This is a genomic window from Caulobacter sp. UNC358MFTsu5.1 (assembly GCF_000712075.1).
Lineage (GTDB): Bacteria > Pseudomonadota > Alphaproteobacteria > Caulobacterales > Caulobacteraceae > Caulobacter.
This window is the reverse complement of the sequence record NZ_JONW01000013.1, coordinates 56,931-169,674: the sequence shown is the minus strand read 5'-3', so window position 1 is coordinate 169,674 and position 112,744 is coordinate 56,931. Positions and strand designations below refer to the sequence as shown.

Annotated in this window: 101 protein-coding genes, 1 tRNA gene and 1 pseudogene (2 of these 103 only partly in view); 50 read left to right on the top strand and 53 right to left on the bottom strand. The window is 69.6% G+C overall.

The window, feature by feature from the left end:
* The 3 genes from BR39_RS0124900 to BR39_RS0124890 all read right to left on the bottom strand — a co-directional run.
* A protein-coding gene (locus tag BR39_RS0124900) for an FUSC family protein (RefSeq protein ID WP_029917278.1) crosses the window boundary here: on the bottom strand, positions 1-661 show its 5' portion. The gene continues 455 nt to the left of window position 1, outside the view; the window shows 661 of its 1,116 coding nt (coding positions 1-661); its start codon is at positions 659-661; its stop codon lies off the left edge, out of view.
* Entirely contained in the window at positions 662-1,153 is a 492-nt protein-coding gene (locus tag BR39_RS0124895; protein WP_029917277.1) for a CinA family protein, read from the bottom strand. It abuts the gene before it with no gap.
* Positions 1,154-1,258: 105 nt separating this feature from the next.
* Positions 1,259-2,410, bottom strand: coding sequence for a bifunctional 2-C-methyl-D-erythritol 4-phosphate cytidylyltransferase/2-C-methyl-D-erythritol 2,4-cyclodiphosphate synthase (locus BR39_RS0124890; RefSeq protein WP_029917276.1), 1,152 nt, complete (start codon positions 2,408-2,410; stop codon positions 1,259-1,261).
* 97 nt (positions 2,411-2,507) lie between these two features.
* On the opposite strand from BR39_RS0124890, the gene dusB reads away from it, so the two are divergent.
* The 10 genes from dusB to BR39_RS25970 all read left to right on the top strand — a co-directional run bounded on the left by dusB (position 2,508) and on the right by BR39_RS25970 (position 13,226).
* Entirely contained in the window at positions 2,508-3,515 is a 1,008-nt protein-coding gene (dusB, locus tag BR39_RS0124885; protein ID WP_029917275.1) for a tRNA dihydrouridine synthase DusB, read from the top strand.
* Positions 3,512-4,642 carry a nitrogen regulation protein NR(II) gene (locus tag BR39_RS0124880; RefSeq protein WP_029917274.1) on the top strand — a complete coding sequence of 377 codons (1,131 nt, stop codon included), beginning with the start codon at positions 3,512-3,514 and terminating at the stop codon, positions 4,640-4,642. Before dusB ends, BR39_RS0124880 begins: the two co-directional genes overlap by 4 nt.
* Complete coding sequence (locus BR39_RS0124875) at positions 4,639-6,060, top strand: sigma-54-dependent Fis family transcriptional regulator (protein ID WP_029917273.1); 1,422 nt, start codon at positions 4,639-4,641, stop codon at positions 6,058-6,060. The genes BR39_RS0124880 and BR39_RS0124875 overlap by 4 nt, the downstream gene beginning before the upstream one ends.
* A 145-nt stretch (positions 6,061-6,205) precedes the next feature.
* Positions 6,206-8,449, top strand: coding sequence for a PAS domain-containing sensor histidine kinase (locus tag BR39_RS0124870; RefSeq protein WP_029917272.1), 2,244 nt, complete (start codon positions 6,206-6,208; stop codon positions 8,447-8,449).
* A complete protein-coding gene (locus tag BR39_RS0124865) occupies positions 8,446-9,834 on the top strand; it encodes a sigma-54 dependent transcriptional regulator (protein WP_029917271.1) in 1,389 nt (462 codons plus the stop codon). The genes BR39_RS0124870 and BR39_RS0124865 overlap by 4 nt, the downstream gene beginning before the upstream one ends.
* A 167-nt stretch (positions 9,835-10,001) precedes the next feature.
* Positions 10,002-10,865: a D-amino-acid transaminase gene (locus BR39_RS0124860; protein ID WP_029917270.1), complete on the top strand. Its 864-nt coding sequence runs from the start codon at positions 10,002-10,004 to the stop codon at positions 10,863-10,865.
* A gap of 136 nt (positions 10,866-11,001) precedes the next feature.
* Positions 11,002-11,250: an RNA chaperone Hfq gene (hfq, locus tag BR39_RS0124855; protein ID WP_012286640.1), complete on the top strand. Its 249-nt coding sequence runs from the start codon at positions 11,002-11,004 to the stop codon at positions 11,248-11,250.
* Positions 11,251-11,260: 10 nt separating this feature from the next.
* The gene (gene hflX, locus BR39_RS0124850; protein ID WP_029917269.1) at positions 11,261-12,616 is read left to right on the top strand and encodes a GTPase HflX; all 1,356 of its coding nucleotides are present in this window, start codon (positions 11,261-11,263) and stop codon (positions 12,614-12,616) included.
* A gap of 68 nt (positions 12,617-12,684) precedes the next feature.
* A complete protein-coding gene (locus BR39_RS25975; protein WP_051696099.1) occupies positions 12,685-12,894 on the top strand; it encodes a hypothetical protein in 210 nt (69 codons plus the stop codon).
* Entirely contained in the window at positions 12,894-13,226 is a 333-nt protein-coding gene (locus tag BR39_RS25970; RefSeq protein WP_051696098.1) for a lysozyme, read from the top strand. Before BR39_RS25975 ends, BR39_RS25970 begins: the two co-directional genes overlap by 1 nt.
* Before the next feature lie 90 nt (positions 13,227-13,316).
* On the opposite strand, the gene mazG is transcribed toward BR39_RS25970, so the two are convergent.
* The 5 genes from mazG to BR39_RS0124820 form a co-directional block, all read right to left on the bottom strand.
* A complete protein-coding gene (gene mazG / locus BR39_RS0124840; protein ID WP_081916977.1) occupies positions 13,317-14,171 on the bottom strand; it encodes a nucleoside triphosphate pyrophosphohydrolase in 855 nt (284 codons plus the stop codon).
* A complete protein-coding gene (locus tag BR39_RS0124835) occupies positions 14,131-15,522 on the bottom strand; it encodes an MFS transporter (protein WP_029917267.1) in 1,392 nt (463 codons plus the stop codon). The genes mazG and BR39_RS0124835 overlap by 41 nt, the downstream gene beginning before the upstream one ends.
* Before the next feature lie 95 nt (positions 15,523-15,617).
* Positions 15,618-16,124: a hypothetical protein gene (locus tag BR39_RS0124830; protein ID WP_029917266.1), complete on the bottom strand. Its 507-nt coding sequence runs from the start codon at positions 16,122-16,124 to the stop codon at positions 15,618-15,620.
* A gap of 13 nt (positions 16,125-16,137) precedes the next feature.
* Positions 16,138-17,322, bottom strand: a complete 1,185-nt coding sequence (gene nhaA, locus BR39_RS0124825; RefSeq protein ID WP_029917265.1) for a Na+/H+ antiporter NhaA — start codon at positions 17,320-17,322, stop codon at positions 16,138-16,140.
* Positions 17,323-17,530: 208 nt separating this feature from the next.
* Complete coding sequence (locus BR39_RS0124820; RefSeq protein ID WP_029917264.1) at positions 17,531-18,991, bottom strand: cobyric acid synthase; 1,461 nt, start codon at positions 18,989-18,991, stop codon at positions 17,531-17,533.
* An 81-nt stretch (positions 18,992-19,072) separates the two neighbouring features.
* Between BR39_RS0124820 and BR39_RS25550 the strand changes: the two genes are divergently transcribed.
* Positions 19,073-19,366 carry a succinate dehydrogenase assembly factor 2 gene (locus BR39_RS25550; protein WP_029917263.1) on the top strand — a complete coding sequence of 98 codons (294 nt, stop codon included), beginning with the start codon at positions 19,073-19,075 and terminating at the stop codon, positions 19,364-19,366.
* Positions 19,367-19,584: 218 nt separating this feature from the next.
* Entirely contained in the window at positions 19,585-23,049 is a 3,465-nt protein-coding gene (gene mfd, locus BR39_RS0124810; RefSeq protein ID WP_029917262.1) for a transcription-repair coupling factor, read from the top strand.
* Here the strand turns inward: mfd and BR39_RS0124805 are convergent.
* Positions 23,046-25,520, bottom strand: a complete 2,475-nt coding sequence (locus tag BR39_RS0124805; RefSeq protein WP_197026760.1) for an autotransporter domain-containing protein — start codon at positions 25,518-25,520, stop codon at positions 23,046-23,048. The two genes, mfd and BR39_RS0124805, sit on opposite strands and share 4 nt — an antisense overlap.
* 178 nt (positions 25,521-25,698) lie before the next feature.
* On the opposite strand from BR39_RS0124805, the gene BR39_RS0124800 reads away from it, so the two are divergent.
* Positions 25,699-26,091: an SRPBCC family protein gene (locus tag BR39_RS0124800; RefSeq protein WP_029917260.1), complete on the top strand. Its 393-nt coding sequence runs from the start codon at positions 25,699-25,701 to the stop codon at positions 26,089-26,091.
* Between the two features lie 99 nt (positions 26,092-26,190).
* Here the strand turns inward: BR39_RS0124800 and BR39_RS0124795 are convergent, their stop codons facing one another.
* The 3 genes from BR39_RS0124795 to BR39_RS0124785 are packed head-to-tail and all read right to left on the bottom strand — an operon-like array spanning position 26,191 to position 28,746.
* A complete protein-coding gene (locus BR39_RS0124795; protein ID WP_029917259.1) occupies positions 26,191-26,706 on the bottom strand; it encodes a CcdC protein domain-containing protein in 516 nt (171 codons plus the stop codon).
* A gap of 57 nt (positions 26,707-26,763) precedes the next feature.
* Positions 26,764-27,408: a DsbA family oxidoreductase gene (locus BR39_RS0124790; RefSeq protein WP_029917258.1), complete on the bottom strand. Its 645-nt coding sequence runs from the start codon at positions 27,406-27,408 to the stop codon at positions 26,764-26,766.
* A 12-nt stretch (positions 27,409-27,420) separates the two neighbouring features.
* On the bottom strand, positions 27,421-28,746 hold the full coding sequence (locus BR39_RS0124785; RefSeq protein ID WP_029917257.1) for a diguanylate cyclase domain-containing protein: 1,326 nt from the start codon (positions 28,744-28,746) through the stop codon (positions 27,421-27,423).
* Between the two features lie 208 nt (positions 28,747-28,954).
* On the opposite strand from BR39_RS0124785, the gene BR39_RS0124780 reads away from it, so the two are divergent.
* Positions 28,955-30,082 (top strand): CaiB/BaiF CoA-transferase family protein, encoded by a 1,128-nt coding sequence (locus tag BR39_RS0124780; protein WP_029917256.1) that lies wholly within the window; start codon positions 28,955-28,957, stop codon positions 30,080-30,082.
* Positions 30,083-30,321: 239 nt separating this feature from the next.
* Positions 30,322-31,272 carry a YihY/virulence factor BrkB family protein gene (locus tag BR39_RS0124775; RefSeq protein WP_051696096.1) on the top strand — a complete coding sequence of 317 codons (951 nt, stop codon included), beginning with the start codon at positions 30,322-30,324 and terminating at the stop codon, positions 31,270-31,272.
* Here the strand turns inward: BR39_RS0124775 and BR39_RS0124770 are convergent.
* The 4 genes from BR39_RS0124770 to BR39_RS0124755 all read right to left on the bottom strand — a co-directional run bounded on the left by BR39_RS0124770 (position 31,244) and on the right by BR39_RS0124755 (position 33,230).
* Positions 31,244-31,477 carry a sulfurtransferase TusA family protein gene (locus BR39_RS0124770; protein WP_029917253.1) on the bottom strand — a complete coding sequence of 78 codons (234 nt, stop codon included), beginning with the start codon at positions 31,475-31,477 and terminating at the stop codon, positions 31,244-31,246. The two genes, BR39_RS0124775 and BR39_RS0124770, sit on opposite strands and share 29 nt — an antisense overlap.
* Entirely contained in the window at positions 31,470-32,207 is a 738-nt protein-coding gene (locus BR39_RS0124765; protein ID WP_029917251.1) for a pseudouridine synthase, read from the bottom strand. Before BR39_RS0124765 ends, BR39_RS0124770 begins: the two co-directional genes overlap by 8 nt.
* On the bottom strand, positions 32,204-33,121 hold the full coding sequence (locus tag BR39_RS0124760; RefSeq protein ID WP_029917249.1) for a class I SAM-dependent methyltransferase: 918 nt from the start codon (positions 33,119-33,121) through the stop codon (positions 32,204-32,206). The genes BR39_RS0124765 and BR39_RS0124760 overlap by 4 nt, the downstream gene beginning before the upstream one ends.
* A 19-nt stretch (positions 33,122-33,140) precedes the next feature.
* Positions 33,141-33,230: transfer RNA gene (locus tag BR39_RS0124755), tRNA-Ser, on the bottom strand.
* Between the two features lie 142 nt (positions 33,231-33,372).
* Between BR39_RS0124755 and BR39_RS0124750 the strand changes: the two genes are divergently transcribed.
* From BR39_RS0124750 to BR39_RS0124720, 7 genes are all read left to right on the top strand, one after another.
* Complete coding sequence (locus BR39_RS0124750; protein WP_029917247.1) at positions 33,373-34,377, top strand: septal ring lytic transglycosylase RlpA family protein; 1,005 nt, start codon at positions 33,373-33,375, stop codon at positions 34,375-34,377.
* A gap of 54 nt (positions 34,378-34,431) precedes the next feature.
* A complete protein-coding gene (tmk, locus tag BR39_RS0124745) occupies positions 34,432-35,058 on the top strand; it encodes a dTMP kinase (protein ID WP_029917245.1) in 627 nt (208 codons plus the stop codon).
* A gap of 3 nt (positions 35,059-35,061) precedes the next feature.
* Positions 35,062-36,066, top strand: a complete 1,005-nt coding sequence (locus BR39_RS0124740; RefSeq protein WP_029917244.1) for a DNA polymerase III subunit delta' — start codon at positions 35,062-35,064, stop codon at positions 36,064-36,066.
* Positions 36,067-36,070: 4 nt separating this feature from the next.
* Positions 36,071-36,850, top strand: a complete 780-nt coding sequence (locus tag BR39_RS0124735; RefSeq protein WP_029917242.1) for a TatD family hydrolase — start codon at positions 36,071-36,073, stop codon at positions 36,848-36,850.
* Entirely contained in the window at positions 36,847-37,650 is an 804-nt protein-coding gene (locus BR39_RS0124730; RefSeq protein WP_029917241.1) for an MBL fold metallo-hydrolase, read from the top strand. Before BR39_RS0124735 ends, BR39_RS0124730 begins: the two co-directional genes overlap by 4 nt.
* A gap of 133 nt (positions 37,651-37,783) precedes the next feature.
* The gene (locus BR39_RS0124725; RefSeq protein WP_369795691.1) at positions 37,784-40,369 is read left to right on the top strand and encodes a DUF4118 domain-containing protein; all 2,586 of its coding nucleotides are present in this window, start codon (positions 37,784-37,786) and stop codon (positions 40,367-40,369) included.
* Between the two features lie 7 nt (positions 40,370-40,376).
* Positions 40,377-41,069 carry a response regulator gene (locus tag BR39_RS0124720; protein WP_029917236.1) on the top strand — a complete coding sequence of 231 codons (693 nt, stop codon included), beginning with the start codon at positions 40,377-40,379 and terminating at the stop codon, positions 41,067-41,069.
* Positions 41,070-41,122: 53 nt separating this feature from the next.
* On the opposite strand, the gene BR39_RS0124715 is transcribed toward BR39_RS0124720, so the two are convergent.
* The 7 genes from BR39_RS0124715 to BR39_RS0124685 form a co-directional block, all read right to left on the bottom strand.
* Positions 41,123-41,317 (bottom strand): hypothetical protein, encoded by a 195-nt coding sequence (locus BR39_RS0124715; RefSeq protein WP_029917234.1) that lies wholly within the window; start codon positions 41,315-41,317, stop codon positions 41,123-41,125.
* Complete coding sequence (locus BR39_RS0124710; RefSeq protein WP_029917232.1) at positions 41,317-41,499, bottom strand: hypothetical protein; 183 nt, start codon at positions 41,497-41,499, stop codon at positions 41,317-41,319. The genes BR39_RS0124715 and BR39_RS0124710 overlap by 1 nt, the downstream gene beginning before the upstream one ends.
* Positions 41,496-41,747 carry a hypothetical protein gene (locus tag BR39_RS0124705; RefSeq protein ID WP_029917230.1) on the bottom strand — a complete coding sequence of 84 codons (252 nt, stop codon included), beginning with the start codon at positions 41,745-41,747 and terminating at the stop codon, positions 41,496-41,498. The genes BR39_RS0124710 and BR39_RS0124705 overlap by 4 nt, the downstream gene beginning before the upstream one ends.
* Positions 41,748-41,863: 116 nt before the next feature.
* On the bottom strand, positions 41,864-43,147 hold the full coding sequence (locus BR39_RS0124700; protein ID WP_029917229.1) for an alginate lyase family protein: 1,284 nt from the start codon (positions 43,145-43,147) through the stop codon (positions 41,864-41,866).
* Positions 43,148-43,262: 115 nt separating this feature from the next.
* Positions 43,263-44,723 carry an efflux transporter outer membrane subunit gene (locus tag BR39_RS0124695; protein WP_029917227.1) on the bottom strand — a complete coding sequence of 487 codons (1,461 nt, stop codon included), beginning with the start codon at positions 44,721-44,723 and terminating at the stop codon, positions 43,263-43,265.
* Positions 44,707-46,245 (bottom strand): DHA2 family efflux MFS transporter permease subunit, encoded by a 1,539-nt coding sequence (locus tag BR39_RS0124690; protein WP_029917225.1) that lies wholly within the window; start codon positions 46,243-46,245, stop codon positions 44,707-44,709. Before BR39_RS0124690 ends, BR39_RS0124695 begins: the two co-directional genes overlap by 17 nt.
* Positions 46,242-47,327 (bottom strand): HlyD family secretion protein, encoded by a 1,086-nt coding sequence (locus BR39_RS0124685; protein WP_029917223.1) that lies wholly within the window; start codon positions 47,325-47,327, stop codon positions 46,242-46,244. Before BR39_RS0124685 ends, BR39_RS0124690 begins: the two co-directional genes overlap by 4 nt.
* Positions 47,328-47,472: 145 nt before the next feature.
* On the opposite strand from BR39_RS0124685, the gene BR39_RS0124680 reads away from it, so the two are divergent.
* Together BR39_RS0124680 and BR39_RS0124675 are read left to right on the top strand one after the other, a co-directional pair.
* Positions 47,473-48,441 carry a LysR family transcriptional regulator gene (locus tag BR39_RS0124680; RefSeq protein WP_029917222.1) on the top strand — a complete coding sequence of 323 codons (969 nt, stop codon included), beginning with the start codon at positions 47,473-47,475 and terminating at the stop codon, positions 48,439-48,441.
* 496 nt (positions 48,442-48,937) lie between these two features.
* Positions 48,938-49,180: a hypothetical protein gene (locus BR39_RS0124675; RefSeq protein WP_156035885.1), complete on the top strand. Its 243-nt coding sequence runs from the start codon at positions 48,938-48,940 to the stop codon at positions 49,178-49,180.
* 237 nt (positions 49,181-49,417) lie between these two features.
* Here the strand turns inward: BR39_RS0124675 and BR39_RS25965 are convergent, their stop codons facing one another.
* Together BR39_RS25965 and BR39_RS0124665 are read right to left on the bottom strand one after the other, a co-directional pair.
* Positions 49,418-50,476: a sensor histidine kinase gene (locus BR39_RS25965; RefSeq protein ID WP_051696095.1), complete on the bottom strand. Its 1,059-nt coding sequence runs from the start codon at positions 50,474-50,476 to the stop codon at positions 49,418-49,420.
* Between the two features lie 23 nt (positions 50,477-50,499).
* Positions 50,500-51,168, bottom strand: a complete 669-nt coding sequence (locus BR39_RS0124665) for a response regulator transcription factor (RefSeq protein WP_029917217.1) — start codon at positions 51,166-51,168, stop codon at positions 50,500-50,502.
* A 512-nt stretch (positions 51,169-51,680) separates the two neighbouring features.
* Here BR39_RS0124665 and BR39_RS0124660 point away from each other — a divergent pair.
* Both BR39_RS0124660 and BR39_RS0124655 read left to right on the top strand, forming a co-directional pair.
* Complete coding sequence (locus BR39_RS0124660; RefSeq protein WP_051696093.1) at positions 51,681-52,790, top strand: BamA/TamA family outer membrane protein; 1,110 nt, start codon at positions 51,681-51,683, stop codon at positions 52,788-52,790.
* A 90-nt stretch (positions 52,791-52,880) separates the two neighbouring features.
* Complete coding sequence (locus tag BR39_RS0124655; RefSeq protein WP_029917213.1) at positions 52,881-53,306, top strand: EF-hand domain-containing protein; 426 nt, start codon at positions 52,881-52,883, stop codon at positions 53,304-53,306.
* 67 nt (positions 53,307-53,373) lie between these two features.
* Here BR39_RS0124655 and BR39_RS0124650 read toward each other — a convergent pair whose 3' ends face one another.
* Both BR39_RS0124650 and BR39_RS0124645 read right to left on the bottom strand, forming a co-directional pair.
* Positions 53,374-54,303 (bottom strand): HAD family phosphatase, encoded by a 930-nt coding sequence (locus tag BR39_RS0124650; protein ID WP_081916973.1) that lies wholly within the window; start codon positions 54,301-54,303, stop codon positions 53,374-53,376.
* Between the two features lie 17 nt (positions 54,304-54,320).
* Entirely contained in the window at positions 54,321-55,295 is a 975-nt protein-coding gene (locus tag BR39_RS0124645; RefSeq protein WP_029917209.1) for a formylglycine-generating enzyme family protein, read from the bottom strand.
* Between the two features lie 270 nt (positions 55,296-55,565).
* On the opposite strand from BR39_RS0124645, the gene BR39_RS26660 reads away from it, so the two are divergent.
* The 7 genes from BR39_RS26660 to BR39_RS0124610 all read left to right on the top strand — a co-directional run bounded on the left by BR39_RS26660 (position 55,566) and on the right by BR39_RS0124610 (position 61,365).
* The gene (locus BR39_RS26660; RefSeq protein WP_156035884.1) at positions 55,566-55,703 is read left to right on the top strand and encodes a hypothetical protein; all 138 of its coding nucleotides are present in this window, start codon (positions 55,566-55,568) and stop codon (positions 55,701-55,703) included.
* The gene (locus BR39_RS0124635; RefSeq protein ID WP_029917207.1) at positions 55,700-56,341 is read left to right on the top strand and encodes a hypothetical protein; all 642 of its coding nucleotides are present in this window, start codon (positions 55,700-55,702) and stop codon (positions 56,339-56,341) included. Before BR39_RS26660 ends, BR39_RS0124635 begins: the two co-directional genes overlap by 4 nt.
* A gap of 27 nt (positions 56,342-56,368) precedes the next feature.
* Entirely contained in the window at positions 56,369-57,373 is a 1,005-nt protein-coding gene (locus tag BR39_RS0124630; protein WP_029917206.1) for an HAD family phosphatase, read from the top strand.
* A gap of 137 nt (positions 57,374-57,510) precedes the next feature.
* Positions 57,511-59,049 carry an arylsulfatase gene (locus BR39_RS0124625; protein ID WP_051696104.1) on the top strand — a complete coding sequence of 513 codons (1,539 nt, stop codon included), beginning with the start codon at positions 57,511-57,513 and terminating at the stop codon, positions 59,047-59,049.
* A gap of 209 nt (positions 59,050-59,258) precedes the next feature.
* Complete coding sequence (locus BR39_RS0124620; RefSeq protein WP_197026759.1) at positions 59,259-59,864, top strand: DUF4136 domain-containing protein; 606 nt, start codon at positions 59,259-59,261, stop codon at positions 59,862-59,864.
* Positions 59,865-59,960: 96 nt separating this feature from the next.
* The gene (locus tag BR39_RS0124615) at positions 59,961-60,665 is read left to right on the top strand and encodes a sigma-70 family RNA polymerase sigma factor (RefSeq protein ID WP_081916972.1); all 705 of its coding nucleotides are present in this window, start codon (positions 59,961-59,963) and stop codon (positions 60,663-60,665) included.
* Between the two features lie 82 nt (positions 60,666-60,747).
* Positions 60,748-61,365 (top strand): flavin reductase family protein, encoded by a 618-nt coding sequence (locus tag BR39_RS0124610; protein ID WP_029917198.1) that lies wholly within the window; start codon positions 60,748-60,750, stop codon positions 61,363-61,365.
* Between the two features lie 8 nt (positions 61,366-61,373).
* Here BR39_RS0124610 and BR39_RS0124605 read toward each other — a convergent pair whose 3' ends face one another.
* The 7 genes from BR39_RS0124605 to BR39_RS0124570 form a co-directional block, all read right to left on the bottom strand.
* Positions 61,374-61,943 carry a hypothetical protein gene (locus BR39_RS0124605; RefSeq protein ID WP_029917196.1) on the bottom strand — a complete coding sequence of 190 codons (570 nt, stop codon included), beginning with the start codon at positions 61,941-61,943 and terminating at the stop codon, positions 61,374-61,376.
* An 11-nt stretch (positions 61,944-61,954) separates the two neighbouring features.
* The gene (locus tag BR39_RS0124600) at positions 61,955-62,734 is read right to left on the bottom strand and encodes a DUF2092 domain-containing protein (RefSeq protein WP_029917195.1); all 780 of its coding nucleotides are present in this window, start codon (positions 62,732-62,734) and stop codon (positions 61,955-61,957) included.
* 133 nt (positions 62,735-62,867) lie between these two features.
* Positions 62,868-64,019, bottom strand: coding sequence for a DSD1 family PLP-dependent enzyme (locus tag BR39_RS0124590; protein WP_029917192.1), 1,152 nt, complete (start codon positions 64,017-64,019; stop codon positions 62,868-62,870).
* Between the two features lie 24 nt (positions 64,020-64,043).
* Entirely contained in the window at positions 64,044-65,318 is a 1,275-nt protein-coding gene (locus tag BR39_RS0124585) for a D-arabinono-1,4-lactone oxidase (protein ID WP_029917190.1), read from the bottom strand.
* 55 nt (positions 65,319-65,373) lie between these two features.
* Complete coding sequence (locus BR39_RS0124580) at positions 65,374-66,075, bottom strand: TetR/AcrR family transcriptional regulator (RefSeq protein ID WP_035019073.1); 702 nt, start codon at positions 66,073-66,075, stop codon at positions 65,374-65,376.
* An 82-nt stretch (positions 66,076-66,157) separates the two neighbouring features.
* Complete coding sequence (locus BR39_RS0124575) at positions 66,158-67,345, bottom strand: MFS transporter (RefSeq protein WP_029917187.1); 1,188 nt, start codon at positions 67,343-67,345, stop codon at positions 66,158-66,160.
* Positions 67,342-69,618, bottom strand: coding sequence for a TonB-dependent receptor (locus tag BR39_RS0124570; RefSeq protein WP_029917185.1), 2,277 nt, complete (start codon positions 69,616-69,618; stop codon positions 67,342-67,344). The genes BR39_RS0124575 and BR39_RS0124570 overlap by 4 nt, the downstream gene beginning before the upstream one ends.
* A 218-nt stretch (positions 69,619-69,836) precedes the next feature.
* Here BR39_RS0124570 and BR39_RS26655 point away from each other — a divergent pair, with 218 nt between their 5' ends.
* The 3 genes and pseudogenes from BR39_RS26655 to BR39_RS27205 form a co-directional block, all read left to right on the top strand.
* Positions 69,837-69,977, top strand: coding sequence for a hypothetical protein (locus BR39_RS26655; RefSeq protein WP_156035883.1), 141 nt, complete (start codon positions 69,837-69,839; stop codon positions 69,975-69,977).
* Positions 69,978-70,254: 277 nt separating this feature from the next.
* The gene (locus BR39_RS0124560; protein ID WP_029917184.1) at positions 70,255-71,550 is read left to right on the top strand and encodes an ISNCY family transposase; all 1,296 of its coding nucleotides are present in this window, start codon (positions 70,255-70,257) and stop codon (positions 71,548-71,550) included.
* Positions 71,551-71,830: 280 nt separating this feature from the next.
* Positions 71,831-71,992: pseudogene (locus BR39_RS27205) on the top strand (ISNCY family transposase); the annotation flags it as partial.
* Between the two features lie 288 nt (positions 71,993-72,280).
* On the opposite strand, the gene BR39_RS0124550 reads toward BR39_RS27205, so the two are convergent.
* From BR39_RS0124550 to BR39_RS0124530, 5 genes are all read right to left on the bottom strand, one after another.
* Entirely contained in the window at positions 72,281-72,676 is a 396-nt protein-coding gene (locus tag BR39_RS0124550) for a hypothetical protein (protein ID WP_029917182.1), read from the bottom strand.
* Positions 72,669-72,890: a hypothetical protein gene (locus tag BR39_RS0124545; protein WP_029917178.1), complete on the bottom strand. Its 222-nt coding sequence runs from the start codon at positions 72,888-72,890 to the stop codon at positions 72,669-72,671. Before BR39_RS0124545 ends, BR39_RS0124550 begins: the two co-directional genes overlap by 8 nt.
* Positions 72,891-73,202: 312 nt before the next feature.
* Positions 73,203-74,849 (bottom strand): adenylate/guanylate cyclase domain-containing protein, encoded by a 1,647-nt coding sequence (locus tag BR39_RS0124540; protein WP_029917176.1) that lies wholly within the window; start codon positions 74,847-74,849, stop codon positions 73,203-73,205.
* Between the two features lie 131 nt (positions 74,850-74,980).
* Positions 74,981-75,379: a hypothetical protein gene (locus BR39_RS0124535; RefSeq protein WP_029917174.1), complete on the bottom strand. Its 399-nt coding sequence runs from the start codon at positions 75,377-75,379 to the stop codon at positions 74,981-74,983.
* Entirely contained in the window at positions 75,376-77,439 is a 2,064-nt protein-coding gene (locus tag BR39_RS0124530) for a TIR domain-containing protein (RefSeq protein WP_029917172.1), read from the bottom strand. Before BR39_RS0124530 ends, BR39_RS0124535 begins: the two co-directional genes overlap by 4 nt.
* A gap of 37 nt (positions 77,440-77,476) precedes the next feature.
* On the opposite strand from BR39_RS0124530, the gene BR39_RS0124525 reads away from it, so the two are divergent.
* The 6 genes from BR39_RS0124525 to BR39_RS0124500 all read left to right on the top strand — a co-directional run bounded on the left by BR39_RS0124525 (position 77,477) and on the right by BR39_RS0124500 (position 86,778).
* A complete protein-coding gene (locus BR39_RS0124525) occupies positions 77,477-78,226 on the top strand; it encodes a Crp/Fnr family transcriptional regulator (protein ID WP_029917170.1) in 750 nt (249 codons plus the stop codon).
* Positions 78,227-78,437: 211 nt separating this feature from the next.
* Positions 78,438-81,140, top strand: coding sequence for a TonB-dependent receptor (locus tag BR39_RS0124520; protein ID WP_029917168.1), 2,703 nt, complete (start codon positions 78,438-78,440; stop codon positions 81,138-81,140).
* 82 nt (positions 81,141-81,222) lie between these two features.
* Positions 81,223-82,131 carry a metallophosphoesterase gene (locus BR39_RS0124515; protein WP_035019067.1) on the top strand — a complete coding sequence of 303 codons (909 nt, stop codon included), beginning with the start codon at positions 81,223-81,225 and terminating at the stop codon, positions 82,129-82,131.
* A gap of 77 nt (positions 82,132-82,208) precedes the next feature.
* Entirely contained in the window at positions 82,209-85,187 is a 2,979-nt protein-coding gene (locus BR39_RS0124510) for a TonB-dependent receptor (RefSeq protein ID WP_029917163.1), read from the top strand.
* A 75-nt stretch (positions 85,188-85,262) separates the two neighbouring features.
* A complete protein-coding gene (locus tag BR39_RS0124505) occupies positions 85,263-85,784 on the top strand; it encodes a sigma-70 family RNA polymerase sigma factor (RefSeq protein WP_029917161.1) in 522 nt (173 codons plus the stop codon).
* Entirely contained in the window at positions 85,774-86,778 is a 1,005-nt protein-coding gene (locus BR39_RS0124500; RefSeq protein WP_029917159.1) for a FecR domain-containing protein, read from the top strand. Before BR39_RS0124505 ends, BR39_RS0124500 begins: the two co-directional genes overlap by 11 nt.
* A gap of 60 nt (positions 86,779-86,838) precedes the next feature.
* Here BR39_RS0124500 and BR39_RS0124495 read toward each other — a convergent pair whose 3' ends face one another.
* The 6 genes from BR39_RS0124495 to BR39_RS0124470 all read right to left on the bottom strand — a co-directional run bounded on the left by BR39_RS0124495 (position 86,839) and on the right by BR39_RS0124470 (position 94,055).
* The gene (locus tag BR39_RS0124495) at positions 86,839-87,510 is read right to left on the bottom strand and encodes a peroxiredoxin-like family protein (RefSeq protein WP_029917157.1); all 672 of its coding nucleotides are present in this window, start codon (positions 87,508-87,510) and stop codon (positions 86,839-86,841) included.
* Positions 87,507-87,911, bottom strand: a complete 405-nt coding sequence (locus BR39_RS0124490) for a ferredoxin family protein (protein WP_029917156.1) — start codon at positions 87,909-87,911, stop codon at positions 87,507-87,509. Before BR39_RS0124490 ends, BR39_RS0124495 begins: the two co-directional genes overlap by 4 nt.
* Positions 87,911-89,479 (bottom strand): FAD-dependent oxidoreductase, encoded by a 1,569-nt coding sequence (locus BR39_RS0124485; RefSeq protein WP_029917154.1) that lies wholly within the window; start codon positions 89,477-89,479, stop codon positions 87,911-87,913. Before BR39_RS0124485 ends, BR39_RS0124490 begins: the two co-directional genes overlap by 1 nt.
* Positions 89,476-90,423, bottom strand: a complete 948-nt coding sequence (locus BR39_RS0124480; RefSeq protein ID WP_029917152.1) for an ABC transporter substrate-binding protein — start codon at positions 90,421-90,423, stop codon at positions 89,476-89,478. Before BR39_RS0124480 ends, BR39_RS0124485 begins: the two co-directional genes overlap by 4 nt.
* Before the next feature lie 11 nt (positions 90,424-90,434).
* Positions 90,435-93,089, bottom strand: coding sequence for a TonB-dependent siderophore receptor (locus BR39_RS0124475; protein ID WP_231499551.1), 2,655 nt, complete (start codon positions 93,087-93,089; stop codon positions 90,435-90,437).
* A gap of 120 nt (positions 93,090-93,209) precedes the next feature.
* Entirely contained in the window at positions 93,210-94,055 is an 846-nt protein-coding gene (locus BR39_RS0124470) for a TauD/TfdA family dioxygenase (RefSeq protein ID WP_029917149.1), read from the bottom strand.
* 262 nt (positions 94,056-94,317) lie between these two features.
* Here BR39_RS0124470 and BR39_RS0124465 point away from each other — a divergent pair, with 262 nt between their 5' ends.
* The gene (locus BR39_RS0124465; protein WP_029917148.1) at positions 94,318-95,655 is read left to right on the top strand and encodes an LLM class flavin-dependent oxidoreductase; all 1,338 of its coding nucleotides are present in this window, start codon (positions 94,318-94,320) and stop codon (positions 95,653-95,655) included.
* 14 nt (positions 95,656-95,669) lie between these two features.
* Here the strand turns inward: BR39_RS0124465 and BR39_RS0124460 are convergent, their stop codons facing one another.
* On the bottom strand, positions 95,670-96,503 hold the full coding sequence (locus BR39_RS0124460; protein ID WP_029917146.1) for a LysR substrate-binding domain-containing protein: 834 nt from the start codon (positions 96,501-96,503) through the stop codon (positions 95,670-95,672).
* A gap of 128 nt (positions 96,504-96,631) precedes the next feature.
* Between BR39_RS0124460 and BR39_RS0124455 the strand changes: the two genes are divergently transcribed.
* The 7 genes from BR39_RS0124455 (at position 96,632) to BR39_RS0124425 (ending at position 102,913) form a co-directional block, all read left to right on the top strand.
* Positions 96,632-97,441 (top strand): ABC transporter permease, encoded by an 810-nt coding sequence (locus BR39_RS0124455; protein ID WP_029917143.1) that lies wholly within the window; start codon positions 96,632-96,634, stop codon positions 97,439-97,441.
* Positions 97,438-98,268 (top strand): ABC transporter ATP-binding protein, encoded by an 831-nt coding sequence (locus BR39_RS0124450; RefSeq protein WP_029917141.1) that lies wholly within the window; start codon positions 97,438-97,440, stop codon positions 98,266-98,268. Before BR39_RS0124455 ends, BR39_RS0124450 begins: the two co-directional genes overlap by 4 nt.
* 4 nt (positions 98,269-98,272) lie before the next feature.
* A complete protein-coding gene (locus BR39_RS0124445) occupies positions 98,273-98,896 on the top strand; it encodes a cysteine dioxygenase (RefSeq protein WP_029917139.1) in 624 nt (207 codons plus the stop codon).
* Positions 98,893-100,470: a rhodanese-like domain-containing protein gene (locus BR39_RS0124440; RefSeq protein WP_029917137.1), complete on the top strand. Its 1,578-nt coding sequence runs from the start codon at positions 98,893-98,895 to the stop codon at positions 100,468-100,470. The genes BR39_RS0124445 and BR39_RS0124440 overlap by 4 nt, the downstream gene beginning before the upstream one ends.
* 10 nt (positions 100,471-100,480) lie before the next feature.
* Positions 100,481-101,122 (top strand): glutathione S-transferase family protein, encoded by a 642-nt coding sequence (locus BR39_RS0124435; RefSeq protein WP_029917135.1) that lies wholly within the window; start codon positions 100,481-100,483, stop codon positions 101,120-101,122.
* Between the two features lie 92 nt (positions 101,123-101,214).
* Complete coding sequence (locus tag BR39_RS0124430) at positions 101,215-102,309, top strand: LLM class flavin-dependent oxidoreductase (protein WP_029917133.1); 1,095 nt, start codon at positions 101,215-101,217, stop codon at positions 102,307-102,309.
* A gap of 4 nt (positions 102,310-102,313) precedes the next feature.
* On the top strand, positions 102,314-102,913 hold the full coding sequence (locus BR39_RS0124425) for a flavin reductase family protein (RefSeq protein ID WP_029917132.1): 600 nt from the start codon (positions 102,314-102,316) through the stop codon (positions 102,911-102,913).
* Positions 102,914-102,921: 8 nt separating this feature from the next.
* On the opposite strand, the gene BR39_RS0124420 is transcribed toward BR39_RS0124425, so the two are convergent.
* From BR39_RS0124420 to BR39_RS0124390, 7 genes are all read right to left on the bottom strand, one after another.
* Positions 102,922-103,557: a TetR/AcrR family transcriptional regulator gene (locus tag BR39_RS0124420; RefSeq protein ID WP_081916970.1), complete on the bottom strand. Its 636-nt coding sequence runs from the start codon at positions 103,555-103,557 to the stop codon at positions 102,922-102,924.
* A gap of 197 nt (positions 103,558-103,754) precedes the next feature.
* On the bottom strand, positions 103,755-105,389 hold the full coding sequence (locus BR39_RS0124415; protein ID WP_029917130.1) for a carboxylesterase/lipase family protein: 1,635 nt from the start codon (positions 105,387-105,389) through the stop codon (positions 103,755-103,757).
* 36 nt (positions 105,390-105,425) lie between these two features.
* The gene (locus tag BR39_RS0124410; protein ID WP_029917129.1) at positions 105,426-107,702 is read right to left on the bottom strand and encodes a TonB-dependent receptor; all 2,277 of its coding nucleotides are present in this window, start codon (positions 107,700-107,702) and stop codon (positions 105,426-105,428) included.
* Between the two features lie 226 nt (positions 107,703-107,928).
* A complete protein-coding gene (locus BR39_RS0124405; RefSeq protein ID WP_051696089.1) occupies positions 107,929-108,714 on the bottom strand; it encodes a polysaccharide deacetylase family protein in 786 nt (261 codons plus the stop codon).
* Positions 108,715-108,723: 9 nt separating this feature from the next.
* Complete coding sequence (locus BR39_RS0124400) at positions 108,724-109,560, bottom strand: glycosyltransferase family 2 protein (protein ID WP_029917127.1); 837 nt, start codon at positions 109,558-109,560, stop codon at positions 108,724-108,726.
* A gap of 145 nt (positions 109,561-109,705) precedes the next feature.
* Positions 109,706-112,087, bottom strand: a complete 2,382-nt coding sequence (locus BR39_RS0124395; RefSeq protein ID WP_231499550.1) for a TonB-dependent receptor — start codon at positions 112,085-112,087, stop codon at positions 109,706-109,708.
* Positions 112,088-112,260: 173 nt separating this feature from the next.
* Positions 112,261-112,744, bottom strand: partial view of a FecR domain-containing protein gene (locus BR39_RS0124390; protein ID WP_029917124.1) — the end only. 524 nt of this gene lie beyond the right edge of the window; 484 of the gene's 1,008 nt are visible here — the last part of the coding sequence; its start codon lies beyond the right edge, outside the window — the gene reads right to left on this strand; it ends in the stop codon at positions 112,261-112,263.

Here is a 112,744-nt window from a genome sequence, read left to right as displayed (position 1 = left end):
GCGTGTCGTCATAGTGGCCGCGCGCCTCCAGGTCGGTCGCGCCGCCCTTCAGCTTCAGGGCGTAGTGCTCCAGGAGGTCGGCCAGCAGCTCGGCCACCTTGTTGGCGTTGTCGACCACGGTGGCGTGGGCGCGGGCCGGGAAGATCAGCAGGGTGGCGGCGATGCCGACCACGCTGCCGACCGTGATCTCGGCCACCCGCAGGAAGGCAGCCACCAGCGGGTCCATGTGGGTTGTCGTGCCGATCAGCATGATCACGGCGGTCACCGGCGCGACCTTGAAGGCCGGGCGGACGGCGGCCAGGAAGGCCAGCAGGGCGGCGGTCACGGCCAGGATCGGGCCGCCGGCCTCGGGGAAGCGGGCGTGGACCATGGCCGCTCCGGCCCCGACCGCGGCCCCCACGGCGGTGCCCATCAGCCGCTCGATCGAGGCGGTGATGGTCGCGCCCAGGCTGGACTGGACGATGATCACGGCGGTGAACACCGCCCAGTAGCCCTGGGGCAGGCGCAGCAGGGTGGCCAGGGCGTAGGCGGCCACCACGGCCGATGACACCCGGATGGCGTGGCGCAGCTCGGTCTGGCGCGCGGCGGCCTTGGCCAGGGCGGTCCGGGAAAGCTCCAGGCCGACGAAGCGTCGCCAGTCGCTGGGCGCGGTCTCCGGCATCTAGGCCACGGCCTCGCGCAGCATCTCCAAGGCGGTGCGCACGGCGGCCAGCTGCACGCCCTCGCGCGTCTCGCCGTCGAACAGCTCGTGACGGTGGACGACCGAGCGGTTGGCCCGGGCGACGGCGAAATGCACCGTGCCGACGGGCTTCAGCGGCGAGCCGCCGCCGGGTCCGGCCACGCCGGTGATGGCGACCGCCACATGGGCGTTGCTGGCCTCCAGCGCGCCCTCGGCCATCATCCGCGCGACGACTTCCGACACCGCCCCGTGGTCGGCGATCAGGTCGCCCGGCACGCCCAGCATCTCGCTCTTGGCCCGGTTGGTGTAGGTGACGAAGCCGCGCTCGAAGACGTCGGACGCCCCGGCGATGTTGCAGATCGCCCCGGCCACGAGCCCGCCCGTGCAGCTCTCGGCCGCGGCCAGCCGCAGCGACCTGCCGCGGGCTTCGTCGATCAGCAGGCGGGCCAGGGTCTGGATTTCGAGCGGGAACATCGCGAACTCCTGCGCCGAAGGCGGGGACACACACTCACACCACGGTCAGCGGTCGAATGGCAATGTGGATGGGGTGAGTGTGTGTCCCCATCGTCGTCCAGAGCCTCAGGCCGGCGTCTCGACCACGGCGATCGCCTGGGCGGCCAGGCCTTCGCCGCGGCCGGTGAAGCCCATGCCCTCGGTCGTCGTCGCCTTGACGCTGACCCGGTCCAGCGGCAGGTCCAGGATCTGGGCCAGGCGTTCGCGCATCGCCGCCCGGTGCGGTTTGATCTTGGGCCGCTCGCAGATCAGCGTCACGTCGACATTGACCAGACTTCCGCCGCGTTGGCGGACCAGATTGACGGCATGGATCAGGAACTTGTCCGAGGCCGCGCCCTTCCATTGCGGATCGGTGGGCGGGAAGTGGTCGCCGATGTCGCCTTCGCCGATCGCGCCCAGGATGGCGTCCGTCAGGGCGTGCAGGCCCGCGTCGGCGTCGGAGTGGCCGATCAGGGTCTCGTCGTGGGCGATCTCGACGCCGCACAGCCACACCGACTCACCCGGGCCCCAGCGGTGGGCGTCGAAGCCCTGGCCCATGCGGGTGATGCGCGCGCGGCCCGCCAACGTCTCGGCCATGGCGAAGTCCTCCGGATAGGTCAGTTTCATAAGCATCGGGTTGCCGGGAACGACGACGACGCGCCCCCCGTGGCGCTCGACCACCTGGCCGTCGTCCGTGGGCTCGTCCGGTCCCGTCCAGGCGGCGTACGCGGCCAGCAGTCGGTCGCGGCGGAACGCCTGGGGGGTCTGGGCCCGCCACAGGTCGTTACGCGGTTTTGTGACGACGCTGGAATCCAGCGCCCCGCTTTTCAGCGTATCGGCGACCGGCAAGGCCGGAATCGCGCCGTCGGCGTCGTCCAGGGCCTTCAGCACCGAGACGATTGTTGCGGCGCCGAGGAAGGGGCGGGCGGCGTCGTGGATCAGCACCGGTTCGTCGGCCGCGCGGTCGGCGAGGGCCGCCAGGCCGGCCTGGACGGAAAGGGCGCGAGTCGCGCCGCCGGCGGTCGTGGTCCAGCCCGCCAGGCCGTCCAGCGCCTCGTCCAGCTGTGGGCGCGCCTCGGGATCGGCCACGATCACGAGCTTTTGCGCGCCGCCGGCCAGCAGGGCTTCCGCCGACCATCGCAGGACGGTCTTGCCCGCCAGGACGCGCCATTGCTTGGCCTGGCCGGGGCCGGCCCGGGTACCGGAACCAGCGGCGACGATGACGGCGGAGAAGGTCATGCGGGCTGTTTATCCGCCCGAAGAAACTTGTCCAGAGAAGAGCCTTTACGGCGCCGCACAAATTGCCTAAAAACAGTGCGGTGGGGATGCATATAAAATGAGCAACAGTCTCGCAGTCGGCAAGGTCGAGGTGCCCGGGCGTGTTTGGATCGCGCCGATGACGGGCGTTTCCGATCTGCCTTTCAGGGAAACCGCCACCCGCCTCGGCGCGGCCTATGTGGCGACCGAGATGGTGGCCTGCGCGGAATTCGCGAAGGGGCGGCCCGACGTCGTGCGCCGCGCCGCCGTGGGCGACGGCCTGCCGCTGATGGTTGTCCAGCTGGTCGGCCGCGATCCCGGCTTCATGGCCCAGGGCGCGAGGATGGCCGCCGACGCCGGGGCCCAGATCATCGACCTGAACTTCGGCTGCCCGGCCAAGGAAGTCACCAAGGGCGCGGCCTCGGGCTCGGCCCTGATGCGCGAGCCGGACCTGGCCGAGGCCCTGGTCGCCGCCGCCGTCGAGGCCGTCGACGTGCCCGTCACCGTCAAGATGCGCCTGGGCTGGGACGACGACAGCCGCAACGCCGCCGACATCGCCCGCCGGGCCGTCGACGCCGGCGCCCAGGCGATCACCGTCCACGGCCGCACCCGCTGCCAGTTCTACAAGGGCCAGGCCGACTGGGAGGCCGTGGCGGCCGTCAAGGCGGCGGTCGGCGTGCCGGTCCTGGTCAACGGCGACATCGTCGACGGCGACACCGCCCGGACGGCGCTGGACCAGTCCGGCGCCGACGGCGTGATGATCGGCCGGGGCGTCTACGGCCGCCCCTGGATCGCCCAGGCCATCGAGGCGGCCCTGCGCGGCGAGGGCTTCCGCGAGCCGGACGCCGAGGAGCGCCTGGCCATCGCCGTCACCCATTTCCGCCGCAGCCTCGACTTCTACGGCCAGAGCCTAGGCCTGAAGATGTTCCGCAAACACCTGGCCTCGTACATCGAAGCCGCGCCGTGGCCGGACAGCGAGGAGGCGCGCCGCGCCGCCCGCGCCGCCCTGTGCCGGCTGGACGATCCCTCCGCCGTCGAGGACGGCCTGGCCGCCCTGTGGCTGGGCGATCGGAGGCTGGCCGCATGACCGACCACGCCCGCATGGCTCCGACCAAGGTTTCCGACAGCCTGAAGATCGCGGCCTTCGACCTCAGCCCCGAACCCGCCCTGGTGATCGACCGCGACGGCGCGCTGGTGGCGGTCAACGAGGCCGCCGAGGCCCTGTTCGGCCAGGGCCTGTCGCTGCTGGCCCGCGGCCGCTTCCGCGCCGCCCTGCCGCCGGGCTCGGTGCTGGTCTCGATGATGGACCGCGCCCTGTTCGAAGGCGCCCTGGTCCGCGAGCACGGGGTCGAGGTCAATTTGTTCGGCCAGCCGCCCTTCGAGGCCGACGGCGCCGCCGCGCCGCTGGGCGACGGCTCGGTGATGCTGACCCTGCACGTCAAGGGCGTGCTGGGCGTCGAGCGGGCCACCGACGCCGCCGGCCTGCGCTCGGTGGTGGGCCTGGGCCGCATGCTGGCCCACGAGATCAAGAACCCGCTGGCCGGCATCCGCGGCGCGGCCCAGCTGCTGAAGACCGGCGCCAGCGCCGCCGACCAGCCCCTGGCCCAGCTGGTCATGGACGAGACCGACCGCATCCGCCGGCTGGTGGACCGCATGGAGGCCTTCTCCGATCAGGTCCCGGGACCGCGCGAGGCGGTCAACATCCACCAGGTGCTGGACCGCGTGCGGGCCCTGGTCGTCAACGGCGTGGCCGACGGCCTGATCCTGCGCGAGCACTACGACCCCTCGCTGCCCGACGTCTGGGGCGACGAGGACCACCTGATCCAGGTGTTCCTGAACCTGGTGAAGAACGCCGCCGAGGCCGCCCATTCGCGCGGCGACGGCCAAGGGATGCTGTCGATCCACACCGCCTGGCGCCCCGGCGTCCGGGTGCGCGGGGCCGACGGCAAGGCCGCGGCCGGCGCGCCGATCGAGATCCGCGTGCAGGACAACGGCCCCGGCGTGCCCCAGAGCCTGCGCGACCACCTGTTCCAGCCGTTCGTCACCACCAAGGCCAACGGCACCGGCCTGGGCCTGGCCCTGGTCACCAAGCTGGTGACCAGCCACGGCGGCCTGATCGACTTCGAATCCGAGCCCGGCCGCACCGTGTTCCGCGTGCTGCTGCCGATGGCTTCCGAGAAGCTTGCCCCCTCCACTGGAGACGCCCACGCATGAACGCCGCCAGCAAGAAGATCCTGATCGCCGACGACGACAGCTCGGTGCGGCTGGTGCTCAGCCAGGCCTTCACCCGGCTGGGCTATCAGGTGCGGGCGACGGGCAACGCCACGACCCTGCTGAAGTGGGTCATGGACGGGGAGGGCGACCTGGTCGTCACCGACGTGATGATGCCCGACGAGAACGTCTTCGACGTGCTGCCGCGCATCCGCAAGGAACGCCCCAAACTGCCGATCATCGTGATGAGCGCCCAGAACACCCTGCTGACGGCGGTCAACGCCGCCGACGCCGGGGCGTTCGAATACGTCTCCAAGCCGTTCGACCTGGACGACGTCACCGCCGCCGCGCGCCGGGCCCTGTCGCGTCCGGCCGACGCCGAGGCCTCCAAGGCCCAGGCCCGGGCCATGCGCGACGAGCGCCTGCCGCTGATCGGCCGCTCGGCCCCGATGCAGGAGGTCTACCGCACCATCGCCCGCCTGGTCGGCGCCGACCTGACGGTGCTGATCCTGGGCGAGAGCGGCACCGGCAAGGAGCTGGTGGCCCGCGCCCTGCACGAGCTGGGCCGCCGCCGCGACGGCAAGTTCGTGGTCATCAACCTGGCCGCCGTGCCGCGCGAGCGGGTCGAGGCCGAGCTGTTCGGCCGGGGCGACGGCGACAACGGCCGCCTGATCGAGGCCGACGGCGGCACCCTGTTCCTGGACGAGATCGGCGACATGCCGCTGGACGCCCAGACGCGCCTGCTGCGGGTGATCGACGGCACCGAGCCGGTGCTCAACCCCAAGACCGGCCGCCGCCCCAACGTGCGGATCATCGCCGCCACCAACCGCGACCTGCGCGGGCTGATCAACCAGGGCCTGTTCCGCGAGGACCTGTTCTTCCGCCTGAACGTCGCGCCCGTGCGCCTGCCGCCGCTGCGCGACCGCACCGAGGACATCCCGGACCTGGCCCGCACCTTCCTGCTGCGCGCCGCCCGCGAAGGCCTTCCCGCGAAGACCATCGACCAGAGCGCCCTGGACCGCATGAAGAGCCATGCCTGGCCCGGCAACGTGCGCGAGCTGGAGAACCTGATCCGGCGGATGTGCGCCCTCTACGCTGAGGAGCTGATCACCGCCCGGATCGTCGATCGCGAACTGCAGGACCACACCCCGGCCGCCCACGCGGACGAGGGGCCGGTCACCCTGGCCAGCCTGGTCGAGCGCCACCTGTCGTCGCACTTCGCCGACCAGCCCGACGGCGTGCCGGCCGCCGGCCTCTACGACCGCGTGCTGCAGGAGGTGGAGCGCCCGCTGATCCAGCTGACCCTGTCGGCCACGCGCGGCAATCAAGTTCGGGCTGCGGAGATCCTGGGGCTCAACCGCAACACCCTGCGCAAGAAGATCCAGGACCTGGGCGTCGAGATGACGCGCGGACGCCGCTGAAGCCTCACCGACGGCCCCCTCCGCCGCACTTTCGAGCCCGGACGGAGGGGGTCGCGTGCAAATGAGCGCACTCCAACGCCAAGCCTGACGCCGAATTGGCACATACCTGTTGAGTTTGGGGCACAGTCCACCTTAAACTTGGTCAATGGCGTCCGTTCCATCCGTGCTGGAGCTTGAAGGACCGCCGACCCGGTTCAGCCGGGCCTGGTGGCGAGAGCTGTTGCGCTCGCGCTTCACGCTCGGCGGCGCCTACGGGGTGGCGATCGCCCTGACCGCGACGGCCGTCGGCCTGGCCTCGTCGCCGCCGGCCACCGGGCCGATCGGGCCGGCCACCACCGTCATCCTGGTCGTGCTGGGCTTCAACCTGGCCCTGATCCTCTGCATCGCCGGCATCGTCGGCTGGCGGCTGCTGGACCTGGTGGACGCCCGGGCCAGCGACGCCGGCGCGCGCCTGCACCTGCGCTTTGTCGGCCTGTTCTCGGTGGCCGCCGTGGCGCCCGCGGTGATCGTGGCCCTGTTCTTCGGCGTGCTGGTCAACCGCGGGGTCGACGCCTGGTTCAGCGAGCGCGTGCGCACCGTGGTCGAGAACTCGGCCACCGTGGCGCGCTCCTACGTCACCGAGCAGACCACCTATATCAGCCAGCACGTCGGCCCGATGGCCGGCACCCTGAACCAGGCCGCCCCGACCCTGGCCGAATCGCCGGTGGCGTTCGGGCACTTCCTGCGCGGCCTGGCCGACGACAACGGCTTCTCCGCCGCCTATGTGCTGGACCGCGACGGCCGCATCCTGGCGCGGGCCGAGACCGACGAGGCCCCGCCGTTCCTGGCCCCGCCGCCGTCCAGCTTCCGCCGGACCGACACCGGCGACATCACCTCGCAGCGTTTCGTCGACGAGGACCTGTTCCGGGCGCTGTACCGCCTGAAGGCCTTCCCCGACGCCTACCTCTATATCGCCCGGCCGATCGACAAGGGCATCCTGGCCCACCTGATCGAGTCCGAGGCCTCGCTGATCTCGTACCGCGAGGCGGCCAAGAACCAGGCGCGGATCCAGGTGATCTTCGGCCTCAGCTACATCGAGACCGCGCTGCTGGTGCTGGTGGCCGCTGTCTGGGTGGGCATCGCCGCCGCCAACTCCATCGCCGCGCCGGTGTCCGGCCTGGTGCAGGCGGCCGGCCGAGTCTCGGCCGGCGACCTGGACGCCCGGGTGGACGTCGAAATCGGTCCCGAGGAGATCCGCGCCCTGTCGGTGGCCTTCAACATGATGACCACCGACCTCCAGGCCCAGCAGGCGGCCCTGAAGGTGGCCAGCCTGGACGCCGAGTCGCGCCGCCAGTTCATCGAGACCGTGCTGTCGGGCGTCAGCGCCGGCGTGGTCGGCCTGGACGCCGATGGGCGGATCACCGCGCTGAACCGCCGGGCCGGCGACCTGCTGGCCCTGGACGAGGGCGCGGTGGGCCAGCCGCTGGTCGAGGTCGCGCCCGAGCTGGAAACCGTGATGCAGGAGATCAGCGGCGGCCGTCCCAACGCCGAGGTCGAGATCGACGTGGTGCGCGGCGGCGAGACCCGCCGGCTGCGCTTCCGCGGCGCCGGCCACGCGGCCGAGAGCCTGGTGCTGACCTTCGACGATATCACCCGCCTGATGGCCGCCCAGCGCAACGCCGCCTGGAAGGACGTCGCCCGTCGGATCGCCCACGAGATCAAGAACCCGCTGACGCCGATCCAGCTGTCGGCCGAGCGCATCCGCCGCAAGTACCGCAAGGACATCACCGGCGACCTGGACACCTTCGACCGCTGCACCGAGACCATCATCCGCCAGGTCGGCGACATCGGCCGGATGGTCGACGAGTTCTCGGCCTTCGCCCGGATGCCCGCGCCGCGCTTCGCTCCGGCCGACCTGACCGAGATGCTGCGCCAGGCCGTCTTCGCCCAACGCTTCGTCGACGCCGAGACCGAGGTGGTGCTGGAAGACCCCGAAGAGGACGTCTGGATCAGCTGCGACGCCCGCATGGTGGGCCAGGCCCTGACCAACATCCTGAAGAACGCCGGCGAGGCGGTCGGCGCGCGCCGCCAAGCCTCGCCGGAGCCGCCGGGCCGCATCGTCGCCAGCCTGGTCTCGGACGACGAGCACCTGTGCCTGGTGGTCGAGGACAACGGCGTGGGCCTGCCCGCCAAGGACCGCGACCGCCTGACCGAACCCTATGTCACGACCCGCGAGAAGGGCACCGGCCTCGGGCTGGCGATCGTCAAGCGGATCATGGAGGACCATGAAGGCGAACTGGTCCTGACCGACGCGCTGAACGGAACCGGCGCCCGGGTCATCCTGAAGTTCCCCACGACCGCGCGGCTCGCCGCCGCCAACGCCCAGACCGGCGTAGAGGAGATGATATGAGCGCTGACGTGCTTGTGGTCGACGACGAAGTCGATATCCGCGAACTGGTGGCCGGCATCCTGGAGGATGAGGGCTACGCGGTGCGGGTGGCGGCCGACTCCGACCAGGCGCTGGCCGCACTGAGGGCGCGCAAGCCCGCGCTGCTGGTGCTGGACATCTGGATGCAGGGCGGGGGCATGGACGGGCTGGAGCTGCTCGACATGGTCAAGGCCCTGGACCCCGACCTGCCGGTGATCATGATCTCGGGCCACGGCAACATCGAGACCGCCGTCAGCGCCATCAAGCGCGGGGCCTACGAGTTCCTGGAGAAGCCGTTCAAGTCCGACCGCCTGCTGCTGGTGGTCGAACGGGCCCTGGAAGCGGCCAACCTCAAGCGCGAGAACCGCCGCCTGCGGGTGCAGAGCTTCACGTCCGACGGCCTGATGGGCAAGTCGGCGGCGGCCCAGGCCCTGCGCCAGCTGATCGCCAAGGTCGCCCCGGCCAACAGCCGCGTGCTCGTCTCGGGCCCGCCCGGTTCGGGCAAGGAGCTGGTGGCGCGGCTGATCCACGGCTCCAGCGGCCGCTCGCGCAACGAGTTCGTGGCGGTCAGCGCCGCGGGCATGGCGCCCGAGCGCCTGGACGTCGAGCTGTTCGGCGAGGAAGGCGAGGGCGGTCGCCCGCGCAAGATCGGGGTGTTCGAACGCGCCCACGGCGGCACCCTGTATCTCGACGAAGTGGCCGACATGCCGCGCGAGACCCAGAGCCGCATCCTGCGGGTCCTGGTCGAGCAGCGCTTCCGCCGCGTGGGCGGCGACAGCGACGTCCAGGTGGACGTGCGGGTCATCTCCTCGACCTCGCGCGAGCTGCGCGACGAGATCGCCGCCGGACGATTCCGCGAGGACCTGTTCCACCGCCTGAACGTGGTGCCGGTGCGCGTGCCGGGCCTGTCGGAGCGCCGGGAGGACATCCCCGAACTGATCAGCTACTTCGTCGATCGCGTCTGCGAGGCCACCGGCCTGCAGCGGCGGCGGCTGGGCGAGGACGCCCTGGCGACCCTGCAGGTCCAGGCCTGGCCGGGCAACGTCCGCCAGCTGCGCAACAACGTCGAGCGCATGCTGATCCTGGCTTCGGGCGAGCCCGGCGACCTGATCACCGCCGAGATGCTGAACGCCAACGAACAGCCGTCCGGCGGCAACGCCGGGGCGATCGGGGCCGAACGCATCATCGCCCTGCCGCTGCGCGAGGCCCGCGAACTGTTCGAGCGCGAGTACCTGAACGCCCAGATCCTGCGGTTCGGCGGCAACATCTCGCGCACGGCCAACTTCATCGGCATGGAGCGCTCGGCCCTGCACCGGAAACTCAAATCCTTGGGCGTCGCAGGTGCACGAGTCGAAGAGGAAGAGTAACTCCCGATATCCGCTCATCCCGGCGAATGCCGGGACCCAGATCCCAAAGCGGCGTGGCTGACTGGAATAGCGATGCGCCAAAGGCGTCATCCCCACGGCCATTCCATCTGGGTCCCGGCATTCGCCGGGATGAGCGGTTTGTGGATGGCTTGAAGGAACACCGAGAAATGTCGCGTTTCGCCTACGTCAACGGCCGCTTCGTCCGCCACGGCGACGCCACGGTCCATATCGAGGACCGGGGCTACCAGCTGGCCGACGGCGTCTACGAGGTATGGGCGGTGTTCGGGGGCAAGCTTGCCGACGCGGCGGGCCACTTCACGCGGCTGTGGCGCAGCCTGGACGAGCTGAAGATCGCCCACCCGATGACCGAGAAGGCCCTGACCGTGGTGCTGCGCGAGGCCATCCGCCGCAACAAGGTGACCGAGGGCATGGTCTATCTGCAGATCACCCGGGGCACGGCCCCGCGCGACCACGCCTTCCCCAATCCGGCCGTGCCGCCATCGGTCGTGGTCACCGCCAAGCGCGTGGACCGCGTGGCCGCCGAGGCCAAGGCCGCCAAGGGCCAGTCGGTGATCACCGTCCCCGAGAACCGCTGGGGCCGCTGCGACATCAAGTCGATCGGCCTGCTGCCAAACGCCCTGGCCAAGCAGGCGGCGCGCGAGCGCGGCGCGGTCGAGGCCTGGTTCGTCGACGACCTGGGCCTGGTCACCGAAGGCGCCTCGTCCAACGCCTGGATCGTCGACGCCCAGGGCCGCCTGCGCACCCGCGACACCCAGGCCAACATCCTGCGCGGGATCACCCGCTCCAGCCTGCTGGAGGTGATCGCCGAGGCCGGCCTGCCGGTCGCCGAGCAGCCGTTCACGGTGGAGGAGGCCAAGGCCGCCCAGGAAGCCTTCATCACCGGAGCCGGCACCCTGGTGCTGCCGATCGTCAGCGTCGACGGCGCGCAAATCGGCGACGGCAAGCCCGGACCGGTGGCGACGCGGCTTCGGCGTCTCTATATCGAGCGCGCGAAAGCGGCGGCGATCTAGGACGATAGTCTAGGTTTACACGCCTTAGCGCATTTTCTTCGCCGATTGGTCATACCAACTGGCGAAAAATGCTTTAGTCTGAACTCGTTTGTGTGGGGGGCGTGTGGCCCTCCAAAACAATAAGAGGGGAATCCCCATGTCGACCGAAAAAAAACAGAACCTTCAGGACACGTTCCTGAACAGCGTGCGCAAGTCGAAGACGCCGCTGACCATCTTCCTGGTGAACGGCGTGAAGCTGCAGGGTGTCGTCAGCTGGTTCGACAATTTCTGCGTCCTGCTCCGCCGCGACGGCCAGTCCCAACTGGTCTACAAGCACGCCATTTCGACGATCATGCCGGCCCAGCCCGTGCAGCTGTACGAGCCGAGCGCTGATCAAGACGATTGATTCCTAGGGTTTGACGAAGTCCACCTCCAAGTCCATCGACCACGCTGCGCCGATCTTCCGGGCGTTCGTGATCCATCCCGTGCGCCCGGCGCGCGGCCAGGCGGCCATCGAGGCGCGTGATCCCAACGCGCGTCTCGAGGAAGCCGTCGGCCTGGCGATCGCCCTCGATCTCGACGTGGTCGAGACGATGATCGCCCCTCTGCGCCAGGTGACCCCGGCCACCCTGTTCGGCAGCGGCAAGGTCGACGAGTTGAAGGCCATCTGCGAGGTCGAGAAGATCGACGTCGCCGTCTTCGACGACCAGTTGACCCCGGTCCAGCAGCGCAATCTCGAGCGCGGCCTGGGCGTCAAGGTCATCGACCGCACGGGCCTGATCCTCGAGATCTTCGCCCGCCGGGCCCGCACCCGCGAGGGCAAGCTGCAGGTCGAGCTGGCCAGGCTCGACTACGAACGCTCGCGCCTGGTCCGCACCTGGACCCACCTTGAGCGCCAGCGCGGCGGCACCGGCTCGACCGGCGGTCCCGGCGAAACCCAGATCGAACTGGACCGTCGCCTGATCGCCGGCACGATCGGCAAGCTCAAGCGCGAGCTGGAGGAGGTGCGGCGCACCCGCACCCTGCACCGCTCGGCCCGCAAGAAGGTCCCGTACCCGACGGTGGCCCTGGTGGGCTACACCAACGCCGGCAAGTCGACCCTGTTCAACCGGCTGACCAACGCCACGGTCGTGGCCCAGGACATGCTTTTCGCCACCCTGGACCCGACCCTGCGCACCGTGAAGCTGCCCGACGGCCGGCCGGCTATCCTGTCCGACACCGTCGGCTTCATCTCCGACCTGCCGCACGAGCTGGTCGAAGCCTTCCGCGCCACCCTGGAGGAGGTTCAGGAGGCCGACGTCGTGCTGCACGTGCGCGACGTGGCCAATCCCGACACCGACGCCCAGGCCCGCGACGTCCAGAAGGTGCTGGCCGAGCTGGCCGTGCTGGGCGACGACGGCGAGGCCGAGGACGGCAAGACCCTGATCGAGGTCTGGAACAAGATCGACCTGGTCGACGGCGAGGCCCGCGAGATCCTCGAGGGCCAGGCCCGGCGGCAGGGCGCCTCGCCCGTCTCCGCCGTCACGGGCGAGGGCTGCGCCGAGCTGCTCAAGCGCGTCGGCGGCCTGATCGACGACACCCCGCCGGTGGCGGTGCGCCTGTCCGCCTCGGACGGCGAGGCCCTGGCCTGGATCTATCGCAACGGCCGGGTCGAGAGCCGTGAAGACGAAGGAGACGGCGGCGTGCGCCTGATCGCCCGCCTCGACGCCCAGGCCCTGGGCCGGTTCGAGCGGCAGTTCCCCCAGGTCTGGGTGATGGCGACCGGCGACTGAGCGTTCACGGCTTGCCGCGCTCGCCCGACAGGTGAACGCTCGCCTCCCACATTCGGAGGGCGAGCACCATGGCCGACAACGATCCCTGGGACGGCGTGACGGTGCCCGAGGCCGCGACCACGGTCGTCAAACGGGTGGAGGGCTTCTTCGCCAAGCCCTATGACGACAACGGCGCCCTGCCGGGCGGCACCTGGACGATCGGCTACGGCACGATCCGCGACGCGGCCGGCAAGCCCGTCACGCCCGCGACCCCGGCCATCACCGAGGCAAGCTCTTGATGCGCGACATGAAGCGCGCGGCCATGGACGTCCACGCCCGGGTGCGCACCCCGCTGCGGGCCCATGAGGCCGCGGCCCTGATCTCGTGGACCTACAATCTCGGCGACGGCGCGCTGCGCACCTCGACCCTGCTGCGCAAGCTGAACGCCGGCGAGAAGACCGCCGTGCCCGACGAGATGCGCCGCTGGATCAACCAGGGCGGCAAGCCGCTGGTCGGCCTGCTGCGGCGCCGCTGGGCCGAGGCGGCGATCTTCATCGGCAAGGACCCGGTCAACGCCTGCGTGCGGGCCTGGCGCGAGATCGACTCATTGGACGACTGGCCGGCCTTCTAGGGCCGGGGACATGCCCTTGCGGCGTGTCCCCAAGTCCTGGCTCGGTGGATGCTGATGGGGACACGCGCGAGCGCATGTCCCCGGTCGCGTCTATTTCTTCTCCGCCGCCTTGGCCGCGTTCCACAGGCCGTCCATTTCGGCCAGGTCCGACTGGTCGGGCGTGCGGCCGTCCTTGGCCAGCTCGGCCTCGATGAAGGCGAAGCGACGCGCGAACTTGGCGTTGGTGGCGCGCAGGGCGTCCTCGGGCTCGACGTCCAGCTTGCGGGCCAGGTTGGCGACCACGAACAGCAGGTCGCCCAGCTCCTCGCGGGCCTTGGCCTTGTCGCCGGCGGCGATCTCGACCTTCAGCTCGGCGACCTCCTCGGCCAGCTTGTCCAGCACCTCGTCGGTCGAGGGCCAGTCGAAGCCGACGCGCGCGGCGCGCTTGGTCAGCTTGACGGCGCGGGTCATGGCGGGAAGGCCGGCGGGCACGTCGTCCAGCACGCCGCCCTTCTTCTTGGCCTGGCGCTCCTGGGCCTTCAGCGCCTCCCAGCCGGCGACCTGGGCGTCGAGGTCGTCATAGGCGTGGTCGCCGAACACGTGGGGATGACGGCGCACCATCTTGTCGTTGATCGCCGAGGCCACGCCCGCCAGGTCGAAGGCGCCTTGCTCCTCGGCCATCCGCGAATGGAACACCACCTGCAGCAGCAGGTCGCCCAGCTCCTCCTTCAGGTCGGACAGGTCGTTCCGCTCGATGGCGTCGGCAACCTCGTAGGCCTCTTCGACCGTGTAGGGCGCGACGGTGGCGAAGGTCTGCTCCAGGTCCCACGGGCAGCCGCCGTCGGGATCGCGCAGTTTCGCCATGATGTCGATCAGGGTGAAGAGCGGGTGCTGGTCCCCCTTAAGAACATTTGGCTCGCGCGGATCATTCAGCGGCGGGCTTTGGGGAGGCGAGAGGGGCGACATGCGGTTCCGGACTCGGGCTGGGGAGGGGCTCGGCCGCGTCCCGTTCGTCGAGCTGACGGCGGATCTCGGCATGGGCGGTCGCGTCCAGCGGATAGCGCAGGATGACCGCGCACACCAGCAGCCCCAGCACCGCCGGCGCCACCGCGTAGAGGGCGATCAGCGCCGTGTCGCCCTGGGCGCTGGGGACCTTGGGATCGAAGCCCAGCTTGCCCAGCACGATGAACACGCCGATGGCCAGGGCGTAGCCCAGCTTCACGGTGCCGTTGACGACGGCGTACAGCAGGCCCGTGCGGTCCACGCCGCTGACCAGCCGCTCCTCGTCGCCCAGGTCGGCCATCATCGAGCGCACCAGCAGCGGCGCGGCCGAATAGGGCAGTCCGGCCAGGATCAGGATCAGCGTGCCGATCACGCTCATGCCGCTGGGGGTGAAGACGGTGGCGAACTGCACGAAGGCGTAGATCAGGGCCGCGACGGCCAGGGCCTTGTGCTTGCCGATCTTCTTGGCCAGGAGCGGCCAGATCGGCGAACCGCCCAGGGCGGCGACGAAATAGATCAGCAGCAGGACGCCGGCCTCGCCCTTGTCGAAGCCCTTGATGCGCTCGAAGAAGAAGAAGAACAGCGCCCCGGCGATCCCGGGAGCCAGGCCCATCAGCAGGTCGGCGAACAGCAGGATCTGCACCGACGGGCGCTTGATCAGGCCCAGATACTGCTTGAGCCCGGCCTGGTGCCGGACCGGCGGAACGTTGGTCTCGCCCACCACGGCGGAGGCCAGCAGGAAGGTCAGGGGCAAGAGGGCGATGATCAGCCAGCCCATGGCCTGGATGCCGGCGGCGTGGTCGCCCTTGAACACGATGGCCAGCAGCGGCGGCAGCAGCAGCACCAGGATCATGCCGACCACGTTGCCGGCGCTCCACCAGCCATAGACCCGGGATCGCTGCTGGTAGTCCGGCGACAGCACCGCGCCCCAGGCCGTGTGCGACAGCACCGCCATCGAGTAGCCCACGTAGCAGACCACCAGCCAGCCCCACAAATAGAGCGGGCCGATCCCCGGCTTGGCCATGAACAGGAAATAGGCCGCCAGCATCAGCACCGGCGCGGCGGCCAGCAGCCAGGGCCTGAACCGGCCCAGGCGGGTGCGCGTGGTGTCCATCAGTCCGCCCAGGATCGGGTCCAGGATGATGTCGGCCACCCGCACCAGCAGGAAGGCCGAACCGACCATCGACAGCGAAAGCCCCAGGTCGCTGACGTAGTATTCCGGCAGGTAGACCACCAGCGGCAGGCCCAGGGCTGCCAGGGGCAGGCACGGCGCGGCGAAGGCCGCCAGGGTCCAGGATGAGCGCCGTTCCGACATGCGTTCCTCGCCGACTACGGGTTGGCCCCGCGTTCATGAACAGCGATCAGACGCCGTGTCGGGACGACTGGCAAGAGGTCATCGAAACGCGCGTTTCAGCGCGCGTCGCTGAACTGGTCCTTGGCCAGGCGGCGGGCGAGGCGGTCGAAAGCGTCCTCGGCGTCGTGCCAGGTCGAGCTGTGCCGGGCCCAGCGGATGTCGTCGCCGTACCAGCTGTAGGCGATCGGCGTGCGTTGGCCGGCCGCGTCGACATAGTCGCCGCTGATCGTCGCCCCGCCGTTGCCGAAGCTCTCCATCGACAGGCCCTGGGTGGTCAGCAGTTGCTGGGCGGTGGGGCGGTTGGGGCGGGCGTCGTCGATGACCAGGGTCAGGACGCCGCCGTCCCGGGCCGAGGGCAGCCGCCGCTCGATCGTCCGCCGCAGGTCGGCGGCCAGGGAGTCGAGGTCGCGGTCGCCGATCTGGTCGGCCTTCTCGGCCAGGCCGGGACCGATGGAGACGCGGACCGACGAGACGGCCGGGGCGGCGAAGGCGGCCAAGGGGGCGGCCAGGGCCGCGCCCAGCGCCAGGGCGGCGAGGAGAGGGGAGACGAGGACGGCGCGCATGACAGGCTCCGGTTCAGGCTTCAGTGGAGATGTGGGGATCGCGGGGGCGCGGCGCCAGGCTGAAGACCAGCCAGCCCAGCAGGGCCGACAGCAGCGAGCCGGCCAGCACGCCGATCTTGGTCTCGGCCTGCAGGACCGGGGCGTCGAACGCCAGGTTGTTGATGAACAGGCTCATGGTGAAGCCGATGCCGCAAAGGGCCGAGACGCCGAAGATCTGCGCCCAGGACGCGCCGCTGGGCCGCTGGGCCCAGCCCAGCTTGATGGCGGCCAGGCAGAACAGGCCCACGCCGATCGGCTTGCCCAGGAACAGGCCCAGCTCGGCGCCCAGGGTGGCGGGGGCGGTCAGCTCCGCCAGTCCCACCTGGCCCAGGGCGACGCCGGCGTTGGCGAAGCCGAACACCGGCACGACCAGGTAGGCGACCCACGGATTGAGCGCGTGCTCCAGGCGATGGAGCGGCGAATACCCGTCGTCGGGACGGGCCGGAGACCGGGTGATCGGGATCGTCATGGCCAGGATCACACCGGCCAGGGTGGCGTGCACGCCGGACTTCAGGAAGAAGACCCAAAGTCCAGCCCCGACAACCAGATAGGGCCAGAGCCTCATCACCTTGAGACGGTTCATCGTCACCAGCACCGCCAGGGTCGCCGCGGCACCGCCCAGGGCCCAGAGGGTGAGGTGGTCGGTGTAGAAGACGGCGATGATCAGGATGGCGCCCAGGTCGTCGATGATCGCCAGGGCGGCCAGGAAGACCTTCAGCGAGCCCGGGACGCGGGGCCCCAGCAGCGACAGCACGCCCAGGGCGAAGGCGATGTCAGTGGCGGCCGGGATGGCCCAGCCGCGCAGGTTGGCGGGCGCCTGCAGATTGACCGCCACATAGATCAGGGCCGGGACCAGCATCCCGCCCAGGGCCGCCACGCCGGGCAGCACGCGCCGCGACCAGCTGGACAGCTCGCCGTCGACCATCTCGCGCTTGATCTCCAGCCCGACCAGCAGGAAGAACACGGCCATCAGGCCGTCGTTGACCCAATGCCCCAGCGATAGACCTAAAATCTCGACATGCAGGGCGTGGAAATAGTCCTCCGCCAGCGGCGAATTGGCGACGATCAGGGCCAGGGTGGCCGCGCCCATCAGCAGCAGCCCGCCGGCGGATTCGCTCTGGAGGAAGGCGCGCAGGGCGGAGATGGGGCGAGCGGTCATGCAGCGGGCCTCGCGGGAATCGTCGGAAGCATCCTCGCGCGTCGGATGGGGCGGGGCTATCGAAACCGACCCATCCCTTATCGTTGTCATCCCGGAAAGCGCGCAGCGCTTGTCCGGGCCCCAGGGGCGGCTGCACCGCGTCGGCCCAGTCACCTGGGTCCCGGACAGCGTCTGCGAGGCTTCCGGGATGACAACGGCTTTTTGCGTTCTACAGCCCCGCGATCCGCGCGATCGCCTCGATATCCAGCGAACGCTCCAGCATCCCCGCGATCTCGTCCAGGGCCGCATCGACGCGCGCGGCGTGGTCGCGCGGCGTCACCGCCAGGCCGAGCGGGGCGAGCAGGGCGGCCCGCGCCTCGCCGCGCTCGAACAGGCCGTGGACATAGGCGCCGGCCACCCGGCCGTCCGGCGAGACCGCGCCGTCCACGGTCCCGCCGTCGAAGGCCAGCATCGGGGCCGCCGCGCCCGGACCGGTCGTTCGGCCCACATGCATCTCGTAGCCCGAAAAGGCCGCGTCGCCGTCCAGCAGCCGGCCCGTCGTCGCCCGCAGCACCTTGTCGCCCAGCAGCACGGTCTCGACGTCCAGCAGGCCCAGGCTGGCCGCCGAGCCCGGCGCGCCCTCGATCCCCTCGGGGTCCGACACCGTCCGGCCCAGCATCTGGTAGCCGCCGCAGACGCCCAGCACCCGTCCGCCGCGACGCACATGGGCCAGGATGTCGATGTCCCAGCCCTGGGCGCGCAGGAAGGCCAGGTCCGCCAGGGTCGCCTTGGTCCCGGGCAGGATCACCAGGTCGGCGTCGCCGGGCACGGGCGTCCCGGGCGGCAGGAAGGCGAAGTCGATGTCGGGATCGGCCCGCAGCGGGTCGAACTCGTCGAAATTGGCGATCCGCGACAGCATCGGCACGACGATCCGCACGCGCCTGTCGCCGTCGGCGCGGACGGGCCGCTCCAGCACCACCGCATCCTCGGCGGGCAGGGCGCGGGCCGGGGCCAGCCACGGCGCCATGCCCAGGTCCGGCCAGCCGGTGCGCGCCACGATCTCGCGCCGGCCTTCATCGAACAGCGAAGGATCGCCGCGGAACTTGTTGATGATGAAGCCCTTGATGCGGTCGCGGTCAGCCGCGTCCAGCACCAGGTGGGCCCCGGCCAGGGCGGCGATCACGTGCCCGCGGTCGATGTCGCCGACCAGGGCCACCGGCACGTCGGCGGCGTGGGCGAAGCCCATGTTGGCGATGTCGCCCGCCCGCAGGTTGGTCTCGGCCGGACTGCCCGCGCCCTCGACCAGCACCAGGTCGGCCTCGGCGGTCAGCTGGCGATAGGCCTGGACCGTGGTGGCCAGCAGGTCGGGCTTCAGCCCCTGGAAAGCCCGCGCCTTGTAGTTTCCCGCCACCTTGCCCAGCACCACCACCTGGGCGCCGACGTCGCTCTGCGGCTTCAGCAGCACCGGGTTCATCTGGACCGTCGGCGGCGTGCGGCAGGCGATGGCCTGCAGCGCCTGGGCCCGTCCGATCTCGCCGCCGTCGGCGGTGACGGCCGCGTTGTTGGACATGTTCTGCGGCTTGAACGGCCGGACCACCAGACCGCGATTGGCGAACAGCCGGCACAGGCCCGCCACCAGGGTCGACTTGCCCACGTCCGAACCGCAGCCCTGGATCATCAGCGAGGCCATGGTCCGCGCCTACAAGGCCTGCCGATCCCGGTCAATCCGCCGCTGGCGCAAGGGCTTTCGGCGCTCTATATCCCCGGTCACATGACCATCGATCACGACTCCCGCCTCCGGCGGCTGAAGTTCCGGGCCTGGCATCGCGGATTTCGGGAAGCGGACCTCATTCTGGGGCCGTTCGCGGACACCCATGGCCCCAACCTGACCCCCGAGCAGCTGGATACGTTCGAAGCGCTGATGGAGGAGTCGGATCGCGAGATCTACGCCTGGATCGTCGGCCAGGAACCGACCCCGGCCAAGTTCGACACCGACGTCCTGACCCTGATCAAGACCTTCCGCTACGAAGCTCATGCGTCGCGGCCGATCGGGGACGGGATGTGATCCCCCTGAATCCGCTCATCCCGGCGAATGCCGGGACCCAGATCCCATGGCGGCGCGGATGATTGGAGGCGCTCAGCGTTCATGGCGTCAGTCATACCGCCATTCCATCTGGGTCCCGGCATTCGCCGGGATGAGCGGGGGTTGAAAGTCCCGAGCGCGATCTTGGTAACAACATCATCGTCAGCACGTTGTCGCTGACCAGTCTTCGAAGAGTCCCCATGGCCTACGACGCCAAACAGATCGCCAAGGCCTCGGGAGGCCTGACCCTGGCCGGCGCGCCGGAGGGCTTCGACGCCCTGGTGATGGCCGACATCGCCCGGGCGCGCGGCGGCCTGACCGCCTTCGTGGCCCGCGACACCGCCCGGGCCAGCGCCTTCATCGACGCCCTGAAGTTCTTCGCGCCGGAGATCGAGACCGTGCTGTTCCCCTCGTGGGACTGCCTGCCCTATGACCGCATCGGCCCGTCGGCCGGGGTGGCGGCGACGCGGATGGCCACGCTGCACCGCCTGGCCGAGGGCCTGGGCAAGGACAAGCCGGCCATGCTGGTCACGGCCGCGCCGGCCCTGCTGCAGCGGGTGCCCGAGAAGGCCGTCCTGCTGCGCGCCAGCTATTCGGCCAAGGTCGGGAATTCCGTCGATGTGGCGGACCTGGAACGCTATTTCGCCATCAACGGCTACAGCCGCGCCTCCACCGTCTCCGAGCGCGGCGAATTCGCCATCCGCGGCGGGGTGATCGACGTCTATCCGCCGGCCGCCGAGGAACCGGTGCGCCTGGACCTGTTCGGCGACACGCTGGAGAGCATCCGCGCCTTCGATCCCGAGACCCAGCGCTCGACCAAGCAGCTGAAGGAAATCCAGCTGCTGCCGGTCAGCGAGGCCCTGCTGGACAAGGACGGCGTCTCGCGGTTCCGCAACGGCTACATCCGCGCGTTCGGCGCGCCGGGCGACGATCCGCTGTACGCCACGATCAGCGAGGGCGGCCGCCGCGCCGGCCTGGAGCACTGGCTGCCGCTGTTCTACGAGCGGATGGCGACCCTGTTCGACTATCTGCCGGACGGAGCCCTGGTCGGCGTCGACCACCAGGTCACGGAAAGCCGCGACGAGCGCCTGGCGATGATCGCCGACGCCTACGACGCCCGCGCCTCGGCCGACCGCAAGTCGGCCTATCGTCCGCTGGAGCCGCACGCCCTCTACCTGACCGCCCAGGAATGGGACCAGGCGCTGGAGGACCGCCCCAACCGCAAGTTCACGCCGTTCCAGCCCCAGGGCCTGGACGTCGTCGACCTGGGCGCGAAGCTGGGCCGCACCTTCGCCGCCGAGCGGGCCCAGGACAGCGTCAACCTGTTCGAAGCCACCGCCGACCACGCCCGCAAGCTGGCCGGGGAGGGGAAGCGCGTGCTGTTCGCCTCGTGGTCCGAGGGCTCGTCCGAGCGCCTGGGCACGATGCTGGCCGACCACGGCCTGAAGAAGATCCCCTACGCCGCCTACTGGCAGGCGGCCAAGGCCAACGATCCCAAGACCCCGCAGCGCGTGGTCCTGCCGCTGGACAACGGTTTCGAGACCGACAGCCTGGCGGTCGTCTCCGAGACCGACATCCTGGGCGACCGCCTGGCCCGGCCGCGCAAGAAGCGCCGCGCCGCCAACTTCCTGGCCGAGGCCAGCGCCCTGACGCCCGGCGATCTCGTCGTCCACATCGACCACGGCATCGGCCGCTACGAGGGCCTCAAGACCCTCGATGTCCAGGGCGCGCCGCACGACTGCCTGGACCTGCTGTACGGCGGCGAGGCCAAGCTCTACCTGCCGGTCGAGAACATCGACCTCCTGACCCGCTACGGGACCGACGGCGAGAACGTCCAGCTGGACAAGCTGGGCGGCGCGGCCTGGCAGGGCCGCAAGGCGAAGGCGAAGGAGCGCCTGCGGGTCATGGCCGAGGGCCTGATCCAGATCGCCGCCGCCCGCCAGCTGAAGTCGGTCGAGGAGACCGATCCGCCGCACGGGGTGTTCGACGAGTTCTGCGCCCGCTTCCCCTACGAGGAGACCGACGACCAGCTGTCGGCCATCCACGACGTGCTGGAGGATCTGGGCTCGGGCAAGCCCATGGATCGCCTGATCTGCGGCGACGTGGGCTTCGGCAAGACCGAGGTCGCCCTGCGCGCGGCCTTCGTGGTGGCCATGAGCGGCAAGCAGGTGGCCGTGGTCTGCCCGACGACGCTGCTGGCCCGCCAGCACTACAAGACCTTCAAGGACCGCTTCCAAGGCTGGCCGGTCAAGGTCACCCGCCTGTCGCGCCTGGTCACCGGCAAGGAGGCCTCCGACACCCGCGAGGGCCTGGCCAACGGCCAGTTCGAGATCGTGGTCGGCACCCATGCGGTGCTCTCCAAGCAGGTCTCGTTCAAGGACCTGGGCCTGGTGATCGTCGACGAGGAGCAGCACTTCGGGGTCAAGCACAAGGAGAAGCTCAAGGAGCTTCGCGCCGACGTGCACATGCTGACCCTGACCGCCACGCCGATCCCGCGCACCCTACAGATGGCGCTCAGCGGCATCCGGGAGATGTCGATCATCGCCACCCCGCCCGTCGATCGCCTGGCGGTGCGCACCTACATCAGCCCGTTCGACCCGGTCACCCTGCGCGAGGCCCTGCTGCGCGAGAAGTATCGCGGCGGCCAGGCCTATTACGTGGTGCCGCGCATCAAGGACCTGGAGGACATCGAGAAGTTCCTCCGCACCCAGGTGCCCGAGGTGAAGTACGTGGTCGGTCACGGCCAGATGGCCCCGACCCAGCTGGAAGACGTGATGACGGCCTTCTACGAGGGCCAGTACGACGTGCTGCTCGCGACGACGATCGTCGAAAGCGGGCTCGACATCCCCTCGGCCAACACCCTGATCGTCCACCGCGCCGACATGTTCGGCCTGGCCCAGCTGTACCAGATCCGCGGCCGGGTGGGGCGGTCCAAGGCCCGGGCCTACGCCTACCTGACCACGCCGGCCGAGAAGCAGATCACCTTGTCGGCCGAGAAGCGCCTGAAGGTCCTGCAGTCGCTGGACAGCCTGGGAGCCGGCTTCCAGCTGGCCAGCCACGACCTGGACCAGCGCGGCGGCGGCAACCTGCTGGGCGACGAGCAGAGCGGCCACATCAAGGAGATCGGGGTCGAGCTCTACCAGCAGATGCTGGAGGACGCCGTCGCCGAGCTGCGCGAGCGCCAGGGGGCCGAGGCCCTGCTGGAGGACCGGGGCTGGTCGCCGCAGATCAACACCGGCGCGGCCGTGATGATCCCCGACGACTACGTGCCCGACCTGAACGTGCGTCTGTCGCTCTATCGCCGCCTGTCGGAAGCCGAGAAGGCCGCCGACCGCGAGGCCCTGGCCGCCGAGCTGATCGACCGCTTCGGCCCGCTGCCGCCCGAGACCGACAGCCTGCTGAAGGTGGTCGCCATCAAGGGCCTGTGCCGCGAGGCCAATGTCGCCAAGATCGACGTCGGTCCCAAGGGCGCGGTGGCCAGCTTCCGCAACGACGAGTTCGCCAACCCGCTGGCCCTGGTCCAGTTCGTGTCCAAGAACAGCCTGATCTGGAAGGTGCGCCCCGACCAGAAGGTGGTGATCAAGGGCGAGTGGGACACCCCGGCCCAGCGGCTGGACGCGGCCGAGAAGATCCTGTCGCAGCTGGTGAAGTTGGCGAAGGCCTAGAAGGCCGCTCGCAGCCGCACCCAGCCGGACACGCGGTTGAAGCCGGACCCGACTTCACCGTCGGCTCCAGCCGACACGGTGGTCCCCGCCCCGAGCTTCAGATCGAGCCCACCGGCGATTAGGGCGACATTGCGAGGCGGCCTTGAACCCAGGATCGTCATGTCCGAACCCGGCAGGCCGATGAACCGCGCGGTCATGGCGCGGTCCCGTTCGAGATAGTATCCCCATCCCGCTTGAACGAAGCCCGCGACTTTGTCGGAGCCGACCAGCTCTCCGGTCGTGGCCCTCAAACCCAATTCGGCGCGCGCGTTGTCGCTCGTGCGCCCCGCGACCTGAAGCACGGTTTCCGTCACGGTCGCCTCTTCCTTGATGTCGGGGCTTTCGACCGACACCCATCGCAGGCTCGCGATCGGCGCGAGGGCGCCGGCCTTGCCTTGGATGACGGCAATGGACGCATCCAGTTGTGCGCTCCAGGCCTTCAGATCGTACTTGGCCGAAACGTCCGACAGGCTGAACACCGGAATAGCCCGATGCGTATCCGTGTCGAACACGCCATGGCTGACGGCGCCGGCGAGGTAGAGTTTGCCGATCCGGCCAAGGCCATAGACCCCAAATTCCAGCGTGTCGGACTTGGCGCGCCCCTGATCCCGGGCCAAGGACAGATCGTTTGTGCCGGCCGCGATCGCGGCGCCGAACAGCGCGTTGGCGTTCGGATGAATATCGACGCCGAAAGCCAGTTGGCCGTCGTGACTATCGCCATGGGTGGATCCGACGCCCGAGACGTCCCCGTCGCTGCGACCGGTCGACCCAAACGCCGCGCCCCAGAGGATCAGACCGCGTTCGTCGCGGGTGACGCGGCGGCCGTCGGCGGCGAAGGGATCCAACATGACGCCCAGGAATTGCTCGGCGACAGGCGCGACCGAGGACGCGGTCGCCACATGGATTTCCCCAGACAGGCTCGCCAGGGCCGGACCCAAGGCGCCGCTGGGCTGGCTGTACAGGGCGAAGAACGGCGAGGGATCGCCGCCGGCGGCGACAGCGCGATCTATGCCGACCGCGACATTGCGTTCGTTCTGCGTAGTGGCCCCCTGCTCAAGGAGCAAAGACAGGTCATCCGGCAGCACGTTCAGCACTACCGAATTGGCGGTGTAGGCGATGAACCACCGGACGTCGGGGCCAAACGAGCCCTGGGTTTCGACCGTGCCGAACTTTCCCGTCCGGCCACCGGTGGCGGACAGGAGCGTATAGGAGACGGCGCCGGTATAAGGTCCGACCGCGGGGAGGAGACGCAGGGTTCCGGCCAGGCTGGCGACACCGCCGACATTGACCCGATCGGCGCCCGCGGTCACGACATCAACGATGTAGACGCCGTCCGCGCCGAAGGTGAGCGGACCATTGATCGTGAAGACGTCCGCGACGACGGGATTGCCCGGCGCCAGCGCGCCATGAACGATCGCACTGCCCACCGAACCTGATCCGCTGAGCCTTCCCGACGGGTTGACGGTGACCGTGGATACAAGCGAGCCGTTCACGATCAGCCGGCCCTCTTCGATGATCGTCGGCCCGGTATAGGTGCTGGCCCCCGTCAATGTCAGCTCGGACGGGTCGCGCTTGATCACCTGGCCCGTGCCGGAAATGACACCGTCGAAATTGGCGCGACCGCCGCTCGCGAAAATCAGCGTCGCGTTGTCGACTACATTGCCGACAATGCTGCCTGCGCCGCCACGACCGATCTGCAACGCCCCGGCGGAGATCACCGTGCCGCCGGTGTAGGTGTTGTCGCCACTGATGATCGTCGTGCCCGTACCGTCCTGGTGCAACGATCCTGAACCGATGACGCTCCGGACCAACTGGAAATCATTGGAATGGTTGATCGCAAGCACACCCGACCCCTGGGTCACGATGTTGCTGAGCAGGCGTCCGGGGAACGCTCCCGTCGTCCCGCCATCGCCGAACTGAAGCACGCCGTTCTGGATGACCACACCGCCGGTGGCGAAGACGTTGTCGTTCGTCAGCACGGTGACGCCGGAGCCGATTTGCCAAATGTTTCCCGCCCCCCGCATCTCCGTCGCGACGACGAGCCGGTCGGACCTGTTGAACTGCAGAACGCCATTACTGAAGATCAAGCTCGTGTTCGCGATCGAGCCGGTGACTCCTCCGTTTCCGAGGGCAAGGGTCCCGCTAATGTCCGTCCGCCCGGTGTAGGTATTGGCGCCCGTCAGGACGAGCGTACCGGCGCCGCCCTTGGATATGCCGAAGGGACCGCTGATCGGGCTGGATTGGGTCGCCGACGCCGCTTCCGCTGAGACGACGAGGGAGCTGTCCTGGGTCAAAACGATAGGACCGAAAGGATCGACCTGGCCGTCCTGATAGACGTACGTCTGGGCCCGCGCCGGCGAAGCGCAAACCGACACCGCTGCTGCACATCCCAACAGTAGGACCTTCAGGTGTCGTGAAGATGTCGTCCGCACAACAGTTCTCCTGCGCTCGCCAAGAGACAACTTAAGGGTGTCATACTACGGGGGATCGGTTGGGCTTGCTTATTTTCTTGATCGACCGGCCCTCGGCCGCGACGACCGGGTCCGGATCCCGCCAGCCAGGCCGACGCGGATTTGCCAGGGTCGGGGAAACCTCAGGAGGAGTTTTCCCATGGCTGCCGTCACCAAGTCCGTCGATGTCGCCGTCGCGCCCGCCCAGGTGTGGGACGCGGTGCGCGACTGGGGCCGCGTCCATCAGCGCCTGTGTCCCGGCGTGCTGACCGACTGCCAGGTGGAGGAGGGGGCCCGGACCGTCACCTTCGCCGGCGGCCTGGTGGCCCGGGAGCTGATCGTCGCGGTCGACGACGAGACCCGCCGCCTGGTCTGGTCGGTGGTCGGCAGTCAGCTGCTGAGCCACCACAACGGCGCCATGCAGGTGCTGGACGAGGGCCCCGGCAGCCGCATCGTCTGGACCGCCGACATCCTACCGCACGACGCGGCCGAGCGGGTGGCGGGCTTCATGGACCTGGGCTGCGCGGCGATGAAGACGACGCTGGAGGGGTGACGCGCCGACGGGGACATGCGCATGCGCGTGTCCCCAGGTCTCGGCTCAGTGAATGCCGATGGGGACACGCCGCGAGGGCATGTCCCCGGCTTGAAACGCTCAAGCCGCCGCCTTCGCCGCCCGCGCCTCGCGCAGCAGGCCCCAGGCCCGCAGGCCCATCTCCACCCGCGACACGGCCAGCAGGCCCACGCCCAGCACGATGAAGCCGTCGGTGATCAGGGAGGCGCTGACGTGCCAGGCCGAGGCCTCGCTCTCGATCAGGGCGCGCAGGGCGAAGCGGACGACGAACAGGCCCAGCAGGAACAGGATCGCCGCCGGCGACGGCTTGATGTTCAGCACGTGGGTCTCGGGATCGATGGCGATCGGCATCAGCTTGCCGCGCCACCAGCCGATCGCCGCCCCCACCGCGAAGATCGCCGCCAGCCAGGCCCAGTCCAGGCCGTGGGGCGGGAACTGCAGCAGGACCGCGACCATGGCCGCGACCAGCAGGGCGGGCATGATCCAGATCAGCTCCAGCTTGAACGGCCGTTCGCGGGTCATGCCGCGGAACCGCAACGCGAAGATCACGGCGACGACGGCGATGGTGATCGCCATCTGGATGCTGGAATGGTTCATGAGACGCCCCCGAAAAAGACCGCTGACAACGCGGTTTCCGCCGGGGAGATTGTCGAGCTAGGCCGTTTGTTCAAGGGCCTTGTCGATGGCCTCGGCGATATTCTCCGGGCTCTCGGCGCCGACCACCGCCAGCTTGCCGCCGAAGATCACGAACGGCACGCCGGTGACGCCGCCCTGGACGGCCATGGCGTGCTCGCGGGCGATCACGTCCTTGTCGGCGCCTTCGGACAGCAGTTTCAGGATCAACACCGGGTCCATGCCCGCCGCCTCGCCGATCTGCGCCAGCACCACGGGATCGCCGATGTCGCGGCCTTCCGTGAAATAGGCGGCGAACAGGGCCTCGACCACGGCGTCCTGCCTGCCCGCCCCATGCGCCCAGCGGATCAGCCGGTGGGCGGCGCTGGTGTTGGGCGACAGGGCGATGGCGTCGAAGTCGAAGACGATGCCTTCCTCGGCCCCGGCCTCGACCAGGGCGGTATGCACGGCCTTCAGCTTCAGGGCGTCCTTGAACTTGCCGGCCATATAGGCTTTGCGGTCAACACCTTCCTCGGGAAGGCTCGGGTCCAGCTGGTAGGGCCGCCAGACGACCAGCGGCTCGACGTCCGGACGCAGGGCCAGGGCCGACTTCACGCGACGCCAGCCCAGATAGCACCAGGGGCAGACGACGTCGGCGACGAGGTCGATCAGCAACGGCTGGCCCATGGAGGTTTCCTCTTACGCGGAGTGGCGCTGCAGGGCCTGGGCGGCGGCGCGTTCCAGGGCGTGGACCGCGCTCTCGCCGGCCTCGATCTGGGCCACGCCGATGTCGAACTCGCAGACGAACGGCGGACGGTCGTCGCCGGCGTCGAAGGCGGTGCAGCCGATCACCGCGGCGATCCGCTCGGCGGCGGCCCGTCCAGCGGCCGCGTTGGTGGCGGGCAGGGCCAGGGCGAAGACCTCGGGCGCCAGGCGGGCGGCGGTGTCCTCGACGCGGACCAGACGGCCGACCATCGAGCCGATCTGCGGGATGGCGCGGTCCAGCCAGCCGTTCTTGCGGGCCCAGACGGTGTCGGGCTTGTCGGCCACCCGCAGCACGCAGATCGACAGCGGCCGGGCCCGTTCGCGGGCGGCGGTGGCCAGGCGCACCAGGTGGGCGGCGAACAGGTCGCGGGTGAACAGGCCGGTGGCGGCGTCCATCAGGCCCGAGCTGCGGGCCTTCTCCAGGGCGCCGCGGATGGCTTCGCCCCGGCGATAGTTGCGGGCCAGCTCGATGACCCGCTTGGCGGTCTCGATCTCGGCCGTCTCCGGCGAGGCGACGTCGGACACCCCGCGATGGAAGGCGTCCGACATGGTCACGTAGCTCTCGGCCTTCAGGTACAGCAGGGCCGGGATGTGGAAGAGGCGGGTGTTGCGTCGCATACCCGCCGCGATCGATAGGGCTTCCTGCTGATTGTCGCCGGCCCACAGCACCACCGCGTCGAAGGCGCGCTCGTGCAGATAGTCGAAGGCCGTATAGGCGGTGAAGGCGCCGACCACGTCGGCCCCGCTGCGGGTCAGGGCGTTGGACAGGGCCAGGAACTGCGGGGCCGGCTCGCCGATGGCCAGGATGCGGAACGGCTCGGCCTGGGGCTCGGGCAGGTCCAGCCGCCGGCCGCGATCGCCGAAGGTAGCCAGGCGGAGCTCGAACTCCTCCTCGGCGATGGCGGTGCGGACCAGGCTCTCCAGGCGCAGCACGGCCTGGCTGGGATGCAGGGGCGGCGACAGGGTCAGGTCGAAGGCCTGGTGGTTGGCCTCGGTCCCCGGCTCGCCGATGGCGATGACCGGCAGGCGGCGCGGGGCCACCGCGGCCTTCAGGCGGCGAGACAGGGAATGGGCGTCGGGACCGGCGCTCTCCAGGTCGACGATCACGGCCTCGATGTTCAGGTCGCCCAGGGCGGCGAGGGCGGCGTAGGGGCCGCGCGCGGTGATGGTCCGCCAGCCGAGCTTGTCGAGCCCTTCGGACAGCGGCCCGGCGCGAGCATCGTCGCGCGCCACGATCAGGATTCGGGCGTTCACCGCCAACTCAAGCCTCCGCCCCGGATACCGGTATCGCTCGACGACGCGGCGTCCTCGAGATTCGACGTTGCAACATAGCAGAGGCCGCAACGCCTCATAGGTCCGCATCGCCGCAGGCCTGTGAACGGATAAACGCTCTTGCCTGACCGAAGGGCAGGGTCGTTCTAGTGGCTTGAAAGATGAAGCGCCGCGAGAGTCGGCCGGGAGGAACGTCATGGCCCAGGGTCCGCTGTCCGGCCTGAAGGTGCTGGAATTCGCCGGGATCGGTCCGGGACCGTTCTGCGGCATGCTGCTGTCGGACCTGGGGGCCGACCTGGTGCGCATCGACCGCAAGGGCTCGGGGCGCAGCTCGCCTGCCGACGTCACGGCCCGGGGCCGCCGCTCGGTGGCGCTGGACCTGAAATCGCCGGCCGCGGTCGAGACCTGCCTGAAGCTGATGGAACGCGCCGACGGGATCATCGAGGGCTTCCGGCCGGGCGTGATGGAGCGGCTGGGCCTGGGTCCGGACGTCGCCCTGGCCCGCAATCCCAAGCTGGTCTACGGCCGGATGACCGGTTGGGGCCAGACCGGTCCCTACGCCAAGGCCGCCGGCCACGACATGAACTACATCGCCATCACCGGCGCCCTGGCCGCGATCGGCACGCAGGACAAGCCCGTGCCGCCGCTGAACCTGGTGGGCGACTTCGGGGGCGGGGCGCTCTATCTGGCCTTCGGTCTGCTGGCCGGGGTGATCCACGCCCGCGCGACGGGGCAGGGCCAGGTGATCGACTGCGCGATGAGCGACGGCGCGGCCTCGCTGATGGCCATGTTCTACGGCTTCAAGGCCGGCGGCATGTGGGGGGACGGAAGGCGGACCAACCTGCTGGACGGCGGGGCGCACTTCTACGACACCTACCAGTGCTCCTGCGGCCGCTGGATTTCGATCGGCTCGATCGAACCGCAATTCTACCTGCTGCTGCTTGAAAAGACGGGGATCACCGACCCGCAGTTCCAGCACCAGATGAGCCGCGAGGAGTGGCCCCAGCTTCGCGAGAAGCTGGCGGCGGTGATCGCCACCAAGACCCGCGACGACTGGTGCGCCCTGATGGACGGCACAGACGTCTGCTTCGCCCCGGTCCTGACCATGGACGAGGCGCCGACCCACGCCCACAACGCCGCCCGTCAGACCTTCGTGGAGGTGGCCGGCGTCACCCAGCCGGCCCCGGCCCCGCGCTTCTCGGCCACGCCCGGCGCGATCCAGGGCCCGCCGCCCAAGATCGGGGCCGACAACGACGCGGCCCTGGGCGACTGGGGCTTCTCGGCCGAGGCCATCGCCGAGCTGAAGGCCCAGGGCGCGCTCTAGGAAGGGCGCTCCAGAGACCTTCCCTGACGACGCCATTCAGGTGCGGTTCAGCCGGAGGGGCCTAAACCTGATCCTGCAACCGGCCGTCGCGCCACCCGTCCCTCGATGCGGCGTTCGGTTCAGGTTCGTCCTGCGGAGGCCCGCCGCTTTCCCTGAAGCGGCGGGTCTTTGTCGTTGGACTCCATGTTTTTTCGGCGGCGCGCTTGCGTCAAAGCGGCGCCGAGGCCAGTTTCCGCCGCATGAAATCCCCCCAGGACCGCCTTCGCTTTCGGGACCTCGACCTAGATCCGATCCATTGGGTGACCGAAACCCTCCGCGTTCTGGGCCTGGCCCTGCAGCGCCTGTGGGGCCGCGACGTCATGCTGTACGTCGGCGGCGTCTCGTTCTTCATCCTGCTGGCGGTGTTCCCCGGCCTGGCCATCCTGATCGGCCTGTTCAGCCTGCTGCTGACCCCGGAACAGGCCGCCTTCCAGGCCGACAAGCTGTCGTTCCTGATGCCGTCGGGCGCCCGGCCGATCTTCCAGAGCGAGCTGGCCCGCCTGGCCCACGCCCCGGAGAAGGCCATCTCCGCCCAGAGCGCCGTGGTGCTGGTCATCGGCCTCTACGCCGCCCATCGCGGGTTCAAGGCCCTGCTGGCCGGCCTGTCCTTCATCCATGACGAAGAGGACCAGCGCGGCTTCTTCGGCTTCAACTTCATGGCCCTGGTGGTGCTGGTCGCCGCCTTCGGCCTGCTGTTCGTGATGTCGGGCGTCTTCCTGACCTTCCGCCTGCTGGCCAGCACCCTGAACCTGCGGCCCCTGGCCGGCGCGTCGTGGATCCAGAGCGAGTGGACGTGGGCCAGCCTGGGCCTGCTGGTCGGCATGACCCTGATCTACCGCTACGCCATGTCGCGCGAGCCGGTCGGCTGGCGCGCCTCGTCCACCGGCGGCTTCGCCGCGGCGGTGATGTGCGTGTTCATGTCGTGGGCCAGCGCCTTCTATGTCGAGCAGGTGGCCCATCTGGGCGCAACCTACGGCTCGATCTCGGCGGTGATCATCTTCCTGATCTGGCTCTCGTGGAGCGTCAACGCCGTGTTCTTCGGCGGCGCCCTGGCCACCGAGATGGAGATCGCGCTGGACGAGCGGCCCAGGGCCCTGCTGGAGGGACCCAAGGCCATTCCGCTCAAGGCGCCTTCGCCACCAGAAAGCTGATCGCGCCGTCCGGGGCGTCGACGACCTCCAGCACCGTGGCTCCGGCGCTGGCCGCGAAGTGCGGCACGTCGATGCGGGCCAGCGGGTCGTCGGCCAGCAGGCGGACCAGACCACCGGGCGGCGCGTCCTCCAGCGCCCGGCGCAGGCGCAGGGTCGGCACCGGGCAGCGGTGGCCGCGGGCGTCCATCAGGCGCTCTTCAGACATCGAAGACCTCCTCGGCCTGGGCCGCCGTCAGGATGCGGTGCTGGCCCGGCTCCAGGTCGTCGGGCAGGGCGATCCCGCCGATCCGCTCGCGATGCAGGCCGACCACGTGGTTGCCCACGGCGGCGAACATCCGGCGCACCTGGTGATAGCGCCCTTCGGTGATCCTCAGCCGCGCCTCGCGCTCGCCCAGCACCTCCAGGGTCGCCGGCAGCAGGGGCTTTTCCTCGCCCTCCAGCATCAGGGTCCCGCTGGCGAACGTCGCGCCTTCGGTTCCCGTCAGCGGCCGGTCCAGCGTGGCGCGATAGACCTTGGGCACGTGGCGCTTGGGCGAGATCACCCGGTGCAGGAAGTCCCCGTCGTCGGTGATCAGGATCAGGCCCGAGGTGTCCTTGTCCAACCGCCCGACGCTCGACAGGGCCGGGTCGCGGATCTGCCAGCGCTTGGGCAGCAGGTCGTAGATGCGCTCGCCGTCCTCGCGGTGCGAGCAGACCACGCCCAGCGGCTTGTGCATGATCAACACCAGGGGCGCTGGCGGATCAACGGGAACGCCGCGGATCTTCATCCGCTGCGGCAAGTCGGCGGTGACGGCGATCTTCTGCCCCGGGTCCTTGATGGCCACGCCGTCCAGCACGACCTTGCCGGCCGAGACCAGGGCCTGGACGTCGCGCCGGCTGCCGTAGCCGAGATTGGCCAGCAGGCGGTCCAGACGCGCCATCAGGGCTTTCGTCACTTGCGGGCCTCGTAGACCTTGAACCCGCCGGCGTCGGCCACGGGACGGACATTCTTGAAGTGCTCGTTCAGCACCGCCTCGTAGGGCAGGTGGCGGTTGGCGACGATCCACAGCACGCCGCCCTTGCGCAGCATGCCGGCCGCCGAGGTGATGAAGGCCTGGCCCAGGCCCTTGTCCTCGACGCCGGTCTCGTGGAACGGCGGGTTGGTCACCACGAAGTCCAGGCCCGTGGCCAGGTCGCCGCCGCGCCGGGCGTCGGCCTGCACCACCTCGACGCGCGGGTCGTTGACGTTGCGCTTGGCCGCCTCGACCGCCCGGCGGTCCAGGTCGACCAGGGTCAGCTTGGTCACCTTGGGCGAGGTCAGGACGGCGTGGGCCAGGACGCCGATGCCACAGCCCAGGTCGACGCCGGCGCCGGCCAGCGGCGGCAGGGCTTTGAGCAGCAGGGCCGAACCCGGGTCCAGGCGGTCCCAACTGAACACGCCGGGCTGGGTCCACAGGCCGTCGCCGTCCAGCCGGCGCGGCGCGCCATCGGCAACGGCCGCGTCCAGGCCGACGGGCGCGGCGGGCTTGAGGGCGACGCAGATCCGCTGGTGGCGCTTGGCGCTCTCGCCGACGACGCAGCCGAACGCGGTCAGTTCCTTGTTCATCCGCAGGCCGCCGCGGTCCTTGGGGGCGAGGGCGGTCAGGCGGCCCTCGACCTTCAGCGCCCGCAGGGCCTGGGCCAGGACGTAGCGCCGCTCGGCGACGCCGGCGGGGGCCTGGATCACGATCTCGTCCAGCGCGCCCTCGGCCAGGTCGGCCAGGTCGGTCGAGCCCACCACCAGCGGCGAGGTCTGCACGGCGCCGCCCGGGACATCGACGATGTCGAAGGACGGGGAACCGTAGACGGCTGCGCGGACGGTGTCGGACATGATCTGGTCTCGGGAGATGTGGCGGGCAGGGTGGGATTCGAACCCACGGTGGACTTTCACCCACGGCGGTTTTCAAGACCGCTGCCTTAAACCACTCGGCCACCTGCCCGGAGCAGGGGCCTATATCAGCGGTCGCGCGCCGGCTCTAGTCCGTTTGCGGTTCGTTTGGTCGCACCTTTAGTTAACCAGACCTCAAGCCTCCTGAACGACCCTGCTTTCTGATATACAACCTTCAGGAGGGCGGCTGGGTCATGGGAGGCGAGGCGCGAGGCGACTTCCGTCTGCTGCGCGGCGTGGCCGTGGCCGCCTTGGGCTGCGCCGGCCTGGCCGCCTGCGCCACGCCGCTGCCGACCCGCCTGCCTCAGGCCACCTCGACCGCCAGACCCTATTCCGGACCGCCGCCGCCGGGCTCGACCAACGGCCTGCGCGGCACGGAGAAGCCGTATCAGATCAAGGGCATCTGGTATTATCCCAAGGCCGATCCCGACTATGACGAGAAGGGGATCGGCTCGTGGTACGGCGAGCAGTTCCACAATCGCCGCACGGCCAACGGCGAGATCTTCGACATGGACCTGCCGTCGGCGGCCCATAAGACCTTGCCGCTGCCCAGCATCGTCGAGGTCACCAACCTCGACAACGGCCGCAAGATGCAGGTGCGGGTCAACGACCGCGGTCCGTTCGTCGACGGCCGGATCATCGACCTGTCCAAGGCCGCCGCCGAGCAGCTGGGCTACGGGCGGGCGGGCGTGGCCCATGTCCGCGTCCGCTACATCGGCCCGGCCGGCAAGACGCCCTTCGACCAGCGCCGCATGATCGCCTCGGCCGCGCCGCCCCCGCCGGAACCGCGCTACACCCCGCCGGCCAAGCCCCGCGTCTACACCACGGGCCTGCCGCCGGCCCAGCCGGCCTGGGACGCCCCGCCGCCGCCCAAGGCCGCCGATCCCGACTTCGTGCCCTATGCGCCGCCGACGCCCGCGCCGGTGGTCCCGGCCGAGCCCGCGCCGGTCCTCGCCAACGCCGGCGTGGAAAGCGCCTATCGTGTCCAGGCCGGTTCGTACGCCAGCCGCGCCAACGCCGAGCGCGCCGCCGCCCAGCTGAGCGGGGCGGGCGAGGCCTCGGTCGAGTCGGTGGAACGCGCCCAGGGCACGCTGTATCGCGTCGTGGTCAAGGCCGGCCCGGACGAGGCCGAAGCCTTCGGCGTGCGCGATCGCGTGGCTTCGATGGGCTTTTCCGACGCCACGGTGCTGCGGCCCTAGAGCTCCCCGCGATCGCCTCTGGACAAGAGGTGCGTTACGGCCGATTTGAAGCCCGTGACGCGTGGAACCTTCATCAGTTTCGAGGGCGGCGAGGGGGCTGGAAAGTCCACCCAGATCCGCCGCTTGGCCGAACGCCTGAAGGCGGACGGCGCCGACGTGGTGCTGACCCGCGAGCCGGGCGGCAGTCCGGGCGCCGAACAAATCCGCGACCTGATCCTGAACGGCGACGTCGACCGCTGGTCGCCGGTCACCGAGACCCTGCTGATGTACGCCTCGCGGCGCGACCACATCGAGCGGGTGATCCGGCCGGCCCTGGAACGCGGGGCCATCGTGCTGTGCGACCGCTTCGCCGACAGCACCCGCGCCTATCAGGGAGCCGGCGGCGAGGCGCCGATCGGCCTGATCAAGGCGCTGGAGGAGCACGTCCTGGGCGGTACGGTCCCGGACCTGACCCTGATCTTCGACATCCCGGCCGAGACGGGCCTGGAACGCGCCCTGGCCCGGGGCGGCGAAGCCCGCTTCGAGTCCAAGGGCCTGGACTTCCACAAGCGCCTGGGCGAGGCCTTCCTGGAGATCGCCCGCCGCGAACCCGAGCGCTGCGTGGTGATCGAGGCGGACGACGCGATTGACGCGGTCTGGGCCGACGTCTGGGACGCGGTGTCCACGCGGCTGGGCCTCTAGCTTATGGACGCGCCTCCGCATCCCCGCGACGTGTTCGCCATCGACGGCGTCGAGGCGGCCGAGCTGGCCTTCCTGGACGCCCTGGACCGCGGCCGGCTGCACCACGCCTGGCTGCTGACCGGCCCAGAGGGCGTGGGCAAGGCGACCCTGGCCTACCGCATGGCCCGCCGCCTGCTGGGCGCGCGGCCCGATCCCGCCTTCGGCGCCCTGGGCTCGGCGCCCACCGACTTCGTCAGCCGCCAGGTGGCCGCGCGCTCGCACCCGGACCTGATGGTGCTGGAACGCGAGACCGACGACGGCAAGGCCCGCAAGTCGATCCCGGTGGACGAGGCCCGCCTGCTGCCGGCCTTCTTCGCCAATTCGCCCGCCGTCTCGCCTTATCGGGTGGCGATCATCGACGCGGCCGACGACCTGAACGTCAACGCCGCCAACGCCGTATTGAAGACTCTTGAAGAGCCGCCGCCGCGCGGGGTGATCCTGCTGATCAGCCACTCGCCGGGCCGGCTGCTGCCGACCATCCGCTCGCGCTGCCGCCGGCTGGTGGTGCCCGCGCCGCATCTGAACCTGGCCGCGTCGATGGTCCAGCAGCGGGCCGGCGTCTCGGCCCACGACGCCGATCGCCTGTCGCGGATGGCCAAGGGCGCGCCGGGCCGGGCGCTGCAACTGGCCGCCGCCGGGGCCATCGAGGCCGACGACGCGGCCGGCGAGATCCTGCGCAAGCTGCCCGACCTGGACGAAGGCGCGCTGCTGGCCATGGCCGACACCTTCCGCGGCGCCGAGGGCGTCCAGCGCTTCGAGCTGCTGTTCGACCGCCTGGGCGACCAGATCCACGCCATGGCCACCGGCATGGCCGGCGAGCGCACCCCGGCGGGCCTGGACCGCTGGGTGGCGGCCTGGGAGAAGATCGTCCGCGCGCCGGGCGAGGCCGAGGCGGTGAACCTCGACCGCGCCGACGTGTTCTGGACCGCGATCATGGACTTGCGCGCCGCCGCCCGGGCGGCCATGTGACCGAATGCTCATCGACAGCCACGTAAACCTGCACGCCCACCAGTACGACGAGGACCGCCAGGCGGTGATCGACCGCGCCCGCGAGGCCGGGATCGAACTGATGGTCACCATCTGCGACAAGATTCCGTCGTTCGAATCCGTCCATGCCATCGCCATGGCCAATGACGACATCTGGTGCACAGTCGGGGCCCACCCGCACGAGGCCAAGGACCATGTCGACCTGACCACCGCGCGTCTGGTCGAGTTGGCCGGCCGCCCGAAAGTGATCGGCATCGGCGAGACGGGCCTGGACTTCCACTACGACCTCAGCCCGCGCGACGTGCAGGCCGAGGTGTTCCGCGCCCACGTGGCGGCGGCCCGCCAGACCGGCCTGCCGCTGGTGGTCCACACCCGCGAGGCCGACGCGGTGATGGGCGCGATCCTCGAGGAGGAACACGCCAAGGGGCCGTTCAAGATCCTGATGCACTGCTACACCAGCGGCGCCGAGCTGGCGAAGCGGGCGGCGGCGCTGGGGGCGTGGTTCTCGGTCTCGGGCATCGCCACCTTCAAGCAGGCCCAGGACGTGCGCGACATCATCGCCGACATGCCGGCCGACAGGATCATCCTCGAGACCGACTGTCCGTACCTGGCCCCCGTGCCGATGCGCGGTCGCCGCAACGAGCCGGCCTATCTGCCCCACGTGCTGGACAAGCTGGCCGAGATCCGGGGCTGGACCCGGGCCGATGCGGAACAGCGCACCGAGGACGCCTTCTTCGCCCTGTTCGACCGGATCCCGCGCAAATGACCGGAAAGCTGGAGTTCACGATCCTGGGCTCCGGCTCGTCGGGCGGCGTGCCACGCGCCGACGGCAACTGGGGCGATTGCGACCCCGCCGAACCGAAGAACCTGCGCACCCGCTGCTCGATGCTGGTGCGCCGGCCTGGAAGCGATCCGGCGGCCGAGACCACTGTCGTCGTCGACACCGCCCCGGACTTCCGGCTGCAGGCGGTGAGGGCGGGGGTCAGGCGGGTGGACGCCTGCCTGTTCACCCACGACCACGCCGACCAGGCCCACGGCATCGACGACCTGCGCCCGTTCTTCCTGAACGCCCGCAAGCGCGTGCCGACCTATATGGACGCCTACACGACCGCCAGCCTGGAGCGGCGGTTCGACTACGTCTTCAAGAGCCAGGGCGGCTATCCGGCGATCTGCGACCCGCAGCTGATCGCGCCCCACGGCCAGGCCTGGGAGATCGACGGCCCCAGCGGCGCGATCCCGGTCACCACCTTCGACGTCGATCACGGCGAGATCCGCGCCGTCGGCTATCGCTTCGGGAACGTCGCCTACACCCCCGACGCCATCGGCTTTCCCGAGGAGAGCTGGGCGGCGCTGAGCGGCCTCGACGTCTGGGTAGTGGACGCCCTGCGCTGGACGCCGCACCCGACCCACGCCCATGTGGGCCTGGCGCTGGAGTGGATCGCCCGCGCCAAGCCGCGCCGCGCCATCCTGACCAATCTGCACATCGACCTGGATTTCAACGCCTTGGCGGCGAAACTTCCGCCAGGGGTCGAGCCCGCCTATGACGGCATGCGCTTCGAAGCCTGATCGCCTAGACTGTCCTCCTCCCCGGAGACTCGCCTTGCCCGCCGACGCTTCCGACACGAACCGCCCCGATCCGGAGGCGCTGCTGGCGGCCGCCAACCGGGCGGGCCGGGGGCGGCTGAAGGTGTTCCTGGGCATGGCCCCGGGCGTGGGCAAGACCTACGAGATGCTGCGCGCCGCCCGCCGCCGCAAGGCCGACGGCCAGGACGTGCTGATCGGCCTGGTCGAGACGCACGGCCGTCGCGAGACCGAGAGCCTGCTGCGCGGCATGGACGTGCTGCCCCGCAAGCCGATCGATCACCGCGGCCACGTGATGATGGAGTTCGATCTCGACGCGGCCCTGGTCCGTAAGCCGGCCCTGCTGCTGGTCGATGAGTTCGCCCATTCGAACGCCCCGGGATCGCGCCATCCCAAGCGTTGGCAGGACGTCGAGGAGCTTCTGGCCGCCGGCATCGACGTCTGGACCACCCTGAACGTCCAGCACCTGGAGAGCCTGGTCGACGTGGTCCAGCGCATCACCGGGGTGCGCCAGCGCGAGACGGTGCCCGACAGCGTCCTGTCGCGGGCCGACGCCATCGAGGTGATCGACATCACCCCCGACGAGCTGCGCGAACGGCTGGGGGAGGGCAAGGTCTATGTGCCCGAGACCGCGCGCCTGGCCTCGGAGAACTTCTTCAAGGTCGAGAACCTCACGGCCCTGCGCGAGCTGGCCCTGCGGCGCGCGGCCCAGACCGTGGACGACCAGCTGGTCGCCGCCATGCGCGAGAAGGGCGTCGAGGGCCCCTGGGCGGCGGGCGAGCGCATCCTGGTGCTGGTCGGCGGCGACGCCATGGCCGCCAGCCTCGTGCGGGCCGGCCGGCGGCTGTCGGACATGATGATGGACGCGCCGTGGACGGTGACCCACGTCGAACGCCTCGACCATCCGGTCACCGGCCCTGCGGCGACGGAGCGGCTGCGCGACGCCCTGAAGCTGGCCGAGCAGCTGGGCGGCTCGACCGTGGTGCTCAGCGGGGCCGACATCGTCGCCACGGTGATGGCCTACGCCCGGCGCAACAACGTCACCCAGATCGTCATCGGCAAGTCGGCCGACAGCCGTTGGCGCGAGCTGCTGGGCCGGTCCCTGGCCGCGGCCCTGCTGCGCGAGGCCCGGGGCGCGGCGATCCACGTCGTCACCGAGGCCACCCACGAGCCGGTGGTCGAACCGCCCAAGCGCAGACCGGCGGCGGGATGGACCGCCTATCTGCTGGCCGCCGGCTGCGTGGCCGCCGCGACGGCGGTGGCCTGGGGCCTGGACGTGGCTTTCGACCGCGTGGACTTGGGGATGATCTTCCTGGCCGCCGTGCTGGCGGCCGGCGTGCTGCGCGGGCTGCGGCCCGCCCTGGCGGCGGCGACCGTGGCCTTCCTGGTCTACAACTACATGTTCCTGGAGCCGCGCCATTCGTTCGCCATCGGCGCGCCGACCGACTTCCTGACGCTGATCGTGTTCTGGGCCGTCGCCCTGGCGGCCGGCGGCCTGGCCGGGCGGGTGCGGGACCAGGGCCGCGACGCCCAGCGGCGGGCCTCGGCGGTCTCGGCCCTGCTGGCGGCCAGCCGGACCTTCTCGGCGGCCGCCGGACGCGAAGCCGCCGCCAAGGCCCTGGCCGAGCAGACCGCCGCGGCCGTGGGCGCCAAGGCCGTGGTGCTGCTGCCGACCGGCGGCGAGCTCCAGACGACCGCCGGCGCCCCGACGCTGGACGAGCTGGACGCCGCGCCCATGGCCGCCGCCCGCTGGGCCTGGGAGAAGGGCGAGGCCGCCGGGTTCGGCACCGGCACCCTGCCTCAGACCCGCTGGACCTTCTGGCCGCTGGAAGGCGTGCGCTCGCGGGCGGGCGTGGCCGGGATCGAGGCGGGGGCCATGGCGCCCGGCTCGGAGGACGAGCGCCTGCTTCTGGCGCTGCTGGAGCAGGGCGCGGTGGCCCTGGAACGGGCCGAACTGGCGACCGAGGCGGTCGAGACCGAGACCCTGCGCCGCGCCGACCGCTTCCGCTCGGCCCTGCTGAACTCCATCAGCCACGACCTGCGCACGCCGCTGTCCACGGTGCTGGGCGCCTCCACCACCTTGCTGGACTTCGGCAAGGGCATGACCACGGCGGTGCGCGACGACCTGCTGATCAGCATCCGAGAGGAGGCCGAGCGGCTGAACCGCTATGTCGGCAACCTGCTGGACATGACCCGCCTGGAGGGCGGGGCCCTGCGGCTGCGCACCGATTGGACCGACGTGCGCGACGTGCTGGGGGCGGCCGCCGACCGCGTCTCGCGCCGGCTGGCGACCCGGACCCTGACCCGCGACTTCCCGGTCGAGCTCAGCCTGGTGCGGGCCGACTCCAGCCTGCTGGAGCAGGCCGTGGTCAACATCCTGGAGAACGCCATCGCCTACAGCCCGCCGGCCACCCGCATCGAGATGGCCGCCTACGAGGATCGCGCCAACGTGGTGATCAGCATCGAGGACGAGGGCAGGGGCATCCCCACCGCCGAGCTGGAGCAGGTGTTCGAGAAGTTCCGCCGCATGGAGGAGCCCACCGACCGCAGCCAGGGGGCGGGCCTGGGCCTGTCGATCTCGAAGGGCTTCATCGACGCCATGGGCGGACGCATCGCCGCCGCCAGCCCCATCCACGACGGCAGGGGCACGCGCATCCTGATCAGCCTGCCCAAGGCCGTCGCGACTCCGCATCATCTGCTATGAGCGCCTGATGTCCGCCATCCGACAACGCATCCTGATCATCGACGACGAGCCGCAGATCCACCGATTCCTCGGCCCGGCCATGGACGCCGCCGGCTACGAGCCCCTGCGCGCCGACAGCGGCCAGGAGGGGCTGCGCGGCATCGCCCTGTGGTCGCCGGACGCCGTGGTGCTGGACCTCGGCCTGCCCGACATGGACGGCAAGGAGGTGCTGGAGAAGGCTCGGGCCTTCTACGACGGCCCGATCGTCATCCTCTCGGCCCGCGACCGCGAGCCCGAGAAGATTCAGGCCCTGGACCTGGGCGCCAACGACTATGTGGAAAAGCCGTTCGGGGTCGGGGAGTTGCTGGCGCGTCTTCGCGTCGCCCTGCGCCAGCGCGGCGCCGCGCAAGGTCCGGTCGCGCCGATCCGGGCCGGGGCCGTCGAGATCGACCTCGAAAAGCGCCTGGTGACCCGCGACGGCGCCGTGGTGAAGGTCTCGCCGCGCGAATACGACGTCCTGGCCCGCCTGGCCCAGGCGCGCGGCAAGGTGCTGACCCACAAGGACCTGCTGACCGCCGTGTGGGGTCCGGCCCATGCCCACGACACCCAGTACCTGCGGGTGTTCGTCGGACAGCTGCGGCAGAAGCTCGAGGCCGATCCCTCGACGCCGAAGATGATCCTGACCGAGCCCGGCATCGGCTATCGGTTCATCGGGGACTAGGGATCACATGAAGTCCAGGAACAATAACGCCTGAAATTCAGCGGCCTGCGGCCTCAATCGGAGTCTTGGTGACCCGCCAGGGCGGCGACGCCGTCGTTGGTGATCACCCAGCCGCCGCCGTTGCGCTCCGCCAGGCCCAGATCGGTCAGGACGCGGGCGTCGGCGATGTTGATCCAGTCGACCGCCTCGCCGGCCTTCTTGCGGGCCAGGTTCTTCAACGCCACGAGCTGGCCCGGTGAAAGCGTCATCACCGGCCGCCCGCCAGCGGATCGGGCGAAATCGCCGCCCGTCGACCATGCACCCGCTCGAGTTCCTGCTGCATCCTCAGGACCTGGCCGCCCAGGCTGGTGACGTCGTCCTGCAGTTGGGCGTTACGGCGCTTGAGATAGTCGTTCTCCCGGCGCAAGGCCTGAGCTTCCTCGTCGGTCATCGGTCGGCTCCGGCCGCGTCCCGGGCGGGGACCGCCCGGATCACGGCCCGCAGCAGCGCGACGCGATAGGCGGATATTCCGGAGGCCTTGAGCTCCAGGCGCGCGCCCTCGGCGATCCGCCCCTGGTGGCGATTGCCCAGGAACATGGTCTCGGCGCGGATTTCCTGCGCGGTGATCCGATGGATGCCGAGGAGTTCGAGCAGGGCGGTCCAACGCGTCGTCTCGCGCGTGTCCGGGTGGTCGGACATGAAGTCCTTTCAGGCCGGCGATCCCGCATGGCGCGGGGCGATCACGGGCGCCGCCCACTATAGCGCGCCCGTCGCCCAATAGCTCTGGGGCTTTTTCGGATCGCCCCTGGAAAGCCTCACGGCTTCGGCGCGACCACCAGGCGGCTGAGGTTGGCGGGATAGCGCTGGGCCAGGGCGTCGGCCTTCTCGGCCAGCGCCTTGTCGCCATAGGCGTTCGCGGCGGCCGCGAACAGCGGCAAGGCCTCGGACGAGGCGTCCTCGGGCTTCAGCTCCGGATACGGGAAGCTGGCCTCCCGGCCCACATAGGGCGCCAGGAAGTCGAACGCCGCGCGCAGGCCGCGACCGTCGGCGGTCCGGTAGCGCCAGAGGTCCAGGTCCACGCACCGCCCGAACTGCGCCGTGCCGACCAGGGCTTCAAGGGCGAAATAGCTGTAGTGCAGGGCGCGGGTGCGGGTCAGCTCCAGCGGCAACGAGCCGTCCGGCGCGACCTGGGTCGCGATCCGCCGCGCGCCGGCCTCTGCCACGACCCGGCGGGCCACGTCGTCCTGGCGGGCGAACAGCGAGAACCCGGCCAGCTGGTAGTCGAACCAGATGCCGTGGTTGTTGGCGGCGGCCTGCTCCTCGCGCCCGTTCGGATCGGTGCGCATCCAGGTCGTGTAGTCGGCGAACCAGCGCTCCAGGCCCTTCTGGCCGGCGTCCGACAGCGCCTTGGACGGCGCCAGGAGCCCGACGCCCTCGATCACCCTCAGCAGGCGGTAGGTGTCCAGCACGCCCTCGGCCCGTCCCGTGGTGCGCCCCGGCACGCCCTGGGCGTACTTCGTGTTGGGGTTCATCCGCGTCGCCGGGTCCAGGAACCAGACGCGCAGCAGCTGGGCGGCCTTGGTCGCGTAGCGGGCGTCGTCGGTGAACCAGTAGGCCAGGGACAGGGCCTCGACCGAGGCGCTCATGGCGTCCAGGTCGGTGACGTCGAACGCGTTGGTCGACCGCTCCGGATTGAACTCGCCGTCGCGGCGGATGTAGGGCTCGCCGTTCGGCTTGGCGGGATCGGGCCACCAGTAGGGGCCCATCGAGATGTAGTCGTGCTTGTCGCCGCTGGGCGGGGTGCGGGTCTTGTCGACGACGGTATAGGTCGGGCCGGCCAGGGCCGCGTCGGCGCGCTTGATCACCGCCGCATAGGCCGGCGCGATCGCGGGGTCGGTCCGGTGCGCCTTGGCGTATCGCAGGGCCTCGGGGCTCCAGCGGAAGGTGCGGAGACCGCCGAACGCCGCGGCCGTCCCGTCACCGCCCTTGCAGACGCCGGCCGGCGCGGCAGGGACCACGGGCTCGGCGGCCAGGGCCTGGACGGCGACGCCCAGCGACAACAGGGCCGCAAGGCCGACGACAGCCGTTTTCGCGCGCATACACCGATCTCCCGACACCTCGACGCACTCTGGAGTCGGCGCCGCTTGGGCGCACCATAGCGGGCTGGGCCGGCCGCACAAGCAACTGGCCTGACCAGATTTCGAATTTGGTCAGTTAGGTCGCCGCGCTTCGCCAATCGGCGCCCGACGCCGCGAACAGGCGCACCGCGTCGGCCAGGCGTTGCCCCTGGGCGCGCACCCGGGAGGCCTGGATCTCGTGGACGCGGCGCTGGGCGTCGAGCACCTCCAGCAAGGTGCCGCCGCCCTTGTCGTAGGCGACGCGGGCCAGACGCAGGCTTTCGCCGGCCTGGGCTTCGGAACGGCCGTAGGCGGCGATGGCCGCGTCGTCGGCGTTCAGGGCCGAGAGGGCGTCGGCCACCTGGGCGAAGGCGGTCAGCACCGTCTGCTGGTAGCGGGCCGACGAGGCCACGGCCTCTTCGCGCGCCTGCTGCCGGCGGGCCTTCAGGGCGCCGCCGTTGAAGATCGGCGCGGTCAGGCCGCCGCCGACGCTCCAGGCGGTGGCGTCGTAGAAGAAGAAATCCGACGGGTTCAGCGAGCCCTGGGTCAGGGACGCGGTCAGCTTGACGTTCGGATAGAGGTCGGCGGTCGCCACCCCGATGTCGGCGGTGGCGGCGTGGAGGTCGGCCTCGGCGGCCAGGATGTCGGGGCGCTTGCGGACCAGGGCCGAGGGCAGGGCGACCGGCACGGGCGCGGCCAGGTTCAGTTCGGCCAGGGTGAAGTCCGGCGCGGTCCAGTCGGCGGGCGTGTGGCCGACCAGCAGGGCCAAGGCGTGGCGCGCCGCGGCCAGCTGCCCCTGCAGGGGCGGCAGCAGGGCGCGATCCTGCTCCAGCTGGCTCTGGGCCGAGACCCGCGCCGTGGCGGTCGAGCCGCCCAGGACGTTGGCGCGATGGACCAGGTCGATGTTCGCCTGGTCGGCGGCGATCATCTGGTTCACCGCGTCGATCTGGGCGTTCAGCGTGGCGATGGTCAGGGCCTGGAGGGCGACGTTGGCCGTCAGGGTCAGATAGGCCGCGTCGCTCCGCCGGCCTTGCGCCTCGGCCCGCGCCGCCGCGCCTTCGATGCGGCGCTTGTTCCCGCCGAACAGGTCCAGGTCGTAGCCGACGGCGCCGCCCACCGAATAGAGGTTGAAGGTCGGGTTCTCCAGCTTGACGTCGCCGAAGCTGGTGAAGCCGAAGGCCTGGAGGTTGGCGCGCTCGCGGTTCACCCCGGCCGTGGCGTCGACCTGCGGACCGGCCGCGCCGCGCGCCTGGGCCAGGGCGGACTGGGACTGCCGCAGGGTGGCGTCGGCCTCGGCCAGGGTGGGGCTGTCGGCCAGGGCCTGGCGGATCGTGGCGTCGAGGGCCGGCGAGCCGAAGGCGTTCCACCAGGGCCCGACCGAGGCGGCGGCGTCCAGACGGGCCTCGGCGGGCGTGGCCTCGCCGGCGGCCGCATAGCCGGCGGCCTTGGGCGCGGCCGGCTGGGCGAAATCCGGACCCACGGTCGTGCAGGCGCCGGCCATCACGGCCAGGCTGACGGAAGCGGCGAGGGCGGCGAGGCGTTTAGTGTTCGGCGACATGGACGGTCTCTTCCCCCGGGGTCTTCTTCTTCGGGGTTCGCATCAGGAGGATCATGGGGGCGCAGAGGATGGTGATGCCCAGCATCAGCTGGAAATCGTCGATGTAGGACAGCATCGAGGCCTGCTTGGTGATCTGGCCGTTGAACCGGGCCATGCCCTCGATCGTGGCGAAGACCTGCGGCGCATAGGCCTGGAACAGCGGATTGTCGGGTCCCGCGTGGGTGATCAACACCGCGTGGTGGGTCTCGATGCCGCTGACGAAGCGGGCCTGCATGATCGAGATGCCGGCCGCCGAGCCGATGTTGCGGATCAGGGCGAACAGGCCCGCGCCCTCGGCCCGGTGCTGCGGCTTGACCGTGGCGAAGGCGATGGTGCTGAGCGGGACGAAGATCAGGCCGGTGCCGACGCCCGACAGGAAGCCGGAGACGATGATCAGGTGGGTGTCCATGCCCAGGCTGAACTGGGTCATCATCCACAGCGACACCGCGCTGACCGACAGGCCGACCAGCAGGATCAGCTTGATGCTCATCCGGCCGATCAACTGGCCGACGGCGAACATCGCCAGGAACGAGCCGATGCCGCGCGGCATGCTGACCAGACCCGTGAAGGCCACCGGATAGCCCAGCAGGTTCTGCATCATGGGCGGCAGCAGGGCCAGGACGCTGTACAGCAGGATGCCGATGAAGAAACCGAACACGCAACAGGTGACGAAGTTGGTGTCGGCCAGCAGGGCGCGGTCGACGAACGGCTTCTTCGCCGTCGCCAGCTGCACGCCGAAGATCCACAGCGAGATGATCCCGACGATCAGATAGACCCAGATCTCGCTCGACCCGAACCAGTCCTGGCTGGGACCGCGGTCCAGCATCATCTGGAAGCCGCCGATCGCCAGGGCCAGGCTGGCGAAGCCCAGCACGTCGAACCGGCGCTTCTCGGCGCTCTTCTTCTCGGACAGGAACAGGAAGACGCCGGCGAAGGCCAGGATGCCGATCGGCAGGTTGATGAAGAACACCCAGCGCCAGTCGAGGTTGTCGGTCAGCCAGCCGCCCAGCGCCGGTCCCAGGATCGGGCCCAGCACCGCGCCGGCGCCCCAGATGGCCATGGCCGAGCCGTGCTTCTCGGGCGGGTTGATGTCCAGTAGCACCGCCTGGGACAGCGGGATCAGGGCCGCGCCGAACAGGCCCTGCAGCAGGCGGAACAGCACGATCTCGACCAGGCTGCCGGCGATCCCGCACAGCATCGAGGCCGCCGTGAAGCCGGCGATCGACACCAGGAAGACCATCTTGCGCCCGATGCGGTCGGCCAGGAAGCCGGTCAGGGGCGTCATGATCGTCGCGGCGACGATGTAGGAGGTCAGCACCCAGGTGATCTGCTCGGCCGAGGCCGAGACGCTGCCCTGGATGTGCGGCAGGGCGACGTTGGCGATCGTCGTGTCCAGCGAGTTCATGATCGTCGCCAGCATGACCGAGATCGTGATCGCGACCCGATTGGCCGCGTCGCCCTTGCCGTTGCCGGCGCCGGTCATTTCGCGCTCGCATCCTTGGCGGATCGGACATCGACCTTGGCCTTGGCGCTCAGGCCCGCGCTGAGCTGCGGGACCTCCTCGTCGAGGGCCAGGCGCACGGGCAGGCGCTGGACCACCTTGACCCAGTTGCCGGTGGCGTTCTCGGGCGGCAGCAGGGCGAAGCTGGAGCCGGTGCCGGGGCTGAAGCTGACGACGTGAGCCTTCAGCACGCGGTCGTAGGCGTCGACCTTGATCGTCGCCGGTTGGCCGATACGCATGTGGGCTAGTTGGTCTTCCTTGAAATTGGCCTCGATCCAGGGCCGGCCCGAGACGAGCCAGAACAGGGTCTGGGAGGCGGCGACGCGGTTGCCGACCTGGAGCTGCTCGACCTTGGTGACCACGCCGTCGGCCGGCGCGACGATGGTGGCGTAGCTGAGGTCCAGCCTGGCGCGGTCCAGGGCGGCCTTGGCCTGCATGACCTTGGGCTGCTGGTCCGCGGCTACGTCGACCCGGCCGCCGATGTCGGCCAGGGCCGAGGCGATCTGCTGGCGGACCACCGCGACCTGGCGGCGGGCCTGTTCGGCGGCGTGGGCGGCTTCGTCGGCCTGGGCCTTGGTGGCGACGCCGGCGGCGGCCAGGTCCCGCTGGCGGACCGCCTCGCGCTCCGTATAGGCGACCGTCTCCTGGGCGGCGGCCAGGTCGGCGTTGCGCTGCTCGTAGACGGCGCGCGACCCCTGCGTCTCGAAGCGCGCGGCGGCCAGGGCCGCCTCGGCCTGGGCGACCGCGACCTGGAAGTCCGACGGATCGAGCCGGAACAGGACCTGGCCCTTCTTGACCGCCTGGTTCTCGCCGACCTCGATCTCGATCACCCGTCCCGCCACGCTGGGGCTGATGGCCGCGCGCGCCGCCTGGACATAGGCGTCGTCGGTGGTCTCGAACTTGCCGCCGGTCAGGACGAAGAACGCCACGACGGCCAGGACGATCAGCGGGCCGCCGATCATCAGCGGCCAGCGCAGTCTCTGGCCCAGGGTGCGTTGCTGACGCTTCCGGGCCGCGTCTTCCTCGACCTCGGCGATCGCCTGATAGCCTTCCGCGTCGCTCACGCAATACTCCACGCCCAAGCGGCCGGCGCTCGCGCCAGCCGCGGTTCTCGTCCGGTTTGAGGGGAAGGGCCGGGGAGGGCCTTACCTTGACCGGGAGATAGGACTCCCAAGGTCATGAGCAAAATGATATTCCGTCACGGATATCATGAACGATGCGCATTTCAGAACCCTCGACCTCAACCTGCTGCGGGTGTTCGACGCCCTGCTGGAGGAGGAGAGCGCGACGCGGGCGGGCTCCAAGCTGGGCCTGACCCAGTCGGCGATCAGCCACGCCCTGGGCCGTTTGCGCCTGTCGCTGGGCGACGAACTGTTCGTCCGCGGCCCCTCCGGCCTGCAGGCGACGCCGCGCGCGGTCGAGATGGGCGGACCGGTCCGCGCGGCCCTGAAGATGCTGGAGGCCGCCGTCACGGCCTCGCGCTTCGATCCCACCGTCGATCAACGCACCTTCCACATCAGCGCCAGCGCCTATCTGTGCTCGGTGCTGATGCCGGGCGTGGTCCGGCGCGTCCAGGTCCAGGCGCCCGGCGTGAAGCTGCGCATCCGGGGGATCGAAGGCCCCCTGGCCGAGGACCTCGACCACGGCCGGCTGGACATGGTGATCGGCGGCTTCGAGCATGTCGCGCCGCGCTTCCTGCACAAACCGCTGTTCACCGAGACCGGCGTCTGGGTGATCCGCGTCGACCATCCGGTCGCCTTGGCCGCCGGTCCGGACGGGATCACGCCGCAGGCCCTGGCGGGCGTTCCCTATCTGGTCGTCTCCGGCGGCCAGGAGAACGAGGAGATGCGGCGGGGATCGCGGCGCGAACTGGGCCTGAGGCGCATCACCAGCTGGAGCGACGACTACGCCCTGCCGTCGACGCGCGGGCTGAAGGGGCCCGTGACCGTCCCGGACGCGTCCTCGGCCCTGGTGATGGTCAGCCAGACCGACATGGCGGCTTTGCTGCCCCGGCGCCTGGCCACCCTGGCCGCCGACCGCGGCGCCGTCGTCCTGGTGGAGCCCAGCCGCCATCCCGAGCCGGCCCAGTTCGGCGCGGTGATCCGGGGCGGCGAGAGCGAAACCGGTCCCGTGGCCTGGCTCATGCGCCTGGTGGCCGAGTCCGCCGCCGAGCTCTGAAGGCCGCCGTCTGGCCCCGCACCCCGTTGCGCAATCTCCACAGTTTGACGGAAAACCCTGAACCCCTATCACTCAGTAGGTCGTTTTCCGGGTGTCGAAGCGGGGTTCGCCTGATTTCAGATCGCTCGGGACGCCCTGATAAGGGTGGACGGTCCAGAAGAAACATCCCACGCATTATACGAATATGTGTTTGTCGCGCGGTCCCCGCGTAGCGAGGACGGCGCCGCGAACGTCGCGCGCCGTTCGCTCTGGTCCGGGAGAATTCACGACGGGTCGGCTGACCGCTTCTCTTTTCAGCCGCGCCGCCGCACTAATTAGCTTCTTGAACGACCCAAATAACGTTTCGCCCGTTCTACTCTGATGTCGTCCTGGGATTCGCCTACGGGGAGTCGGTCGTGGCGCAGCTTGATCTTCATGGCTACCGTCGAACCATCGCCAAGACCCGATCGCGTTCCGTCCCTATCCGTTGGCGCCCTGCCTCCTCAGCGACATGCCGATGACAAATCTTGAGATCCGAGTCGCCGCGTTGCAGTTCCTGAGCCTCCGCCTGTGCGCGGCGCTTTCGCTCGAGCAGCTCGAGGAGATCCGACAGTCGACCCTGGACGGGGTGAGGGCGTCGGACGTCGAGTCGATGCAGATGCAGTCGGAGTTCCTGAAGCTGCTCGACGACGCCATCGACCGCGCCCGCCAGAAGCAGGCCGCCACCACCGCGATCAAGAGTTCGGTTCACCTGGCCTGAGCATTTCCCTCGGCCATAAGGGTTTTCGCGCCTCTTCCTAGGGTTTGACCTGATGGCGCTCGCGTCGGCGCGGCGGCAATCTGGACCTGCTCGCGCGTCAAGGCGTCACCCCCGATTTCCCTTGGCAAGCTCCGGTTCGCTCATCCCCCAAGAGCGCGGCCGTGGTTGCGGGTCGAGAGCCGGCCCACATGTCCCGACGCATGTGATGGGCCGGCTCTCCCACGCCTTCTCGTCAGATCAGTCCTCGCCCTCGGGCAGGAACGGCACCCAGGCCTCCAGGGCCAGGCCCGGTTCGGCGTTGCGCAGGGTCAGATGGCCCTTGAGGAATTCGAGGCGCAGACGCATGCCTTCCAGCCCGACGCCGGACGCGCCGCCCCGCCGAGGCGGCAGGCCGGAGCCGAAATCGCGGACGGCCAGAAGCACCATCTCGCCGGCGATCCTCAGCCTGACCAGCGCCTGCTGGCTTCCGGAATGGCTGTGGATGTTGGCCAGGGCCTCCTGCACCACGCGGTACAGCGCGATCTCCGTGGCGTGGGAGAGCCGAGGGAAGTCGTCCGGGATGTCGATGGTCACCGCCACGTCGGCGCGTCGCGAGAACCCGGTCGCGAACTGCCGGATCGCCGCCGCCAGCCCCAGATGCTCCAGGGCCGGCGGATGGAGCAGGTAGGCGAAGCTGCGGATTTCGTCCAAGGCGTTGGACAGCAGCCCCGACACCTCGTCGCGGACCGCGTTCGTGCTGGCCGGATCCCGGGCGTCCAGACGCCGCAGCATCAGCTTGGCGCCCGCCAGGTGCTGGGCGGTGCTGTCATGCAGTTCCCGGGCGATGCGCCGCCGCTCGGCGTCCTCGGCGAGCAGCAGGCGCGCCGTGGCCTCCCGCAAGCCCAGCTCGGCACGGCGCTGAATCGAGATGTCCTCGTGGGCCACGATGAGAAAGGGCCGATCCAGACGCCCGACACGCACGGCCGACAGCTTGACCCAGCGGGGACCGGCGTCCAGCGGCATGACGTATTCGTGCCGGAAGGGGCCGCTCCCGCCGGCCAGCAGCGCCCGAAGACCGGCCGCCACCGCGTCGCCGCCCGGCGTGCCCAGCCGATCGCAGAAGCCGATATAGTTGCAGCCTATGGCGTGATCGACGGCCTTGACGTCGTTGAGGTCGAGGAACTGAACCCACGCGTCGTTGACCGCCAGGATCTCGCCGGACTCGTCGATGACCGCGACGTTGGCCGTGAACGCGTCCAGGGCGGACTCGAAGAACGCCGGGTCGAAGCCGCCGGCCATGCGCTTGCCCGTGTGCATTCAGCGGCGCCTTGGGATGGAGGCTAGGCCTCGATCAACTTGTTGCGGATCGCATAGCGCACGATGTCCGCCAGCGAATGGGCTCCCAGCTTTCGCATGATGTTGCCGCGGTGGCTCTCGACGGTCTTGACGCTGATGTCGAGCATCGAGGCGATGACCTTGTTGCTGCGGGACTCGGCGAGGAGCTGGACGATCAGCAGTTCGCGCGTCGTCAGGGTCTCCGACCCTTCGATGACTTCCCCCAGGCCATGCCCGCCGGGCGAGAGATAGCCGCGCAGCACCGCATCGGTGATCCCGGGGCAGAAGTAGGGCTTGTGGTTCAGCAGCGAGGCCACGGCGGCGATGATGTTGTCGGTCGAGGCCGACTTGAGCACGAAGCCGCGCGCGCCGGCGCTGAACACCTCGCGCACCAGCTGTTCGCTGTCGTGCATGGTGAAGATCAGCAGCTCGGTGTGGGTCTTCAGCTTGCGCACGTCGCGGGCGACGATGACGCCGCTGAGGTCGGGCATGCTGATGTCCAGGATCATGACGTCCGGGACCAGCTCCTTGGCCAGACGAACGGCGTCGCGTCCGTTGGAGGCCTCTCCGCAGATCGTCCAGCCGGGCTGCGACTCCAAGGCTTCGCGCAGCCCCGCCCGGACGATCGAATGATCGTCGGCGAGCAGGATGGTCGGCGCGCTAGGCACGGGCATCGTCAGTTCTCGCTCCGATAGTAATTCGCATTATAATTGTCAGCTTTTAGACGAAATGCTCGCTGAATTTTCCGCGAGAGGTTGTGAAACACCCCATCACCGGCGCTTTTGATCGCGCGGTGGACTGGGGTGATTAGGTTGGGGAATAGAGGTTCGCCGACGCGATCGGCCCGATCGACGCCCTGGTGAACGCTGGGGGTTTTTCCGCCGAGAACCTCGGCGAAACATCCAATCCCCCGACAAACAAGCGCCGTCCCGGTGAAGGCCGTGGCGACTCTAGGCATTTTGACAGCTCTTCCCTCTACCCGGGAAGCACGGTTGCAGCGCTCCGTCACTCTAATCTACCCGGTAAAACCCTTAGTCGCCCTCCCTAAATCCCCCGATGGTTTGGCGCTTGGGGCAATCCATCCGGGAAATACTGGGGCTTCCACAAGGGGGGCTAGGACTTCACCTGATTGTTCGGCTCTGACCAGCGCCCAAAGTTGACGGGATAAAGCCGAAGGCCGTCCGTCATGCGAAGCCTGCTCCTTTGCGGAATTCTGATCGCTTCGCCAGCCGCCTCATGGGCGCAGGACGTCGAGACCTCCGCCACCAGCCTGCGGACGCCGGCCGAACAGGTCGGCAGCATGAAGCCCAGCTTCGTGGTCATGCCGATCCCCTTGTCCAATCCCGCCATCGGTAGCGGCCTCGGGGTGGTGGGCCTGGCGCTCTACAAGCCGAGCGGATCGGCCCGCCCCTGGACCAGCGGCGCCGGCGGCCTCTACACCGACAGTAAGAGCTGGGCGGTGGCCGCGTTCCAGAAGGCCTATCTGGGCGGCGACAAGTACCGGGTCACCGCGGGGGCGGGGACCGGGGTGTTCAACGTCGACTACTTCGGCATCGGCTCGGACGCCGGCTCCGACGGACGATCGATCGAGCTGGAACAGAAGACCACGGGCGGGGTCGTCGAAGGGCTCATGCACGTGAAGCAGCACGTCCACGCGGGCCTGCGCTTCCGCTACATCAAGATGGACTCGACCTTCAAGACGACGAGCCTCCTGCCGCAGTTCGAACTGCCCGACATCGAGCTGCAGAGCACTGTCTCGCAGCTCGGCCCGGCCATCGAGTACGACACCCGCGACAGCGAGTACTATCCACGGTCCGGGACCTACGCCAGCGGCCAGTGGCTGGTGTCGTCCGACAACCTCGGCAGCGACTTCGACTATTCGCGCCTCACCGCGGCGGTGAACGGCTATCACGACGTCAACGACAGGACCGTGGTGGCCTGGCGCGGATCGGTCTGCCGGTCCACCGACGGCGGGCCGTTCTACGACCTCTGCAACTATGGCCAGAGCAACGACCTGCGCGGCTACACCGCCGGCCAGTATCGCGACCACGCCATGTTCGCGGTCCAGGCCGAGGTCCGGCGCAAGATCTACGGACGCTTCGGGGCGGTGGCCTTCGCCGGGGTCGGCGAGGTGGCCCCCGAGTTCGCCAAGTTCAACACCAAGGACCTGCTGCCGGCGGCCGGGATCGGCGTCCGCTTCGAGGCGTCCACCAAGTACCACCTCAACATGAGCGTCGATTACGCCGTCGGGGACGGCTCGTCGGCCCTCTACTTCTATGTCGGCGAGGCCTTCTGATGGTCGGCGCGCGTCCCGTCGCGACGACTCAGCCACGCGACCGTCCGCTTTCCCCGGGGCCGAGGCCCCATTCCCCTGGAGGTCTGTAGGATGCGTAGACTGGTTCTCATCACCGCCGTGGCGCTGCTCTCGGCGTCAGCCGCGAACGCCCAGCAACTGCTCGCCGACTCCAACAAGGACGGCAAGGTGACGCAGAAGGAATATCAGGACAGCCGCCGGACCTTCCTGATGCGCGCCGACAAGGACAAGGACGGCAAGCTCAGCAACGCCGAGTGGACCAAGGGCGCGGAACTGGTGAAGGCGCAGGTCCGCGACGAGGGCGTCGACGGCTGGCCGAAGATCGGCAAGGCCGGGCTGTTCGGCATCCTCGACACCGACAAGGACGGCTTCGTCACCCCGGCGGAGATCGACGCCTATTACGGCCCGCGGTTCGCCACCTTCGACACCAACCACGACGGCGTCGTCACCCGGTCGGAAGCCAATGCGGCCGAAAAGGCGGCCCGCAAGGGCGGCTGATCGCCGCTCGAGCGGCGCATCACGGCCCGTCGACGGGAGTCGACGGGCCGTTGTTCCGTCCGGCGGCCTAGAGGGTCTTGTCGCGGAACAGCCGCGACCAGTCGTCCTTCATGCTGACGACCGTCCAGCCGCGCTCGATCGCCGTGCTCAGGGCCACGTCCAGCTTTCCGACGTGGGTGTCCTTGTCGTAGGCGTATTCGCGCTCGGCGTCGTCGTGATGCAGCAGCATGGGCAGCCGCCGGCCGGGTCCCGAGGCGGTGTATTCCAGCATCGCCAGGTCGCCGTCGGAATTGCCGAACGCCAGGATCGGCCGCCGGCCGATGTGCAGGGCGATATTGACCGGCTTCTCCGCGTATTCGTTGAACGACTGCAGTTCGGGCAACTTGCGGATCTCGCCGCGACGGCCGTTCAGCCGGAATTCGGTCTTGCCGCTGGAGCCGATCACCCGCTCGCGCGGCACCCCGTAGGTCTGCTCGCTGAACATCCGGACCACGTCGATCCCGCCGGCCGTGACGATGAAATTCCGGAAGTCGTTGGCCGCCAGATAGGCCAGCAGCTCGCGCATGGGCTGGTAGGCGAGGGCGGGGTAGGGACGGTCGAAGCGGGGGTGCCGGGCCTCGGTCAGCCAAGTCGCCACCTCCAGGGCGAACGACTCCTCGGTGGCGTGGGCGTGGAGATGCAGCAGGAGCTCGACCACCTCCTGCTTTCCACAGGCGGCCAGCGCCGGCAGGTCCTGGTTGACGAAAGCCTGGAACACCGGCTTGGCGGCCAGTTCGGGGTGCGACGCCGCCATGGTCTTGGCGCGGTCCAGGGCGAACATGCCCTGGGCGTAGAGGGGATGCTCCACCCAGAGGGTGCCGTCGTTGTCGAACACGGCGATGCGGTCGGCGGGCGCCACGTAGTCTCGGCCGCCGGGCCGCGTGACCCGCGCCACGAAGTCCAGGATCTTCCGCCTGGGCGAGGTGTCGGACCAACTCGGTAACGGGACTTTGGTCATGGTCGCCTCCGAGCGGCTCAGACGCGGGATCTGACGATGCAGCGGAACCCCACGTGCGAGGCCGAGGTGTCGATCGGCTGCGCGTGCCGCGCCGCCGGCCGATAGCGCTTGCAGTAGCTCGGCGCGCACAGGTGCGAGCCGCCCTTCAGCACCTTCCGGGGGATCGGAAGCCCCCCGGGTTCGCGGCTGTCCTCCTCGGATCCGCCTCTAGGATTCTTGGCCGCGCAGCAGCGGGGCGTTCCGCTTTCCGCGTCGGGCGTGGACCACCAGTCCGCCGTCCACTCCCAGGTGTTGCCGATCATGTCGTGGAGGCCGTGGCCGTTGGCCGGATAGGCGCCGACCGGCGAGGTCCTGGCCCAGCCGTCCTCCAGGGTGTTCTGGTGCGGGAACGCGCCCTGCCAGGTGTTGGCCATGTGCCGGCCGTCCTGCAGGAAGGTGTCGCCCCAGGCGTATTCGGCGCCGTCCAGCCCTCCGCGCGCCGCCAGCTCCCATTCCGCCTCGGTCGGGATCTCCAGCCCCGCCCACTCGGCGTAGGCCACGACATCGACCCAGGCGACGTGGACCACCGGGTGGTCGCCCAGCCCCTCGAGATCGCTCGCCGGACCATACGGATGACGCCAGTCCGCGCCCTGGACGAAAGCCCACCATTGCAGGTGATGGCGCAGGTCGACCGCGTTGCGCGGCGGGGTGAACACCATCGAGGAGGCCACCAGCAACGCCGGATCGGCGCCGGGATAGTCCTTCGGATCGGGCGGCAGTTCGGCGAAGGTGACATAGCCCGTGGCGTTCACGAACTGGGCGAACTGTCGATTGGTGACCGGATGGGGGTCGATCCAGAACCCGTCGACGGCGACCCGGCGCGCCGGCCGCTCCTCCGGATAGTGATCGTCGGACCCTATGGTGAACACGCCGCCGGGAATCCAGACCATCGCTTCGCGCAGGGGCCTGCGCCAGACCTTGGGGGAGGGAGCGGTACCGTCGAGATGCTTCATCCTGCTCCCCTTCGACCCCAGCGGCCGTCGGCGTCGAAGGCGGGCGCGCAAGTCCGCATGGCCCACCGTCGCCGCGAGATTTTAAAAGGGATCATGGGCGGGGACGCTGATCGATCAGGCGATCCCCCGGGGCTCGAAGGGAAGATTCCCTACCGATCCGACCATCCGTGCTGGTTTCACCCCGAGCGCCTCGGCGCTTCGCCGGATAGCGTGCGCGCGGCAAAGGCCCTTTGCTTACGCCCCTGGAAGCCCGTCACCCCGAGGTCGTGCATGGAGCTGCTGCTGCGGGATTGCGCCGGCTCCGTCGCGCCGGCCGCCGAGCTCTGTTCGGCGCTCTGCATCGCGGTCGGCATGGTGGAAACCCTGGTTCGGGCCGCCGGGGCCGAAGAGGCGAGGGCGCGGTCATGAGCGAACGGTTCGATCGCGCCTGGTTCGTCGAGGTCTCGGCCGCCCTGGTGATCTCGCTGGCCGCCGCCATGACCTCGTGGGTCGGCTTCCAGGCGGCCCTGTGGGACGGCGAGCAGGCGTCGCACTACGCCCAGGCCGGGGCCGCGCGCGCCGAAGCCACCGCCGCGGTCTCCGCCGGCGGGCAGCTGCAAACGGCGGACCTTCTGATGTTCCAGGGCTGGCTCAACGCCGCCGCCCAGGACGAGCCCGCCCTCCAGGCCTTCTACCGGCAGCGCTTCCGGCCCGAGTTCGCCACCGCGTTCGAAGCCTGGACCAGGACCGAGCCGCTGACCGATCCGGCGGCGCCGGCGTCTCCGTTCGTCATGCCCGAATACCGCTCGGCCCGGCTGGACCAGGCCCAGCGGCTGCAGAAGCACGCCGACGAGCAGTTCGCCCAAGGGCAGAGGGCCAACGACATCGGCGACCGCTTCGTGCGCGCCACCGTGCTGCTGGCCGTGGCGCTGTTCTTCGGCGGCATCGGCCAGACGTTCAAGTCGATCACGATCAAGGGCGTGCTGGTGGCCCTGGCGTTCCTGGTCTGTCTGGCGAGCGGACTCCTGGTCGCCAAGCTGCCCATCCTCGAGCTGAAGTTCTTCTAGTCACGACCAACCTGTCCAGGAGGTGACATGTCTCTTTCCACACGCAGAACCGTCCTCGCCGGGCTCGCCGCCTCATGGGCGCTGGTCGCGACCCAAGGCGCGGCGGCGGCGCCCGCCGATCCACTGCCCTCGTGGAACCCCGGCCCCGCCAAGACCGCGATCACCGGCTATGTCGCGCGGGTCACCCGCCAGGGCCCCGACTTCGTGCCGCCCGCCGAGCGGATCGCCGTCTTCGACAACGACGGCACGCTGTGGGCCGAGCAGCCGATCTATTTCCAGTTCGCCTTCGCCCTGGAGCGGATCAGCGACCTGGCCGCCAAGAATCCGTCGCTGCGGCAGAACCCGGCCATCGCGGCGATCGCCGATCGCGATCAGGCGGCAATCGTCAAGCTGAGCGAGAAGGACCTGTTCGAGGCGGTGCTCGCCGCCCAGGCCGGCCTGACGACGGAAGAATACCAGGCCGTGGCCAAGGCCTGGCTCGACCAGGCCCGCCATCCCCGGTTCAAGACGCCCTACACGGCGCTGACCTACCAGCCGCAGCTGGAGCTGCTGGCCTATCTGCGCGGCGCGGGCTTCAAGACCTATATCGTCTCGGGCGGCGAGGTCCGCTTCATGCGGACCTTCGCGGAGACGTCGTACGGCATCCCGCCCGAACAGGTCATCGGCACGACCCCCACCACCAAGTTCGAACTGCGGGACGGGAAGGGGGTCCTCGTGGCGCAGCCCGCGCTGGGCAGCCTGGACGACGGTCCCGGCAAGCCCGCCAACATCGACCTGCACATCGGCCGCCAGCCGCTGGTGGCGGTCGGCAATTCCGACGGCGACCTGCAGATGCTGCAGTACTCGGCCTCCAGCACGCGTCCCAACCTGCAGATCCTGGTCCATCACGACGACGCGGTGCGCGAATACGCCTACGACCGGCAGTCGAAGATCGGCAGGCTGGACAAGGCCTTGGACGAGGCCTCCGCCCGCGGCTGGACGGTCGTCAGCATGAAGAGCGACTGGAAGACGGTGTTCGCGGCCAAGCCCTGACGGCTCCAGGAAATGCGGCCGCGCGACTAGGGTGAACCCCGCGCGCGCGCCGGGGGTCCCGTCGATACTCCTCGTCCGGGCGGCGTGATGAGGTTCGGCCGCCCCGTGTCCTGGGGCGCGACCGCAGGATGACCGTCATGCCCAAAGGAAAACCCAATATCCTCGTCATCTGGGGCGACGATATCGGCATCAGCAACCTGAGCTGCTACTCGCACGGCCTGATGGGTTATCAGACCCCGAACATCGACCGCATCGCCAAGGAAGGCATGATGTTCACCGACAGCTACGGCGAGCAGTCCTGCACCGCCGGTCGGTCGTCGTTCATCACGGGGCAGAGCGTCCTTCGGACGGGCCTGTCGAAGGTCGGCGCCCCGGCGTCACCGATCGGCATGAACGACAAGCTGGTGACCATCGCCGCGCTGCTGAAGGAGCAGGGCTACGCCACCGGCCAGTTCGGCAAGAACCACCTGGGCGACCTGAACCACATGCTGCCCACCAACCACGGGTTCGACGAGTTCTTCGGCAATCTCTACCACCTCAACGCCGAGGAAGAGCCGGAGATGTACGACTACTATCCGGACAAGGACTTCCCGAACTTCAAGAAGAAGAACGGCCCGCGCGGCGTCATCCACTCGTGGGCCACCGACGTCGACGACCCCACCACGCACGAGCGCTGGGGCAAGGTCGGCAAGCAGAAGATCGAGGAAACCGGCCCGCTGACGAAGGAACGGATGGAGACCTGCGACGACGAGTTCGTCGAGAAGGCCACCGCCTTCATCAAGAAGCAGCAGGCCGACGACAAGCCGTTCTTCGTCTGGCTGAACACGACGCACATGCACATGTTCACGCACACGAAGAAGTCCAGCCTGGGCCAGGCCGGCCGCTGGCAGTCGCCCTATCACGACACCATGATCGACCACGACAAGAACGTCGGCCAGATGCTGGACCTGCTCGACGAGCTGGGCCTGGCCGAGGACACCATCGTGGTCTACTCGACCGACAACGGGCCCCACCGCAACAGCTGGCCGGACGGCGGCATGACGCCCTTCCGCAGTGAAAAGGACACCAACTGGGAAGGCGGCTTCCGCATTCCCGAACTGATCCGTTGGCCCGGCAAGATCAAGGCCGGCGTGGTGTCCAACGAGATCGTCCAGCACCACGACTGGCTGCCGACCTTCCTGGCCGCCGCCGGCGAGCCGGACATCGTCGAGAAGGTCAAGAAGGGCGTCACCGCCTGCGGCCGCCAGTACAAGAACCACATCGACGGGGTGAACCTGCTGCCCTACCTCACCGGCGAGGTCGACAAGAGCCCCCGCAACCTGTTCGTCTACATCAGCGACGACGGCGACATCCTGGCCATCCGATACGACAACTGGAAGGCCGTGTTCATGGAGCAGCGCCTGAAGGGCACGATGGGCATCTGGGCCGAGCCGTTCACGCCGCTGCGGCTGCCCAAGCTGTTCAACCTGCGGACCGATCCGTACGAGTTCGCGGACATCACCTCGAACAGCTACTACGAGTGGTTCCTCTACCACGCCTACATCATCTACGGCGCCTGGGCGGTCGCGGATCAGTTCGCGGCGACCTTCAAGGATTTCCCGCCGGTGCAGAAGCCCAACACCTTCACCATCGGGGACGCGGTCGCCAAGTTGGCCGAGGCGCAGGGCGGCGGCTGACCGGCCTCGCATCCCTGATTTTCCAAGGGCCGGCGGAGAAATCCGCCGGCCTTCTTGTTGCCGCCGGGCCACGCCCCGCTCAACTCAAGGGATTACCCCTTACAGCCAGGGTTTCACCTGATTGAGGCCGCTCCGCGCCGGGCTGAGAGTTCAGACGGCGCCGCGCGAAACATAAGACGGGACGCCGCAGTCGAGCAGGAGTCCGTATGATGTCCTCCAGGTTCTTGGCCCGAGCCTTCCTCGCCGCGGCGGTCGCCGCGTGCCTGCCCCTGGCCGCTTGCGAAAGCCCGGGCGGAAAGGTCTCGGTCCTCACCGGCACGACGCCGCTTTCCGGCTCGACCTACGCCTGGGCCCCCGCCCAGACCGAAAGCGGCGACCCGCGCGTCGACAACGACATCATGCGCGAACGCATCCGCACCGCGATCGACACCAACCTGGCCGCCAAGGGCTACCGTCAGGTCGACGCGGCCCAGGCCAAGCTGCTGGTGTCCTACCATGTGGGCCTCAAGAGCGGGACCGACTACTCGGCCACCAGCATGGGCGGCGGCCCCGGCATGGCCTGCGGTGTTCGCGGCTGCATCGGCGGCTACGGCTGGGGCATGTACGGCGCGCCGATGGACGTCGACGTCCGCGCCATCAACTACACCGAAGGCGCCGTGATGCTGGACCTGGTCGACACCGCCAGCGGCAAGCTGGCCTGGCGCGCCATCTCGCAGAAGCGGGTCGACGAGAAGGACGCCACCCAGGACGGCCTGAACGCCATCGTCGCCGACATGGTCAAGACCCTGCCGCCCGGCGCGCCGCCGGCGGGGTGAGCCGCGGACATCGACCTTGGCCTCATCCCCGCGATCTTCTTCCCGAAGCTCGGCCCCCTGAAGCTGATCCCCGCCATCTGATTTCCGGAGTTCCATATGACGGACCGCAGCCCGACCGAGAAACTGCTCGAGACCTCCGCCCGCTGGCGCGGGTCGAAGGCCGAGGTCGCCGCCGAACCCCGCAGCTTCGCGGCGCCCGCCGACCGCCCGCCGCCGCTCGACGAGGACGACTTCAAGCGGCAGGTCGTGGAGAGCATCCCCGTCCTGCGCTCATTCGCCCGCGGCCTGTGCGGCGACATGGCCAGAGGCGACGACCTGGCCCAGGACGCGCTGCTGAAGGCCTGGCAGCATCGGGCCCAGTTCACGCCCGGCACCAACTTCAAGGGCTGGATCCTGAAGATCGCGCGGAACCACTTCTACTCGCAGCGTCGGCGCGTCTGGCGGGAAACGCCCCTGGACACGACGATGAGCGCCCAGATCCCGGCGGCCGGGACCGACCAGGTCCAGTCCCTGATGCTCAACGACCTCCGCAACGCCCTCAACGCCCTGAGCGACGAGCAGCGTGAAGCCACGATCCTGGTCGGGGCGGGCGGCTTCTCGCATCGGCAGGCGGCCGAGATGTGCGACGTGCCCGAAGGGACGATGAAGAGCCGGGTCTGCCGGGCGAGGGCCAAGCTGGCGGCCATGCTGGAACACGGGGAGGTGACCCACGACGCCGAACCCGCCTGGCTGGCGGCCCAGCTGATCATGGCCGAGCTGTCGACTCTTTCCAGCGCTCGGATCGATCAGAACCGGGCCTGAGCGATCAGCCATCGCCGAGCGGTGACGACTGGCGGCTCGCGGCGCGTCCTCCTAAGAGGGGCGTCGGCAAGACGAGGCGTCCATGACCGCGATCCATTCCTACGACCCCAAGACCGGCCACGGGCTGAAGCACGATCCGCTGAACGCCATCGTCGCGCCGCGCCCGATCGGCTGGATCTCGACGGTCAGCGCCGCCGGGGTCCGCAACCTGGCGCCGTACAGCTTCTTCAACGCCTTCAACTACCGGCCGCCGATCATCGGGTTCTCCAGCACGGGCTGGAAGGACTCGGTGCGCAACATCGAGGAGACCGGGCAGTTCGTGTGGAACCTGGCGACGCGGCCGCTGGCCCAGGCGGTGAACGCCACCTCGGCGATGGTCGCCCACGAGGTCGACGAATTCGAGCTGGCCGGCCTGACGGCGGCGCCGTCCGTGCGGGTCGCCGCGCCGCGCGTCGCCGAAAGCCCCGTGGCGTTCGAATGCCGGCTGACCCAGATGATCCGCCTGACCGACGCCGAGGGCGCGCCGATCGACGCCTGGCTGACCCTGGGCGAGGTGGTGATGGTCCATATCGACCAGGCGCTGCTGATCGACGGCGTCTACGACACCGTGGCCGCCGAGCCGATCCTGCGGGCCGGCGGCCCCGCCGACTACTTCGGGATCGATCCGGCGGGCAGGTTCCAGATGTACCGGCCGACCTGACGGCTCCGTCAGCCCGGTGCGTTGACCACCACGTATTCGACGTTGGTGCCGGAATAGCGCGGCGCGTACCAGGTGCTGCCGCATTGCGAATAGCTGATCCCGTTGACCACCACGGTCGAGCAGCTGGGCGGGACGCTGTAGACGACCGAGCCGACGACGGCGGCGGTCACGGCGGCCGTCGCGCCGATGGCCACGCCGGTGGCGATCGGATGATAGTCCCAGCCGTCGCGGTAGCCGTAGTGGTTGTCGACGTTCACGTTGACGTTCCGGTTGATGTTGGTGTTCCGGTTGACGTTGCGATTGGCGTTGACGTTGTGATTGACGTTCGAGCTGGCGTTGGCGCGGACGTTCCGCCCACCGCCGCCGCCACCGCCGGCCGGCCGGGAGGCGGCCGCCGGACGCGCGCCCGCATGCCCCCCGCCGCCGCCGCGCCGCTGGCAATCGGCGGTCGACGCGGATTTCGGGAGCAGGCTCTGGCCGGCCAGGATGTCGGCGGCGAACACCGGGGCGGGCGCGGCCAGGCCCAGAACGGCGACCGTCGCCGTCAGCGCCATGGCCTGTTGCTGGATCTTGTTCATGGTCTCGACCCTCATTTCGTCGCGCCGGCCGCCGACAGGTCGGCGACGGTGATGCGATGGGCGTTGGCGGGCGGGTTGAAGGTGTAGGCCGCCTGGGCCGGCGCCTTGTCGTCCCAGGTCATGACGGCAGTGTACTGCGGCTGGGCTTGGTCCTGGGTGGTGGTGATCACCATCTTGCAGGGGAGGGCGGGACCATCGCTGCGGATCCACACCTGCCAGTCGGCCGCCGCCTGGCGGAAGGCGTAGTGTTCGCAGGCCACGCCGCCCACCTTCTCGGGACCGACGTCGAAGCCCGACTGGATGCGGGCGGTCAGGGCCGGATCGACGCCCAGCTGGAACAGATCGGCCAGCGGGATTTCGACGCCGTACTTGTCGCTGATCGTGGCCACCGTGGCGGCGATGGTCGGCGGCGCGGGCACCGAGGCGTAGTAGCCGACCTTGGGCGCGAACAGCGTGACTGACTTGCCGTCGTAGTAGATCTCCCGTTCCTTATGGTCGAAATCCATGTGGATCTTGAAGCCGCTGGGCCGCAGGGCCTCGATCTTCAGATCGCCGCCGTACTGCAGCTTCTGGCCGCTATCCAGCACCTGTTCGGTGGTCACGTCGGCCGTGAGGGTGAAGGCGTTCAAGGCGCGCAGGGCCTCGCCCATCTTGTTCAGGGCGGCCAGGGCGTCGGGATCGGGCTTGGCGGCCGCGGGCGCCGGCTTGGTCTGAGCCTGGGCGGCCACGCCCAGCCCGATGGCCAGCGGCGCCGCCACCGCGCCGGCCAGCAACTTTCGAAACACGCTCATGGGTCTTGGCCTCCCGGCCGGGTCCGTTGAAGACCGGCAGGATGGGCGCGAGGCCCCGACCCTGGATATCGAGGGATTGCCCTAGGCGGGCTCCTCCAAAATCCTCATTTCGCGGGGGTGATCGGGGAGGGGGCTAGCGCGAGCGGCCCCGCGCCGAGACGGGCCACAACGCCACCAGAGTGTCGCCCTCGACCACGTGGTAGGTGTCGTAGAGGTTCACGGTCGGGTCGCAGTGCGGCGCGCCCAGGATCACCCGCTCGGCCAGGCCCGGAGGGGTCTCGCCCGGCGGCGGCAGGATCGCCCCGTGCTCGTCGCCCATGAAGAAATAGCGCGAACCCTCCGGCGCGCCGGCGACCACCTTGGGCGGCTCGGCGTCGGTCGACAGGGCCTTGAAGCCGGCGTCGATCGTGACCATGCCCGGGGTGTTGGCGCTGACCACCCGCGCGTCGATCAGCAGCGACGGCTCGTAGGGGCTTTCGTCCGCGCCTTCGCCGGCGATGTCGCAGACCAGGTACTGGCCGTCCATGAACACGTACGAGCCGACCTGGAACTCGGTGAAGATCCCCAGTTCCGCGTCGATCCGGTGCGAGCCGGTGCCCGAGCCCGACACGATCGGCGGCGGGCCACCGGCGGCGGTCAGGGCCTCGATCGCCGAACGGATATAGGCGCCGCGATCCTCGAGATTGGCCTTGCGGTCGGTGAAGCTCTCGATGTGCTGCTGCATGCCGCAATAGCACTGCAGGCCCGCATAGATCAGGCCCGGCTCGGCCCGGATCGCCTGGAACAGGGCGACGGCGGCCTCGGGCGAGGCGACGCCGGTGCGGTGGATGCCGGGGTCGAGGTCGATCACCACCTTCAGCGGCTTGCCCGCCGCGGCGGCGGCCTGGCCCAGGGCGGCGACGTTGGCGGCGTTGTCGACCACCGCCATCAGGTCCGTTGTCCGGCCGTTCAGCGCGATCAGGCGGGCGATGGCCGGCGCCGAGACCACCGGCGAGGTGATCAGCAGGCCGGTCGACACCCCGCCCTCGGCCAAGGCCTCGGCCTCGCCGATCTTGGCGCAGCACAGGCCCACGGCGCCGGCGGCGATCTGCAGCCTGGCGATGTCGACGCTCTTGTGGGTCTTGGCGTGGGGCCGCAGCTTGACGCCCTTGCCCGCCGCGAATTCGGCCATGCGCACGATGTTGCGCTCCAGGGCCGGCTTGTCGATCACCAGCACCGGGGTGTTGAGCTCACGGCGCGAGCCCGGGGCGCCGATCAGGCCGGCGTGCAGGTCTTGGTCGGTCATGGCGGTCTCCGCTCGAGGCCCCGATCAAAGGCCGAAGAGTTGGGTCAGGTGAGTATTGGCGAACTTGCCGGTCGGGTCCCAGGTCTTGCAGGCGCTCACGAAGTCGCCGGCGCGCGGGTACAGCCGGTGGACGTCGACCGTCGTCAGGGTGTGGCGCTTGGCCCAGTGCGGGCGGCCCGCGCCGTCGCGCAACACCGCCTCCATCTCCGTGAACAGCGGCCGCCAGGGCATCCTGGCGTACTGGTGGAACGAGATCGAGGCGCCGGGGCCGGCGTTGAACGGGCTCATCCAGATGTCGTCGCCCGCCGCCAGCCGGAACTCGAACGGGAAGGTGACGGGCAACCGGCGCTTGCGGATGTGGGCCATGGCCGCCTTCAGGGTCGGCAGGCCGGCGGCGCGCGGCAGCTCGTACTCCATCTCCTCGAAGCGGATGTTCCGCTCGGACGGGAAGATCTCGTAGGCCGGGCCGGCGCGACGACTGGGCTTGCCCATCATCCGCATCATCAGGCGCTGCAGCGACGGCGTCAGGAACGGGGCGGCCGCGCAGATGTCGCAGATGGTCTTGAAGGTGGCTTCGCTGTCCTCGCCGACCTCCCGGGCCGGGCGCCCGGGCTCGCGCGCCTCCACGGGGTGCAGGGTCTTGAAGATCACCTCGTCCGAATACGGGAAGACGAAGAACTCCATGTGGCGCGTGGCGGCGGCCAGTTCGTCCAGCCGCTCGGCCACCTCGGCCAGCGGCCGGCGCTCGACCCGCTCCTCCAGGTGGTAGGCGGGGATGACGTTGATCCTGATCTCGACGGCGACGCCCAGCAGGCCCAGGGACAGGCGCTGGGCCTGGTAGAGCTCGGGGTTCAGGTCGGGCCCGCACTCGACGATCCGGCCGTCGGCAGTCATCAGCCGGAAGCCGCAGGCCTGGGTCGACAGGCTGCCCAACTCCGCGCCCGTGCCGTGGGTGCCGGTCGAGACGGCGCCCGCCAGGGACTGCGGATTGATGTCGCCCTGATTGATCAGCGACAGCCCCTCGGCCCACAGGGCCGCGGTCAGCTTCTTCAGGCTCCAGCCCGCCGGCGCCCAGACGGTCTTGCGGTCCGCCGCGATCTCGACCGCGCCCTCGTAGTCCGACAGGTTCAGCAGCAGGTCGCCGGTCTCGCACAGCGGCATGAACGAATGGCCGGCGCCCACCACGCGGACCTTGCCCGCCTGGCCGACCAGCGCGGCCAATTCGGCGGCCGTGCGCGGCCTGGCGATCAGGCGAGGGGAGGCGGCCACGCTGCCCGACCAGTTGTTCCACCCCGTCATCCGCATCTCCCCGTTCGCGATAGGAATGGCCGCGATGCAGTGATGATAGTAAAAACTATCGTTCTTGCAAGCCATCGCTCCAGGGCACCAGGGACGGGTCGCCGAAGGTGTCGAAGTAGCGCTCGAACAGCAGGCAGACCTCGCGGCTGAGCGCCAGGGCGTCCTGGTCCGGCTCCTCCACGGCCATCTCGGTGGCCGAATAGGTCAGCTCGACCATCATCCGCATCGCCAGCCGCACCCGAGCCTCCGGCGCGCCCGGATAGCGGCTCTTGAGGATCTCGGCGAACTGGCCGGCCACCATGTCGCGCGAGGCGAAGCGCAGTTGCTGCAGCATGGGCACGGCACGCAGGGCCCGGCCGATCGCCGCGCCGCCGGGGAACCGGCGGGTCATCTCGATCATCTCGGTCAGCATCGCGACGTTCTTCTCGATGCGTTCGGCCGCCGTGTCGCCCTCCAGGCCGCCGGCCTCGATCCATTCGAAGACCTTGTCGTCCTGGGCCTTCATCAGCCGGTCGCCCAGCTCCTTGAGGATCGCGTACTTGTTCGGGAAGTAGCGGTAGAGGGCAGGGGGCGTCAGCCCGGCCCGCTTGCAGATGGCGTTGGTGGTCAGTTGCTCGAAGCCGATCTCGCCCAACATCTCGCCGGCCGTGGCCAGGACCACCTCGTAGGTGTCCTGCCCGCGCGCCTGGGTGGGCTGCAGCTTGGCGTCCAGCGCGATGTCGGGGCCGGCGGTCTTCTTGGCCGTCGCCTTCGGCATGGCGGTTTCTCCGTTCCAGTTCCCCTGGACTAGAACGCTTCGAGGCAAAACGCCAATCCGCACGAACCCTTAGCGCGCTCCTCTAGCGTGATCGCGTCAGGTGCAGGAAGGCGACGATCACCAGGGTGACCAGGGCCAGCCCCACGCCCAGCCAGACCGCCGGCCGCACGTCGGCCCCGCTGACGATGAACGAGGCCAGCAACGGCCCCGCGCCGCACCCCAGCAGGCTGGCCCCGGGGCCGAGCAGCGCCGCCCGGCGGCTGGGGTCGGCCTCGATGGCCAGCGGCGTCAGATAGGGCGAGGCGAACAGCCAGACGAAGCCGAACACCGTGGCGGCCGCCAGGAACACCGGCGCCGAGGGCAGGGCGGCCATCACCAGCAGGGCGACGGCGGCCAGCACCACCGAGGCCGTCAGCGACCAGAACCACGACAGCCGACCGGCCAGGGCCGTGGCCGTCGCGCCGCCCGCGACCTGGGCCGCCAGCGACATCGCGAAGGCCGCGCTGGCGACGCTGGGCGGATGCCCGGCCTGGCGCGACAGGGGCTCGGCATAGATCCACACCGCCAGGATGAAGGCCTGGAAGCAGAAGACCGCCGCCAGGGCGATCCAACCCCGCGCGCTGGGCAATCCCTTGGGATTGTCCTCGCTCTCGACCAGGGGCGCATAGAGGCCGGGGATCGCCAGGCCGGCGACGGCGGCGGAGACGGTGAGGGCGGCCAGCACCACGAAACCGCCGTCTGGGCCGAAGGACCCCATCACGAGGGCCCCGATCGCGGCCACCACGCCCAACTGCAGCAGGGTCTGGATCGTCAGGTACAGCCCCGCCCAGCGCTCGGGGCCCGGCGAGCGGACGATCATGCCGGTGATCAGCCAGATCATCGCGCCGGCCGGCAGGCCCGCGACGGCGCGGACCAGGATCAGCAGATCGCCCGAGACGCGGGTCGTGGCCAGGTCCAGCGCCGCCAGCAGCAGGCCGCAGGTCACGGCCGCCAGCCGCAGTCGACTCCGCCCGAACATCGGACCGATCACCGCCGCCCCGATCCCCATGGCCACCAGCTCGGCCATGCCGGCCAGGCCCAGCTGGTTGGCGGTCAGCCGCCCGGCCGCCTCCAGCCCGCCCAGCAGCAGGGGACCGACGCCCGGGAACAGCACCCCCACCAGGCCGATCCAGAACACCGACAGGCGCTGGGTCAGGCTGGGCGGCTGGCCGATCCAGGCGCCCGTCCAGGCCGGCGACGCTTCGCCGGCCTGGACCTCGACCGCGCTCAATACCGCGCCCGGAAATAGACGCCGTAGGTGCGCGGCGGACCCATGCTGAACACGTCGAAGCCGAAGGCCGCGATCTGGGTGATGTCCGAGATGTTGGTGGTGTCGGCCAGGTTCTTACCCCACACGCCCAGTTCGTAGCGCCCGTCGGCGAAGGCCCAGCCGACCTGGCCGTTGACGAAGGCCCGGGCCTTGTCGCTGAGCCGCTCGGTGTTGGCCGTGTCGTAATAGACCTTGCTGCGATAGGTGAAGTCCAGCTGGGTGATCAGGTCGCCGGCGCCCAGCGGATGCTGGTAGCGCGCCGCGCCGTTCAGGCTGACCTTCGGCGCCGAGGGCAGGGTGTTGCCCGAATAGTCGGCCGGGGGCAGGGACGGGTCCTCGAACGAGAGGAAGTCCTTGTACTCGGCGCTCAGCAACGACGCGCCCAAGGTCAGGCTCAGGCCCGTGATCGGCCGGGCCTCGATCTCGGCCTCGCCGCCATAGACCCGCGCCTTGGAGGCGTTGGTGAACAGTTGCACGGGCAGGCCGTCGCGCTGGACCTGGGTGTAAACCTGCAGGTCCTTGTAGTCGTAATAGAAGGCCGAGACGTTGACCCGCAGGCGGCGGTCGAGGAACTCGCTCTTGGCCCCGATCTCGTAGGCGTCGACCGTCTCGTCCTTGTAGGGCCCCAGGTCGCGGGGATCCGTCGTCTGGCCGCTGAAGAACCCGCCGCTCTTGGTCCCGCGGTTGTAGGTCGCGTAGACGTTGGCGTCGTCGTTGATCGCGTAGCGCAGGCCCAGGCGGCCCGAGATCGAGCTGAAGGTCTTCTGGTTGTCGTATTCGAACAGGGTCAGCAGGCCGTAGTCGACGTCGCTGACATAGTGGAAGGTCTTCTTGTCCTGCGACCAGCGCAGGCCGCCCGTCAGGGTCAGTTTCGGCGTCAGGTCGTAGTCCACCTGGCCGAAGGCGGCGTAGCTGGTGGTCTTCTGGTGCAGGGGCCAGCCGAACACGCCGACGCTGTTGGCCGGGTCCATGCCGGTCGGGTTGTTGACCGGATCGGGGACGCGCAGGACCTCCAGGACGTTGTAGTGGCTGTCGTTGTCGAGGTTGTCGCGCGCGGCGTAGAGGCCGGCGACCCAGCGCAGGCCGGTCGCGCCGTTCGACTGCAGGCGGAACTCCTGGCTGGTGGTGTCCTGCTTGGCGATGTAGCGGGCGTCGAAGATCGAGATCGGGTTGGCGTCGGTCTCTTCGTAGTCGTCGCGCTTGGCCTGCTGGTAGCCGGTGATCGAGAACAGGGTCACGCCGCCGAAGTCGTAGCTGATCGCGCTGGTCGCGCCGAACAGCTTGACGATGTCCTTGCCCTCGAAGCGGTAGTCGCCCTCGTACTTGTTGTCGCTGGTGTTGGCGTAGCCGGCGGCGTTCGTGCACTGGCCCGACGTGTAGTAGGCCGGCTTGCAGAAGATGTAGCCGTAGGTCGGGTCGGGATCGGCCGTGCTGGCCGCCTCGGCCGTCTGGGCCACCAGCGAGCGGTTGTAGGTCAGGATCGAGCCGCCGCTGGACTTGCTGTAGCTGGCCGAGACGTCGACCGTCAGCTTGTCGTCGGGTTTCCACTGCAGCGCGCCGCGCACGGCCTTGCGGTCGGCGTTGTTGCCCTTGTTGCCGGTCAGCCGATTGAGCGTGTAGCCGTCGCTCTTGTCGTAGAGGCCGGCGATCCGGAAGGCCAGGGTGTCGGCGATCGGCCCGCCGAAGCCGCCCTGGACGTTGAGCGAATTGAACCGGCCGTAATCGACCGCCAGATCGCCCTCCGGCGTGCTGCTCGGCTTCTTGGTGGTGACGTTGATCGCGCCGCCGGTGGTGTTGCGGCCGTAGAGCGTGCCCTGGGGCCCGCGCAGCACCTCGACCTGCTGCAGGTCGTAGAAGCCGGCCATCTGGGCGAGGGGAGAGGCGACATAGACGCCGTCGACATAGACCCCCACGGCGCTGGCGGTGGCGGGATTGAAGTCGTTGACGCCGATACCGCGGATGAAGATGCGGGGATTGGCGGCGTTGTCGTCGGTCTTGATCTGCAGGCCCGGCGAAAGGCCCGACAGCGCCAGCACGTCGCCGACGCGCTGATCCTTGAGCTGGTCGGCGGTGAGGGCGGTCACCGACACCGGCACGTCCTGGAGGTTTTCCGATCGTTTCTGGGCGGTGACGACGATCTCGTCGAGCGCGACCGCCTCCTGGGCGTGGACCTGACCCGCCGCCGCCATCATCGCCACACCGGCAACGCCCGCGAGCACCTGAAGCTTCCGCATTCCATACCCCCGTCACTGTTTTTATGAGGGTTACAGTAGCTAAAGCTATCATTATGGCAAGCGACGTTCGCGGAGCGTCGTTCGACCGCCGACTAAGCCCCGAACCAAGGCAGTTTTAGGCCTCCCGGCGCTCGAATTTCGAGCGTCGCGCCTCAGGATTCCCCCCGATTGGCCCACGGCGCGAAAAGCGTAATCTGTGGAGGCTGAGGGAGCACGTCATGCACACATCGCACTTCTGGCAAAGCGCAGGCCTCATCGCCATCATCTTCGGCGCGGCCGTCCTGTCGGCCATGATCGGGTCGCGGGCCCATGCGGCGGAACCTTGCGGCCTGACGGCGGGCCTGACTCAGACGTTCTGACGGTCGAGGCGGCTCAGAGACAACCGGGCTCGTGACGGGCGGGCGCTTGGCCGTTCGTCGTCACGCCAGCCGGCTGCAGCCGCTGTGGAGCGCTCAGAAGTCCGCGCCACGAAGATGGCGGCGACGCCGGCGGTCCAGATCCACGCCAGGATCGCCAGAGACATTATTTCTGATAATATTACTTAGACGATATACATTTGTAGCGGCCGGATGAGAATGTCACCCCCGTGCCAGTTAGGCATGTCACCCTTCCAGCGTGTTGTCTGGAGGGCCTGGGATGGCGGTTCGGAGCATGAGCGACAAGGAACTGGCGCGGCTGGAGGTGCTGCGCGATCTGGATAGTCAGCGGCTGACAGCGGCCGCCGCCGCCCAGCTCCTGGGCGTCAGTCGAAGGCAGACGCTGCGGCTGCTGAAGGCGCTGCGGACCCGCGGCGTCGAGGGTTTGATCTCCAAGCAGCGCGGCCGGCCGAGCAACCGGCGCAAGCCCGACGACGTCCGTAGCGCGGCGCTAGCGATCATCGGCCAGCGCTACGCGGACTTTGGTCCTACGCTGGCTGCTGAGAAGCTGCGCGAGCTGCACGGCATCAGTTTGGGCCGCGAGACGGTCCGCAGCTGGATGATCGCCGCCGGCTTCTGGCAGGACCGCAAGAAGCGACGACGCAGGATCCACCAGCCGCGCTACCGGCGCGACTGCGTCGGCGAGCTGATCCAGATCGACGGCAGCGAGCACCGCTGGTTCGAGGACCGTGGCCCGATGTGCACGCTGCTGGTCTATATCGACGACGCCACCAGCCGGCTGATGCACCTGCGGTTCGTCGAGACGGAGTCGACCTTCGCCTACTTCGCCGCGACCCAGGGCTACCTGGAGGCCCACGGCAAACCGGTGGCGTTCTACAGCGACAAGCACTCGGTGTTCCGGGTCGCCAAGGCCGGCGTCACGGGCGATGGAATGACCCAGTTCGGCCGCGCCCTGCACGCGCTGAACATCGAGATCATCTGCGCCAACACCAGCCAGGCCAAGGGCCGCGTCGAGCGCGCCAACAAGACGCTGCAGGACCGGCTGGTCAAGGAGATGCGCCTGGCCGGCGTCAGCACCCTGGAGGCCGGCAACACCTTCCTTCCGGGCTTCGTGGCCGACTACAACGCCCGCTTCGCCAAGCCCCCGGCCAACGCCAAGGACCTGCACCGGCCGATGGGCCCGCGCGACCGGCTGGAAGACGCCTTCAGCTGGCAGGTCGAGCGGACGCTGTCGCAGTCGCTGACCCTGCAATACGACAAGGTGCTGTTCATCCTGGACCCGACCGAGGCGGCCCAGGCGGCGATCGGCAAGCGGGTCACGGTCGCCGACTATCCCGACGGGCGCCTGGTGATCAGCTACCAGGGAACGCCCCTCTCCTACCGGACCTTCGACAAGATCCGGAAGGTCAACCAGGCCGCCGTCGTCGAGAACAAGCGCCTGGGTCCCCTGCTGGAAATGATCAAGCTCTATCAGGACGCCCAGCCGCAGGCCGAGCGCAGCCGCAAGGGGCCCAAGCGGCGCGACCAGAGCGGACATATGTTCAGCGTCGGCTGACGCGCTCAAAGAGCAGCCAGCCGCCCTGCCCCAGGCCGGCCAACCCCTTTCACAAACTACTTGCCATACGATCCGTGAGCGAAAGAGTTTTGCGGAAGACGCAAGCCCTTTGCCCAGTCCTCAGCGCCGAGCCTTGAGAAATCGGCCGATTGCGCTTTCGGCTTCCAGAAATAGGAATATATTCCTCACCCCCGATTGGCCGCGCAGGCAAATGTGGCTGTGGTCAAAACTAGGAAAATATTCCTATATCTCTGTCGCGACTACTGGAGACAGCGACATCGAGGATCGTGGCCCGATATGCACGCTGCTGGTCTATATCGACGACGCCATCAGCCGGCTGATGCATCCGCGGTTCGTAGAGACGGAGTCAACTTTCGCCGACTTCGCCGCGACCCAGGGCTGCCTGGAAGTCCACGGCAAGCCGGTCGCGTTCTACAGCGACCTACGATGGCGGCCGCCGATCATAATGGGAAAATATTCCTAATCCGGCGCTGGCGATTGCTTGCGGTAGCGCGATGCTATTATAGGAACATATTCCTATAGACGATGATGTGGCTGCGGACCTGAGATCGCGATCAGGCCGGAAATGGGTCGGATGGGCGCGGCCCGTTCGCGGGCACGCCCATCCGACTGCCCTCCCCCAAGGGCAAGGCGGTGCGGCTGGCGTATGAGCCCGCCCCGCCTGAACGCTTCAGGCGCCGCTCCCGCCACACCGAAAGCCGCTGCGCCGTCAATTCATCCGGTCGACGACGGGATCGGACTCTCCGTGCCCCAGCGCGTCGGCAACGACCCGGTTGGCCTTCGCGAATCGGCTCTCGCCGAGCGGATCGGGATCGTTGCTCGACGGGGCCTCGACGCCGGACTCGCGGGCGATCGCCTCGGCCGCGGCCTGATCGATCGCGCGCCTGAGGTCGGCCAACCGCCTGTCAGCTCCGGCCATGGTGGCCCAGAAGCCCTTGTCTTGCGTCGCCGGCTCCCAGGCGTTCCTTGCGTCTGCCTCCGGGACAGGCGCGGACAGCGCCTCCTCCATCCGGGGCGGCGCGGCGCGCGCGTCGCCGCCGACGATGAGGCTCCTGGCCTGAGCCAGGATGGCGCCAAGGCTCTTGAGCGTCGCCAGGCTACGCAACCGCCCGGACCTTCTGCTCGTGGATCGCCGAACGCGCGGCTTCCATGACCCTTTCGGCCAGGCGCGCGATGTCGTCTTCGGCGACGCCATGCTCGCGCGCCCAGATCTTTACGGCGTGCTTGACGATGCCCGCGGCGGGATCGGAGGCGAGCGCGCTGGCGAATGAATCGTGGGTGGCCTGGGATCCTTTGAGGACAGCTGCGTCGAGAGACATGGCGGGGTTCCTGATGCAACGTGAAGGCGGCGTTGGAGCGGCGATACGACTTCGAAAAGGCCGGGAAGACGGACCCGACCGATGGGGACGGTCGGGTCCGGAGGCGGCTCGAACGACCAGCGGTGACTGGCCGAACGCGGTGTAGGTCGTAGCGACACTCCAACGATGGCGATCGACAGAGACGTTTTGCAGCCGCCCGACTGTGATCGTCGCGGCCTACGCTCGAAGGATGCTGAAGGGGTCGGCGCGCGGATGTGCGGATTTGCACATCGTCAGAAATAAAGGCGCCAGTTTACCTCGCGGCCGGGACGGTCAGGCTCGCGTGAGATTGAAGATCGGGATCGCCGCAACGTCCTTATGTCCCCGGGTCCGCCCGACATAGCCGCAGCGCACCCGGTCGCCGTGAAAGACCGCCAGCGCTCCGGCCAGGGCTTCGCTGACACACGCCGAACCGGGCGCGACCTCGGGTTCGATGCGCGCGGCGACCACCACATGGGCGCCGATGACGGCCGGGGCCTTGGTCAGCGGATTGGTGCTCAGGTGCACCGGCCCATAGTGCCCGCCGATCCTGAGGCCCAAGCTGCGCGGCAGACCAAGGGCCCGAAGGTCCAGCGCCCGATGAGCCTCCTGGAGAGCCAGGGCCGCCAAGGCGGCGTCGATCGGATGGTCGAAGACGAGGAACAGGCCGTCGCCCCAGGTCTCGACATGGCGCGGCGGCGCGTCGAGACCCGAGACGACCTTGGCCATCTGACCCATCACGGTGGCCACGAAAGCCGGGATCTGATCGTCGCGCAGAGCCCCGAACCCCTTCACGTCGGCGAAGAGCATGGCCTTCATGGCTCGTGAGGTCCGTGCGTCCGCGTCTTGGTCGGACCGTTGGCGCGGGAGCGACGGCGGCCGTCGAACGGCGATGATCTCCTGCCGACGCCCGCCCTTCGCCCAATAGGCCAGATCCACCGCCGCGCCGGCCAGTCCCTCGGTTGCGTGTCCGTCCCACACCACCACCTGGATCGCCTCGGTCGACAGGGTCTGGGCGCGCAGCACCGCGCAGCCCATGGCGATCTGGCTGGCGTAGGCGAAGACCTGTTCGTCGCCGACATAGGGGTCCGGCGAGGCGTAGCGCACGGACGTGGCGCGGGCGAAGCAGTGCTCGAAGCGCTCGACCCAATCGCGCCCGAACGGCGCGACCGACACCGCGACGAAGGAGGCGAGATTCACCGGCAGGACCAGATGCAGTTCGGCGCCGGCGTCCAGCACGGCCTCGGCGAAGACGATGTCGGCGCCGGCGGCCAGGCCGCCGTAGGCGAAGCCGATCCCCTGCCCCCGCACCACGCGGTCGGCCTCGTGGCGCAGGTCGCCGTCCAATCCGCTGGCCAGCGCGCCTTCGCGCGAAGCGTCCAGGATGTGGCCGGTGAAGTGGGCGCAGACCGGCGGTCGGAAGGGCGCCAGCCAAGCGGGATCGACGCCGGTCTCGCGGCACAGCATCTCCAACTGGCGCAGGGTCGAAGCGTGGGCGGCGAAAGCCCCCGGCGCGCAGGCGAGCGCTTCGACCATCGTCGCCCGCGCCGCCTCGATGTCGTCGATCAAGAAGCTCGCCTCGGCGCGGCTGGCGGCCGCGAAATAGGCCGCCTCCCCCGTCAGTCCCCGCGGCGGCGGAACGCGCAAGGCCGCGGCCGCCCGGGCCTGTCCGCCCGCCCGATCGCCGGCGATCAGCGTCATGGTCGCGGCGTTGACCGCGCCATAGAGGCCGCCGAAACGTTGGTACAGCGCATCGTAGCGGCGGGTCGACGCCTTGGCGAAAGCCGTCCGGCGCGGCTCGCGCGCGGTCAGGGCGACATCCTTCAGCAGACGCGCGCCCAGAGCGATCGCGTCGGGATCGTCGTCAACCCGATCCAGGCCCAGGCGAACATATTCGACCCGCGCGAAATCGATGGCTCCGGCCCGCGCCAGGCAGAGCACGGCCTTGCAGGCGATCTCGCGCGAAGTCTCGCCCGCTTCGAGGGCGGCGCGGGCCAGATCGTAGGCGGCGAGAATCTCGCCGCGCTGGATCAGCGCGCCGATCTTGTCCTTGTCGAAGGTCGTGGCCTCGATCAGGGAACGCGGCCCGCGCCGTTTTCGATCTTTGGATCCAGAGTGATGTTCTGCTTGTGCGAGTCGGTCATGTACAGGCTGTAGACGTATTCGCCGACCCGATTGTCTTCATAGACGACCGTGAAGCACGTGAAGGGCTTTTGCGGCACGTCGTAGAGCATTTCGATCCAGGTGTAGCTGGAGAAGTTGATCCCGAAGTCGTCCGTGAAGAGGATCGGGCGTTTCTGGAACGTCCAGTCGACGCCGACGAGGTCGTCGCTCAACCGGAAGACCAGTCGGCTCGGAGCTTCGAGTTTCAGCGACAGCGGGACCGGATTGTTGGGATCGAGAACGTTCATGAAGTTGACGTTGTCGGCGATGCCGATGACCAATTCGATGATCGGTAGTGACTCTGTCATGTGAAACCCCCTTCTACGGTGGCGCCAGCTAGAGGCGACTCTCGCCAGAATGCAAGAAAGCCGGGATGGGCGTAGCCCTGCTTTCTCAGGTCGCGCACGATCGCGTCGGCCAGATCGCGCCGGCCCTGGGCGAGATAGGCCCGCGCCAGCACGTCACGGCCCGCCGGAGAAAGCGAGCCACGCCGAGGCGACAAGGTCGCGACCGCCTCCGCCGGCTGTCCCGCCGCCAGGTGCGCCGTCCCGTAGAGCACCGCCCGCTCGACCACGGCTTCGTGCGACACCGGCGCGCGACGCAGGTGATCCAGCAGCGCCAACGCCAGGTTCCGTGTCCGTGCGGGGTCGCCGGCAAGCCGCGCGAGCGTGATCGCCTGTTGGTCCAGGCGACCGTCCAGGTCGGCGCGCCAGGCCTTGGCCTCATCGCCCGTGCGCAGCCTGGCCAGCATGGCCGCGGCCTCGGCGTGGGCGGCGCGCGCGTCGGGCAGTTGGCCCGACCAGGCCGCCAGGTCGATGGCGTCCATCTGCCCGATCAGCAGATATTCCAGCCATCGGGTGTTGGTCGGGTCCAGGGCCACCAGCTTGCGTAACCCCTCCATGGCCCTGTCCGACCGTACGCGGGCCTGCGCCGTCCGCCCCAGGTCCAGCTCCAGCCGCGCCAGGGCCAATTGAGCGGCCAGATTGCGGGCGGCCAGCGGCTTGTCCGCCGGAGTCCTGGCCGAGGCCTGGGCCAGAAGGTTCGCCGCGCCCTCGCGCTCGGCGAAGGCTTCGCGGGGACGCCCCAGCTTGACCAGGGAATCGGCCACCCACGCGTGAGCGTCCACGGCGTCGACCAGGCGGTCCTGATCGTCAGGCGCGCGAGCCCGTTCGGCCTCGAAGGCGGTGGACGCGGCGCGGAAGGTGGCGAGGGCCTCATCCGTCCGCCCCTGCTCCATGAGCAGGGTGCCAAGGTTGCTCTTGGCGTAGGCCACTTCCAGCCGCCAATCGGCGCGGGCGGGGTCGAGTTTCACGAGGGTCTGGGCGAGTTCGCCGTAGCGATTGAAGCCTCGCTCCGCGGCGGCGGTGTTGCCTTGGCGCCATTCCATATAGGCCAGCCAGTAGACGTTCTGCGCCTCGTCGAAGATCCGATCGCCGTTGTTGGGCGCGCGGGCGGCCAGCTCGTGCGTGGTCGACGCGGCCTGACCGAAGGCGGCGCGGGCCCCGGCCAGGTCGCCGCGCTGCTCCCGGATGGTGCCCAGCAGCGTCTGGGCCTTGGCGCGCTGGGCCAGGGCCCTGTCGTCGAGCCGATCTGTGCGCGCCTTGCCATAATAGGCCAGCACCCTGGAGCCGACGCCGTCGAGGACGTCGAGGCGGCCCACCGGCTCCAACTGTTCGCGCAGGTCGCCCAGCATGTAGGCCACGAGGGCCTCGGTCTCGTCGCGCTGGTCGCGAGCGATCTGGCGGGACTTCAGCGTGGCGACCGTCATCGCCCCCATGGCCAGGGTCACGACCAGGGCGGCGGCGCTGAAGCCGGCCATCAACCGCATGCCGCGGCGGGCGTCACGCTGGACCAACTGGTCGAGGCTGACGTCCAGCAGCCTGGCGGCGATCTTCAGCCGCGCCAGACGCGGTCCGTCCGCGTCGCGCCGCGGGTCCACGGCCAGGGGCTCGACGCCCGGCGGCAGGGCCGCCCGCAGGGCCGGCGGCAACACCGTGGCCAGAAGCGCGTTCCTCGGCGTGGCGGGGGTGAGCACGCAGAGAACCTGGCCAAGGCCGTGGTCCCTCAGGAAGTACGACACTTCCTGGTCCACCCAGCGCGAGCTCGCCGAGGCCGGGGAGCAAAGCACGATCAGCGCGTCGGAGCGGTCCAACGCGTCGCGGATCACCTCGCCCAGATCGGGCGAGGCGCTCAACTCGTCGCGATCCCGAAAGATCGGCGTCAGCCGCCGCGTCGACTCCCCGCCGCCGATCGTGGCCAGGCGGCGCGGCGCACGGTAGGCCTCCAGCGCGCGATGCAGCCAATCCGCGGCTTTGCGGTCCTGGTGGCTATAGCTGATAAAGGCCCGGTAGCGTGGTCGGCTGTTCATTCGTCGTCCCTGAATCGACTGTGCAGGAGCGTTTTCGATGGCCGTGATTCCCCCCTCGCCCCCGCTCGCTCCGAGCCATACGCCGGTCACGTCGTCGCCAGAAGGCGACTATCGCACCAACCGGCTGTTCCGGCACATGGCGCGAGACGAGATCGAAGCCCTCGCGCCCCAGATCGAGCACCTTAACTATGGCAAGGGCGAGCTGATCGTCCAGCGGCTGGATGAGAACGGCGGCGTCCATCTGCTTTTGGAGGGCGCGCTGCTGGCCAACCAGTACGCCCGGTCGGGCCGCGAGGTCGGCTATCGGCGCATTTCGCCGGGGGGCTATTTCGGCGAGATCTCGGCGATCGACGGACTGCCCCGCTCCGTGAACATCATGGCGCTGGAAGACGTGCGCGTCGCCCGCCTGCCCCAGGCCCTGATCCTGGATCTGTTCGAGCGATCGCCGCGCTTCATGCGGGCGATTCTGGAGGACCTGGCGAGCCTGACCCGCTCGCTGACCGATCGCCTGTTCGAATTGAACGCCGTCTCGGTGGCCTGTCGCGTCGATATCGAGCTTTTGCGCATGGCGGCGTCAGCGGGCGGCGACGGTCGACAGGCTGTGATCCACCCCTGCCCCACCCACGCCGAACTGGCGGTTCTGGTCGGCAGCCAGCGCGAACCCGTGACGCGTGAACTGAACCGCTTGGCCGGCCTGAAGATCGTCTCCCAGACAGGCCGCACCCTGCGGATTCTCGACCTGCCGGCACTGGCCAACGAGATCGAGCGCATCGGCGGCGAAATTTAGTCGCGGCTATCAAAGTCAGCGACACCGCCGAACCAGTAATAGGAAATAATTCCCACACTCAGGAACCGCCATCGTTCCGGTCGAAGCCTTGCGACCGCGCCTGTCAAAAACACTTCACACAAAACCCGGTCCCCGAACGTCCGGCTCGAAACTCTCCCCTCCCGACGGCGCTGCGGGATGGTCCCCGACGGCGACCGATCGGGGATAGACCATGCGCACCAAATCCAACTGGATGACCACCACCATGCTGGCGACCGGCCTGCTGGCCGTCGCCGCCGGCCAGGCCCTGGCCGCCGACGCGACGCCGGCCCAGCCCGGCGCCGACGAAGTCGAGACGATCGTCGTCACCGGCTTCCGCGGCAGCCTGGCCCACGCGCGCGACCTGAAGCGCGACGCGGTCGGCGCCACCGACGTCATCGTGTCGGAAGACATCGCCGCCTTCCCCGACCTGAACCTGGCGGAATCGCTGCAGCGCATTCCCGGCGTGACCATCTCGCGCGACTCCGGCGAAGGCCGGCAGATCACCCTGCGGGGCCTGGGCCCCGACTTCACCCGCACCCAGCTGAACGGCATGGAAGTGCTGGGCAACACCGCCTCGGGCATGGACAACCGCGGCGGCGTCAGCCGCACCCGCAGCTTCGACTACAGCCTGTTCGCCTCGGAGCTGTTCAACCGCGTCACCGTCCAGAAGTCGTCTGCGGCCGAGCAGGACGAAGGCGGCATCGGCGGCACGGTCTTCCTGACCACCGCCAAGCCGTTCGACTATCCGGGCTTCAAGGCCGTGCTGTCGGCCAAGGCCCAGCAGAACAGCAACGCCGACGACAAGGTCACGCCGCGCGTGGTGGCCCTGGTCTCCAACCGCTGGGGCGACTTCGGGGCCCTGGCCTCGGTGGCCTACGGCGTCAACGACTCCAACGAGTTCGGCTATCGCAGCTTCAACTGGGGCGCCATCCGCGCCAATCCGGGCAACATCGGTCCGGGCGTCAGCGCCGCCGACGCGGCCAAGCTGACGGCCGCGACCCCGACCATCTTCGCGCCCCAGGCCGACACCTATTCCACCTGGTACGACCGCCGCAAACGCCTGGGCGCCACCCTGTCGCTGCAGTACGAGCCCGGCGACAAGCTGAAGCTGGGCTTCGACGCCCTGTACAGCCAGCTCGAGAACAGCCGCCAGAACTTCGCCCTGGCCACCTCGGGCATCAACAGCCTGACCGGCAACATCACCGGCGCCCAGGTGATGCAGAGCGCGGTGATCCAGGGCAACACCCTGATCGCCTCCAGCTACACGGGCGTGGACCTGCGCAGCGAGTTCAACCGCGAGGAAGACAAGACCAAGTTCTACCAGACCGCGCTGAACGGCTCGTACCAGGCCACAGACAAGCTGCTGCTCAAGGGCCTCGTGGGCTATTCGAAGTCGGACTACAGCCTGCCGGTGTTCGACAAGGTGTTCCTGGAGTCCAAGAACCACGCCTTCAGCTTCGACGACCGTCCCGAGATGCCGGTCAACACCTATGACGCCGGCCTGACCGATCCCGCCAAGTGGGACCTGATGCGGATGGACACCCAGGAAAACCGCATCTCCTCGGAATACACCAACGCCCAGTTCGACGCCCTCTTCGCCGCCAACGAGACCTCCACCTTCAAGGGCGGGGTCGAGTACAAGAAGTTCGTCAACAGCGGCGCCCAGTGGAGCGACAAGGAGTTCAAGAACGTCCCGGCCAACACGGCCATCCCCAACACCCTGAAGATGACGGTGCCGTTCAAGACCCTGGGCAACTACATCGTCGGCGATGTCGACCAGGTCTACGCCCTGATCGGCCAAGTCCGCGACCTGCAGGCCCTCGGCGCCAAGTTCGCCACCCCCGGCACCAACTACACGGTGACCGAGGAGACCCAGGCGGCCTACCTGCAGTACGACCTGAACACCACGATCCTGGGCAAGGGCGTGCGGGCCAACGCCGGCCTGCGCTACTACTCCACCGACCTGACCTCGGAAGGCATGCTGAACACCGGGACCAGCCTCCAGCCGGTGTCGATCAAGCACAAGTACGACAGCGTCCTGCCGGCCCTGAACGTCGCCGTCGACATCAATGACGGCATGGTGGCCCGCTTCAGCGCCAACCGCGATATCAGCCGCCCGGCCCTGGGCGACCTGGCCGCCGCCGGCTCGCTGACCACCGCCCCGTTCGGCGGCACGATCAGCACCGGCAACCCGAACCTGACGCCGTTCACCTCGGACTCGATGGAAGGCTCGCTGGAGTTCTACGACGGCCGCGTCGGGTTCTTCTCGGTCGGCGTCTTCTACAAGAAGCTGAAGTCGTTCATCACCAGCCAGACCAGCGTGATGCCCTACTCCCAGACCGGCTATCCGCTGTCGTTCCTGCTGCCCGGCCAGGACGGCTCGATCATGTACAATGTCAGCCATCCGGTGAACGGTCCGGGCGCCGACATCCAGGGCCTGGAGATCGCCTTCCAGCGCGACTTCGACTTCCTGCCCGCGCCCTTCGACCACCTGGGCGTCGTGGCCAACGGCACCTATGCCGACGGCTCCTCGCCGGTGCTGATCAGCGGGAACTGGGTCACCCTGCCCCTGATCAACCTGTCGAAGTACAGCGCCAACGCCACGATCTACTACGAGACCGACACCTGGGGCATGCGCCTCTCCAGCGCCTACCGCGACAAGTACCTGACCGGCGCGGGCGGCAACGGCAACATCGGCGACGGCGTGAAGGCGACGAACAACATCGACTTCTCGGCCCACTACAACGTCACGCCGGGCCTGAAGCTGACCCTGGAGGGCATCAACCTCTCCAACCAGCACGTCATCCAGTACACCGATGTGACGGCCCAGCGGACCACGGTGAACGTCAGCAGCGGCCGGACCATCCTGATCGGCGCGACCTACGAGTTCTAGGTCCGTCGACGAGGACCCGTCCGGCGCGTCGCCCCCTGCGCGCCGGACGGGATTTTCTTGTATTCCGACACCGGAGGCCGCCATGGCCCTTCCCCTCCTCCATCGGCGCGGATTCCTGGCGTCGGGCATGAGCCTGGCGGCGTCCGCCGCCCTCGCCGCCCCCATGCGCTCCGGCTCGGGGCCGCTGCGCGTGGGCGCCGTCGCCGACTGTCAGTATGCGGATCAGGACGACAACGGCGCGCGGATGTATCGCCGCTCGCCGGCCAAGCTGCGGGCCGCCGTCGACCATTTCAACACCTTGGCGCTGGATCACGTGGTCCACCTGGGCGACTTCATCGACCAGGGCTGGGCCAGTTTCGACGCCCAGCAGCCTGCGATCGACGCCCTGCGCCATCCCTGGCGGTTCGTGCTGGGCAACCACGACTTCGCGGTCGACGACGACAAGAAGGCCCTGGTCGCCGCCCGGCTGGGCATGCCGGCGCGCTACTACAGCTTCGAGACCCGCGGCTGGGTGTTCCTGGCCCTCGACGGCAACGACCTCAGCGAATACGGCTGGCCGGCCGGAAGCCCCGAGCTGGCGCTGAGCCAGCGCCTGCACCGCGAACGCTTCCCGGGCGCGCCCGATTGGGACGGCGGGATCGGCGCCGCCCAGCTGCAATGGATCGACGCGACCCTGGCCGACGCCGGGCGGCGCGGCCTGAAGGCGGCGCTCTACTGCCATTTCCCGATCTTCCCGGCGAACCCGCACAATCTGTGGAACGCGACGGAAGTGACCGACCTGGTGGTCCGCCACCGCGCCGCCAAGGTCTGGATCAACGGCCACAATCACGACGGCAACTACGGCGAGACCGGCGGCCTGCACTGCGTGAACCTGAAGGGCATGCTCGACACCGAGGAGACGGCCTATGCGGTGCTCGACTTCGGGTCCGACCACCTGCGATTGACCGGCTTCGGGCGCCAGACCAACCTCCGGCTGAAGCTTCGCCGTTAGCGACCGGGCTTCAAATAAGTGACATGCGATCCGGCTAGGAGACGCGCTGGGCGTAACGTGACGGTCGACTGCGAAACATGGGGTGGCGAAAGGCGGCTCTGCTCACCCGGCCGTCGCTTCCGGCGTTCGCGACCGCCCTCCTCCTGTCGGGACTGACGCCGGACCACGCCCAGGCCGAGATCCGCGCCGCGCCCCGCCGGTTCGACATCAGCCAGGGCGACCTGGCCAACGCCCTCCGCGTCTTCTCACAGCAGGCCGACGCGCCCGTGATGACCTTCGTCGACATCCGCGGCAAACGCGGACGGCGGGTCTTCGGCGTCCTGCGGCCCGAGAACGCTCTGGCGCTGCTGATCAGCGGCGAGGGCCTGCGGATGAGACCCGTGGCCGGCGGTTACGTGCTGGGCCAGGCGGACCCGTGGGACGCCGCCCCTCCCCCGCCCGCTTCGACCGAGGCCGCCGACGCCGCGCCGGTCGAGGTGGAGCAGGTGATCGTCACCGGGTTCCGGGGCAGCCTCGCGCAGGCCCGCGATCTCAAGCGCCAGGCCCTGGGCGCCCAGGACGTCATCCTCGCCGAGGACATCGCCGCCTTCCCCGACCTGAACCTGGCGGAGTCGCTGCAGCGGATTCCGGGCGTGACGATCTCGCGCGACACCGGCGAAGGCCGTCAGATCGCCCTGCGCGGCCTGGGTCCCGATTTCACCCGCACCCAGCTGAACGGCATGGAGGTCTCGGCCTCGACGGCGTCGGGCTTCGACAATCGCGGCTCGGTCAGCCGCACCCGCGCCTTCGACTACAGCATCTTCGCCTCCGAGCTGTTCAACCGGGTGACCGTGCGCAAGGCCTATGCGGTCGACGAGGACGAAGGGGGCGTGGCCGGCACGGTGGAGCTGCGCACCGCCAAGCCGTTCGACTATCAGGGCTTCAAGGCCGCCCTGACGGTCAAGGCCCTGGGCAACAGCGTGACCGACGGGGTCACGCCGCGCCTGGCCGGACTGATCTCCGACCGCTGGGGCGACGTGGGCCTGCTGGTCTCGGCCGCCTACAGCGAGAGCGACGTCAACGAGTACGGCTACCGCAACTGGGGCTGGACCCCGATCAACGTCGCGGCCGCCAATATCGGCCCCGGCGTCTCGGCCGCCGACCGCGACCGGCTGGTCAACGCCAAGGGCGACGACCGCGTCCGCGCCCCCCAGGCCCAGACCTATTCCACCTGGTTCGACCGCCGCGCGCGCCTGGGCCTCACCGGCGCCCTGCAATACCGCCCCAGCGCCGACACCAGCCTCGACATCGACCTGCTCTACGGCCGGCTGAGCAACGATCGCGACGAGTTCTCCCTGGCCTCGGCCGGCAAGAACGGCCTGACCGGCGACATCCTGGGCACGCAGCGCCTGAACAGCGTGGTCATCCGGGGCGACGACGTGGTCCAGGCGGCGTTCGACGGCGTCGACCTGCGGACCGAGCACAAGCATTCGACCGACTCCACGGTCTTCACCCAGGTCGCCCTCAACGGCCGCACCCGGCTGAGCCGCACCCTGGAGGTCAGCGGCATGGTGGGCCATTCGCGCTCGGACTTCGAAGGGCCGGTGTTCGACAAGGTCTTCCTGCAGGCCAGCGGCAAGGCCTTCGCCTTCGACCTGCGCGGGCCGGGGCGCGACGGGGCCAACACCTACGGCTTCGACCCGACCGATCCGGACGCCTGGAGCCTGATGCGGGCCGACACGCGCGAGGACGCCATCGTCAACGACTTCACGACCGGCAAGATGGACCTGCTCTATACGGCCGGGCCCCGATCCGTCTGGAAGGCCGGCGTCCAGTACAAGCTGTTCCGCAACGACGGTTATCAGCGCCGCAACCGGGTCGACTACGACGGTACGCCCGTCCTGCCGGCCAGCGTGAAATACGTCTCCGACCAGCGCTCGCTGATCCCCTACATCGTCGGCGACGTCGACGCGGTCTACGCCCTGCTCGGGCAGAAGCGAGACCTGTCCCAGGCCGACGACCAGCCGGGCTCCGACTATTCGCTGACCGAGAAGACGGCCGCGGCCTACATCCAGTACCAGTTCGACGGAGAACTGGCCGGACGGCGCCTGCGGGCCGACGCCGGACTGCGCTACTACAACACCCGCCTGACCTCGGCCGGCATGGTCAGCAACGGTGTGACCCTGGCCCCCGCCGTGATCGCCCACCGCTACGACGGGGTGCTGCCGGCCGTGAACCTGGCCTGGGACCTTGGCGACGACGTCGTCCTTCGCCTGGGCGCCAACCGCGACATCAGCCGGCCCAGCCTGGCCGACCTGCGCGCCGCCGCCAGCGTCGACGCCGCGCCGTTCGGCGGCACGATCACGGTCGGCAATCCCGACCTGCGCCCATTCATGGCCAATTCGGTCGAGGCGTCGCTGGAGCTCTACCAGGGCCGCGTCGGCGCGTTCGCGCTGAGCGTCTTCCACAAGACCATGGAGTCGTTCATCACCATGGAGACGGCGACGGCGCCCTATGGGTCGACGGGCTATCCGCTGCAGTTCCTCAATCCGGGCCAGACCGGTTCGATCATCTACAACGTCAACCAGCCGGTGAACGGCGACGGGGCCACGATCTCGGGCGTCGAGCTGGCCGCCCAGCGCGATTTCGACTTCCTGCCGGCCCCGTTCGACAGGCTGGGCTTCACCGGCAACATCACCTACGCCCACGGCCGCTCCGACGTGATCATCGACGGCAAGCCGGTGTCGCTGGACCTGATGCAGCTGTCGCCCTGGACCTGGAACGCCACGCTCTACTACGAGACCGGCCGCTGGGGCGCGCGGATCTCCGGCGCCTACCGCGACGGCTATCTGGACGGGGCCGGCGGCAACGGCAATGTCGGCTCCGGCTTCCACGCCATGAACAACATCGACGCCGCGGCGCATTTCAACGCGGGACGCGGGCTGAAGGTCGTGATCGAGGGGTTGAACCTCACCGACCAGGCCATCGACCAGTTCGCCGACATCGCCGCCGACCGCCTGCTGGCTCGCACCCGCAGCGGCCGCACCGTCACCTTGGGCGTCGCCTATGAATTTTGACGCCCGCCTGTCCCCGATCGCCCCTCCCGCGCCTCTACCCTCCTACGAGGCGGCGCACGGCCCGGTGGAAACGCGATGATCGACCTCCTGGCGGAGTTGAGGCCCCATGAACGCAAGCTTCTCGGCTATATCGCCCGTCGCCACGGCGACTCGTCGCGGGCGGAGGACATCCTCCAGCAGACCCTGCTGATGGTGATCGAGCAGAGCCGCAAGCAGGCCATCGTCCAGCCGCTGGCCTACGCCTATCGCGTGGCCGACTCCCTGATCTACGCCCAGGCCCGGCGCGATCGCCGCGAGGAAGGCCTGGGCGAGGCCGACTACGGCTGCGAGCTGCCCCTGGCCGACGAGGTGCTGGAGCACAAGCAGCGCGTGGCGGTCTTCGAGGCGGCCCTGCGCCGCCTGTCGCCGATCCGTCGCGAGGTGTTCGTCCGCCGGCACATGGACGGACAGTCGCGGCAGAAGATCGCCGACGACCTCGACCTGAACCTGGAAACCGTGAAGAAGCATCTCGTCCGCGCCATGGCCGAACTGGCCGGGGTGATGGACGCCGCGACCGGCGACGCCGCCGACTGGAAGGGGGCGACCCGTGAGCGCTAACGACAACGACCTGAGCGTGATGGAAGAGGCCGCCGACTGGATCGACCGGCTGGACGAGCTGTCGGACGCCGAGCGCCGCGACCTCGCCGCCTGGCTCAACGCCTCGTCCGAGCACGCCGCGGCCTTCGGCGCGCTGCGCCACGCCCTGCGCGACACCGCCTTGCTGGACGCGATCGACCGCCTCCGCGCCGAGCCCGCTCAGGCGCCCGCCCCTCCCGTCCGACGCCGCGCCGCCCTCGGCGGCTGGTCGCGCGCCGGCCTGATCGCGGCGTGCCTGCTGGTCCTGGTGGGCGGCGGGGTCCTGACCTCGCGCCTGCTCGCCGAACGGGCCGAACCGACGATCGAGCTGGCCACGGCGGTGGGCGTGCGGGCCGACCACGTGCTCAGCGACGCCTCGACCATCCGCCTCAACGCCGACAGCCGCGCCAGCGTGGCCTACGGCCGGGCGGCCCGCGACATCTACCTGCGCCAAGGCGACGCCGTGTTCGAGGTCGCCAAGAACCGCCAACGCCCCTTCAACGTCATGGCCGGCGACGCCAAGGTGACGGCGGTGGGCACGGTGTTCGAGGTCGACAAGGTCGACAGCGCCGTCGAGGTCCGGGTGTTCGAGGGCGTGGTCCGTGTCTCCCAGGGCGACGCCCCGCCCCGCACGCTGCGCCAGGGCGAATGGCTGCTGCTGGCCGCCGACCACACCGCCAGCCGCGGACGCCTGGCCGCCGACAGCTACGACGCCTGGCGCGGCGACTGGCTCGAGGCCGACGGCATGCCGCTGAAATACGTGGTGGCCCGGCTCAACCGCTACAGCCCGCAGGCCCTGGCCTTGCGCGATCCCCGCCTGGGCGAGCTCAAGGTGACGGGCCGGTTCAAGCTGGATCGCCCCGCCGAAGCCGTGGCGATGATCTCGGCTCTGCTCGACCTGAAGGTCGAGGACGCCGGCGCGCGGATCTATCTGGGCCCGTCCGCCGCGTCCGCGCGATCGGCTCGTCCCATCTGAAGGCGCGTTCGGGGCGGACTTCGGTCCACGACCGCCCCGAACGCGAACCCGAAGTCAGACCTAGGCGGGAACCGCGGCCAGGGCCCGCACCGCGGCGATCACCGGTTCGGCCTCGGTCCGGACCAGCCAGTCGGGGCTGACGTCGGCGAACTTCACGACCTGATCCCGGCCGATCACCACCACGGTGGGCTGGGGCAGCTCCCACGTGCCCGTTCCCGTGGTCTCGCCGATCGAGCCGCCGCGCGCCCGCTGCGCGGCCTGGCTGGCCTCGTCGGCGGTGTAGAGGACGCCGAACCGGCGCCCGAGCGCGTTGTCGGTGTCCGAGGCCACCTTGAACGACAGGTCATGGCGGGTGCGGATCTCGCCCAGGCGCTCCGGGACCTGCGGGCTGACGGCCACCAGCGGCACGCCCAGCGCCTTCAGCGTCGGCTGCAGCGCGCGCTCGTAGTAGGGCAAGGCGATGTTGCAGGCCGGGCAGCCGGCGAACCGGAAGAACACCAGCACCGCCGGGCCCCTGGCGGTCAGGCCCTTCAGGGTCAGCTCGCCGCCCTCGACGTCCTTGAGGACGAAGGGCTCGACGACGTCGCCGGCCTTGATCCAGCCGTCGGGGTCCGCCCCGGCGACCAGGGTCGCGCGCTGGTCGACATTGATCTTCAGGGCGGCCGGATCCCAGGTCCGGACGCGCTCGGCGTGCAGGTCGGCCAGCAGCTTGGCCAGGCTTTCTTGGCTCATCGGGTCGTCTCCTCGGCTTGAGCGGATGTCGCTTGAGCGGATTTCTGGGCGGCGATCTGGATCGCCTGCAGGCGGGCGCGCTCGAAGATCGAGCCCATGCGCCAGTGCTGGTTGCTGTGGGTCGCCGCGTGCTCGCCCCAGCCGGAGTTGCGGCGGAACGCGCCCAGCTGGCCCGACGCCAGGGCCTGCGCGGCGGTGATCCCCGCCGGCGCCTCGCAGTCGGGCCAGACGAACAGGGCGTCGGACGCGCAATGCAGCTCGCACAGCAGGCAGGTCTGGCAATCGGCCTGGCGGGCGATCCTCGCCTTGCCGTCCGAGCCGACCTCCAGCACGTCGCTGGGGCAGGCGTCGACGCAGGTCCCGCAGCCGGTGCAGCGTTCGTCAATGACGACCTCGATCATCAGGCCACCTCCGCCTGGGCGCCGGTCGGTTCGAACGCGGTCCACACGGTGCTCAAGCCGCCGGCCCGTTGCCGCGCGGCGAAGCGGGGGTCCGGGCCGGCCGCGTCCTCGCGCCTGTGCATGCCCCGGCTCTCGCGCCGGGCCAGGGCCGAGGCCTTGCTCCAGCGGCCCGCGGCGACCAGGGCGGCGGCTTCCCGCGTTCGCAGGGACGCCCTGCCCTCGCCGCGCGCATGGTCGGCCAGGTCGATCCAGACGTCGTCCAGTCTCCGGATCGATCCCGCCAAGGTCGCGCCGCGCCGGAAGATGTTGCGTCCGTAGTCGTTCAGCTCGTCGCGCACCACCTGTACGGCGGCCTTCAGGTCCACCGGACCTTCCGCGCGGGCCGGCCGCAGGCCGGCGCGGCCCGAGGCCACCACCAGCGCGTCCGCCCTCGCACCCTGCCCCAGCGCCAGCCGCGCGGCGCCCGCCCCGGCCCACTGGCCCGACGACAGGGCCCAGGACGAATTGACGGCCCCACCGCCCGAGATCGCGCCGGTCACCAGCTCGCGGCTGGCCGCGTCGCCGGCCGCGAACAGGCCAGGGACCTGGGTCTGGCAAGCCTGGTCCGTCACCCGCAGCCCGCCGATCCCCCGCACCGTGCCCTCGGCGTGCAGGGTGACCTCGAAGCGGTCGCGGTAGGCGTCGATCCCCTTGCGGTCGAACGGCAGGACGAAGTTGGGCTGCACCTGCGGCATCACCCGGCGGATGTCCTCCGGCACGCGGTCCAGGCGGCAGAACAGCGGCCCGGCCATCAGGGCCCGCGCCAGGTGCGGGGTGACGTCCGGTCCGTTGGGGATGTCGAGCTCGCGATCGTCGGCGTCGAACCAGCGGGCGAAGCTGTAGGCCATCGACCGGGCCATGTTCGTACCGGCCATGGCCGGGGTGTAGTAGTTGGTGAACTCCATGCCCGACAGGTCGGCGCCGGCCTCGACGCCCATCAGCAGGCCGTCGCCGGTGTTCGTGGCCGAGCCCAGCAGCCGCGAGGCGAAGGCGCAGCCGCCGGTGGCCAGCACCACCGCTCCGGCCCGGATCGTCCACGGCCGCTCGCCGCGCAGGGCCAGGCCCGACGCGCCGGCGATGGACCCGTCGCCGTGCCGCAGCAGTTCCAGGGCCGGATGGTGGTCGAGGATGCGCACGCCCTGGGCCAGCGCCAGGTTGCGCATCGCCCGCATGTATTCCGGCCCGCGCAGGCCGCGATAGAACGGCCGTCCCTCGTCGTCGGTCGAGAAGTCGTAATAGCCGCGCAGGGTCGGCAGGCTGGTCCAGGTCAGATCGAGAATCCGCCGCATCCAGTCCGGATCGCCCAGGCCCAGCGAACGCTTCAGCCGGTCCGCGACGGCGGCATCGCGCGCTTCCGGCGGGACCCACCAGTGGCCGGGACCGGCGGTGGCGGTGACGCCGCTGGTCCCGCAATGACCCTTGTCGGCCAGGACGACCTCGGCGCCCTCGCGCGCGGCGGCGATGGCGGCCCAGGTCCCGGCCAGGCCGCCGCCGATCACCAGCACGTCGGTCGATCCCGTCTGGCTCATGGCGCGACGGCGGCGTTGAACGAGCGGTCGAAGGCGCCGGCCGGATCGCGCGTCGAGGTCACGGCGCCCGCCGCCCGGAAGCGGTCGAGCACCGCCGTCGCCTCGGCCACGACCTTGTCGTCGATCTCACTCGGCGCGATGCGGTACTGACGGACCGTGTAGAGCGCCACGTCCGGCTGCAGGCCCGTCTCCTTCGACAGGGCCGCGGCGTATTCCTGGGGATGCTCGCCCGCCCAGCGCCGGGCCTTGGCCAGGCGGCGCAGGAAGTCCTCGACCTGGGGCCGCTTGCCGGCGATCGCCGCCTCGCTGGCCGCCTCGAAGCCGTAGCCGCTGAGCCGCCCGTCGCCGTCGGCCAGGATGACGGCGTCGTCGTGCAGCTTGGCCAGGGCGACGTACGAGCCCCAGGTCACCCAGCCGTCGATGGCGCCGCTGGTGAAGGCCGCCTTGGCGTCGCCGGGGCTGAGGAACACGATCTGGACGTCGGTGGGCTTCAGGCCCGCCTCCTCCAGCAGCTTGAGCAGCAGGTAGTGGCCGATCGAGCCGCGTCCCGTGGCGATCTTCCTGCCGCGCAGGTCGGCCACGCCGTGGAACGGCGCGCCCTTGCGGACCAGCAGGGCGGTCGACGAGCCGCCGCTCTTGCCGGCCTGCACGGCCTTGATCTTGGAGCCGCCGGCATAGGCGAACAGGAACGGCGCATCGCCCGCCTCGCCCAGGTCGACGGCGCCCGCCCCCACCGCCTCGAGCAGCGGCTGGGCGGCGGCGAACTCGCTCCACTCGATCTTGTAGGGAACGCCCTCCAGCGCGCCCGAGGCGATCAGGATCGCCTTGGTCCCGCCCCTCTGGCTGCCCACCTTGAGGGGCGCCTGGCCGTCCCCTCCCCCGGCGCCGCAACCGGCCAGCAGGGCGGCGGCGGTCAGGACTGCGATGAGGCTGCGTCGTTGCATGGCGCCCTCCCTCAGAAGCGTTGGGTCAGGCGGGCGTAGTAGTAGCCGCCGGTGATGCCGAAGGGCGAGAAGATGCCGAACTGGTTCAGGCCCGTGTCGGCGTTGACGATGCCGATCTTGTCGGGGTGCTCGTCGAACAGGTTGTTGGCCCCGATCGCGATGTTCGTGGTCGGACGCACGTCCCAGGCGATGTCGAGGTCGACCACCCATTTTGCGCTGAAGGTCCGGTCCAGATTGGCCGACGTCCCGGCCTCGGTGTACTCGCCGTACCGCGTGGTCCGCAGGTTGGCCGTGACGGTGTCCCGGTCCCAGACCGCGCCGAGGATCAGCTTCTTGCGCGGCGTGCCCACCGTCAGGTCGGCGATCTTCTGGCGGTCGAACAGCACCAGGTTCGGATTGACCGCCTTCAGCACCGCCGGCGTGTCGATCTGCTTGGTGATCTTGGTCTTGTTGAAGGCGTAGGCGGCGTTGAGGTTCAGGCGCCCCGCATCGCCCAGGTCGAAGGCGTATTCGGCGACCAGGTCCACGCCCGTCGTCCGGGTCGAGACGGCGTTGGTGTAGTAGGTCGCCGCCAGGCCCTGCGGGAAGCGGCTCAGCAGCGGCGCCAGGGCCGGCTGCGAGGCCAGCTGGGCGGCGGTGAGGTCCAGGTTGCTGGTGTCGACGATGCGGTCGTCGATGTCGATCTGGTAGGCGTCCAAGGTGACGCGCAGGCGGCTGGTGGGCTCGGCCGTGATCCCGACGCTGTAGTTGGTCGAGGTCTCGGGCTTCAGCGGCGTGGCGCCCAGGGCCTGGGCCTCGCTGGAGTCGGCGCGAAGCACCTTGGTCGGGAAGGTCAGGTACTCGCCGGGCACGCAGGGCACGCCGCGGAAGGTGTTGTTGGGCGCGGCGGCGCACAGGTTGCCGCTGATGGTCGAGCTGGCGAACACCTGCTGGGCCAGGGACGGGGCGCGGAAGCCGTTGCTGATCGTGCCGCGCACGGCGTAGCCCGGCAGGAACTCCCAGCGGGTGGTCAGCTTGCCGCTGGTGGTGTCGCCGACATCGCCGGTGTAGCGCTCGTGACGACCGGCCACGCCCACATACCAGTTTTCGGTCAGGTTGGTCCCGACGTCGATATAGGCCGCGTAGACGTTGCGGCTGGCCGAGCCGGAGTCCTCCGGCGCGGTGCCGGCGTACGACGCCAGGCCGGGATTGGGCCGCAGTCCGGCGAAGGGCTGGCCGGCCGGGATCACGTAGTCGCCGACGATGTAGGACGCCTCGTCGCCCGGATAGATCTTGAAGTGCTCGTAGCGCTGCTCCAGCCCCCACGACACCTGGACCGGAAGCGGCAGCACGCCCTCGAATTCGCGGGTGACGTCGAAATTGGTGGTCCACTGCTGGAACTGGTGGGTCGACAGGTGGAAGTAGGTCGGGCTGTCGGGGCCCAGGGTGGCGTTGATGGTGTTCTGGCCGTCCAGCTGGGCGTGGTCCTGGGCGAAGGTGGTCGACAGGTCCCAGTCCCAGCCCTTGGCCTGGCCGCGCGCGCCCAGGGTGGTCTGGAAGTCCAGTTCGAAGATCCGCCGCAGGGCGTTGAAGCCGTTCGGATAGACCTCCGGCAGCGAGTTGCGGTTCTGGGGCCGCCCCGCCGTCACGCCGGCCACCGGCGCCAGGTTGGGCAGGAAGCTGCCGGTGTTCTTCTTCGACGAGCGGTGGCTGAGCGTGCCGGTCGAATAGAGCGTCAGGTCCTTCCAGGGCAGTTCGGCGTTGTAGGACGCCGCCAGGATGTCCTCCTCGCCCGGCCCGTAACCGCCGCCCCAGTAGTAGCGGTCGACCGTGGCGTCGCGCGGGTCCGGGGTGACGGTGGTGACGCCGCCGACGGTCGTGACGGTCGGCTGGTAGATGTACTGGGCCCGGGACGGGACCGCGCGTGAGGCGGCCTCGTTGTTCTTCCAGTTCAGGGCCAGCTGGACGAAGCCGCCCGCGTCGCCCAGCGGCAGGCCGTAGTTCAGGGTGGCGCTGCGGGTGTCACCGTCGCCCAGATAGTTCTGGCCGCCCTGGTAGCTGAACGATCCGCCTTCCGCGTCCTTCTTGAGGATGATGTTGATCACCCCCGCGATGGCGTCCGAGCCGTACTGGGCCGAGGCTCCGTCGCGCAACACCTCGATGCGCTCGATGGCCGAGGCCGGGATCAGGTCCAGGTCGACCGGCGCGCCGCCGCGTCCCACCCGGGCCAGGTTGTTGATCAGGGCCGTGCCGTGCCGCCGCTTGCCGTTGACCAGGAACAGGGCCTGGTCGCCGTTCAGGCCGCGCATGGTGATAGCCCGCACCGTCCACGAGGTGCCGCCGCCGTTGATGCCGGGCAGGTTGAACGACGGGATCAGGGTGTTGAGCACCTCCTTCAGACCGACCTTGCCGGTGGCCGTCAGTTGCTCGGCGGAGACGACATCGACCGGGGCCGGGCTGTCGGCCACGGTGCGGCGCTCGCCGCGGACGCCGGTGACGATCACGCCTTCCAGGGCGGTGGCGCCGTCGACGTCGGCGGCGGTCGCGGCGGGAACCGCATCGACGGCCGGGACGGCCGCCGGCAGGTCGGCGGCCCGCGCCGGGCCGGCGAGCGTGGCGATCGTCAGGATCGAGGCGCAGGCCAGAAGGCCGGTCCGGAGCGTCCAGTCAAAGGCAGGTCGGGCCAACGCCCGCGTCGAATAAGGCAAGAGTCTATCCCCCGCGCGGCGCCGGTGGCGTCCGCGTCGTGTTGTTGGTCTCGAAGGTGGAAGGCGCGCCGCCGGCCCCCAGCGCGCCGCGAGGTCAGGTCAGGTCGCGCGGCGCTCGCGGTACGGGATGTCGTCCGAACCGATCAGCACGCGCTCCATCACGCGCGGGAAGTCGCCGTAGTCGCGGACCGCGTAGTGCAGACCGGCGCGGTTGTCCCACAGGGCCACGGAGTTGGGCCGCCAGCGGAAACGCACATGGTGCTCGGGCTTCTTGACCTGGTCATACAGACGGGCCAGCAGCGCCCTGCTCTCCTCGGGCGCCAGGTCGACGAACCGGGGCTTGAGGCTGAAGTTGATCCAGAAGATGTCCTCGCCGGTCTCCGGATGGGTGCGGATGGCGGGATGGGCGACCAGCGGATAGCGCTCGCCCGAGCGGTTCAGGGCGTCCTGGTAGTCGTGGATCACATGGAGGTCGTCCACCGCCGCCTTCAGGTCGTCGGGCAGGCCGCGATAGATGGCGCCGCCGTCGGCCCAGATGGTGTCGCCGCCGACCTCCGGGATGTGCACCGCCTTCAGCACCGCGCCGAACGACGGGTTGATCCGCCAGCTGGTGTCGGTGTGCCAGTGGTTCTCGCGGATGTCGTAGTCCTTGAACGCCGCGGCCGAGATCGGCTGGACCGCGCGGTGGGTCTCCACCCCGCCGGTCGGATGGGCGTAGACCTCGCCGAAGTTGGCCGCGAAGGCCAGCTGCTGGTCGCGGGTGATGTCCTGGTCGCGGAAGAACAGCACCTTGCGCTCCAGCAGCAGGGCCTTGAGCGCGTCGCGCTGGGACCGGTCGAGCGGCTGGCGCAGATCGACGCCGCCGACCTCGGACCCGATGGTCGGGCTGAGAGGGGCCGCGCTCAGTCCGGTGGTTTCGCGAATGCCGGTGATGGTGGCGCTCATGGCCTCTCCTCGCCTGATGACTGCGACACGCGACGATCAGCGCCGCGACCGTCGGCAACATGCGCAATTCAAGCAAGCATATCGAAACAGTATTCCTTCATTCCATTTCAGATATTCATATATCCAACGTCAAAATACGATCCTTTTCGCACAGCAATACGTGCATATTCGAGATCATAATAAGCTATATTGACCGAACTCCATTGCTCGTACGGTCGCCCGATGACAGTCATGCCGTCGAAATCTTCTTTCGGAGGCCGCCATGACCCAGCGTAGACAATTGAAGCTCGGCCATATGATCGAGGGCGCGGGGCGGACCTGGACCGACTGGCGCCATCCGAACGCCCAGCCGGGCGCGAGCACCGACTTCAAGTACTACAGCCGCGCCGCCAGGCTGGCCGAACAGGGCAAGTTCGACTTCCTGTTCATCGCCGACAGCCTGTCGATCAACGCCAAGTCCAGCCCGCACTACCTGAACCGCTTCGAGCCGATCACCATCCTGTCGGCCCTGGCGGCGGTGACCGAGCACATCGGCCTGGTGGCCACGCTCAGCGTCACCTATTCCGAGCCCTTCAACGTGGCGCGCCAGTTCGCCTCGCTGGACCACATCAGCGGCGGCCGCGCCGGCTGGAACGTGGTCACCTCGTGGCTGGAAGGCTCGGCCGACAACTTCGGCAAGGCCGAGCACCTGGCGCACGACACCCGCTACCGCCTGGCGGCCGAATATCTGGATGTCGTCCAGGGGCTGTGGGACAGCTGGGAGGACGACGCCCTGGTCCACGACAAGGCCAGCGGCGTGTTCTTCGACCCCGACAAGCTCAACGCCCTGGGCCACAAGGGCGAGTTCCTGTCGGTGAAGGGCCCGCTGAACATCGCCCGCTCGCCCCAGGGCCAGCCGGTGATCTTCCAGGCCGGCGCCTCGGAGGACGGCCGCAACCTGGCCGCCAAGCGCGCCGACGCAATCTTCGTCGGCCACGGCGGCGTCGAGGAGGCCCGGACCTACTACGCCGACGTGAAAGCCCGCGCCGCCGGCTTCGGCCGGAACCCGGACGACCTGTTCATCCTGCCCGCCGCCGCCCCGATCATCGGCTCCACCGAGGCCGAGGCCGAGGCCCGCTGGAAGGAACGCGCCGAACTGGTGTCGATCGAGTCCGCCCTGGCCATGCTGGGCCGCGGCTTCAACGACCACGACTTCACCGCCTACGACCTGGACGCCCGCTTCCCCGACGTGTTCAGCCGCGGCGTCAACAGCTCGCAGTCGGCGACCCTGAAGATCGCCAAGGCGGTCGAGGAGGAGAGCCTGACCCTGCGCGAGGTGGCCCTGCGCTTCGCCACGCCGCGCGGCGACCTGGTGGGCACGCCCGAGCAGATCGCCGACAAGTTCCAGCTGTGGCTCGACACCCGCGCCTCGGACGGCTTCGTGATCGGCGAGTCCCTGCCCGGCCAGTTCCAGCTGCTGGTCGAGGAGGTGGTCCCCCTGCTGCAGAAGCGCGGCATCTTCCGCGAGGACTACGAAGGTTCGACCTTCCGCCAGAGCCTGGGCCTGGAGGTCCCGGCCAACCGCTTCACCACCCAGAAGGCCAGCCGAGCGGTCGCGTGAAACGGCCGCTCCCCTCACAGCTCCAGGGCCGCCTGATGGATAAGCTCGGAGAGCTTGGCGATCGAGGGGTGCGGCGCCGACCCGACCCGGCGGACATAGGCGACCTGCGGCACGGCCGGCAGGCCCGTCTCGATCGGCGCCGCCTGGGGGCGGAACAGCGCGGTGCGGCAGGTGACGGCCAGGCCGGCGTCCACCGCCGCCCGCAAAGCCGAAAGGCTGGGGGTCTCCAGCGCCACCCGGAACGGCCGCCCCTCGCGCTGGAGCGCGGCCAGGGCGGCGTCGCGGAACCGGCAGGGCGGGGCCAGGATGGCCAGCGGCAGAACCTCGGCCTCGACCAGGTCCGGATTCCCGTGCCAGACCATCGGCGCCACGCGGGCCGCGTGCGGATCGTCCGCCGCGCCCATGCACAGCACCACGTCCAGCCGGTCGCCGGCCAGCAGGTCCAGCAGCTCGGGCGAGCCGGCCACCCGCACCTCCAGCTGGACGTCGGGATTGAGCTGGCTGAACCGGGCCAGCACGCCCGACAGCAGGGTCTCGGCGAAGTCCTGGACCAGCCCCACCCGCACCGGTCCGACCAGGGCGTCGCCGGTCAGGGCCACGACCGCCCGGTCGTTGAGCGCCAGGATCTCGCGCGCCAGGCCCAGCAGGGTCCGGCCGGCCGGAGTGAGCGTCAGGCGCCGCCCGTCGCGGTGGAACAGCGGCGTCAGCACGGTCTCCTCCAGCCGCTTCATCTGCAGGCTGAGCGCCGACTGGGTGACGAACACCCGCTCGGTGGCCTTCAGCATCGATCCGGAGTCGACGATAGCCACGAAGCTTCGCAGCAGTTCGGTCGGCAGATTGGTGGCCATTCAGATCGCCTATGAGAAAGTCTGAAACGCCCCTAAGGATAAGCCCATTGATCCAGTAGGGATTAAACGCCCTTCTCTGTGCAGCATTGGCGTTCGCGCCGCAACGGTTCTCGGGACGACGCATCCTCATGTCTTTGGCGATCACCCTTAGAAATTCTCAACCGAGAGCGTGGCGCTGGCCGCGCCTTTCGCGGGCGCGCTGGCTGTCGCCGGCGGCGCTGCTGCTGCTGTGGGAAGCCGGCTCGCGGGCGGGACTGATCCCCGCCCAGGTGCTGGCGGCGCCGTCGGCCGTGGCTGAAACCTTCTGGACGCTGATCGCCTCGGGCGAGCTGCCGGCCAATCTGGCGGTGTCGCTCGGCCGGGCCGGCGCGGGCCTTGGCCTGGCGCTGGTCGTGGCGGTGACCCTGGGCCTGGTCTCGGGCCTGTCGCGCTGGGGCGAGACGCTGGTCGACCCGCTGATGCAGATCAAGCGCACCCTGCCGGTGGTGGCCCTGACCCCGCTCTTCATCGTCTGGTTCGGCATCGGTGAGGTCCCGAAGGTGGCCCTGATCGCCACCGCCGCGGTGTTCCCGCTGTACCTGAACCTGTTCGCCGGCATCCGCGGGGTGGACGTGAGGCTGGTCGAGGCGGCCCGCAGCTTCGGCCTGTCCGGCCGCGACCTGATCGCCAACGTGATCCTGCCGGGCGCCCTGCCCTCGTTCTTCGTGGGCCTGCGCTACGCCCTGAGCATCAGCGTGATCATGCTGGTCATCGCCGAGCAGATCAACGCGCAGGCGGGCCTGGGCCACCTGATCAACAACGCCCGCGACTTCATGCGCACCGACATCATCGTCGTCTGCCTGCTCGTCTACGCCCTGCTCGGCCTCGCCGCCGACGCCCTCGTCCGCACGCTGGAGCGCAAGGCGCTGGCGTGGCGCCCCAACCTCGTGGAGCAATGACCATGGCCCAGCCCCGCATCCGCCCGCCCGTCACCGACGCCCGCGAGATACCGACCGTCCGCCTCAAGGGCTTCACCCGCCGGTTCGGCGACAACGTGGTCATCGACGGCCTGGACCTGACGATCGCCCCCGGCGAGTTCGTCGCCCTGCTGGGCGCCAGCGGCTCGGGCAAGACCACCCTGCTGCGCACCCTGGCCGGGCTCGACTCCGCCGGCGGCCAGGACGTGACCACCCCGGACGCGCGCGCCGTGGTGTTCCAGGACGCCCGCCTGCTGCCCTGGCGGCGGGTCTGGCGGAACGTCGCCCTGGGCCTGAAGTCCCCCTCCCAGAAAAAGGGCGACGTCCGGACCCGCGCCGAGGCGGCGCTGAAGGAGGTGGGGCTGGGCCATCGCCTCGACGCCTGGCCGGCCACCCTGTCCGGGGGCGAAGCCCAGCGCACGGCCCTGGCCCGCGCCCTGGTCCGCGAACCCGCCCTGCTGCTGCTGGACGAGCCGTTCGCGGCGCTGGACGCCCTGACCCGGCTGAAGATGCACGACCTGGTCCTGTCGCTGTGGCGCGAGCACAAGCCCGCCGTGCTGCTGGTCACCCACGACGTCGACGAGGCCATCGCCCTGGCCGACCGCGTGCTGGTGCTGGACAAGGGCAAGATCGCGGTCGAGGAGCGGATCGCGCTGGAGCGTCCCCGCCAGCCCGACGCCCGCTTCCACGCCATCCGCCGCCGCCTGCTGGCCCGCCTGGGCGTCGACGCGCCCGCGCCCCAGCCCGCGCCGACCCCGGCGCCCAACGCGGCCCTGGTGGCCTTTCCGACCGGCGAGGTCGTGCTCTGATCCGATGAGTACGCTTCGCCCCCCTCCCAAGCTCCACAGGCTGGCCGAATTCGTCGGCGACGTGGGAAGCCTTCTCGATCGCACGCGCGACGAGGACCTGATCCTCGCGGACGGCGCCCGGCTGCTGGCGGGGCTGATCGCCCGGGACGACTGGCTGCCGGACGCCTACGCCCAGCCGGACCCGACCCGCTACCAGCAGTACCTGCTGCATTGCGACAGCCGCGAGCGGTTCAGCGTCGTCAGCTTCGTCTGGGGACCGGGCCAGGCGACCCCGGTCCACGACCACACCGTCTGGGGCCTGGTCGGGGTGCTGCGCGGCGCCGAGCTGTCGCAGCGCTTCGCGCGGCGTGCCGACGCCTTCGCGGCCATCGGTCCCGTCCACCGGCTGGAACGCGGCGAGGTCGAGGCGGTCTCGCCGACCGTCGGCGACGTGCACCAGGTGACCAACGCCTTCGACGACCGCGTCTCGATCAGCATCCACGTCTACGGCGGCAATATCGGCGCGGTGAAGCGCTCGACCTATGACGCCGCCGGCCGGCCCAAGCCCTTCGTCTCCGGTTACGCCAACACCACCCTGCCCAACCTCTGGGACCGCTCCAGACCCGTCCTGGCCGAGATCGACGCATGACCCTGCTTACCGTCACCCCGCGCGAGGTCCGCCAGGACTGGATCGCCCGCCGCGAGATCGCCCTGCTGGACCTGCGCGAGGAGGACCCGTTCGCCCGCGCCCACCCGCTGTTCGCCTCGCAGCTGCCGCTGAGCCGGCTGGAGCTGGAAATCCTGGACCGCGTCCCGCGCAAGGACGCCAAGATCGTGCTCTACGACAACGGCGAAGGCCTGGTCTCGCCGGCCGGCAAGCGCCTGGCGGCCCTCGGCTACACCCAGATCCGTGCGCTGGCCGGTGGGCTCCAAGGCTGGAAGGACGCCAGCTACGAGCTGTTCCAGGACGTCAATTCCTACAGCAAGGCGTTCGGCGAGCTGGTCGAGGCGCGGCGGCACACCCCGTCCCTGCCCGCCCAGGAGGTCCAGGCGCGGATCGACGCCAAGGCCGACCAGGTGATCCTCGACGCCCGCCGGTTCGAGGAATACGCGGTGATGAGCATCCCGGGCGGGATCAGCACGCCGGGCGCCGAGCTGGTGCTGCGGGCCCGCGAGATCGCGCCCGATCCGGCCACCACCATTATCGTCAACTGCGCCGGCCGCACCCGCAGCCTGATCGGCGCCCAGTCGCTGCTGAACGCCGGCGTGCCCAATCCGGTCTTCGCCCTGCGCAACGGCACGATCGGCTGGACCCTGGCCCAGCAGCAGCTGGAGCACGGCCAGGACCGGCGCTTCCCGGCGGTCTCCGATCACGGCCTGGAAGACGCCCGCGCCAAGGCCCGCGACGTGGCCTATCGCGCCGGAGTCCGCCGGATCGACGCCGAAGGCCTGGCCGACCTGGCCCAGGACCGCAAGCGCACCCTCTACCGTTTCGACGTCCGCACGCCCGAGGAGTACGCCGCCGGCCACCTGCCCGGCTTCCGCTCGGCGCCCGGCGGGCAGCTGGTGCAGGAGACCGACGTCTTCGCGCCGGTCCGCGGCGGCCGCATCGTGCTGGCCGACGACCTGGGGCCGCGCGCCGACATGAGCGCCTCGTGGCTGGCCCAGCTGGGCTGGGACGTCTACGTGCTGGACGGCGGCTTCGACGGCGAGCTGGAGACCGGCGCGTGGCGGCCCACCCTGCCGTCGATCCCGACCGTCGAGACGATCAGCCCCGAGGACCTGGCCGTGGCGCTGGGCGACGGGGCGGTGGTGGTGCTGGACCTGGCCCCCAGCCCCGTCCACCGCAAGGGCCACGTCCCCGGCGCCTGGTTCGCGATCCGCGCCCGCCTGGCCGAGGCCTTCGAGCGCATCCCCGAGGGCCTGCCGATCGTGCTGACTTCGCCCGACGGCCGCCTCGCGCGGCTGGCGGCGGCCGAGGTCGAGGAGATCTCGGACCATCCGGTGCGGGTGCTCGACGGCGGCACCGACGCCTGGGCCGCCACCGGCCGCCGGCTGGACACCGGCCTGGTCCGCGCCGCCTCCGACCCCGAGGACGTCTACAAGCGCCCGTACGAAGGCACCGACAACGCCGCCGAGGCCATGCAGGCCTATCTGGACTGGGAGTTCGGCCTGGTCGACCAGCTGGCGCGCGACGGCTCGCACGGCTTCTTCGTGATCTGAGACGGCCCGCATGTCCCTGAAACTCTATTTCGCCCCCGGTTCGTCGGCCTTCGCGCCGCTGATCGCCCTGGAGGAACTGGGCGTCGCCTACGACGTCCACCCCATCGATCTGGCGGCCGGCGAGCAGCGCCAGCCGGCCTATCTGAAGGTCAATCCGCGCGGGCGCGTGCCGACCCTGGCGGTCGACGGCGAGCCGGTCACCGAGGTGCTGGCCATCCTGACCTACCTGGCGCACGCCTATCCCCACAGCGCCCTGCTGCCGTTGGCCGATCCCCTGAAGCTGGCCCATGCCTACGAGGTGATGAGCTGGTTCGCCAGCACGGTGCACGTGGCCTTCTCCCAGATCGCCCGGCCCGAGCGCTTCGCCGACGACGACACCGTCAAGGCCGCCCTGGCCACGCCCGGCGAGGCCCGCTTCCATCGCACCCTGACCGACATCGAGCGCCTGGCCCAGGGCCCCGGTCCCTGGCTGCTGGGCGAGGACTTCAGCGCCGTCGACGCCTACGCCCTGGTGATCTGGCGTTGGGCCGAGCGCCGCCGGATCGACACCTCGGCCTATCCGGCCTGGAGCGCCAAGGCCGCCCGCGCCCTGGCCCGCCCCTCCGTCCGCCGCGCCCTGCGCAAGGAGGCCGCCCCGAAGGTTCCCGCCTGATGAGATGTCCTGATCAATCGCTTGAGAAAACTTCGTTTTCCTAAGCTGACCTCATCTTTGAAATTCGCCCCAACCCCGATTGGAGACACCCCATGCCCGTCGAGTTCATCGGCTATATCGGCACCCAGCACCAATCCGAGATCCACCCCGCCAAGGGTCCGGTGATCGACCGCGACTATGTCGAGCGCGTCGCCCGGGTGCATGAGGACGGCGGCTTCGACCGCGCCCTGGTCGCCTTCGGCTCGACCTCGCCCGAGAGCCAGCTGGTGGTGGCCCATGCCGCCTCGGTGACCCAGCACCTGGGCTTCATGATCGCCCATCGCCCGGGCTTCACCGCCCCCACCGTCGCGGCCCGCCAGCTGGCGACGCTGGACCAGTTCTCGGGCGGCCGGGTGGCCGTGCACATCATCACCGGCGGTTCGGACGACGAACTGGCCAAGGACGGCGACCACCTGACCAAGGACCAGCGCTACGCCCGCACCAGCGAGTACCTGGACATCGTCCGCCAGGAATGGACCAGCGAAAAGCCGTTCGACTACAAGGGCGACTACTACAACGTCGTCCAGGCGTTCGGCGGGGTGAAGCCGCTGCAGAAGCCGCAGATCCCGGTCTATTTCGGCGGCTCGTCCGAGGCGGCCATCCCGGTGGCCGGCAAGCACGCCGACATCTTCGCCCTGTGGGGCGAAACCCAGGCCCAGGTGGCCGAGACCATCGCCCGGGTGCGCCACGCCGCCGCCAAGCACGGCCGGCAGGTGAAGTTCTCGCTGTCCCTGAGGCCGGTGATCGCCGAGACCGAGGAGGCCGCCTGGGCCAAGGCCGACGCCATCGCCGCCGAGGCCAAGGCCCTGCGCGAGAAGGCCGGTCTGCCCACCAGCGGTCATGCCCCGCCCAACGCCGGCTCGCAGCGCCTGCTGGACGCCGCCAAACAAGGCACGCGGCTGGACAAGCGCCTGTGGACCGGCGTCGCGGCCGTCACCGGCGCGGCGGGCAACTCCACCGGCCTGGTCGGCACGCCCCAGCAGGTGGCCGAGGCCCTGCTCGACTACTACGACCTGGGCGTCTCGACCTTCCTGATCCGCGGTTTCGACCCGCTGGACGACGCGATCGCCTATGGTCGCGACCTGATCCCGCTGGTGCGGGGCCTGGTGGCCCAGCGCGACGCGAACCCGACGGCCGCGGCGGGTTAGGGCCATGGCCTTCGACGTCGATCCGCGCTGGCTGGGCGACGCCGCCTGGCCGGGCGGCGTCCCGTTCGGCGACGCCTCGTCCGGCGCGGAGCCGCCCTACGACCTCCACGCGCCGCCGGTCGATCCGCCGATCGCGACTGGAGCGTTCAAGGAGGCCCTGGCCCGGCTGGCCAGCGGCGTCGCGATCATCTCGTGCTGGGACGGCGCCACGCCCAGGGGCCTGCTGGTCAGCTCGATCACAGGCCTGTCAGTCGATCCGCCGCGCTTCCTGTTCTGCGTCCGCAAGGAGGCGTCCAGCCACGACGTCCTGGTCCGGGCGGAGCGGTGCGGCGTGGCGATCCTGGCCGAGCACGACGAGGCCGAGGCCCTGCGCTTCTCGAGTTCGAGCCTGAGCCACGAGCGCTTCTCGCCCGAAGCCTGGCGGCTGACGGACGAAGCGCCGCCGACCTATCGGGGCGGCCTGTCGACCACCACCTGCACGATCGATCAGCGGATCGACACCGGGACGCACACCGTGTTCATCGCCACGGCCGCGGCGGTGACGCTGGCGGCGGGCCAGCCCCTGGTGGCCCACGACCGGTCGTTCCAGCGCCTGGCGCTCTAGGCGGGACCTCAGCCCCCGGCCTTGGCCGCGCTCTTCCCGCAAACCTGGAGGAAGCCGGCCGCCATGAACGAGGCCATGCGCTCCTTCACGGCCATGAAGTCGTCGGACCGGCACACGCCGCCCGACAGCTTGTCGATGCGGCCCGTGCGAGCCAGGGTCAGCATCAGGGCCCCGGTGACGAAGTGATAGCCCCAGAAGATGTCGGCCTCGCTGCAGCCCGGCAGCGCTTTGCGCAGGATGGCGATCAGGCGCAGGACGACGGGGTCGAAGTGCTCGTCCATCAACGCCGCGCCCCATTCGGGGGTGTTGGCGACCAGGGCGCCCAGGGCGGCGTAGTTCTTCCAGCCCTCCCCGCCCTCGGTGTAGAGGTCCAGGTCGGTGTCCAGGAACGCGCGCAGCGCGCCCTCGACCGTGGGATTGTCGCCCATCTCGGCGTCGTAGGCCTCCAGCGCCTTCATCCGCCGTTCGTTGGTGACCACCGCCCGGCGCGCGAAGACCGCGTCGAACAGCTTCTGCTTGTCCTCGAAATAGTAGTTCAGCAGCGTGTGGTGGACGCCCACCCGCTTGGCCACGTCCTTCAGCGTCACGCCGTAGAGCCCGTGCTTGGAGAACAGATATTCGGCCGCGTCGAGGATCTGCTCCATCGTCTCTGCGCGTTGCTCCGCCTTGGTGGAGCGCTGCCGGGGTTTCACGTCTTCGGGCACTAGACTTCTTTCCGTCTCAAGCTTGGGAAATCGGATGGGACAAGACTCATCCGCCCCCTAATTTGAATCTCGACCTCATCTTGGCGAACTTGCCGGTGGACGCCAGAGGCATGTGCGGTCGGCGGACGATCCCATCGTCAGCATCGCGGGTCCGCCGCCGGCAACGGCGGCGAAAGCACGCCCACGTTCCAGTTCCAGGGGACGCCGCCCTTGGCCCGGCGACGGCAGACGACCAGCTCGTTCAGTTCATACATGCCGGGCATCAGGTGCTCGCCGGGCTTCGGGGCGTCGGCGAAGGCCATGTAGGCGCGGTCGGCGCCGTAGGCTCGCCACGCCGGCCGGCCCGTCGCGCTGGGGACGCCGTCGCGGGCGAAGGCGGTCCAGTAGCCGACCATCGCGTCCGACAGCCCCGCCTCCTCCGGCGTCGCCGGAATCCTGGGCCAGGCCGGCGCCGTGCGGTCGGTCGTGCCGAAGACATAGGGGATCTCGCTGGCGTGGAAGGCGTGCAGGCCGGCCGCCTCGGCGGCGGGATAGCCGTGGTCGAACAGGTAGAGGTAGCCGGGCTGGCCCACGGCCGTCTGCTTGGCGACCAGGCGCTCGGCCGTCCAGCCGTAGAGCGCGTCGCGCGGCGTCGCCAGCACGCTTTCGGCCAGGTCGGTCGACGGATAGAGCTTCAGATAGGCCTGCGCCAGGTCGCCGTAGCGCTTGCGGATTTCCGCCTCGTAGGTCGCCGCGTCGGCCGGGACCGGCGGCGCCAGGACCCGCAGCGAGCGGATCTCGCCGCTGTTGAAGCCGGCCAGGACCGGCACGCGGGCCTGTTCGCCCAGGTCGAACACGTCGACCAGCTGGCGCGGCAGCACGCGACCGTCGATCGTGCCGAACGGGGCGTAGCCGGCCTTGGCGGCCGCGTCGGTCAGCTCGCCGGGGCTCATCGCCCGCAAGGCGGCCAGGTCCTTGGCGCCCAGCTTGTAGGCCACGTAGGTCCCGACCGTCTCCGCCGGATAGTCGCCGAACGTGGCGGCCCGCAGCTGCGGGGTCGAGATCATGTAGGCGCTCTGGCTGATCGCCTTGTGGAACAGTCCGCGGGCCTGCGGCGCGGCCATCAGGTACATGACGCTGAGCCCGCCGGCGGACTCGCCGGCGATGGTCACGTTGGCGGGGTCGCCGCCGAAAGCGGCGATATTGGCCTTCACCCAGCGCAGGGCGGCGATCTGGTCCAGCAGGCCGTAGTTGCCCGACACGCCCTCGCGCGATTCCTTGCTCAGCTCGGGATGGGCCAGGTAGCCCAGCACGCCGAGGCGGTAGTTGATCGACACCACCACCACGCCCCGCTCGGCCAGCCTGGCGCCGTCGTAGATCGGCTCGCTGCTCGCGCCCGTGGTCAGGGCCCCGCCGTGGATCCACACCAGCACCGGGGCCTTGTCCGCCTTGGCCGGGGCCCAGACGTTCAGCGTCAGGCAGTCCTCGCTCATCGGCCCGACGTCGCTGGTGTAGACGCCGGCGGGGCCCTTGGGCTGATAGCAGGCCGGGCCGAACGTCGTGGCGTCGCGCACGCCCTTCCAGGCGGACGCTTCGGCCGGCGGCCGCCACCGCCGCCAGCCGGTGGGCGGGGCCGCATAGGGCAACCCCTTGTAGACGTTCAGGTCGCCGACCGCCGCGCCCTGGACGGACCCGGCCGAGGTGCGGACCACCGGTCCGGAAGACTGGGCCGACACGGGAGCCGCCGCCAGGAGCGCGACGGCCAGGGTCAGGCCGCGGGGAAGCAACGACATGGGAAGTCCCTCCTCCTGGCGCCCGCCCTCGCCGGCCTAGAAGTCGTAGCCCAGGCGCACGCCCACCGTCCGCGGCCGCAGCGTGGCGTAGCGGCTGGCGAGGAACGCCTCGGGGTGGACGTAGGTGATCGAGTGGTTGTCGAAGAGGTTCTCGACATAGGCCCCGACCGTCAGGCGATCCATGGCCACCGCGAAGTTGGCGTTGACGTTCTCGTAGGCGTCGGTGAAGCCGTAGGTCGGGCTGACCACGCCCGGTTGGCCCGGCACGTTGGGGAACGAGCCCGGATAGTTCCCGACATGCTGGAACACCACCGAGGCGTTGGCCCGGGCCTTGGGCGACAGGTCGAAGCCGTAGTTGACGTACAGCGAGCCCTGGAAGTGCGGCGCGGCCAGGCGGGCGTTGTCCACCGCGCCGGAGATCGCCGCCTCGGCGGGGGTCAGCTTGGTCACCTTGGCGTCGTTGAACGAGCCATTCAGCCCAACGCTCAGGCCCGTGGCCGGGGCGACCACGACCTCGAACTCCACGCCCGTGCTCTTGGCGCCGCCGATGTTGGTCGCGAACTGGACCGAGTCCGAGACGCGGTTGGCCTGGACCTGGATATTGCTCCAATCGATCAGATAGGCCGCGACGTTGGCGCTGAGCACACCGTCGAACCAGCGGCCTTTCAGGCCGACCTCGTAGTTGGTCAGGTCGTCGGAGTCGGCGCCGTAGGGGATGATCAGGTCGCTGGGATTGACCACGCTGGGCCGGCCGGCGAAGGCGTTGACCACCGGGGTGCGGAAGCCCGTCGAGATCGTCGCGTAGCCGGTCATGTTGGACGACGGCTTGTACGACAGGCTGACCTTGTAGGACGGCTTGGTGGCCTTGGCCTTGACGCCGGCCGCGGGCGGGATCGGCGCCATCGCCAGCGGCCCCGAGATGCCGAAGAGCGCGTAGGTCAGATAGGCGCTGTTGTAGCCGCCCTCGGTGAAGCCCTGGGCGTCGGTGCCGCCGTAGCGCATGCCGGTGGTCAGCCAGAGCTTGTCGTTGATGTGGTAGGTCAGCTCGCCGAAACCGGCCAGTTCGTGCGAATTGATGTGGGTGTACTGGCGCTGATAGTACTCGTCCGGCAGGCCGGTGATGCCGTGGGACGCCAGGTACTGCGGCGAGGACCGGTAGAAGTAGTCCACGTCCAGCCGGCGATCGAGGTAGAAGCCGCCGATCACCCAGTCGAACTTGCCGCCGGGGTCGGACGCCAGGCGCGCCTCCTCGACGAAGGTGCTCTGGTAGCCGTTGGCGTCGAGGCCGAAGGCGATGCCCGCGGCGCCGAAGGTGCCGGCCAGATCGACCCAGAACTTCTGGTCGAACATCGAATAGGTCGACGAGCTGGTCAGGTGCGCGCCGTCGAACTGGTAGTCGACCGTGGCGTTGTAGCTGGTCAGCTTGCCCACGAAGAGGTCGGGCCGGTCGGAGATGCGCTTGTTGCGCCCCAGCGAGGGGATGATCAGCGAGGAGTCCTTGGGATTGCTCTTCTCGTAGGAGGCCAGCAGCTTGACCGACAGGCGGTCGGTCGGCTTCCACAGCAGGGTCGCGCGCCCGCCCCCGTCGACCAGGGTGTTGGAGTTGTGGATCCCGGTCCCCAGGTTGTCGACATAGCCTTCCTCGTGCCGGTAGAAGCCGACCACGCGCAGGGCCAGCTCGTCCTTGACGATCGGCAGGTTGACCATGCCGTTGTAGCGCTGGCGGAAGGAATCCGACCCGGTCAGGCCGAAGTCGACCAGGGCCGAGGCGTCGTATTCGTCGAGATCGGGGCTCTTGGTCAGGATGCGCAGCGCGCCCGACAGCGAGCCGGACCCGAACAGCGTGCCCTGCGGGCCGCGCAGGAACTCGACCCGCTCCAGGTCGTACAGGTTGGGGTCCAGCACCGTGGTGTTGCCGATCGTCGAGATCGGCAGTTCGTCGATATAGATCGCGACCGTGCTCTGCAGGTTGGCGCCGTAGCCGTTGGTGGCCACGCCCCGGGCGGTGAAGTTGTTGAAGTTGGCCGTGGGCTTGTTGAGGACGACGCCGGGCGTCTCGCGCGCCAGGCCCTCGTAGCCGACGATGCCCTTGGCCGTCAGGTCCTTCTGCGAGAAGGCGGTGACGCTGAGCGGCACGTCCTGCAGCTTCTCATTGCGACGGGTCGCCGTGACCACGACCTCGTTGAGCAGCGTGTTGTCGGATGAGCCGGCGGCCTTGCCCTGGGCCTCAGGAGACGCGGTCTGGGCCTGGGCGGCCACGGACGTCGACACCAGCGCGGCGGCGCACGCCGTCGCGAGAAGAACTACCTTCATGCGCTTATCTCCCCGTGCGCCGATCGTGAATGCCGACGCTTATGACAGCGAGGCTGCACCTGAGGTCGCCGCCTGTCAACACTCACTATCATGAGCGTGAATATTCGTGTCCACATGAAGGGCCGACGACCGATCGAAACCGGAAAGCCCGGCAGGCCTTTGTCGTGTAAGGATTTTCCCCCGCGCCAGCGGCGCGTGGACGGATCGACGGCGAGGCCGCCCTGCCCTAGCTGGCCTTGAGCGAAACCTCGACGCCGGCGATGGTCGCGCCGGGCATGGCCCGGCGGATGGCCGCGCGGGCGACCGGCCTGGCGACCGGCAGGAAGGCCTCGAGGAAACGCCAGGCGCCCTCGTCGTGATCGAGGTGATGGGTCAGCAGGCCCAGCGGTTCGTCCCACGCCCCCGCCACGCGGCGCTCGGCCAGCAGCCGGCGGGCCCGCATCAGGAATCGGACCGCGCCCCGGAAACGCGGCGCCGGCTTCCAGCGCATGACGTCCAGGTGGGCGTCGAGGCGCTCGGGCTCGGCGGGGCTTCGCATCTCGCCATAGCAGGACAGGCCCAGGTCCCGCAGGCCCAGCGCCCGCTTCAGGGTCGGATGGGCGTTGTTCCACGGCGGCACGAACAGGCTGGGCCTGACGCCGGCGCGGCGGAACACGTCGATCGCCGTGCCCAGGTCGGACACCACGTCGGCCAGGCGATCCAGGTCGTTGACCTCGCCGGAGGGCCAGCCCGGCGGCGCCCGGTTCTCGTGCCGGAAGCCGTGGATGGCCAGTTCCGCGTTGGGGATCGCGCGGCAGGCCTTGGCCAGGGCCGCGATATCGCCGTCCGGCACGGCCGCGAGCGTGATCGGCGCCTCGAAGCGGACGGAAAGAGCCAGCAGGCGGTCCAGCGCCGCGGTGGGTCGGCGCGCGTCGTCGTCCCGCCACCAGAACACCGGCGCATGGCCGCGCGCCTTCCAGCGGGCCAGCTCCGGCCCGATCAGGATCGCGATCAGAAGGCGATGGAACGACACGATCAGCGCCTAGGCCGAATGACCCAGCCGGGTGTCGTCGACGGTCAGGCCGATCACCGCGCCGCCGCTCGAACGCACGGTCTGGACGCCGTTCAAAGCGCGGATCTCGCGCGCCTTCAGGTTCGAGAGCAAGGGATAGAGGCCGGCCATGATGGCGATCAGGAAACCCATGTCGCCCTCCTTGTAGCCCTTGCGCGACACGTAGCACTTGTAGAACCGGCGCACGCCCCGGAACAGATCGTCCCACAGGCTCTTGATCTTGCCGCTGTCGGCCAGGTCCTGGCCGCGCAGGGCGGTATAGCGGTTCAGGCGCTGGACCATGTCGGCGATGTCGTCGTCGACCTTGTGCAGGATGGCGTTGTGCAGCCGGCCGCCATAGACGCCGGTGAAGATGGTGCCGGGATGGACCCGCTCGCTCTTCCAGCTCTTCACGCCCCTGCGGAACAGACGGGCCACCGACGACGCGCCGAACGAGCCGCCCCAGCCGTGACGCACCAGCTGCGCGCCCACGTAGTTGTCCACGGGCACCTGGTGCCAGTCGGCGGTCGAACGGACGACGGTCTCGCGGATTTCCCGGGCCAGGGCCGGCGTCACCGCCTCATCGGCGTCCAGCTCGAGAATCCAGTCGCCGCGACAGGCCGCGACGCCGGCCTCCTTGCGCAGCCCCTCGACGGGGAAGATGCCCGAGACGACCCGCGCGCCCATCTTCCGGGCGATGGCTTCGCTGCGGTCCGTGCAGCGGTCGGCGACCACGACGATCTCGTCGCAGAACGCCAGGCGCTCCAGACACTCGGCCAGCCGCGCCTCCTCGTTATGGACGCAGACAAGTCCTGACAGGACAGACATGGAATTTCCCCGACTTGGGGGCGCCTTCCGAATCCGCCCCCGTCAGAGAAGAGACGTCGCCAAGCTCAGGGAACCTCAGAACTTTTTCCGCGTTCGCGCGAGACGAACCGACCGGCGTCCGTACCGGGAGCTTGGCCGGAGGGGGCTAAAAGTCCCGCGAAACCAGCAGGCTCCAGGTGCGGGGCCGCAGCGGCGTGACTTGGCGCACCTGGCCGAAGCTGAACGGATTGCCGTAGGCGAAGGTGTCGCTGGAGGCGTTGGCGGGATTGGTGACCGCCAGGGTCCAGCTCCAGTCGCGGACGGCCAGCTCGGCCGAGAGCCGGCCGGTGACATAGCCCCCCATCGACGGGGAAAGGCGACGATCGAAGGTCAGGCGCGACTGGCCCACATATTCGACCTCGGTGGTCAGCACCAGGCGTCGGCTGGCGGTCAGGTCCTTCTGATACCGCATCAAGGCCCCGGCCGAGACGTCCGGCACGCCCGGAAGTTCGCTCTGGGCCGCCGAGGCGAAGTTGGGATCCACCTTGCTCAGCCGCGGACGGTTGAACAGGGCGTTGACCTCCAGGGTCAGGCCTTGAGCCGCCAACATCGTGGCCTCGACCTCCAGGCCGGTGTTGCGTCCGTCGCCGACATTGGCCGTGTAGGACAGGCCCGAGCTCAGATACTGGTCGGTCTGGATGTCGGTCCACACGTCGTGGAACAGGGCCGTGCGCAGGATCATGCGCCCCTCCCACGGCCGGACGCTGGCGCCGATCTCGTAGTTGCGCAGATGGTCGGGCTTGAACGAGGCCCGCAGGACCGACGGCGCGGCCAGGCCGCCGGAGTTGAAGCCGCCCGAGCGATAGCCTTCCGAGGTCAGCAGATAGACCAGCCCGCCGCCGTCCCACGTCCGCTGGAGCGAGAATTTCGGCGAGATGCCGGTGAAGCGCGCCTTTCGGTCCATGTCGCGCGACTGCCCCGGCGGCGGGGACACGACCATCGAGGTCGTGTGGACCTCGCTGCTGAACGCCCGCCCGCCCAGGCTCGCGGTCCAGCCGCCGCCCAGGTCGTAGGCGGTCTCTCCATAGAGCGCCAGTTCACGCCGCCGGTCGCGGCGCGCCTCCAGATAGATGAGGCGCGAGGGATCGTAGGCGGTGCGGGCCCGCAGTTCGCCGTCGCTGTCCTCGAGGCTGGCCAGGCCGTACAGCCCGACCAGCCAGCGGAAACGATCGCCGTCGGGGGACGACAGCACGGCGTCCTCCACCAGCATCCGCACCTTGCTGGCCTCGTCGAACAGGCCGACATCGACCGAGGCCGCGCCGACGCCGTTCAGGGCCGCGGTGGCGTCGAACCGGCTGGCGAACCGGTGGCGGACATAGCCGGTCGACGACACGAACCGCCCCCAGTCGCCCGCGCCCGTGATCGTCACCGCGCCCTGCTGCAGGACGTTGTCGTGGGTCTCGCGCACCTGGTTGGCGCGCTTCTGGCCGCCCAGGCCGGGCGTGGTGTACTGGCTGTCGGTGGCGTGCAGGTCCTGGCGGGCGCCGGACACCGTGACCGACCAGTCCGGATCGATCGCCACCGAAACGGCGGCCCGCCCGCCGAGGCGCGTGGTGCGGTCGACGTTCGAGAGGCGCAGGTTGACGTCGTCGACATAGCCGCCGTCCACGTCGCTGTAGGCCACCAGACGGACCGCCGCGCGGTCGGTGGCGACCGGCAGGTTGAGGACGCCCTCGACCCGGCTGCTGGGCGAGCCGGATTCCGTGGCCGCCGCGCCGGCCAGGACCGATCCCGACCATTCGTTCAACACGGGCTTGGTGGACACGATCCGGTAGACCCCGCTGAGCGATCCGCCGCCGTAGAGCGCGCCCTGGGGACCGCGCAGCACCTCCACCCGGTCGACGTCGATCAGGCGCAGGTCCGGATCGGGCGCGTTGTAGGTCAGGGGGATGTTGTCGAGATAGGTGCCGACGGTCTGCTGAGTGCGGCCCGTGAAGGTCCCGTCCGACAATCCGCGCAGCATGATCTTGTTGCGGGCCGCGCCGAGGTTGGTGGTGATGAAGCCCGCAGCCTGCTGGGAAATGCTGGTCGTGTCGATCGCGCCGGTGTCGCTGAGCCGTTCGGCCCGGATCACGCTGACGCCGCCCGCGGCGGCCCCCAGGCGCGTCGGGCGCTTGGTGGCGGTGACGATCACCCCGTCGAGCGCGGCGACGGTCGCCGGCGCGGCCGGGGCGATCGCCGGCGGCCTGGCGCGAGCGGCCGGCGGAGCGGGCCGGATGACCACCGTGGCGTTGTCGAGAATCTCGAACCGGCAGGGCGCGTCGGCCGTCACCGCTTCCAGCGCCTGGCGCAGGGTCAGGGTCCCGAACACCGCCTTGCCGCGCCCCGGACACGACGAAGCGCCTCCGAGGGTGACGCGCGCCTGGACGCCGAGATCGATCAGCGCCTCGGATCGGGGTTTGGCGGGGATCTTGAAGGCGAAGCGGGCCGGCGCGGCCTCCGCCGTTCCAGCCGGGACCAGGCCGACCAGGACCAGGCTCGATGCCATCGACAGGAGGAAGAGGCGCGGCAGGCGGCCGACGGCGAACGCTCCGGAACGCTCCGGTTCGTCAGATCGAAATCGAAGCTGGGATTCCGTCTCCGAAATCATCGGGCTCCAGCTCTATCCCCCTAGAGCTCAAGCTTCGCGCTTCGAACGATTCCAGGCCCCTCAGCAAGGCTCTAGCGCGCCCGGATCACGATAGCGTCTTCGGTCGTCGTCGTTTTGACGGGAAGCAGGTGTGACAGTCGGTCGACCATCGCATCCTGTTCGTCGACGATCAACACGCCGGAAAGTCGCATATTGGCGACCTCGGCGTCGCCCAGCTTCACCGGACGCGGGAAAAGCCGGTTCATGTCCCCGGCGATCTGTGAAAGCGGCTGGTCGCGATAGATCAGCCGGCCCTGGCGCCAGCCCGCGATTTCCTCGACGGCCACCGCCTGGAGTTTCGCGTCCGCCGCCCGGCCCTCATGGTGGGAAAGCCCCTGCCCCGGCTTCAGCCGGAAAGGCGTGGCGCCGGAGGCCAGGTTGGGGCGCACCTCGACCAGTCCGCGCTGGACGTTGACCGCCACCTGGCCGTCGCGACGGCGGACGTCGAACTGGGTGCCGACCACCCGCACCTGGGTGTCGCCCGCCGCGATCAGGAACGGGCGCGAGGAATCCTTG

Bases quoted from the DNA above. Each gene is read 5' to 3' on its own strand.
- BR39_RS0124895 (WP_029917277.1), bottom strand. From the start codon at position 1,153: ATGTTCCCGCTCGAAATCCAGACCCTGGCCCGCCTGCTGATCGACGAA.
- BR39_RS0124890 (WP_029917276.1), bottom strand. From the start codon at position 2,410: ATGACCTTCTCCGCCGTCATCGTCGCCGCTGGTTCCGGTACCCGGGCC.
- dusB (WP_029917275.1), top strand. From the start codon at position 2,508: ATGAGCAACAGTCTCGCAGTCGGCAAGGTCGAGGTGCCCGGGCGTGTT.
- BR39_RS0124880 (WP_029917274.1), top strand. From the start codon at position 3,512: ATGACCGACCACGCCCGCATGGCTCCGACCAAGGTTTCCGACAGCCTG.
- BR39_RS0124875 (WP_029917273.1), top strand. From the start codon at position 4,639: ATGAACGCCGCCAGCAAGAAGATCCTGATCGCCGACGACGACAGCTCG.
- BR39_RS0124870 (WP_029917272.1), top strand. From the start codon at position 6,206: ATGGCGTCCGTTCCATCCGTGCTGGAGCTTGAAGGACCGCCGACCCGG.
- BR39_RS0124865 (WP_029917271.1), top strand. From the start codon at position 8,446: ATGAGCGCTGACGTGCTTGTGGTCGACGACGAAGTCGATATCCGCGAA.
- BR39_RS0124860 (WP_029917270.1), top strand. From the start codon at position 10,002: ATGTCGCGTTTCGCCTACGTCAACGGCCGCTTCGTCCGCCACGGCGAC.
- hfq (WP_012286640.1), top strand. From the start codon at position 11,002: ATGTCGACCGAAAAAAAACAGAACCTTCAGGACACGTTCCTGAACAGC.
- BR39_RS25975 (WP_051696099.1), top strand. From the start codon at position 12,685: ATGGCCGACAACGATCCCTGGGACGGCGTGACGGTGCCCGAGGCCGCG.
- BR39_RS25970 (WP_051696098.1), top strand. From the start codon at position 12,894: ATGCGCGACATGAAGCGCGCGGCCATGGACGTCCACGCCCGGGTGCGC.
- mazG (WP_081916977.1), bottom strand. From the start codon at position 14,171: ATGTCGCCCCTCTCGCCTCCCCAAAGCCCGCCGCTGAATGATCCGCGC.
- BR39_RS0124835 (WP_029917267.1), bottom strand. From the start codon at position 15,522: ATGTCGGAACGGCGCTCATCCTGGACCCTGGCGGCCTTCGCCGCGCCG.
- BR39_RS0124830 (WP_029917266.1), bottom strand. From the start codon at position 16,124: ATGCGCGCCGTCCTCGTCTCCCCTCTCCTCGCCGCCCTGGCGCTGGGC.
- nhaA (WP_029917265.1), bottom strand. From the start codon at position 17,322: ATGACCGCTCGCCCCATCTCCGCCCTGCGCGCCTTCCTCCAGAGCGAA.
- BR39_RS0124820 (WP_029917264.1), bottom strand. From the start codon at position 18,991: ATGGCCTCGCTGATGATCCAGGGCTGCGGTTCGGACGTGGGCAAGTCG.
- BR39_RS25550 (WP_029917263.1), top strand. From the start codon at position 19,073: ATGACCATCGATCACGACTCCCGCCTCCGGCGGCTGAAGTTCCGGGCC.
- mfd (WP_029917262.1), top strand. From the start codon at position 19,585: ATGGCCTACGACGCCAAACAGATCGCCAAGGCCTCGGGAGGCCTGACC.
- BR39_RS0124800 (WP_029917260.1), top strand. From the start codon at position 25,699: ATGGCTGCCGTCACCAAGTCCGTCGATGTCGCCGTCGCGCCCGCCCAG.
- BR39_RS0124795 (WP_029917259.1), bottom strand. From the start codon at position 26,706: ATGAACCATTCCAGCATCCAGATGGCGATCACCATCGCCGTCGTCGCC.
- BR39_RS0124790 (WP_029917258.1), bottom strand. From the start codon at position 27,408: ATGGGCCAGCCGTTGCTGATCGACCTCGTCGCCGACGTCGTCTGCCCC.
- BR39_RS0124780 (WP_029917256.1), top strand. From the start codon at position 28,955: ATGGCCCAGGGTCCGCTGTCCGGCCTGAAGGTGCTGGAATTCGCCGGG.
- BR39_RS0124775 (WP_051696096.1), top strand. From the start codon at position 30,322: ATGAAATCCCCCCAGGACCGCCTTCGCTTTCGGGACCTCGACCTAGAT.
- BR39_RS0124770 (WP_029917253.1), bottom strand. From the start codon at position 31,477: ATGTCTGAAGAGCGCCTGATGGACGCCCGCGGCCACCGCTGCCCGGTG.
- BR39_RS0124760 (WP_029917249.1), bottom strand. From the start codon at position 33,121: ATGTCCGACACCGTCCGCGCAGCCGTCTACGGTTCCCCGTCCTTCGAC.
- BR39_RS0124750 (WP_029917247.1), top strand. From the start codon at position 33,373: ATGGGAGGCGAGGCGCGAGGCGACTTCCGTCTGCTGCGCGGCGTGGCC.
- BR39_RS0124740 (WP_029917244.1), top strand. From the start codon at position 35,062: ATGGACGCGCCTCCGCATCCCCGCGACGTGTTCGCCATCGACGGCGTC.
- BR39_RS0124735 (WP_029917242.1), top strand. From the start codon at position 36,071: ATGCTCATCGACAGCCACGTAAACCTGCACGCCCACCAGTACGACGAG.
- BR39_RS0124730 (WP_029917241.1), top strand. From the start codon at position 36,847: ATGACCGGAAAGCTGGAGTTCACGATCCTGGGCTCCGGCTCGTCGGGC.
- BR39_RS0124725 (WP_369795691.1), top strand. From the start codon at position 37,784: ATGGCCCCGGGCGTGGGCAAGACCTACGAGATGCTGCGCGCCGCCCGC.
- BR39_RS0124720 (WP_029917236.1), top strand. From the start codon at position 40,377: ATGTCCGCCATCCGACAACGCATCCTGATCATCGACGACGAGCCGCAG.
- BR39_RS0124715 (WP_029917234.1), bottom strand. From the start codon at position 41,317: ATGACGCTTTCACCGGGCCAGCTCGTGGCGTTGAAGAACCTGGCCCGC.
- BR39_RS0124710 (WP_029917232.1), bottom strand. From the start codon at position 41,499: ATGACCGACGAGGAAGCTCAGGCCTTGCGCCGGGAGAACGACTATCTC.
- BR39_RS0124705 (WP_029917230.1), bottom strand. From the start codon at position 41,747: ATGTCCGACCACCCGGACACGCGCGAGACGACGCGTTGGACCGCCCTG.
- BR39_RS0124700 (WP_029917229.1), bottom strand. From the start codon at position 43,147: ATGCGCGCGAAAACGGCTGTCGTCGGCCTTGCGGCCCTGTTGTCGCTG.
- BR39_RS0124695 (WP_029917227.1), bottom strand. From the start codon at position 44,723: ATGTCGCCGAACACTAAACGCCTCGCCGCCCTCGCCGCTTCCGTCAGC.
- BR39_RS0124690 (WP_029917225.1), bottom strand. From the start codon at position 46,245: ATGACCGGCGCCGGCAACGGCAAGGGCGACGCGGCCAATCGGGTCGCG.
- BR39_RS0124680 (WP_029917222.1), top strand. From the start codon at position 47,473: ATGAACGATGCGCATTTCAGAACCCTCGACCTCAACCTGCTGCGGGTG.
- BR39_RS0124675 (WP_156035885.1), top strand. From the start codon at position 48,938: ATGACAAATCTTGAGATCCGAGTCGCCGCGTTGCAGTTCCTGAGCCTC.
- BR39_RS25965 (WP_051696095.1), bottom strand. From the start codon at position 50,476: ATGCACACGGGCAAGCGCATGGCCGGCGGCTTCGACCCGGCGTTCTTC.
- BR39_RS0124665 (WP_029917217.1), bottom strand. From the start codon at position 51,168: ATGCCCGTGCCTAGCGCGCCGACCATCCTGCTCGCCGACGATCATTCG.
- BR39_RS0124660 (WP_051696093.1), top strand. From the start codon at position 51,681: ATGCGAAGCCTGCTCCTTTGCGGAATTCTGATCGCTTCGCCAGCCGCC.
- BR39_RS0124655 (WP_029917213.1), top strand. From the start codon at position 52,881: ATGCGTAGACTGGTTCTCATCACCGCCGTGGCGCTGCTCTCGGCGTCA.
- BR39_RS0124650 (WP_081916973.1), bottom strand. From the start codon at position 54,303: ATGACCAAAGTCCCGTTACCGAGTTGGTCCGACACCTCGCCCAGGCGG.
- BR39_RS0124645 (WP_029917209.1), bottom strand. From the start codon at position 55,295: ATGAAGCATCTCGACGGTACCGCTCCCTCCCCCAAGGTCTGGCGCAGG.
- BR39_RS26660 (WP_156035884.1), top strand. From the start codon at position 55,566: ATGGAGCTGCTGCTGCGGGATTGCGCCGGCTCCGTCGCGCCGGCCGCC.
- BR39_RS0124635 (WP_029917207.1), top strand. From the start codon at position 55,700: ATGAGCGAACGGTTCGATCGCGCCTGGTTCGTCGAGGTCTCGGCCGCC.
- BR39_RS0124630 (WP_029917206.1), top strand. From the start codon at position 56,369: ATGTCTCTTTCCACACGCAGAACCGTCCTCGCCGGGCTCGCCGCCTCA.
- BR39_RS0124625 (WP_051696104.1), top strand. From the start codon at position 57,511: ATGCCCAAAGGAAAACCCAATATCCTCGTCATCTGGGGCGACGATATC.
- BR39_RS0124620 (WP_197026759.1), top strand. From the start codon at position 59,259: ATGTCCTCCAGGTTCTTGGCCCGAGCCTTCCTCGCCGCGGCGGTCGCC.
- BR39_RS0124615 (WP_081916972.1), top strand. From the start codon at position 59,961: ATGACGGACCGCAGCCCGACCGAGAAACTGCTCGAGACCTCCGCCCGC.
- BR39_RS0124610 (WP_029917198.1), top strand. From the start codon at position 60,748: ATGACCGCGATCCATTCCTACGACCCCAAGACCGGCCACGGGCTGAAG.
- BR39_RS0124605 (WP_029917196.1), bottom strand. From the start codon at position 61,943: ATGAACAAGATCCAGCAACAGGCCATGGCGCTGACGGCGACGGTCGCC.
- BR39_RS0124600 (WP_029917195.1), bottom strand. From the start codon at position 62,734: ATGAGCGTGTTTCGAAAGTTGCTGGCCGGCGCGGTGGCGGCGCCGCTG.
- BR39_RS0124590 (WP_029917192.1), bottom strand. From the start codon at position 64,019: ATGACCGACCAAGACCTGCACGCCGGCCTGATCGGCGCCCCGGGCTCG.
- BR39_RS0124585 (WP_029917190.1), bottom strand. From the start codon at position 65,318: ATGACGGGGTGGAACAACTGGTCGGGCAGCGTGGCCGCCTCCCCTCGC.
- BR39_RS0124580 (WP_035019073.1), bottom strand. From the start codon at position 66,075: ATGCCGAAGGCGACGGCCAAGAAGACCGCCGGCCCCGACATCGCGCTG.
- BR39_RS0124570 (WP_029917185.1), bottom strand. From the start codon at position 69,618: ATGCGGAAGCTTCAGGTGCTCGCGGGCGTTGCCGGTGTGGCGATGATG.
- BR39_RS26655 (WP_156035883.1), top strand. From the start codon at position 69,837: ATGCACACATCGCACTTCTGGCAAAGCGCAGGCCTCATCGCCATCATC.
- BR39_RS0124560 (WP_029917184.1), top strand. From the start codon at position 70,255: ATGGCGGTTCGGAGCATGAGCGACAAGGAACTGGCGCGGCTGGAGGTG.
- BR39_RS0124545 (WP_029917178.1), bottom strand. From the start codon at position 72,890: ATGTCTCTCGACGCAGCTGTCCTCAAAGGATCCCAGGCCACCCACGAT.
- BR39_RS0124535 (WP_029917174.1), bottom strand. From the start codon at position 75,379: ATGACAGAGTCACTACCGATCATCGAATTGGTCATCGGCATCGCCGAC.
- BR39_RS0124530 (WP_029917172.1), bottom strand. From the start codon at position 77,439: ATGAACAGCCGACCACGCTACCGGGCCTTTATCAGCTATAGCCACCAG.
- BR39_RS0124525 (WP_029917170.1), top strand. From the start codon at position 77,477: ATGGCCGTGATTCCCCCCTCGCCCCCGCTCGCTCCGAGCCATACGCCG.
- BR39_RS0124520 (WP_029917168.1), top strand. From the start codon at position 78,438: ATGCGCACCAAATCCAACTGGATGACCACCACCATGCTGGCGACCGGC.
- BR39_RS0124515 (WP_035019067.1), top strand. From the start codon at position 81,223: ATGGCCCTTCCCCTCCTCCATCGGCGCGGATTCCTGGCGTCGGGCATG.
- BR39_RS0124510 (WP_029917163.1), top strand. From the start codon at position 82,209: ATGGGGTGGCGAAAGGCGGCTCTGCTCACCCGGCCGTCGCTTCCGGCG.
- BR39_RS0124505 (WP_029917161.1), top strand. From the start codon at position 85,263: ATGATCGACCTCCTGGCGGAGTTGAGGCCCCATGAACGCAAGCTTCTC.
- BR39_RS0124495 (WP_029917157.1), bottom strand. From the start codon at position 87,510: ATGAGCCAAGAAAGCCTGGCCAAGCTGCTGGCCGACCTGCACGCCGAG.
- BR39_RS0124490 (WP_029917156.1), bottom strand. From the start codon at position 87,911: ATGATCGAGGTCGTCATTGACGAACGCTGCACCGGCTGCGGGACCTGC.
- BR39_RS0124485 (WP_029917154.1), bottom strand. From the start codon at position 89,479: ATGAGCCAGACGGGATCGACCGACGTGCTGGTGATCGGCGGCGGCCTG.
- BR39_RS0124480 (WP_029917152.1), bottom strand. From the start codon at position 90,423: ATGCAACGACGCAGCCTCATCGCAGTCCTGACCGCCGCCGCCCTGCTG.
- BR39_RS0124470 (WP_029917149.1), bottom strand. From the start codon at position 94,055: ATGAGCGCCACCATCACCGGCATTCGCGAAACCACCGGACTGAGCGCG.
- BR39_RS0124465 (WP_029917148.1), top strand. From the start codon at position 94,318: ATGACCCAGCGTAGACAATTGAAGCTCGGCCATATGATCGAGGGCGCG.
- BR39_RS0124460 (WP_029917146.1), bottom strand. From the start codon at position 96,503: ATGGCCACCAATCTGCCGACCGAACTGCTGCGAAGCTTCGTGGCTATC.
- BR39_RS0124455 (WP_029917143.1), top strand. From the start codon at position 96,632: ATGTCTTTGGCGATCACCCTTAGAAATTCTCAACCGAGAGCGTGGCGC.
- BR39_RS0124450 (WP_029917141.1), top strand. From the start codon at position 97,438: ATGACCATGGCCCAGCCCCGCATCCGCCCGCCCGTCACCGACGCCCGC.
- BR39_RS0124445 (WP_029917139.1), top strand. From the start codon at position 98,273: ATGAGTACGCTTCGCCCCCCTCCCAAGCTCCACAGGCTGGCCGAATTC.
- BR39_RS0124440 (WP_029917137.1), top strand. From the start codon at position 98,893: ATGACCCTGCTTACCGTCACCCCGCGCGAGGTCCGCCAGGACTGGATC.
- BR39_RS0124435 (WP_029917135.1), top strand. From the start codon at position 100,481: ATGTCCCTGAAACTCTATTTCGCCCCCGGTTCGTCGGCCTTCGCGCCG.
- BR39_RS0124430 (WP_029917133.1), top strand. From the start codon at position 101,215: ATGCCCGTCGAGTTCATCGGCTATATCGGCACCCAGCACCAATCCGAG.
- BR39_RS0124425 (WP_029917132.1), top strand. From the start codon at position 102,314: ATGGCCTTCGACGTCGATCCGCGCTGGCTGGGCGACGCCGCCTGGCCG.
- BR39_RS0124420 (WP_081916970.1), bottom strand. From the start codon at position 103,557: ATGGAGCAGATCCTCGACGCGGCCGAATATCTGTTCTCCAAGCACGGG.
- BR39_RS0124415 (WP_029917130.1), bottom strand. From the start codon at position 105,389: ATGTCGTTGCTTCCCCGCGGCCTGACCCTGGCCGTCGCGCTCCTGGCG.
- BR39_RS0124410 (WP_029917129.1), bottom strand. From the start codon at position 107,702: ATGAAGGTAGTTCTTCTCGCGACGGCGTGCGCCGCCGCGCTGGTGTCG.
- BR39_RS0124400 (WP_029917127.1), bottom strand. From the start codon at position 109,560: ATGTCTGTCCTGTCAGGACTTGTCTGCGTCCATAACGAGGAGGCGCGG.
- BR39_RS0124395 (WP_231499550.1), bottom strand. From the start codon at position 112,087: ATGGCATCGAGCCTGGTCCTGGTCGGCCTGGTCCCGGCTGGAACGGCG.